Genomic DNA, 115,343 nt, shown 5'->3' with positions numbered 1-115,343 from the left:
TTGAAAAAGCCGTCAGGGTTAACGTTGATTTTCTTGCCCATGGTTGTGCCGTCGTTGAACGCTTCAACTTCCATACCGGGAGGTGCGTAGCCGGAGAACTCCAGTGAGTCGCCGGTGTAGGTATCGTCATCGTTAATCGGGCCATCTTTGCCAGTGACTACCTTGATGATCGGCGTCTCGGTCGCCCATATGAAATCGTACGGGGTCGAGCTATTTTGAGGTGGGTCTATTTCGATGACATCAAGGTTGAAAGGCTTGAATTCCTGGTTGCTAAAGTTGAGTCGTTTAATCCAGATTCCTGGCGGGAGAGTCTCCACCTCACTGATAGGGTTAAAACGATCGCGAATTTTGAGCATCCTGCCTGCGTCAGCCTTACCCTTCAATTCCAGTATTGGGTCATAAGTAACAGTGTTTTTGGGAACGAGATTACCCTTGCTGTCCGTGATTGAATCGAAGGTTACTCTATCTGTTGTTTCATTTTGTTTGTTTGACGTAAGTGCTGAAGTGTTTGGTGCTTTAGCGGTCATGATGATGACTCCGGGCATGAAAGTGAATGTGCCCGGGTGATTTAAACCCTGCTCTGATAGCTTGCCTACTATCATAAATAACAGGGGCGAGGTGGTTTCCGATCAATAGACGAGATGCATTGGCTGCATTGCTTTCGGCGGCTCGATCTGTTGTCTCCCGTCCCGAATACAGACCGGCTCTACCCTGAACATCAATGGCGCGACCGTCACCGGTAACCCGGGGCAGGCGGGGATTAGTGAATGAAAAAACCGCGTTAAGCGGTTTTTTCATTTTGCCGGATTGACGGAATCTTCAACTTCTACCGAAGTAGAAGAATGACAATGTCATCAATTTCGTAGTCATTGCCTCCGTTGCTTCCGCTTCCCCCGCCTCTGTCTTCATGACTGTTTATGTCTATCTGGTAACGATCTCCGGTCGCGGGTACTGAAAACTCTCCCTGCATAGGGTGCCACTCTCCGTCCCGGGGGATACTATATTCAGGCAAAATCGTTGCGCCACCTCTCGAAACCGACAACCTTGGAGGTTTGTTCGTTTCATCGGCACTGAAGTTACGAAGTCGATAACTGAATGAGTAGGTTCTATCTTTTTCGAATCGGAAAAAATTGGAAAACACGACACCTGCGTTTCCGGTCGCGTTTTGCGTTTGGTTGTGAAACACACCGTTGGTTATTTCTCCTCCCAAAGCGGCAGGTCCTCGGCTCCAGCTTCCAGAGCTACCATCATTGAAATCTGTTATCGAGTCGCTCCATTCAGGTCTGATCTGACGCACGATAATGTCATCCAGTTCGTAATCGTTTCCTCCATCCGGCCCAGTGCCGCCACCTCGATCCTCATTGCTTTTGATGTAAAGCGTGTAGTTGTTGGTGCGAGGGACCGAAATTCGCGCCGAGAGCAAATGCCATTGTCCGTCTCTAGGCACATTGAAAACAGGAATCAACTCCTCGGCTCCTATGGTGACGCTGAACTTCGGAGTCAGGTTAGTGGGTTGGCCGCTAATGTTTCGAACGCGGAAGGTGAATGAGTATTGCTCATTGGCATCGAAGACAAATGCTTGTGAAAGTACGGGGCCGGCGTGGCCAGTCGCCCTGGTTGTCACGTTACGGAGGACTCCCTGGGTTACGACACTCTGAGTAAAGGCAATGCCTTTCTGCCACTTGCCGAGCGTATCATCGTTAAAAGTTGTGACAGAGTCTGGCCAATTTATGACGGTAAAACTTTGAGTGTCGGAGTCAGGTACACCGGTACCATAAAGTGGTTTTATTTTGAGGTCGTAGGTTTTTGCAGTCAGCCCGTTCAAGTCCTTGCTAAAAGTATCATCAGGGCCGACCAGGGCTTCGGTCAGCCGGTTAGTACCGTCCCATATCTCGACTTTCTGATCCTTGTGGGCACGTCCTTCGACAGTCACGGCCCTTTCGATGGTAGTGGCGTCTGGGTCAATAGGCCCCAAAGCACCTTTGATAGCGCTAATACTTGGCCTGAGTGCAGCCGCAACAGAAATCGTCCATGGGTTGGACTCGTCATTGTCTCCATAGTCTGCCTCCGCGATGAACTCATACTTGGTTCCGTAGTTCAGATTTTGAACGAGTCTGGCCCATTTGCCCGTATCGTCGGTCGGTTCCGGTTTCGGGTCGGTGACTCCGTTGATCTTTAGCTTGATCGTCGCTAGCGGCGCCGCTACACCCCTGACAATTACATAGTTGTATAGGGTTGTACCGAAGTCCTCGATCAGGCCGTCCAGGTCGAATGCACGGGTGTTGTGCGGCTTGATGATGGATACCACGGTAAAGGTGCGGGGCGGGTGGGTGGTTTCATTGTCGCCATAATTCGCCTGAGCGGTCAGGCTGTGGAAACCGTCTTCCACATTGAGCGGATATTTCCAGATGCCAGATTCGGGATCGGCAGTTGCGATGGCACCTTCTATCGGTTTACCGTGATTGAGTAGCTGAATGCTCTCACCGGGCAGGGCATGTCCAAAGATGAACAACAGCTTCTTGGCGGTGGTCTCACCTTCATCGACAGGGGGGCCGTCTTCGGATTCGAGGACGTCATCCAGGCTCAGCTCGAGGTCCAGCACCACGGTAAAGGTGCGGGGCGGGTGGGTGGTTTCGTTGTCGCCATAGTTCGCCTGAGCGGTCAGGCTGTAGAAACCGGCTTGCACATCGAGCGTATATTTCCAGACGCCAGATTCGGGATCGGCAGTTACGATGGCACCTTCTATCGGGTTACCGTGATTGAATAGCTGAATGCTCTCACCGGGCCGGGCATGTCCCGTGATGAACAACGAAGTCTTGTTGGTGGTATCACCTTCATCGACAGGGGGGCCGCCCTCGAATTGGAGGACGTGATCCAGGCTCAGCGCGACGTCCTCCCTCACGAAAAAGGTGCGGGGCGGGGCGGAAAACTCTTCATCGTCGTAAAGTCCCTGGACGGTAAGTTCGTGTTCTTCGGGCGGGGCCACATCAAGTTCGATTTCCCAGTATCCGGTCACCGCGTCGGAGGTTGTCGCTGGTCCGATGGAATTACCACGAGTGTGCAGCTGCACGCGTTTGCCGGGCCTGACATAGCCGCAGATCTTTACCTTTTTATCGTAGGTGGTGCGGCCCTCAAGGACCTCCCCCTTGGAGTCGAAGACGTGATCCAGGCTCAGCTTGACGTCCTCCGCCGCTTCAAAGAGATAGGGAAATTTGGAAGTTTCACCCTCGCCATAAAGCGCCATGGCGGTAAGGCTGTACGACTTGGGGGGGGACAACTCAAATTCGATTTTCCAGAGTCCGTCAGGCTCCTCGGCGGTCCCTATTGCTCCGTCGACAGGGTCGTCGAAATCGAGCAGTTGCACCTGTTTGCCGATCCAGGCAAAGCCTTGGGCCCTAACCCATTTGCTGTAGGTGGTATCGCGTTCAGTGATAACCTTCCCGCGGGAATCGTAGAGCCTATCAAGGATCAGTTCTATATCCGATGCGACATGGAAGGTGAACACATCGGACTCTTTGTCATTGGCTGCCTTGATCGTGATCTTGTAGGTGCCAGCGGTGAGTCCATCGAGGGTGAGTTTGAACAAACCGTCAGGATTAACCTCGACTTTCTTGTCCATGGTTGTGCCGTCGTTGAACGCTTCAACTTCCATACCGGGAGGTGCGTTGCCGGTGAATTCCAGTGGTGAGGTACCGGTGTAGGTATCGTCATCGTCAATCGGGCCATGCTCGCCAGTGACTACCTTGATGATCGGCTTCTCGGTCGCCCATATGAAAACGTACGAGTTCGAGGTATTTTGAGGTAGGTCTTGTTGGATGACATTAAGGTTGAAACGCTTGAATGCCAGGTTGCTAAAGTCGAGTTGTTTGACCCAGGTTCCTGACGAGAGAGTCTTCACCTCACCGATAGGGGTAAAACGATCGCGAATAGTGAGCATCCTGCCTGCGCCAGTCTTACCCTCCAATTCCAGCATTGAGTCATAAGTAACGCCGTTTTCGGGAACGAGATTACCCTTGCTGTCCTTGATTGAATCGAAGGTTACTGTATCTGCTGTTTCATTCTGTGTGTCTGACGTAAGTGTTGAAGTATTCGGTGGTTTAGCAGTCATGATGATGACTCCGGGCATGAGAAGTGAATACGCCCGAGTGATTTAAACCCTGCCCTGATAGCTTGCCTACTGTCATAAATAACAGGTGCGAGGTGGTTTCCGATCAATGGTCGGAAGTGCTTCGGCTGCCTGGTTCCGGCGGCCCGATCAATCGCCCCATCGCGCCGAATACACCCAGCTCCCGGATGATTTCCAGTTCCCCGGGTGTCTCGACCCTCTCGGCAATCAGCGGCAAATCAATGCTATGGGTCGCGCGAAAGATCGCGTCGATGAACAGCCGTTTGTCAGGCTGCTCGTCGATGTTGCGAATGTAGGCCCCATCGATTTTCAAGTACGCCAAACCCAATTGGGTGAGGTTGCCGATCTGGCTGAAGCGCCCGCCGAAGTGTTGCAGGCCGATGCGATAACCGGTGTTCAGCAGGCTGTGGCTCAAACGCTGCAGTTCTTCGGGGGAGGGCAACTGGCGCTCGTCGATTTCCAGGGTCAGCAGTGGTGCCAGTTCGGGAAGGGAGTCGAGCAGGTCGAGGATTGTTCGCCATTGCACCGGGTCGCGCAGGGTGGTTCCGTACAGGCTCAGTGCCAAGGGCCTGCGGTTGACCACCAGGTCGTCCAGCGTGGCTTCGAGCATGGCCAGGTCGAAGCGTGCCGACCAGCCCAGACGCTCGATCCACGGCAGAAAATGCCCGGCGGCAATCGCTTCGCCCTGTGGGTCGAGCAGGCGTGCCAGCACTTTGTGATGCAGTACCTGGCGGGTGTCGGCGCATTGCACAACGGGCTGGAAGTACAACTGCATCTTGCCTTCGGTCAAGGCGTCGTCGATCCAGGTGCGCCAGTCGTGCTGGGAGTGATTCGGCGCGGTGTCATGGTGGCCCAGATACACCCAGGGGCGCTCGGGACGCTGCCGGGATTCGGTCAATGCCTGATCAAGGCGCAGCAGTACGTTGCCGATCGGCTCTCCGGGGCGATAGGCGACAACGCCCAGGTGGGCGACCGGCATGCAATCACTGGCGCCGGTCAGGCGCAGGTTCTCCAGGCTGATGCTGACATCGGCGGCCAGGCGCGCGGCGCTCTCGGCGTCCAGGCCCGGGGTCAGCAGGCTGAACTCCCCACCGCGATTGCGCGCCGCCAGCCAGGTGCGACGTTCCGGCAATTGAGTCAGGCGCCTGAGCAGTTCGCCGGCGGCGCTGATCAGTGCGTCCGTTCGTTGGCCGCCCAGTCGCTGGTTGAGCCCGTTCAGGTCGTTGATCCGCAACATCAGCAGATGGCCATCGCGGCTCTGTTCGCAGACTCTCAAGTGGTCGGCCAGTTGTTCGTCGAGCAGGCGCCGGTTGGCCAGGCCGGTAAGGCTGTCCAGGTAGGATTCGGCCCGCAGCTTTTCGCTGCGCGCCGCTTCTTCGACGAACAGCGCCTTGAGTTTTTCGACCATCTGGTTCATGGCCAGCACCACCCGTTTCAGCTCCGGTGTACGTGGCAGGTTGGGCAGGCTGAGAAACTCGCGTTTACTGATGGCTTCGGCTTGTCGGACCATGCTGTCGAGTGGGCGGAACTGCCTGCGCAGCATCCATCCTCCAATCACCGCACTGAACAGCCCGCACAACAGCAACCAGATCAGGCTGCCGAGGGTGCTGTCCCAGAGCTTGGCCAGGGCGAATTGCGGATTGCTCAGCACTTCGACCCGTGCCAGCTGTTCCCAGCCGCGCATGACCAAGGCGTCGCCACCTTCCGGGCGCAGGTTGACCAGGTTGACGAACCAGTCAGGCACACCGTCGATTTTTGTCGGAGTGCTGCGCTCCACCAGGGTTTGCTGATCCTTGAGCCTGATCACGCGGATGTTGCTGAAATAGCCGCTGTCGAAAATCGAACTGACCATCAGCTCCATCATTGCCGGGTCATCGACCTGTGCCGTCAGCGACAGCCCCAGCGCGGTGGCCGCGTCCTGGGCGTGGGCACGCAGCTGACTGAGCGTTTGCTCGCGGGAGCTTTCCAGGCTGGCAAAAAAACTGCCGCTGAACGCCACCAGCAGGAACAGGCAGATGGCCAGGAACAACTGTTTACGCAGTGTCATGTCTCGCTCCTTGCCATGGCGGTTAGCCGTCGCCGATGTCGAACCCTTCGCTCTGCATCTTTTTCAACACGTCCTGCCAGCGCGACAGCTTCTTCGAGTCGCTGCTGCGTTGCCCGCCGTTCTTGCCCGGCAGGTACAGGCCTTCGGCGTTGAAGGCGTACACCGGCAGCAAGTCTTTGCGTTGGGAGGCGGGGCGGATATCGCCGATCAGGTTGTCCAGCACCAGTGGATCGGCCGTGGGGGTGCTGTAGAACGTCAGGACCATGTGCGCCTGGTTCTGGCTCAGGGCCTTGACGTAGGTGATGCGCAGTTTTTCGCTGGGGAACCCGAGCCGGCGCAGGCTGAAATACTTCGCCAACGCGTAGTCCTCGCAATCGGCGGCACCCTTGATCAGGGCTTCGACGGGCGTGGCCCAGTAATCGGTCTGTTGCCAGATGCGCGTGTCGTCCTGGAAATTCAACTGCTGATTGAAGAAGCGGTTCACCGCGTTGAGCTGCTCACGTTCGGGCGCACCGCGTGCACTTTGCAGCATCTGACTCCACGCCTCGATCCGGTTGCGTGCCGGTCCCGGCGGACCGTAGCGTTTTTCCACGGTTTGCAGGATCTGCGCAAAATCCCAGTCGGCCCGGACGCCGTTGAAAGCGGTCAGCAGCAAAGCGGCCAGCAGCAACCCGCCGCCGAGCCGAAGTCGGAGCGCTGGCCATCCTGGACTACGCAGACTGCGGGCCATGTCTGGCTGCTCGAGTGTAGGTTCGTGGAGTTTAGGTGGAGATTTTGCAGGGGGAGGGCAGGTCGTCGGGTTGCCTACAGCACCTGTGGCGAGGGAGCTTGCTCCCGCTCGGCTGCGCAGCAGTCGCAGAACAGGTGAGCGCGGTGTACCAGGGGAGCCTGGATCGAATGGTTTGGGGGGGCGCTTCGCAACCCAGCGGGAGCAAGCTCCCTCGCCACAAGACTTCAGTATTTGCGCAGGGTTTTTTGCCTGAGGATGTAGATCGTCACCAGCACCGCACTGGTCAGCATGAACCCCCGTGCCCAAGGCAGCGGCACCAGATAGCAGGAGAACAGGATGCTCGCCCACATCAGGCCGATGGCGTAGACCTTGCCCTTGAGCGGAATGCCGTTGCCGTCGAGGTAATCGCGAATCCACGGACCCAGCCGCGGATGCTCGACCAGCCATTGATAGAAGCGCGGCGAACTGCGGGCAAAGCAGGCGGCCGCCAGCAGCAGGAAGGGGGTGGTGGGCAATACCGGCAGGAAAATTCCGATGACCCCCAACGCTACGCTCAGCCAGCCGATGGCCAGCAGCACGTAGCGCAACATCAGGGGGCGGTTGCCTATGGGATTGTCCATAGGCAGAACCTTAGTGGTGACGGGGTTTGAGAATCGCCGGTTTTTCGTCTGGCGCGTTGCACAGCAGGTACAGCGCAGTCAGGGCTTCCGGGATCTGCACGATCATGTCGTCCATCAGGTTGGCGTCGGCGGCAATGTCGGAGAACTCCGGTTGCTCGTCGAACAGGCCCGAACCGACCATGATCGGCAGCAGCATTTCGCTGACTTCGTCTTCGGCGGTTTCAAACCAGGCTTCTTCGCGCAGGAACACGCCCTCCATGAAACCGATGCACCAGCCGCGCAGCTCGGAATCGTCCGGGTCGTCGCCCAGGTCCAGGTCGCACGGCAACTCGAACTCCTCGTCGGAGGCCAGTTGACGGGCGATGTGGGCCTTGAGGCCGATCAGCGTGGCTTCGATCTCTTCGCGCTGGGCTTCGCCACTGTAATGCGGCTCTTCGGCGAACAGTGCGTCGATCCATTCACGGTCCGGGACCACTTCGGAACAGATCGACAGCGCAGTGAGGTAGCCGTGGGCGGCCACGTAGTCCAGCGCCTCGTCATGCAGTTCATCAGCGTCGAGGAAGACTTGCAGGCGGGTTAGTTGCTCAGCGAAGGACATTAAAGGACTACCTTGGGGAATGTTCGATGCGGGAATTCTAGGCCTTCTTGAGCGCTTGGGCCAGCCGCACGGCATATTTGCCTATGGTCTCTCCCCGTAGGAGCTGCCGAAGGCTGCGATCTTTTGATCTTGTCTTTAAAAAGAAAGATCAAAAGATCGCAGCCTTCGGCAGCTCCTACAAGGATCATGTCCATTCCCTCTTATCAGCGGTGCCCAATGCCTGCCGGGGCTCGGGTATACTCGCGCGTTTTGTGATGCCCTGCTGGCTTCACGGCTGAAATGTGAAGCGTCATGCAATGCGCACTTACGATTTGTCGGTGCAGCGTCGCGGGTTCTGAACCAGCCTTGCAGGGATGTTTCGGTGATTTTTGGAGTTTTTATGCTCGAACAGGCTCAACGCGTCCTCAAGGACATCTTCGGCTACGACAGTTTCCGTGGCCGCCAGGGTGCAATCATTGAGCGCGTGGCCAGCGGCGGCGATGCCCTGGTCCTGATGCCTACCGGTGGCGGCAAGTCATTGTGTTTCCAGGTCCCGGCGCTACTGCGCGAAGGCCTGGCCGTGGTGGTCTCGCCGCTGATCGCCCTGATGGACGATCAGGTCGCCACCCTCGAAGAGCTGGGCGTGGCCGCCGCCGCGTTGAACTCCACCCTCAGCGCCGAGCAGCAGCGTGACCTCGCCGCCCGCATCCGCCGCGGTGAAGTGAAAATGCTCTATCTGGCGCCGGAACGTCTGGTCCAGCCGCGCATGCTGTCATTTCTGCAAGGATTGAACATTTCCCTGTTCGCCATCGACGAAGCCCACTGCGTGTCGCAATGGGGGCATGACTTCCGTCCGGAATACCTGCAACTGGGCCAGTTGGCGGAAATGTTCCCCGACGTGCCGCGCATCGCCCTGACCGCCACGGCCGACAAGCGCACCCGGGAAGAAATCGTCACCCGGCTGCACCTGCAAGACGCCGAGCGCTTCCTGTCGAGCTTCGACCGACCGAACATCTTTTATCGCATCGTGCCCAAGGAGCAGCCGCGCAAGCAGTTGCTGGCGTTCCTCGCCGAACGCCGCAGCGATGCCGGCATCGTGTATTGCCTGTCACGCAAGAAAGTCGAGGAAGTCGCCGCGTTCCTCAGCGAACAGGGCTTCCCGGCGCTGCCGTACCACGCCGGTCTGCCCAACGACTTGCGGGCTTACCATCAGAAGCGCTTCCTCAACGAAGAAGGCCTGATCATGGTTGCCACCGTGGCCTTCGGCATGGGCATCGACAAGCCCAACGTGCGTTTTGTCGCGCATCTCGATTTGCCGAAATCCCTGGAGGCCTACTACCAGGAAACCGGTCGTGGCGGCCGTGACGGCCTGCCGGCAGACGCCTGGATGGCCTACGGCCTGCAAGACGTGGTGATGCTCAAGCAGATGCTGCAGAACTCCGAAGGCGACGAGCGCCACAAACGCCTGGAACAGCACAAGCTCGACGCCATGCTTTCCCTGTGTGAAGAAACCCGCTGCCGTCGGCAAACGCTGCTGGCCTACTTCGACGAGGACATGCCCCAGCCTTGCGGTCATTGCGACAACTGCGTCGACGGCGTGCAGACCTGGGATGCCACCGAGCCCGCACGGCAGGCGCTTTCGGCGATCTACCGCACAGGTCAGCGCTACGGCGTCGGACACCTGGTGGATGTGTTGCTGGGCAAGGACAACGAAAAGGTCCGTAACTTCGGCCATCAGCATCTTTCGGTGTTTGGTGTCGGCAAGGCGATGGCGGAGGGCGAATGGCGCTCGTTGTTCCGCCAACTGGTGGCCCGGGGTCTGGCCGACATCGACCTCGAAGGCTACGGTGGCTTGCGCCTGAGCGACAGTTGCCGGCCGCTGCTCAAAGGCGAGGTGACCCTGGAGCTGCGTCGCGACCTCAAGGCGCAAACCGTGGCGAAAAGCAGCAAGAGCCAGGCGAGCCAACTGGTCCGGGGCGAGGAGCGCGAACAGTGGGAAGCCCTGCGTGCCCTGCGACGCAAGCTCGCCGAAGAACATGGCGTGCCGCCGTATGTCATCTTCCCCGACTCGACCTTGCTCGAAATGCTGCGCAGCCAGCCGACCTCGCTGGCGGAAATGGCCACGGTCAGCGGCGTCGGCGCGCGCAAGCTGGAGCGTTACGGCGAGGCCTTCCTCGAAGTCCTCGGCGGCCAGGTCGAGGCGCCGAAACCGGTGGCCGACGTACGTCACGAACTGATCACGCTGGCGCGGGCCGGTATGACACCGGTGCAGATCGCCGGTCAGTTGCAGTGCTCGGAAAAGAACGTCTACACCATGCTGGCCGAAGCGATCGGCAAGCAGCAGTTGTCGCTGGAGCAGGCGCTGGATCTGCCTGAAGACCTGATGGGCGAAGTCCAGGACGCCTTCCTCGACGGTGAAGGCGAATTGCCGCCGGTTTCCGAGATCGCCGCGCTGTTCGCGGGCCGGGTACCGGAAGGGGTTTTGTACTGTGTTCGCGCTGCCTTGCAGTCGGAATTCGAGATTTGAGACATCCGTCGTGCTGATGTAACGATTCAGTACAGATCAAGTCTTGCCTCGGATCGAGGCTCATGCTTAGCTGACTAATAATTAGTTTTTATTTATTTCAGTCTAATCATGAGTGTTTTATGCCGTTAACCGATCAACACCGCTTTGGCATGCAATTGGCCCAGATGTCCCGTGGCTGGCGTGCCGAACTGGACCGCCGACTGGCGGGCATGGGCTTGTCCCAGGCGCGCTGGCTGGTGCTGCTGCACCTGGCCCGTTTCGAAGAAGCTCCGACCCAGCGGGAGCTGGCACAAAGCGTTGGCGTCGAAGGCCCGACCCTGGCCCGTTTGCTCGACAGTCTGGAAAGCCAGGGGCTGGTGCAACGCCAGGCGGTGCTGGAAGACCGTCGGGCGAAGAAAATCGTGCTCTGCGCCCCGGCGCTTCCCCTGATCGAACAAATTGAAACCATTGCCACGCAACTGCGTCACGAATTGTTTGAAGGCGTCGATGAGGCGGATTTGAAGGTGTGCATGCGGGTTCACGGGCATATCCTGGGCAACCTTGAAAAACCCTGAGGCATAACCGACTGCCAGGCTTTTTGAGAGACCGCATTGCGCAGACTATAAGAACTACTCGGCAATATCGTGTTCGTAACGGATGTACGAACGCGTACGGGTAGTTTTTGTAGATCTGAAGGATGCTCATGCTCAAGTGTTGGCGGTTGGTTTTGCGTGGTTGTTCACAGGGGTTGCTGGCCGGGGCGGCGGTCACTTACTCGGCATGGGCGCCGGCGTTGGGCCTGGGTGAAATCACCCTGCATTCGGCGCTGAATCAACCGTTGCGTGCCGATATCGCCCTGGTGGATGCGGCTGGCCTGGAAGAGGGCGAGCTGTCGGTGAGCCTGGCAACGGCAGACGAGTTCAACCGTGCCGGGGTCGACCGGGTCTTTTTCCTCGACAACCTGAAATTCACCCCGGTCCTGCGCGGCAAGCGCAGCGTGATCCAGGTGACATCCAGCAAACCGGTCAGTGAACCCTTCCTGAATTTCCTCGTGCAGCTCGATCAGCCCAACGCTCGGTTATTGCGCGAGTACACGGTGCTGATCGATCCACCGGGTTCGCCTGGCATTGTTGCCGCCACCGATGAGCCGGTTTCCAGTTCCCCTGCGTCCGAGTTCCCCAGGGTTCAACCGGTCGAAACGCCGCCCCCCGTGGCAAAGATAACGCCAGCGACTGACGCCTCCATGGTCGATCCCGCTGTGGAGCAACTGGCTGCCAGCACCCTGCAAAACCACCAGCTGCAATCCACTGTCGATAAGCTCACTGCGAAGCTGCAAAGCCAGGATGAGCTGATCGACGGCCAGAAACAGCAGTTGGCCGAATTGCAAACCCAGCTGGCTGAACTCAAGAAGGTAAAAGCGCAACCCATGGTTTCTGATGCAGTGGCACCGGCCCCCGCCATTGCTGAAACCTCCGGGGTTGGCTGGTTGCAGATTGCCGGCGTGTCGGCGTTGATGGCGTTGCTGGTGCTGGGCTGGTTTGTACGCCGTCGGCGCCAGCAGCATCAGGCCACGGATTCGGAGGCTCTGCCGCCGCCGCATGAGCCGTCGGCTGAGTTTTTTACCGAGCCAGTGATCTGGCCGCCCGTCACGCAATCGCCCACTGCGCAGCGCGACGGGGTGCCAGCCAATGATGAACTTGAGTGGGTCGACAACCGTCATTCCATCCCGGTCGCTGCTGCCATAGCGGCTCCGGGTTTGCCGATGTCCGGTGAATCCGCCATTGACGATGAGTACCGGCTCAACCTGGAGGAGCTGTCCATGGCGTCGAGTTGGGACGTGATCAGCCCAGGCGAGACCAGGCAGCCGGTGGCTCCGGCCATGATCGAGCCTGCGTTCGGGTTGGAGGCCCAACCTGATCAGCCGACTCGACAGTCACCGGCCGGGCTATCATAGCGGCGTCGTCAAACTCTGGAGTCAAGCCCCATCATGACCGCCCACAAACCGGAAATCGTCATCACCTATTGCACGCAATGCCAGTGGCTGTTGCGTGCGGCCTGGCTGGCCCAGGAACTGCTCAGCACCTTCGGTGACGACCTGGGTAAAGTCTCCCTGGTGCCGGGCACCGGTGGGGTCTTTCATGTGTTCTGTGACGCCGTGCAGATCTGGGAGCGCAAGGCGGACGGTGGCTTCCCTGAAGCCAAAGTGCTCAAGCAGCGGGTCCGCGATCAGATCGACCCGGACCGCGACCTGGGGCACAACGACCGCACTCAGTGAGACGCCGCCTCGGCGGTAACGGCCTTCTTGCTCGAACTGCCTGAGAGCCTGCTGGACACCACTATTGCCACAATGATCAACGCACCTCCCAGCAACATGCGCAGGGTCGGGTTTTCGTTGAACAGCAGCCAGGCGACGGTGATGCCATAGACCGGCTCCAGGGCGAACACCACGGCGGCGGTGCGTGCCTTGATCACCGCCAGGCTGGCGACGAACAGACTGTGGGCGACACCGGTACAGAACACACCGAGCAGGCCGATCCACAGCCAGTCGATGGCACGCACTTCGCTCAATTGCGGCGCCGCCACCGGCAGCAGGCACAGGGCAACCACCACGTTCTGGCACAGTGCTGCCTGCACGGGCGGGACCCGTCCGGAGCTGGCACGGTTGGTCAGTGACAGCAGGGCGAACAACAAGCCGGAACCCACGGCCCACAGCAGGCCGGTGGTGGCGCCGCTGGCCAGATCAAAGTCTGGTGTAACCAGCACCAGGCCGACACTCACCAGCAGCACCAGCACAATCTCGTTGGCGCGAATGCGCTCGCGGAAGATCAACCCTTCGAGGATCACGGTAAAGGCCGGGAAACTGGCGAAGCCGAGCGTTGCAATCGCCACGCCTGCGACTTTCACCGCAATGAAGAAACTCACCCAGTGCCCGGCCAGCAACAAGCCGCTGAGGAGCAGCCGACGCCAGTCCACGGCCTCGAGTTTCTGCCAGCGCGTCTGGCTGGCGAACCGTGCAAAAAACGCTAGCGCGAGCACGGCAAAAGCGGCACGGCCGAACACGATGATCGCCGGTGATGCGGCAGCCAGTTTGCCGAACACGCCGGTCAGGCCGAACATCAATGCGCCGATATGCAAGGCGCCAAGTGCGGTACGGGGAGTCATTGCAATCCTTGATGACAAACGAACAGAGGCCTCATTGAAGCGCGTAATGCCCCGTCAAGTCTGTCGGCAGACTAGCGTTTTTTGTCGCCAGCCTCGCGCCGCAGTTTTCCGGGCGACGCCCCGAACTCGCGCAGCACTGCCGCTGCGAAGGCACTCTGGGAGCTGTAGCCGACGCGGCTGGCAATCTCGCCGATGGGCAGCGCCGAGTTGCGCAGCATGCCCACCGCGATGTGCAGGCGTCGACTGCGGATGTAGTCCATCGGCGTCTGCCCGCATTCAGCCACGAACCGCGCATGCAAACGGGCACTGGAGAGGCCGGCCACCCGGGCCAGGTCGGCCACCTGCAGCGGGTACGCCGCGTACTGATCGATGTGTGCATTCAGCGCGGCATAGGGCAGGCGCCGACCGCCGACGGCGTCGAGCCTGGTGTTGTTCAGGCTGGCCAGCAACAGCACCGCGCCTTGTTGTGCGATCAGCGGATCATCGACCGGACTGTTCGCCAGCCAGCTGACCAATTGGCTTTGCCCGGCGTCCAGGGGCAGGCGGCCGGCATTGTCGAGCAAGCGTCGGCTGGACTCGGCGTGATCGCCCAACGACTGTGAAACCCATTGTTCGCCGGGCACATCCAGCACCAGGCAGCGGCTGCCATTGGCGCTGCCACACGCGTGATGCGCGCCGGAGGGCACCACCACGAAACTCTGCTGGACCACCTGACTACCACGGCCGTCAACCTCGAAATCCAGGGCGCCCGAAAGCCCGAACACCAATTGTGCGTGTTCATGGCTGTGGACGATCAGGTCGTGGCTGTATTGGCGCAGCGTGAGGATCGGTCTCATCGCGGGTCTCCCGGTTCAGGGCGTCAGTCTACACCGAGCCGGCCAACAAGCGTTGTCACCGGACTGACTTGACGCTGTCATGGACCATTAACCGGGCCGCGGCAGACTTGGCAAAACTTGCCAGAGGGTTGCCCATGACCAGCGCCGAGCTCGCCAAACCCACCCGTAAGCAACGCGTACGGACGCTATGGATTTCCGACGTGCATTTGGGCACCCGGGATTGCCAGGCTGAACACCTGTCGCAGTTTCTCAAGGGCTACCACGCAGACAAAATCTACCTGGTCGGCGACATCATCGACGGCTGGAAACTGCGCGGTGGCATGTATTGGCCGCAAGCGCACACCAACGTGATCCGTCGCCTGCTGACCATGAGCAAGCGTGGCACCGATGTGATCTACGTCACCGGCAACCACGACGAGTTCCTGCGCCGCTATTCGAAGCTGATCCTGGGCAATATCCAGTTGGTGGACGAAGCCGTGCACGTCACCGCCGACGGCCGGCATCTGCTGGTGATCCATGGCGACCAGTTCGATGTGATCACCCGTTATCATCGCTGGCTGGCCTTTCTCGGTGACTCGGCCTACGAATTCACCCTGACCCTCAACCGCTGGCTCAATCATTGGCGCGCGCGATATGGTTACGGCTACTGGTCGCTGTCGGCCTACCTCAAGCACAAGGTGAAAACCGCGGTCAGCTTCATCAGCGACTTCGAAGAAGCCATCGCCCATGAATGCGTCAAGCGCGAGCTGCACGGCGTGGTGTGCGGGCACATTCACCATGCCGAGATTCGCAAGGTGGGCGAGGTGGACTACCTCAATTGCGGCGACTGGGTGGAGTCGTGCACGGCGCTGATCGAGCACTGGGATGGTTCGATCGAGCTGTATCGCCTGGCGGATGCCCAGGCGCGGGAGGCGCAGATGAAGGCGGCCAAGGTTGCAGAGTTGGCCTGACAGTCATTCGGTGTTTGTGCTGGCCTCTTCGCGGGCAAGCCCGCTCCCACAGTGGGTGAAGGTGAACACAAAACTTGTGGTCGCCAGATAACCCTGTGGGAGCGGGCTTGCCCGCGAATGGACCGCGCAGCGGTCCTGTCAGGCCGGCGAATGCTCTTCCATCGCCGCCTTGTAGATCGAGTTCCTGGGCCGGGCAAACAACCGCTCCATCATCGGCTCGAAAAAGCTCAATGGCAGCGTGTCGTACGCCGGATCAAACGCCGCCGCATCGTATTTGGCACAGAATTCGATGGTCGCCTGGTATTGCGGATGGTCCTGGAACTGCTCACGCAGATGCCGATCCATGCCCAGGTAATGAAAAAAGTAGTAGCCCTGGAAAATCCCGTGCTTTTCCACCATCCACAGGTTCTCGGTGCTGACGAACGGCTTGAGGATCGCTGCAGCGATGTCCGGGTGGTTGTAGGACCCCAGGGTGTCGCCGATGTCATGGAGCAGGGCGCAGACCACGTATTCTTCGTCGCGACCATCGCGAAAGGCGCGGGTGGCGGTTTGCAGGGAATGGGTCAGGCGATCCACCGGGAACCCGCCAAAATCCCCCTCCAGTAACTTCAGGTGCGCCACGATCCTTGTCGGCAATTGTCGCGCGTAGGCACTGAAGTCCGCGGCGATGATCGCCCAGTCTTCCTGTGTGCCGTCCTTCATGTGGGTGAAGCGGGCATTGGCATTCATAGGCAACTCTCTTGTGACGGATGTTCTCTAGAACGGAACGCGCCCCAGCACCATGTCCCGGTACATGACAAAATCGCCGAGCAGGCTGTAGAAGGGGTGTTGGAACGTTGCCGGGCGGTTCTTCTCGAAGAAGAAATGCCCGGCCCAGGCAAAGCTGTAACCCGCCACCGGCAGGGCCCACAACAGCATCCAGGCTCCGCGACCAACGGTCAGCGCCAGTATCAAGATAACCAGCGTCGTGCCGATAAAATGCAATCGGCGGCAGGTACTGTTGCTGTGCTCGCTGAGGTAGTAAGGGTAAAACTCAGCAAAGCTGTTGAAGCGCTTGATGTTTTCCACGACTGCGATCTCTGTGGTTATTGTTCTGGCTGCAAGTTGTTCTGCGGGTAGCTTATTTGAGTCTAGAGTGATCAATGGCATCAGGCAGTGACAATAGGCGCCACTTTAATATCCTTCGGTCAATAGCCGTCGCATGCGGCTCACCATGTAAGAAAACGCCATGAGCGAACGAACGACTTCTGCAAGCTGGGCGATGGGGATTGTCAAAGCGCTGGAAATGGACGGCCTGGATTGCCGGGTTCTGTTCAAACAGCTGGGGCTCGACTACGCAGCACTGGATGATCCGGATGCGCGCTTTCCGCAAGATTCCATGACACGGCTGTGGCAACGCGCGGTCGAACTGTCCGGCAACCCGGCCATCGGCCTGAACATGGGCAAGGTGGTGCGACCGGCGCAGTTTCATGTGACCGGTTACGCCTTGATGTCCAGCCAGACACTGGCCGAAGGCTTTCAGCGTCTGGTGCGCTATCAGCGGATCATCGCCGAAAGTGCCGACCTGAGTTTCCAACTGCTGGATGAAGGCTATGCGCTGATTCTGACGGTGCATGGTGACCATCTGCCGCCGACCCGGCAGAGCGCCGAAGCTTCACTGGCCTGCGCGCTGGCGCTGTGCAGCTGGTTGACCGGGCGTACGTTGCAACCACGCAAAGTGTTGCTGCAAGGCGCCGAGCCGGTCAATCCTGAACCCTATAGACAAGCCTTCCATGCACCGCTGGAATTCAACGCGCCTTACGATGCGCTGATTTTCGAGCGTGCGGACATGGAAGCGCCCTTGCCGACGGCCAACGAAGCCATGGCGTTGTTGCATGATCGTTTTGCCGGCGAGTACCTGGCGCGCTTTTCCGAAAGCCGCGTGACGCACAAGGCGCGGCAGGTGTTGTGCCGCCTGTTGCCCCAGGGCGAACCCAAGCGCGACACCGTGGCGCAGACGCTGCACCTTTCCCAGCGCACCTTGCAACGGCGCTTGCAGGAAGAAGGCACGAGTTTTCAGGCACTGCTGGACGATACCCGGCGCGAACTGGCCGAGCAGTACCTGGCGCAACCGAACATGACCTTGCTGGAAATCGCCTACTTGCTGGGGTTCGCCGATCCGAGCAACTTCTTCCGCGCTTTCCGCCGCTGGTTCGATGCCACACCCGGCGAGTACCGGATGCGGCTGATGCAGGCACCTGAAGCGGTCAATGACGCCAAAATGCCGGAATACACAGCACAAACACAGTGATGATCTCCAGTCGGCCGAGCAGCATGCCGAACGACAGAATCCACTTGGCGGCATCCGGCAGGGTCGCGAAGTTACCGGCCGGGCCGATGGTCTCACCGAGCCCCGGGCCGACACCGGACACGGTGCTGGCCGCGCCGGTGAGGGCGGTCATCCAGTCCACGCCGAGCAGCGACAGCAGCAGCGCAATCACGCAGATGGTGATCGCAAAGAAGAACGAAAAGGTCAGGATCGAACGCACGATTTCTTCGTCGAGGCGGTGACCGTTGTACTTCTGCTTGATCACCGCGCGCGGGTGAATCAGCTGGTTAAGGTTGGCCTTGAGCAGGATATAGGCCACCTGGAAGCGGAAAATCTTGATACCGCCTGCAGTCGAGCCGGAACAACCGCCGACAAACCCCAGATAGAAAAACAGCATCAGCGAGAAATTGCCCCAGAGGCTGTAGTCCCCCAGTGCAAAACCGGTGGTGGTCACTACCGAGGTCACGTTCAGCGCCACATGCCGCAACGCCTCCAGCCAATGCAGCTGGGTCGTCCACCAGTACCAGGTGCCGAGTACCAGCCAGGTCACCAGCAACATGCCGAGCAGGCCTTGAACCTGTTCATCCTTGATCAGCGCCCGACGGTTACCCCGCAATGTGGCGACATACAGGGTGAACGGCAGGGCCCCGAGAATCATGACGACGATCGCGACCCAATGCACCGCAGGCTCCGGCCACTTGGCCAAAGACTGGTCGGAGGTGGAGAAGCCACCGGTGGAAATCGCCGACATCGCGTGGTTGATCGCATCGAACGGGCTCATCCCGGCCCACCAGAACGCCAGGCTGCCGACAATGGTAATGCCGACGTAGGCCGCCACGATCAGGCGCGCCACCATGTGCGAACGGGGCATGACTTTTTCCGAACGGTCCGACGATTCGGTCTGGAACAGCCGCATGCCGCCGATGCGCAGCAGCGGCAGAATCGCCACCGCCATGCCGATGAAGCCGATGCCGCCGAGCCAGTGCAGCAACGAGCGCCACATCAGGATGCCGGGGGACATGCTGTCCAGGCCGCTGAGTACGGTTGCGCCAGTGGCGGTGATCCCGGACATGCTTTCGAAGAACGAGTCGGTGTAGCTGATGTGTTGGGTCAGCAGGAACGGCAGCGCGGCGAAGATGCACACCACCAGCCAACTGCTGACGGTCAGCAGGTACATGTCCCGGGGGCGCAGGTGCACGTGCTCGGGGCGCCCCGGAATCACCAGCGCCAAACCGGCGACAAAGGTGATCATGCTGGCCCAGAGGAACGACGGCAGATCGCTGGTGCGGTCGAAAATGACCAGCGTGGCCATGGGGATGACCATGGAGATCGCCAGCGTGATCAGGAAGATGCCGATGATGAAACCAATGATCCGTAAGGTCGGCAACGCCATGAGGTCCGCTCGGCTGATAGAGGAAAGGGCGCCATTCTACCTGTGAGGCAGGGCATGTAAACCGGCACTGCTGCGGCAGTTACAGCTAGAATAGCCGCACAAATTTTTCAGGAGGTGGCCGATGCAGGCTCTCGACGCTTTGCTCAACCGTGTTTCCGTTCCGCGACTGATTGACCCTGCACCCACTGCCGAGCAGCGCGAGGTGCTGTTCGGCGCCGCCATGCGCGCCCCGGATCACGGTCACTTGCAGCCTTGGCGCTTCCTGACGGTGGAAGGTGCGGCACGTGAGCAAATGGGCGAGCTGCTGGTCGAAGCGGCGAAATTGCAGGACGGCGAAGTCAGCGAAGCAGCCATCGACAAGGCGCGCAATAATCCGCTGCGGGCGCCGTTGGTGGTGGTGGTGATCGCGCGGTTGCAGGATCACGTCAAGTATCCGAAGTCCGAGCAGTTGCTGGCGGCGGGCTGTGCGGCCCACGGGATCTTGCTGGCGGCCTATGCGCAGGGCATTGGCGCGGTGTGGCGTACCGGTGACCTGGCGTACTCGCCGCATGTGGCCAAGGGTTTGGGCCTGGCGGAGGGGGAAGAGGTGATTGCTTTCCTGTACCTGGGCACACCGCAGAAAGAACCGCGGGTGGCCGAGAAGGTCGACCTGGCCGAATTCGTCAGCGAATGGTCCGGGAAGGTCTGACACCGCAGGCCCTGTGGGAGCGAGCTTGCTCGCGATAGCGGCAGTACATTTAACATTGAAGTGACTGAAAAACCGCCATCGCGAGCAAGCTCGCTCCCACAGTAGATCTGTGTCATTCAGAATTGGGGGGACAGCCTCAGGGCTGTACGACAGCCCCCGGTACCAACGGCAATTCCAGGCTCGCAATGAAACCGCCCTCGGGGTGATTGGCCAGTACCAGGCAGCCGCCATGGCGCTCCGCCGCTCGCCGGGCGATCGCCAGGCCCAGGCCGTGTCCGGCCGCGGTCTGCCCCGGTGCCCGATAGAACGGCTCACCGAGCTGGTTCAAATATTCGGCACTGACCCCCGGTCCATGATCGCGCACGGTCACGACGATCCGCTCACCTTGGCGCAGCGCCTGCATTTCGATCGGCAGGCCACCCACCGGATTGAAACGCTGGGCGTTGCGCAGCAAGTTGTCCACGGCCCGTTCGATCATGGTCGGCCAGCCCTTCAGATTCAGTTGCGACTCGGCTTCGAGGTGTACGAGCTGTTCGGGTGAACCGAGTTGAGCATCCTTCTGCAAGGTATTGAGCAAGGCATTCAGATCCACCTCTTCGGCACTGGCGTTATCGGAGTCGACCCGCGCCAGCACCAGGATTTCACTGATCAGCGCTTCCAGTCGGTCGCATTCCCGGGTCAGGCGCGGCCATAGCTGTTCCCGTTCCTGCGGCCCGGCCCGTTCGGCGAGCGCCAGCGCGATACGCAGACGGGCCAGAGGCGAGCGCAGTTCGTGGGAGACATCGCGCAGCAGTTGCCGCTGGCTGCCAATCAGACTCTGCAGGCGCGCACCCATGCGGTTGAAGTCATTGGCCAGGACGCCAAACTCATCGCGACGGTTGGCCAGCTTGACCAGGCTGTTCTGTTGATACGTGGTTTGTCCCAGGTCATGCACCGCTCCGCGCAGACGGCTGAGCGGGCGAGTGATGGAAAAGGTCACCAGCAGGCTGAACAGGGTCAGCACCACCAAGGCGATTCCCAGGGCACTGAGCGGCCAGAGCAGGCTCTCGCGGTGCCAGGCGTCCAGTTCCGGGTGTGGAATGCGATAGATGAACAGGAAGGTGTCACCGGTTTTTTCGCTGGTGAACTCATCGGTCAGACGCCGCCATGGCAGGCGTCGGTCATCATTGTTCTGGCGCGCCTCAAAGGCCGCCGCACGTCTGGGGAAGGTGCCGCGCACCACTGGGTCGCCGCTTTCGTTAAGCACCTGAACGTCGATGTGATACTGGCGTTTGCGCTGCTGGAGAATGTCCTGGGCGGCGTCTTCGCCCTGACTTTCGTAAGTCTGCGTCCACTGTTCGGGCAGCGTGTTGAGGCCCGGGTGGCGGCTGAGAATCCATGCGTCCTGGTTGAGCATGTGCCCGAGCAGGATGGAAAGCCCTGCAACCAGAGCGATGGCCAGCCAGAAGCTGGCCAGGATACGCCAGAACAATGAACGCACGGAAAATCCTCAAACAAGCACAGAATCCCATGTAGGAGCGAGCCTGCTCGCGAAACACGCATAGACAACACGGGCTGCCTGATGCCGCGCGTTATCGTTGACGTCCATCGCGAGCAGGCTCGCTCCTACAGTAGATCAAAAGCATCAGACCCAACGGTGATGAGCCGTCGGGTCCGGGGTTAACGCATTATTGCGTCTTTTGCGGCTGTTGCGCTTTCCAGGCCTTGAACTCGGCCCACTCGGCGCGACGTTCAGCCTGTTTTTTCTGAATCTCGTCGAATTTCTTCTGTTGATCCGGTTTCAGCACCGCACGCACGTCGGCTTCGGCTTTCTGGCGCTTGGCGGTCATTTCGTCTTTCATGGCTTTCTGGTCGGCTGGCGAGAGTTTCTCCAGGTATTTATCGACCAGTTGCTTACGCTCGTGCATCTGCTCGCCCATGATCTTGCGGATCTGCTCGCGCTGTTCGCGGCTCAGGTCCAGTTCACTGTATGGGCCTTTGCCGTGCATGCCGTGCATCTGACCGCCGTGGCGCGAACCGTCCATCGGCCCACCCATGGGGCCTGCGCCTTCAGGCATGGCCATGGCCACGGTCGGCAGGGCAGCAGCGAACATCAGAGCGATAAGAGTCTTGCGCATGGTGAATCTCCTTGTCTCGTTCCCGGTACGTTCCGGATGAGTGCAGATTACGCAGATCAAGGTCAGCGGCGGTCAGCGAAGGGTAAAGCTTGGGTAAAGACGATTTCCCGCCGACCTGACAAAACGCCCGACCTGTAGGAGCTGCCGCAGGCTGCGATCTTTTGATTTTGCTTTTTAGCGCCTTGAAAAGATCAAGATCAAAAGATCGCAGCCTGCGGCAGCTCCTACATGGGCCGCATGTCGTCAGGGGTCAGAGGCTGTAGTAGTAGCCGCGGCTGCGCAGGGCCACGATGCGCGGACGGCCATCGGGGTGTGGGCCGATCTTCTTGCGCAGGTTGCTGACGTGCATGTCCAGGCTGCGGTCGTACAGGGTCAGCTTGCGGCCGAGGGCAATCTGCGCCAGTTCCTGTTTGTCCAGGGGTTCGCCGGGCTGCTTGAGCAGGGCTTCCAGCAGGCGGCTTTCGGAAACGGTGAGGGTGAATTCCTGCTCGTCGATGCTGACCACGCCGCGCACCGGGCTGAAACACAGGTCGCCCAGTTCCAGCTGGCTGGACACCGCTGCCGGGTGGCTGCGGCGCAGGACGGCGCGCAGGCGGGCAGTCAGTTCCCGTGGATCGCAGGGTTTGGCCAGGTAATCATCGGCGCCCAGTTCCAGGCCAAGGATACGGTCCAGGGGCTCGCCCCGGGCCGAGAGCATCAGCACCGGCAGATCCGGGTGATCGCTGCGCAACTGCTTGAGCAGCTCCAGGCCGCTGCCATCGGGCAACATCACATCCAGTACCACGGCCGCCGGAGCGGTTTCGGCCAGCGCACGGCGAGCGCTCTGGCCGTCGTGACAGGCTCGTACCTGAAACCCTTCCTGGCTCAGCCAACTGCTCAGGAGCTCACACAGCTCCTGGTCATCATCAATCAGTAACAGCTCGCTCATGACTCACTCAATTTAGCCATTGTCGACGTTTTCGACTTGCTCCACTGGCGAAGATACCGCAGAGCAGCGCCAATAGCGCTACCCCGGCGCCAATGACAAACCATTGTTGCTGGTCGGTCAGCAAACGTGGCAGCGGACTGCTGGCCTGGGCTTCCTTGAGTTGCAGCTTCAAGCGCTGGTTCTCCTGGCGCAACCGGGCCAGCAGCGGGCTTTCGCGTTCGCCATCGACAGTTTGCAATTGCTTGTTCAGTTCTTCCCGTTGCCGTTCGCTTTCTTTCAAGCGTTGCTGCAGCTCGGTGATCTGGCTGCCGGCACTCAAGGAAAGCGGCGTCGAGTTTCCACCCTCGGCGTATTCTTCACCGTGGGCGGGCGCCACGATCGACAACGTGACCAACATCAGACACAACGGACCCTTGCGCATCGCGACTCCTGATTCCAATACGAGTATTGGGCAAGTTGTCGGCCGATAAACAGGAATAATGAGCGATTGAGAACGCGATGAACCGACAAGGTTCACCGCGTGGGGGAATTGTTACGGCAGGACTTGCTTGAACGGCTTGACCAGAACGTTGGCGTAGACGCCTGCGGCGATGTACGGATCGGCGTCGGCCCAGGCCTGGGCGGCGCCCAGGGAATCGAACTCGGCGACGATCAGGCTGCCGGTGAAACCCGCCGCGCCCGGATCATTGCTGTCGACGGCCGGGTGCGGGCCGGCCAATACGATGCGACCTTCGCCCTTGAGCGCTTGCAGGCGCTCGAGGTGCGCAGGCCGTGCGGCCAGGCGGGCTTCCAGGGAGTTGGCGACGTCTGTGGCAATGATTGCGTAAAGCATGTCAGTCCTCGGTTTTTGGCGTAGTGGTGTCGGCATCGTGCAGGTGGCGGGACAGGTAAATGCCCTGGCCGACCAGGAACAGCAAAGTCATGCCCAGGCTGCCGAAGACCTTGAAGTCGACCCAGTAGCTCTGGAAGGTGAACGCGACAAACAGGTTGGCGGCACCGCAAAACAGGAAGAAGGCGATCCAGGCGATGTTCAGGCGTGTCCAGACCGGCTCCGGCAAGGTCAGCGCGTGGCCCATGATGCGTTTGATCAGCAGGCTGTCACCGACGAAGTGGCTGCCGATGAACGCCAGGGCGAACAGCCAGTTGACCACCGGGGCTTTCCACTTGAGGAACGTCTCGCTATGGAAGGCCAGGGTCAGGCTGCCGAAGACCAGGCAGGCGATCAGGGTCAGCCACTGGCTCTTCTCCAGCTTGCGCTGTTTGATGAACAGTGTGCCGTAGACCACCAGGGAACTGACGATCAGCATCGCGGTGGCGCTGTAAATACCGCCTACAGTGAGCTCATGGCCGGCGATGTCGACGACCCGTGGATCGATTTTGAAGACGATGAAAAACAGCAGGAGCGGGATGAAATCGATGAATTGTTTCACAGTGGCAGCCAGAAGCAGGATGTGGCGGCATAATAACAAACATATGGGCGCGCGATAGCGCCAGCTGATTTGAGGTTACAAAGCCCTGTGAATGTTGATTTGCACTGCCATAGCACGGCCTCCGATGGCGCCCTGGCGCCTGCGGTTCTGGTGGCGCGGGCGTTCGAGAAAGGCGTGCGAGTCCTGGCCTTGACCGATCACGACACCCTCGAGGGCCTCGACGAGGCCCGGCACGCGGCTACCGCGCTGGGGATGCAACTGGTCAATGGCGTCGAATTGTCCTGCACCTGGGGCGGCGCGACCATTCATGTGCTGGGCTACGGTTTTGACGTGAACGCCGCGCCGTTGGTCGAGGCCATCGCCAGATTGCATGATGGCCGCTGGCTACGCTCCGAGGAAATCAGCCGCAAACTGGCGCTCAAAGGCATGCCGGGGGCGCTGGATGGCGCCCGGGAGATCCAGCAGGCGCTGGGCGACAGCGGTAACGCGCCGGCCCGCCCGCACTTTGCGGACTGGATGGTGCGAGAAGGTTTCGTCAAGGATCGCGCCGAGGCGTTCCGCAAATGGCTGGGGGCCGGCAAGCTGGGCGACGTCAAGCAACACTGGCCGACCCTGGAAGAAACCGTCGAAACCCTGCGCGCGGCCAAGGCCTGGGTCAGCCTGGCACACCCCTGGCACTACGAATTCACTCGAAGCAAGCGACGTCGCCTGATTGCCGACTATATTCAAGCAGGGGGCCACGCCATCGAAGTGGTCAATGGTTACCAGCCTGCCGAACAAGTGGGCAGCCTGGCCATTCTGGCCCGCGAGTTCGGTCTGCTGGTCAGTGCCGGCAGTGATTTTCATGGCCCCGGAGGCTGGTCGGAGATCGGTGAATACCGGCCACTCCCGGAGGATCTGCCACCGCTATGGTGTCGATTCAAACATGACCCAGTTATTGCCGCCGTCTGAACAGGTAGAGAATGTGAGTCAATTTTTCCAGATTCATCCGGAAAACCCGCAAGCGCGCCTGATCAAACAGGCCGTCGAGATCATCCGCAAGGGCGGGGTGGTGATTTATCCCACAGACTCTTCCTACGCCATTGGTTGCCAGATCGGCGACAAGGTGGCTGTGGAGCGCGTGCGACGTTTGCGCGGGCTGGATGAAAAGCACAACTTCGCGCTGATTTGCTGTGATCTGTCGCAACTGGGCCTGTTTGCCAAGATCGACACCGGCACTTTCCGCTTGCTCAAGGCTCACTTGCCAGGGCCGTACACCTTCATTCTCAACGCCACCCGCGAAGTACCGCGACTGTTGCTGCACCCGAAAAAACGCACCATTGGCCTGCGGGTGCCCAGCCATCCGATTGCCCTGGCACTGCTGGAGCAGCTCGGCGAGCCGTTGATGAGCGTGAGTCTGATCATGCCCGGTGAAACCGACCCGATGTATGACCCCCATGAAATGCGCCAGTTGCTCGAGCACCAGGTCGACCTGATCATCGACGGCGGCTTTGGCGGGATCAAGGCGTCCACCGTGATCAACCTCGCCGACGGCGAACCGGAAGTCATCCGCGTCGGTTGCGGCGACCCTGCGCCGTTCATGGTCGAGGCCTAGATGTCCGCAGTAGAACCCGTCGACAGTCAGGCCGGAGCCCAGCAGGAACTGCCCTTCGCCATGGTCTATGGCCAGGCGGTCATGGAAATGCCGCTGGACCTGTACATCCCGCCGGATGCCCTCGAGGTCTTCCTCGAGGCCTTCGAAGGCCCCCTCGACCTGCTGCTGTACCTGATCCGTAAACAGAACATCAACATCCTCGACATCCCGGTGGCGGAGATCACCCGCCAGTACATGGGCTACGTCGAGTTGATGCAGTCGGTGCGCCTGGAACTGGCCGCCGAGTACCTGGTGATGGCCGCGATGCTGGCCGAGATCAAGTCGCGGATGCTGCTGCCGCGGGCCGAAACCGTCGAAGACGAAGAGGACGACCCGCGCGCCGAACTGATCCGCCGCTTGCAGGAGTACGAGCGTTTCAAGGCCGCCGCCGAAGGCATTGATGGCCTGAGCCGCGTCGGTCGCGACGTGGTGGTGCCCAAACTCGACGCCCCGGAGGCCCGGGCTCGCAAGTTGTTGCCGGACGTGCGCCTGTCCGAGTTGCTGTTGTCCATGGCCGAGGTATTGCGCCGTGGCGACATGTTCGAAAGCCATCAGGTCAGCCGCGAGGCGCTGTCTACCCGCGAGCGCATGAGCGATGTGCTGGAGCGGCTCAAGGGCGGCGGTTTCGTGCCGTTTGTCGAGCTGTTCACCGCTGAAGAAGGGCGCCTTGGCGTGGTGGTGACCTTTATGGCGATCCTTGAACTGGTCAAGGAATCCCTGGTCGAGCTGGTGCAGAATGAGCCATTTGCCGCGATCCACGTGCGAGCCCGAGCCGAATAACGAGTCGAAACATGAACCTGACTGAACCCCGTGACCTGGCACCCTTGCTTGAAGCCTTTCTGTTGGCCTCGGGAAAGCCGCAATCCCTGGAAAGCCTGTTCGAGCTCTTCGAGGAGGGTGAGCGTCCGGAGCCACCGGTCTTCAAGAAGGCCCTGACGATTCTCGCCAAGTCTTGCGATGGCCGCGCGTTTGAACTCAAGGAGGTGGCCTCGGGGTATCGCCTGCAAATTCGCGAGAAATTTGCGCCGTGGGTCGGGCGTCTGTGGGAGGAACGCCCGCAGCGTTACTCCCGCGCCATGCTCGAAACCATGGCCCTGATCGCCTACCGCCAGCCGATCACCCGCGGCGAAATCGAAGACGTGCGGGGTGTGGCGGTCAACAGCAACATCGTCAAGACCTTGATGGAGCGTGAGTGGATCCGCATCGTCGGCTACCGCGACGTACCCGGCAAACCGGCGATGTTCGCCACCACCAAGGCGTTCCTCGATCACTTCAACCTGAAAAACCTCGACGACTTGCCACCTCTGGCGGAACTGCGCGAGCTGGAACCGGACCCGGTGCTCGATTTCGACGACGCCCCCGTACCCGCCGGGTTGCAAGAGCTGGCCGATGCCAGCGCCGAGCCGGAAGAGCCGAAGGAAGAAACCAGTTTCCACACGCTGTTGCTGGAGCTGGACAGCATGGAGGAGGGGATCAAGACCGACTTCGATGACCTGTTGCGTGATGGCGCGGTGACTGAGTTTGATTCGGAACAGCCCGACATCGAGCCTGAGCCTGAGCCTGAGCCTGAGCCGGAAATGGAACCGGAGCAGGAAGACGATATCCTCGGCGTGGCCGAGGCCCGGGAAAAACTGCTGGCCGCCGTGGCTGCCCTCGAACAGCCGAAACCCGAGCCGGAACTGTCCGACGAAGAGGCTGAAGCCCTCGCCCTGGCTCAAGCTATCGAAGCTGAACGCCGCCAGTTCGAGGACTGATGCGAGTCTCATGAGCAATGGAGATTCGCTGTGGGAGCGAGCTTGCTCGCGATGGCGGCAGGTCAGTCGCTTCGATGTCGGATGTGCCTCCGTCATCGCGAGCAAGCTCGCTCCCACAGGGGGGATGTGTTCGCAAGCAAGTTGCGTGTCACCGTTCGGCGCAAAAACCAATAACCTTGCCTTGATCAGCTAGTCTGTGATGCGCAATCGTCCGCATGCGCGTATGATTCGCGACCCTTCGGCGATCCCTTCGCCAAAGTACCCAGATTTCAGACCACACCGGGAGGTGCCCAGATGAGTATCAAAGACCAGCAAGACGACCAGCCAATCGGCCCAGCAGGCGAAAAACTGCAGAAAGTCCTCGCCCGTATCGGCGTTGGCTCGCGCCGTGACGTGGAAGCCTGGATCAGCCACGGCCGCATCAAGGTCAACGGCAAAGATGCCACCCTTGGCCAGCGCGTCGACATGCACGACGCCATCACCATCGATGGCAAGGTGATCAAGCGCGAAGAGGCCGCCGAATCGGTGCGCCGCGTGATCATGTACAACAAACCCGACGGCGAAATCTGCACCCGTGTAGATCCGGAAGGCCGTCCGACCGTGTTCGACAAGATGCCGCGTCCGAAAGAAGGTCGCTGGATCAACATCGGTCGCCTGGACATCAACACCACCGGTCTGCTGATGTTCACCACCGACGGTGAGCTGGCCAACCGCCTGATGCACCCTTCCTACGAAATGGACCGTGAATACGCGGTACGTGTGCGTGGCGAAGTCGATGACGAGATGATCGAGCGTCTGAAGGCGGGTGTTGTCCTTGAAGATGGCCCGGCCAAGTTCACCGATATCAAGCAGGCGCCAGGCGGTGAAGGTTTCAACCACTGGTACCACTGCGTGGTGATGGAAGGTCGTAACCGCGAAGTTCGTCGCCTGTGGGAATCCCAGGGCCTGGTGGTCAGCCGTCTGAAGCGCGTGCGTTTCGGTCCGGTGTTCCTCAACTCCGACTTGCCGATGGGCCGCTGGCGCGAAATGAGCCAGTACGAAGTCGACATTCTGAGTGCCGAAGTCGGCCTGACGCCGGTCGCGATGCCGCAGATGAACGCCAAGAGCAAAGACAAGCTTGATCGTATGCAGCGCAAGTCGTCGCGTCCGATGGCCAAGACCGAGCGTGTGCGTACCCTGCGTCCAGCCGCTGGGGGGGCTGCTGCTCCTGTTGCTCCACGTGCCAGCCGCGAGCCGCAGATCGAAGGCGAGCGTCCAGGGCGCAAGCCTGCTGCGCGCCAGGACGGCGAACGCGGTCCACGCACGCCACGTCCGGCCAATGGCCGTACCGAGCGTGGCGAAGGCCGTGGTACGCCGGTAGCCGATCGCCCGGCCGACACCAAGCGCCCGGCCAAGCCGGCGCCGAAGCGTCCGGGGATCAAGCTGGTCGACGGTGACACGCCATCGGGCAAGCGCCGTGGCGCACCGGCCGGTTCCGGCCAGCGTCCGGGCTTTGGTCGTCGCAAGCCGGAGTGAGGCAGCGGTAAGCTTCAAGCTGCAAGCGACAAGTTAAAAACGCCAACCTTCGGGTTGGCGTTTTTTTTCGTCTGGATTCATGTCCGTATCGTTTTTGAGGACGCCATCGCGAGCAAGCTCGCTCCCACATTTTGATCGCGATTCTCCGAGCAAACTCATTTCCCTGTGGGAGCGAGCTTGCTCGCGATGGCGTCAGTCGCCGCACTGAGCACTCCAATATGGAAACCCGGGTTTACGCGCTGTAAAGAAATGCTGACGAAATACACGGATTAACCCCGTGAAATCGCCATTTCTCGAATGTCGTAAGAAAATACTTACGCGCCATTGCCTTGTGTCCTTCTCCCCGCGCTCTAGCCTGCTTGTTTCACCGCTCCATGCAGGGTGTTATGCGCGCCATGCCTGTCGTGCAGGTGCATAACAAAAAGGAGGCGCAATGAACGCCGTATTCCATCTCCATCTCTCTGCGAGAGGCGGTTTTCCTGCCTTTCCCGTCGATGATCCGCAAGGATCTGACCCATTTTTTGCAGCCGCCCGGGCCTCCCGGGGCGGACACAGGCAATCCCGGCCATAGACACGCTTGTCCAGCGGGTCTGGCAGCAGGGGGTTACAGGTGTACAATGCGCCGCGTTTTACCTGTGACCTCCTGCGCATCTGCGCAACCCTCAAGGCTATCCGCCTTGTTCACTCCGCCGCGTCACGAGCGTGTCGGGTTCGATTTCGTCACAGATAAAAACAAACAGGTGACGCATGACCGTTGTAAATACGCTGAACTCCTGGTGCCTGCGCTGGGGTTTGATCGGTGCCGCTTAACGCCTTTCTTGAGCAGCAACGTCTACTGAACATCATCAAACCTTGCGTGAGACCCTTTTCATGAGTGGACAAAACCCGCAATCAGGCGAGCTGAAACGCGGCCTGAAAAATCGCCACATTCAATTGATTGCCTTAGGTGGCGCGATCGGTACCGGTCTGTTCCTCGGCTCTGCCGGGGTACTCAAGTCCGCCGGCCCGTCGATGATCCTCGGCTACGCCATCTGCGGCTTCATTGCTTTCATGATCATGCGCCAACTGGGCGAAATGATCGTCGAAGATCCGGTAGCCGGCTCCTTCAGCCACTTCGCCCACAAGTACTGGGGCGGCTTTGCCGGTTTCCTGTCGGGCTGGAACTGCTGGATTCTGTACATCCTGGTGGGCATGTCGGAGCTGACCGCGGTCGGCAAGTACATCCACTACTGGGCGCCGGACATCCCGACCTGGGTCTCCGCAGCGGGCTTCTTCGTGCTGATCAACCTCATCAACCTGGCCAACGTCAAAGTGTTTGGCGAGGCCGAGTTCTGGTTCGCGATCATCAAGGTCGTGGCGATCGTCGGCATGATTGCCTTGGGCAGCTACCTGCTGGTCAGCGGCAATGGCGGCCCGCAAGCGGCGGTGAGCAACCTGTGGTCCCACGGTGGCTTCTTCCCGAACGGTGTCAGCGGTCTGGTGATGGCCATGGCGTTCATCATGTTTTCCTTCGGTGGTCTGGAAATGCTGGGCTTCACCGCTGCCGAAGCCGACAAGCCGAAAACCGTGATCCCGAAAGCGATCAACCAGGTGATCTACCGGATCCTGATTTTCTACATCGGTGCCCTGGTGATCCTGCTGTCGTTGACCCCGTGGGACAGCTTGCTGGCCACCCTGAACGCCTCCGGTGATTCCTACAGCGGCAGCCCGTTCGTGCAAGTGTTCTCGATGCTGGGCAGCAACACCGCGGCGCACATCCTCAATTTCGTGGTCCTGACTGCGGCGTTGTCGGTGTACAACAGCGGCACCTACTGCAACAGCCGCATGTTGCTGGGCATGGCCGAGCAGGGCGATGCGCCGAAAGGCCTGGCGAAGATCGACAAGCGCGGCGTGCCGGTGCGTTCGATCCTGGCCTCGGCCGCCGTGACCCTGATCGCGGTGCTGCTGAACTACCTGATCCCGCACAGCGCGCTGGAACTGCTGATGTCGCTGGTTGTTGCCACCCTGGTAATCAACTGGGCGATGATCAGTTACTCGCACTTCAAGTTCCGCCAGCACATGAACAAAACCAAGCAGACGCCGCTGTTCAAGGCCCTGTGGTACCCATACGGCAACTACATCTGCCTGGCGTTCGTGTTGTTCATTCTCGGTGTGATGCTGTTGATCCCGGGGATCCAGACATCGGTGTACGCGATTCCGGTATGGCTCGTGTTCATGTGGGTCTGCTACGGCATCAAGAACAAGCGCAGTGCACAACATGCGTTGCAGGCGGCAGTGAAGTAACTCCGCGCAGAAACAACAAACCCGGCCATGCGCCGGGTTTTTTGTGGATATCGAATTCATGGCAGGACATTAAACCCTGTGGGAGCGAGCTTGCTCGCGATGAGGCCGTGTCAGTCGACATCATCGTTGCCTGACACACTGCTATCGCGAGCAAGCTCGCTCCCACAGGGATCGCGTTTGTCCGACCCTTTCGCGGTATCCTGCACGCTCTGAATACGGACGCTTTTCCATGCTGGTGATTTCCAACAATGTGCATCTGCCGGATGCCGAGATCGAGTTGACGGCCATTCGCGCCCAGGGCGCGGGCGGGCAGAACGTCAACAAGGTGTCGAGCGCGGTGCACCTGCGCTTCGACATTCCGGCGTCGTCCTTGCCCGAGTTCTACAAGGAGCGGCTGCTGGCGCTGCGTGACAGCCGCATCACCAGCGACGGTGTGTTGATCATCAAGGCCCAGCAATATCGGACGCAGGAAGCCAACCGTGCCGACGCGCTGGAGCGACTGACCGAGCTGATCCTCAGCGCCACCAAAGTCGAAAAGAAGCGCCGCCCGACCAAGCCGACCCTCGGTTCAAAGAAGCGCCGCCTCGAATCCAAGACCAAGCGCGGCAACATCAAGGCCGGGCGCGGCAAGGTGGATTTTTAAGATCTGGAGTCTTGGAATTTATTCCATTTCATCAGGAATGAGTATTTTCATCTCCCCCCCCCCAAAAAAAACCGTACTTAAATGAATAACCCGGATTTCGAAATACATGTGTAGGTGAAAAACTGCAGAAATAAAATTTTGATTTTTTATAGCTCATCGGTCTAGCTCGCTGTCATATTTGACAGGTGTTCTGGATTGCGATGAAGGTTTTACTGAGCTCTGTTTTTTAATCGAGCAAAAATAGATGAAAAACTCAATTAAGCCCAGTAAAAAAAAGACCGTGCGTGGCACTCCCGATAATTCTTTTGGTGTTCGCAGTAAGGCCTATCTATATGGAGCAGAAAATCAGCGTCTTCAAACGCGGGTCGTAACTCTTCTCACTGATCCGCACAGGATTCTTTGCGGTGCAACATCTGAAAAGCTGCAAAAAACTTACTTGTGTATGCTAGATGAGCGAGGCGGTGTTGATAAAAGCTTCGGTGTTGAAGGTTCTGCTGTTTTCAAACTGTCAGAGTTTTTCCCAGACTGGGGTTTGGCGCAGCCCTACAGCGTAAAATTTGATTCCGAACATCGTAAGTATGTAGTGGGGTTCTTTGCTCGCAAAGAAGGCTTGAATCGTGCTAGCGGATTGGCTCGATTTAACTTGAATGGGAAGCTTGATGAGGGTTTTGGCAACAAAGGCGTTATGCTGTGGAGTCCAGACGTGAACGATGTTGCTCATACCAATTCAGAGACTGAGAAGGCGGAGCAAGTTCTGACTGACAAAGGCCGCGACTACCACGGGGCTATGGAGTTATTGGACAATGGCGGCGTATTGCTTCTGACTACGCTTGAAGAGAATAGCAGTTGGGATAATGCGTTTTTGGTCAAAGTCAAAAGTAACGGTATGCTGGACGAGAGGTTTGGTAATGGCGGGTGGCGAGAATTTTCTCGAGGTCTGAGTGTTTTAGTCACAGGAGAGGATTTGGTTCGGCAAGGCGATAGTTATCTCGTCGCGGCTTCAGAGGGTTATCTTGATAAAACTTGGTTTGTCGGTAGGTATGATGCTGATGGTAATGTTGATTCTGATTTTGGAGTCGATGGTTATTATGATGGAGTGCCTTCGGTAAAAAACGTAATTCTAAAGCGAGACGATCGTTCTCAGTTTTATATGGTCGGCACTTCGAATAATGGGGTTCCGCAGTATCTATATATCCAGCTTCAACGTCGCGGGCGGAATGGTGAGGAGGACCCTCATTTTGGGCGGCAAGGTTGGGGGGGTATATTGATGAAAAATTCAATGATATTTATGTGTTGAAAGCAGTCCTTTATAATTTGGCGTCAACCGTTGTGGTAGCGGGTTATGCTTATTTTCGTTGGGAAGAAGGAAGCCAAGCATTCATTGCCAGTATTGAACAGGATATGGGGTGGGATAGGGCGTTCGGTGATCAAGGGAAGGTGCTATTGCCGGAAGATGAAGTTATTCATGATCTTGTGGTTCAGGAGGATCGAAAGATTATCTTTATTTCCAGTCGAAATAGGGAGCCCGATAGCTTTGCCATCGTCCGTTTACATGGTTAAAGCCTACGAACTTAAGTTGTATATTGGCCGTTCAGCATCGGCTGAATGGCCAATAGTGCGCGATTACTGAAAGTGGTGTTTAGGCGCAATTCGGTACAAATACAAACTCAGGATCAAACCACTCAGCGAGGCAATGGCAGCAAACAGGAAAATCGAAGCGAAACCGAAGCCGGCCGCAATGGCCCCGGCCAGTGGGCCGGTGATCCCCAGCGACAAATCGATGAACAGCGAATAGGCGCCGACGGCTGCGCCACGACTTGAGGCGGGCACCAGGTTGACCGCCTCCACGCCGAGCGCCGGAAACACCAGCGAAAAGCCGAAGCCGCTCAGTGCCGCACCGGCCAATGCCCAATGCGCATCAGGTGCCAGCCACAGCAACAGCAAGCCCAGGGTTTCCACCGACAGGCAGGCAATGGCGACGCGAAAGCCGCCGAGACGGTTGATCAGGTTGCCGAACAGCAGGCGCGCGCCGATGAAGCTGGCGCCGAACAGGCTCAGGCACAGCACTGCGTTGTCCCAGTGTTGCGTGGCGTAATACAGGGTGATGAAGGTGGCGATGGTGCCAAAGCCGATGGAGCCCAGGGCCAGGCCACAGCCGTGGGGGAAGACACGCCCGAGCACATGCATGAACGGCAGGCGCTCACCGGCAACGATCGGCGCGGCGGTTTTCGGCCAGGCCAGCAGCAGGCCGAGCACGGCCAGCAGCACAATGCTCACGCCCATGCTCCACAAACCCAGTTGATGGACGATCAACACACCCAGGGGCGCGCCGACGGCCAGTGCGCCGTAGCTGGCGATACCGTTCCAGGAGATGACCTTGGCCGTGTTCGCCGCGCCGACCCGGCCGATACCCCAGCCAATCGAACCCGAGCCCACCAGGCTTTCCGCGCTGCCGAGAACCAGACGGCCGATCAACAGGCTGATCAGGCTCAAGGTCGGCAGGCTCTGGGTCCAGGCCGAGATCAACATGAACACGCCGCTCAGGCCGCAACCGGCCAGGCCATACATCACTGCCAGTTTGCTGCCCTTGTTGTCGATGATCTTCCCGGCATAGGGGCGGCTGAGCAGGGTGGCCAGGTATTGCACGCTGATCACCAGGCCCGCGATCACCGCGCCGAAGCCCAGGTCGCTGTGGACGTAACCGGGCAATACGGCCAGGGGAATGCCGATGTTCAGGTAGCCGATGAAGGTGAAAAGGACGATGGAAACGACTTGCAGCGTGACCGCCAGGGGGCGCTGGTTTTCAGGCATGGGTAAAGGTCCACGGTAAAGCAGGATAGATAGGCTGCTTATGATAGCGGTGTGGACGGTCGTTGGTTGTGAAAAAGTAAAACTATTTGCCGGGCGGCGTCATTCAGCTTTGACGGGAGCAACCAGTTGCGTAGTGACCAGGGCGGCCAGCGCATTTTCCTGGGTGCCGAAACGGGCGAGCAAGGCGGCTTGTTTTTCGGGGGAGAGGCGATTCCAGATCTCGATCATTTTTTCGGCGGTGCCAATCAGGACGCTGGCCTGCTTTTCATCAAAGGTTTCGCTGAGTTCATCGGTCATGGTGCGGGCTCGCGTTTCAGGCAGTGTGGAAAGCGCATGTTAGCGCTTTCCACACGGTCTGTACGGCGGGTGTTTCAGTCTTCGCTGTCAGCCTGGCGGCGGTCAGTGGCTTCTTTCGGCTCGGGCTGTTGGGCGCCGGCTTGTTGCGTGGTCGTCTGCTCAGGTACGTGCAGGCTTGGGAAGGGGAGATTAGGAATCTCGTGCATGGTTGCGCTCCTCGCTAAGTCTGTTGATAGATCTGGTAGATCCGCGCTTTGAAAAAGCCTGGGCAGGATACAGCACTGAAAATGACAAACGGACTTTTATATCCATTTGTTTCGACGGATGGGATTGTCTAGACATGACTGGAAGAGCGACACAAAACAAATGTGGGAGCGAGCTTGCTCGCGATAGCGGCCTGACAGTCAACAGAGATGTTGAATGTTATGGCCTCATCGCGAGCAAGCTCGCTCCCACAGGGTTTGGTGGTGTTATTTGCAGACTGCGGCAATCGCCTCGGCCAGCAGATCCAGGCGCGTGGCATCGATGCCTGCGACGTTGGCGCGGCCCGAGCTGACCATGTACACGCTGTGATGATCCCGCAGGTTCTTCACTTGCTCAGGTGAAAGGCCGGTGTAGGAAAACATCCCGCGTTGCACGCCAATGTGCGCAAAGTGCTCGCGCAAACCGTGAGGCTCCAGTGCTTCCACCAGACCGCTGCGCAGTTGAGCGATACGCAGGCGCATCCCTTCCACCTCATCAGCCCAGAGGTTTTTCAACTCCGGGTCGCCGAGGATGGTCGCGACCACAGCCGCACCGTGATCTGGCGGCGTCGACCACAGGTTGCGGGCGATGTTGGCCAGCTGGCTGCGGATATCGGTGAGCTTGTCGGCGCTTTTCGCGCAGACAATCAGCGCTCCGGTGCGGTCGCGGTAGAGGCCGAAATTCTTCGAGCAAGAGCTGGTGATCAGCAGTTCCGGCAACTCGGCGGCGAACAGCCGGGTCGACCAGGCATCCTGCTCCAGGCCATCGCCGAATCCTTGATACGCAAAGTCGATCAGTGGCAGCAATTCGCGCTTGCGTACTACCTCCAGCACCCTCTGCCAGTCGTCGTGGGACAGATCGAAACCGGTCGGGTTGTGGCAGCAGGCGTGCAGCAACACCACGTCACCCTTGGGCGCTTCGTTGAGCACTGCCAGCATGCCGTCGACGTCCAGACGGTTGTCGCTGCCGACGTAGGGGTAATGGCTGACCTTGACCTTGGCGGCCGCGAAAATGCTTTCGTGGATCGGCCAGGTCGGGTTGCTCAACCAGACGCCGCGCCCCGGCAGGCACTGGGCGATGAAGTCCGCACTCAGGCGCAAGGCCCCGGTGCCGCCCGGAGTCTGGGTGGCGCCGGCGCGTTGTGCGCTGATCAGCTTCGAGTCGGCGCCTAGCACCAGCTCATTGATCGCCTTGCCGAACGCCGGTTCGCCGTGACCACCGATGTAGGTCTTGGTGGACTGGCCGTCCACCAGGCGCTGCTCGGCAAGTTTCACCGACTCGAGAATCGGCGTCAGGCCCTGGGCGTCCTTGTAGACACCCACGCCCAGATCGAACTTGCGCGGGTTCGGGTCCTGCGCGTAGGCCTCCATCAAGCCCAGAATCGGGTCGCCGGGCACTCGGCCGATGGCGTCGAAGTGCATTACTTGCGCCCCTCAGCATCCTTGGCTACTTCGTCAGTGCGCGCGGCCATGATGAAGTCGTTGCGGTGCAGGCCCTTGATCGAGTGGCTCCACCAGGTCACGGTCACTTTGCCCCACTCGGTCAGCAGGCCTGGGTGATGGCCTTCAGCCTCGGAGATCTCGCCGACGGCGTTGGTGAACGCCAGGGCGTGCTTGAAGTTCTTGAACAGGAAGACCTTTTCCAGCTGCATGATGCTGTCGCGTACTTCGATGTTCCAGTCCGGGATCTGCTTGATCAGGATCGGCAGTTCTTCGTCGCTGACTTGTGGGGCGTCGGCGCGGCAGGCTTCGCAATGGGCTTGGTTCAAAGTGGACATGGTGTGTTTCCTGTAATCGAGTGTTTTTATATCGGTCGACAGTGCCGTCACGCTAAACCAAAGCGACGGTGACTGACAGACTCACTTGTCAGCAAAAGTCGCGGTTCACGCGGCCTTTGGGGGAAATTTCGGCGTGTGCAGACCCATCTGCATCGCTTGCTTGACCATGCCCATGATGTCTTCGTGGGCCAGGTCGAACAGGCGCTTGAGGTTCGGCAGAACGAAATACAGGGGTTGCAGGATGTCGATGCGGTACGGCGTGCGCATGCATTCCAGCGGGTCGAAGGCTTGGTGTTCAGGCTCGTTCGACAGGCAGTAGACGGTCTCTTTCGGTGAGGACAGGATGCCGCCGCCGTAGATGCGCTGGCCTTGCGGGGTATCGACCAGGCCGAATTCGATGGTCATCCAGTACAGGCGCGCCAGGTATACGCGTTCTTCCTTGGACGCCTTGAGGCCGAGCTTGCCGTAGGTGTGGGTGAATTCAGCGAACCAGGGGTTGGTCAGCAGCGGGCAGTGACCGAAGATCTCGTGGAAAATGTCCGGCTCTTGCAGGTAGTCCAGTTCTTCACGGGTACGAATAAAAGTCGCCACCGGAAACTGTTTGCTGGCCAGCAATTCAAAAAAGGTCTGGAAGGGAATCAGTGCGGGAACCCGGGCAACCTGCCAGCCGGTGGTTTCACCGAGGACCTTGTTGATTTCGCCGAGTTGAGGAATGCGGTCGTGGGGCAGACCGAGTTTTTCGATACCGTCCAGGTACTCCTGGCACGCACGCCCTTCGATCACTTTCAGTTGGCGAGTGATCAGCGTGTTCCACACCGCGTGTTCTTCGGCGGGGTAGTCGATAAAACCTTGCGCATCGGGCTCGCGAGCCACGTATTGCGTCTGCTTCATACTGCTCTCCTGCTAGGGGATTTCGTTCTTGTTATGTACTGCTATGGACCTAGAAATACCCCAAGGATTGCACTGTTGCAGCAGGTGATCGGCGTCAAGCGTAGGAAAATCCCCCGATATTCGTAAAGTTTTCGTTACGAATGGTGCGTGGTCGCGCAGCTATTGAGATTTACCGGTTTGAAAAACCCTTTGCCTGTCACATAATCTTGACGACTATCTGAGCGCCTCGAAAGAAAAATGCGATCGAGCGCGCACCGCAATACCCCCTGTGGGAGCGGGCTTGCTCGCGAAAGCGGTTTGTCTGATACATCAAAGTTGGCTGTGCGAATGCCTTCGCGAGCAAGCCCGCTCCCACAGGTTGCGCGCCAGGCGTCACAATCTCAATCATCGCTTTTTCAGGCCTTTTTCATGCGTATCAAAGTCCACTGCCAGAACCGCATCGGCATCCTGCGCGACATTCTCAACCTGCTGGTGGAGTACGGGATCAACGTGGCCCGCGGCGAGGTGGGGGGTGAGCATGGCAACGCCATCTACCTGCATTGCCCGAACCTGATCAACATTCAGTTCCAGGCCTTGCGTCCGAAATTCGAAGCGATTGCCGGGGTCTTCGGCGTCAAGCGTGTAGGGCTGATGCCCAGCGAGCGTCGGCACATGGAACTCAATGCCCTGCTCGGTGCGCTGGAGTTTCCGGTGCTGTCGATCGACATGGGCGGTTCCATCGTCGCGGCCAACCGGGCAGCGGCGCAGTTGCTGGGTGTGCGGGTCGACGAGGTGCCGGGTATTCCCCTGTCGCGCTACGCCGAGGATTTCGATTTGCCGGAACTGGTGCGCGCCAACAAGTCGCGAATCAACGGGCTGCGGGTCAAGGTCAAGGGTGACGTGTTCCTGGCCGACATCGCGCCCTTGCAGTCGGAGCATGACGACAGCGAGGCCATGGCCGGTGCTGTGCTGACGCTGCACCGCGCCGACCGGGTGGGTGAGCGCATCTACAACGTGCGCAAGCAGGAATTGCGTGGTTTCGACAGCATCTTCCAGAGCTCGAAAGTGATGGCCGCGGTGGTGCGCGAAGCGCGGCGCATGGCGCCGCTGGATGCGCCGCTATTGATAGAAGGCGAAACCGGCACCGGCAAAGAGTTGCTGGCGCGGGCCTGCCACCTGGCCAGTCCGCGTGGGCAGTCGCCGTTGATGGCGCTCAATTGCGCGGGGCTGCCGGAGTCCATGGCCGAGACGGAATTGTTCGGTTATGGCCCCGGTGCCTTTGAAGGGGCACGGGCCGAAGGCAAGCTCGGGCTGCTGGAGCTGACGGCGGGCGGTACGCTGTTTCTCGATGGCGTCGGGGAAATGAGCCCGCGCTTGCAGGTGAAATTGCTGCGCTTTTTGCAGGACGGCTGCTTCCGTCGTGTCGGCAGCGACGAGGAGGTCTACCTCGACGTGCGAGTGATCTGCGCGACCCAGGTCGACCTGTCCGAATTGTGCGCGCGCGGCGAGTTCCGCCAGGACCTCTATCACCGCTTGAATGTGTTGTCCCTGCACATCCCGCCGCTGCGCGAATGCCTCGACGGTTTGACGCCGCTGGTGGAGCACTTCCTTGATCAGGCCAGTCGGCAGATCGGATGCCCGTTGCCGAAACTCGCCCCGGCGGCCATGGAGCGGCTCAGCCACTACCACTGGCCGGGCAACGTCCGGCAACTGGAGAACGTGCTGTTCCAGGCGGTTTCCCTGTGCGATGGCGGCACGGTCAAGGCCGAGCATATTCGCCTGCCGGATTATGGCGTGCGTCAGCCCCTTGGCGATTTTTCGCTGGAGGGTGGGCTCGACGAGATTGTCGGGCGTTTCGAAAAAGCTGTGCTGGAGCGGCTGTATTCCGAGCATCCGAGCAGTCGGCAACTGGGCAAGCGGTTGGGGGTTTCGCATACCACTATTGCCAACAAGCTGCGCGATTATGAGGTGGGCAAGGACAGCAGCACTTGAGATCAAAAGATCGCAGCCTGCGGCAGCTCCTACATCGATCTCTGTAGGAGCTGCCGCAGGCTGCGATCTTTTGATCCATTGCCGCGAAGCGGCATGACACCGCCGGTTTTTCGTCTCTGGTACAAATCCCCCATCCCCTCTTAATTCCTCAAAGTCCCCTGTTTGCCGGGCCTCGCGCCGCCAAAAACAAGTTGGTCTGCAAATTGCTTATGGCTCAGCAACACAGCAGTGGGCGGCAAACGTCCGGCAGGCAGAGGAAAGAGTGTGGACAAGTACCTTTATGTGGCAATGACCGGCGCCAGCCAGAATGCACTGGCGCAAAAGGCGCATGCCAACAACCTCGCGAACATCTCCACCAACGGCTTCCAGAAAGACCTGGAGCAGGCCCGTTCGATGCCGGTGTTCGGTGACAGCTTTCCGGCGCGTGCGTTTGCCATGTCCGAACGCCCGGCCACGGATTTCTCCCCGGGCTCACTGGTGGAAACCGGCCGCGACCTCGACGTTGCCGTGCAAGGCGGCGGCTGGATTGCCGTGCAGAATCCCGATGGCGGTGAAAGCTACGTGCGCACCGGCAGCCTGAACGTTGACGCCCTGGGCGTGCTGCGTGCCGGCAACGGCATGCCGGTCATGGGCAATGGCGGGCCGATTGCCGTGCCGCCGGAGCAGCAGATCGAAGTCGGCGAGGACGGCACCATCAGCATCCGCGCGATGGGCGAAGGTCCGCGGGTGATGGCTGAAGTGGACCGCATCAAGCTGGTCAACCCGGACCTGAAGAACATGACCAAGGGCCTGGATGGTTCGATCCACACCAAGGATGGCAAACCGGCGCAGGCCGATGCCGACGTCAAGCTGGTGTCCGGGTTCCTCGAGTCGAGCAACGTCAATGCCGTGGAAGAGATGACCTCGGTACTGGCCCTGTCCAAGCAGTTCGAGCTGCACATCAAGATGATGAACACCGCCAAAGACGATGACCAGGCCATGGCTCGGGTCTTGCAGATCAGCTAATCACCAGAACGTCGCGCCGTAAAACAGGCGCACGAGGAGAATCGAATGCTTCCGGCTCTATGGGTTGCCAAAACAGGTCTGTCCGCCCAGGACACCAACCTGACCACCATTTCCAACAACCTGGCGAACGTGTCGACCACGGGTTTCAAACGTGACCGCGCCGAGTTCCAGGACCTGCTCTACCAGATCAAGCGTCAGCCAGGTGCCCAGTCGACCCAGGACAGCGAACTGCCGTCGGGTCTGCAACTGGGTACCGGTGTGCGCATCGTCGGCACCCAGAAGAACTTCACCGCCGGCAGCCTGCAAACCACCGAGCAGCCACTGGACATGGCCATCGACGGTCGCGGTTTCTTCCAGATCCTGCAACCGGACGGCACCACGTCCTACACCCGTGACGGTACCTTCCACCTGGACTCCAACGGCCAGATCGTCAATGCCAGCGGCTTTGCCCTGGAGCCGGCGATTGTCATTCCGAACGACGCGCAGACCTTCACCGTCGGCCGCGACGGCACCGTGTCCATCACCGTTGCCGGCAACCCGGCTGCCCAGGTGATCGGCAACCTGCAGACCGCCGACTTCATCAACCCGGCCGGCCTGCAGGCAGTGGGCAACAACCTGTTCCTGGAAACCGCCGCCAGTGGCGCGCCGCAAGTTGGCACACCGGGCCTGAACGGTTTCGGCACCACGCTGCAGAACACCCTGGAAACGTCCAACGTCAGCACCGTTGAGGAGATGGTCAACATGATCACCACCCAGCGCGCCTACGAGATGAACTCCAAGGTGATCTCCACCGCCGACCAGATGCTCTCGTTCGTAACGCAGAATCTGTAATCAAGTCTATGGGGCGGCCATGAGGCTGCCTGCAACACCGTGAGGTAGGGTCATGAATCGCTATGTATCTGTTCTGGCACTGAGTGGGATCGCCGCGCTCGCAGGTTGCGTGCCTTCGACGCCCAAGCCCAATGACCCTTACTACGCTCCGGTGTTGCCGCGTACGCCGTTGCCGGCGGCCGCGAACAATGGCTCGATCTATCAGGCCGGTTTCGAACAGAACCTCTACAGCGACCGCAAGGCGTTCCGGGTCGGTGACATCATCACCATCACCCTGAACGAAAGGACCCAGGCCAGCAAAAACGCCAACTCGCAAATCGGCAAGAACAGCAAGGCCAACATCGGCCTGAGTTCGCTGTTCGGCAGCAGCGCCACCACCAACAACCCGTTCGGCGATGGCGACCTGAGCCTGAGTGCCAGCTACGAAGGTGACCGCGCGACCAAGGGTGACAGCAAGGCGGCGCAGGGCAACACCCTGACCGGTTCGATCACCGTGACCGTTGCCGATGTGTTGCCCAACGGCATCATCGCGGTGCGCGGCGAGAAGTGGATGACCCTCAACACCGGCGATGAGCTGGTGCGGATCGCCGGCCTGGTTCGCGCCGATGACATCTCGACCGACAACACCGTGTCGTCGACCCGTGTCGCCGATGCACGCATCACCTACTCGGGCACCGGTTCGTTTGCCGATGCGAGTCAGCCAGGCTGGTTCGACCGTTTCTTCCTCAGCCCGCTGTTCCCTTTCTAGGTGGCTTTCCAGTTGAGCATGTTGAATTTCAGAAGTCTCATGATGGCTGCGTTCCTGATGTCCGCAGCGTTCAACGTTCAAGCCGAGCGCCTGAAGGACATCGCCAGTATTTCCGGCGTGCGTTCCAACCAGTTGATCGGCTACGGCCTGGTGGTCGGGCTTAACGGCACCGGCGACCAGACGACGCAGACCCCGTTCACCCTGCAGACCTTCAACAACATGCTCTCGCAGTTCGGCATCAAGGTGCCGCCGGGTTCGGGCAACGTGCAGTTGAAGAACGTGGCGGCCGTGTCGATCAGCGCCGATCTGCCGGCGTTTGCCAAGCCGGGGCAGCAGGTCGACATCACTGTTTCCTCCATCGGCAACTCCAAGAGCTTGCGCGGCGGCACCTTGCTGCTGACGCCGCTCAAGGGGATCGACGGCAACGTCTATGCGGTGGCCCAGGGCAACCTGGTGGTCGGCGGTTTCGATGCGGAAGGGCGCGACGGCTCGAAGATCACCGTCAACGTTCCGTCGGCCGGGCGCATCCCCGGTGGTGCATCGGTGGAGCGCGCGGTGCCGAGCGGTTTCAACCAGGGCAACAGCCTGACGCTGAACCTCAACCGTTCCGACTTCACCACGGCCAAGCGCATCGTCGACAAGATCAACAACATGCTCGGCCCTGGCGTGGCCCAGGCCATCGACGGCGGTTCGATTCGCGTCACCGCGCCGCTCGATCCAAGCCAGCGGGTCGACTACCTGTCGATCCTGGAAAACCTCGAGATCGATCCGGGCCAGGCGGTGGCGAAAGTCATCATCAACTCCCGTACCGGCACCATCGTGATCGGCCAGAACGTCAAGGTTTCCCCGGCCGCCGTGACCCATGGCAGCCTGACCGTGACCATCACCGAAGACCCGATCGTCAGCCAGCCCGGCCCTCTGTCCAATGGCACGACGGCGGTGGTGCCGCGTTCGCAGGTCAATGCCCAGCAGGAAGCCAAGCCGATGTTCAAGTTCGGCCCTGGCACCACCCTCGACGAGATCGTGCGGGCGGTGAATCAGGTCGGCGCGGCACCGGGTGACCTGATGGCCATCCTCGAAGCGCTGAAGCAGGCCGGCGCCCTGCAAGCCGACCTGATCGTAATCTGAGGACGGCCATCGTGGATATGCGCAAGAGCGGTCTGGTCAGCAGCAGCGATTCGGGTTCCTACTCGGACCTCAATCGTCTGAATCAGCTCAAGGTCGGCGACAAGAACAGCGACGGCAACCTGCGCAAGGTGGCGCAGGAGTTCGAGTCGCTGTTCATCGGGGAAATGCTCAAGTCCATGCGTTCGGCCACTGACGCGCTGGGCCAGGACAATCCGATGAACACCCCGGCGGCCAAGCAATATCAGGAAATGTACGACCAGCAACTGGCCGTTTCCATGTCCCGCGAGGGCGGTGGTATCGGCCTGGCTGACGTGTTGATGCGCCAGATGTCGAAGAACAAACCGCTGGCGCCGGGTGAAGCCGCCGCAGCGTCTCTGGCCAAGCAAGAGGCCGCGAAAGCCGCCGTGCAAACGCCGGTGGCGGCCGGTACGGTGGCAATCAATGGGCCGCTGTCGCGGGTCAATGGCCAGCGTCCGTTGTGGGCTTCGCGCTCGGTCCATGCGCCGCAGGAGGCGGGTGAGGGTGGTCATCGCAATGACATGGCGCTGATCAATCAGCGACGCCTGGCATTGCCGCCGAAACTGGCTGATCGTCTGTTGGCCGGGCTGGTGCCTTCGGCGACGACCGCTGCAACGACGATCAACCGCACGCAGCTGCCGGAGCGCGCCACGAGCACCGGTTCGGGGCCGCTGTACAACGGCGACTGGCTGGCGAACGCACAGCAGGCCTCCACTGGCGGCATGCAGATCTACGGTCGCGCCATGGCGCAGATTCCGCTGGCGCCCCCGAAGAAAGCCTTCAGTTCCGCCGACCAGTTCGTCAACACCATGTTGCCGATGGCCAAGGAGGCGGCGGCGCGGATTGGCGTCGATCCGCGTTACCTGGTGGCCCAGGCGGCCCTGGAAACCGGCTGGGGCAAGTCGGTCATGCGTGCTCAGGACGGCAGCAGCAGCCACAACCTGTTCGGCATCAAGGCCGGCAGCAGTTGGCAGGGCGGGTCGGCGCGGGCGATCACTAGCGAATTCAGAGACGGGCAGATGGTCAAGGAGACGGCCGAGTTCCGTTCCTACGACTCCTACAAGGACAGTTTCCATGACCTTGTGACTTTGCTGCAGACCAATAATCGCTATCAAGATGTCGTGAAGTCGGCCGATAACCCAGAACAGTTTGTACGCGAGTTGCAGAAGGCCGGTTACGCAACCGACCCGGACTACGCGAGCAAGATTTCGCAGATAGCCAAGCAGATGACGAGTTACCAGAACTACGCTGCGGCGGGCGTTTCCACCACGCCTTTATAGGCACAAGGTATAAGGTCTGAAACATGAGTTTGCTCAATATCGGGATGTCGGGGCTCAGTGCTGGCCATAACTCGTTGGTGACGACCGGCAACAACATTGCCAACGTCGACACCGCCGGGTACTCGCGCCAGCAAACTGTGCAGGGCACCAAAGGCTCGATTCAGTACGGCAACGTGTTCATCGGCACCGGCACGACGCTGGCCGATGTGCGCCGCGTGTACAACTCCTATCTCGATTCGCAGCTGCGTACCGCCACCTCGCTCGACAGTGAGGCGGCGTCGTACAACGCCCAGGCCACTCCGCTGGACGCCACGCTTTCCGATAGCAACACCGGGCTGACCGGCGTACTGCAAAAGTTCTTCACCTCGATGCAGGGCGTTTCGACCTCGGCCACCGACGACACCTCGCGCCAGTCGGTGCTGACCGGTGCGCAGGCCTTGTCCGCGCGCTTCAATTCGATTGCCAAGCAGTTGAACGATCAGAACACCAACCTGAACGGCAGCCTCGGTGACATGGCGGATCAGGTGAACAAGCTGTCCACCACGATCGCCACGCTCAACCAGAAAATTTCCGAGCTCTCCACCGGCAGCAGCCAGCCGAACGACCTGCTGGACGCGCGCACCGAAGCCGTGCGCCAACTGTCCGCACTGGTCGGCACCCAGGTGGTCGAGCGCGGCAACAGCTACGACGTCTACATCGGCAGCGGTCAGCCATTGGTGGTCGGCAACACCACCAACACCCTGCAAACCGTGCCGGGCAAGGAAGATCCATCGCGCATGGCGCTGCAGCTCAACCGTGGCTCCAGCACCATCGACGTGACCTCGGTGGTCAGCGGCGGTGAAATCGGTGGCCTGCTGACCTACCGCAAGGAAGTGCTCGACCCGTCGCTCAATGAGCTGGGGCGCGTGGCACTGGTGGTGGCGGACCAGATCAATCGCCAGCAGGCGCAGGGCATCGACAAGAACGGTGATTTCGGCGCGGCGATCTTCAGCAACATCAACAGTGCCGCGCTGATCAGTCAGCGCAGCATTGCGGCGGCGGGCAACAGTGCCGGCTCCGGCAACCTGGATGTCACCATCAAGGACACCGGCAAGCTGACCACCAGCGACTATCAGGTGACGTTCACCAGCGCGACCAACTACACCGTCAAGCGCTCGGACGGCACCGACATGGGGGCGTTCAGCACCACCACGACCCCGGCTCCGGTGATCGACGGCTTCAGCCTGAACCTGAACGGCGGTGCGCTGAGCGCCGGCGATTCGTTCAAAGTGACACCGACCCGCGGCGCGGCGGCCGGTATCCAGACCGTGCTCACCGACCCGAAAAAAATCGCGGCCGCAGCCCCCCTGACCGGCGTGACCAGTGCCAACAACACCGGCACCTACACCCAGCCGACGCTGACCAGCACCCTCGACATCTACAACCCGGCGGCCCAGGCGGAAATGCAGACCGCGCTCAAGTACTCGACGCCGGTCAAACTGGTTTTCGGCGGCGCCAGTGGCGGTAGCCAGAGCTACAACATGGTCGATGCCAAGGGTAACTCGATCGGCACCGGCACCATCGTTCCCGGCCAGAGCAACACCTTGAACCTGAAAGTGGGCATGGTCGATGCCAGTGGTGCGCCGGTCATGGACACCAGTGTCACGCCGGCCGTGCAGAAGACCTTCACCGTGCAGACCACGGTCGGCGCCACGCCGGCCAGCGGCGAAAGCTTCACCATCAACCTGACCGGCGCGGCGTCTTCGGACAACCGCAACGCCCAAGCGCTGGTCGGATTGCAAACCAAACAGACCGTAGACACCGGCACGGCGAGCAAGGGCATCAGCCTGACCGACGCCTACAACAAGCTGGTGACCAACGTCGGCGCCAAGGCAGCCCAGGGCAAGTCCGACAGCGAAGCCACCACGGCGATCCTGGCCAATGCCAAAGGGGCACGGGATTCGAATTCCGGGGTAGACCTGGACGAAGAAACCGGCAACCTGGTCAAGTACCAGCAGTACTACACCGCGTCTTCGCAGATCATCAAGGCTGCGCAGGAAATTTTCACCACGCTGATCAACAGCCTTTAAGGAGTCGTAATTCATGCGCATTTCCACCGCCCAGTATTACGAAATCACCGCTGCCAATTACCAGCGCAACTTCAACAAGGCCATCGCAACCAGCAATGAAGCCAGCAGCCTGACCCGCATCAATACTGCCGCCGATGATCCGATCGGCGCCGGTCGTTTGCTGCAACTGGGCCAGCAGAGCGCGATGCTTGATCAGTACGGCACCAATATCAGCAGCACCAAGAATGCGTTGAGCCTGCAGGAAACGACGCTCAACGCCATCGGTACGGCCTTGCAGCGCGCCAAGGAATTGGCCCTCGCCGCCAGCAACGGCATTGCCACCGACGCGGACCGCAAGGCTTATGCGTCGGAGCTGGGGCAGATCCAGCAACAAGTGCTGGGCCTGATGAACGCCAAGGACGCGAACGGCAACTACCTGTTCTCCGGTTCGAAAACCGACACCGCGCCTTACTCGCAGAACTCGGACGGTACCTACAGCTACAACGGCGACCAGACCACCGTCGACCTCGGCATTGGCGATGGCATGACGGTCGGGACCAACACCACTGGCTGGGATGCTTTCCAGCAGACCATCAATACCAATCGCACCCAGACCACCCTGACCGCTCCGGCGGTGGATGACGGGCGCGTGGTGCTGTCCAACGGCACGGTCGGCACCAGCTCCACCTACAACGCGAAATTCACCGGCGGCCAGCCCTACACCGTCAGCTTCCTCAGCAGCACCCAGCTGAAGATCACCGACTCGCTGGGTAACGACGTGACCGCCGAAGCCAGCCAGAACGGTGTCATCAGCAACGCCAACGGGGCCAACCAGACGGTGAGTTTCCGTGGCATTGACCTGAAGCTGAACATCAACCTCAAGTCCGGTGATACCAACCCGGATGCGGTGATCGCCGGTCACAGTTTCAACCTGTCCTCCACGTCGGACACCTTCAACACGTCGCGCAGCGCCGGGAACGCGTCGACCGCGGTCATCACCGGTTCCAGCGTGACGGACCCGACGGCGTACACCAACGCCTTCCCGTCGGGCGGGGCGATCCTCAAGTTCACCAGTGCCACCGCTTTCGACCTGTATGCGGCGCCGATCACCGCCGACAGCAAGCCTGTGTCGTCGGGCACCGTATCCGGCGGCAATGCGACCGCCGCGGGCGTGACCTTTGCCCTGGGCGGTGGCGCTCCGACGTCCGGCGACCAGTTCGTGATTCAGTCCAACAACCATCAGACCCAGAACGTGCTCGACACCCTCGGCCAGATGATGACTGCGCTGAACACGCCAATCGACGGCGACGCGGTGGCCAAGCAGAAGTTTCTCGGCGCGATGGAATCGGGAATGGGCAACATCGACAGTGCGGCCAACCAGATCGGCTCGGCCATCACCACCATCGGTGCGCGCGGTCAGGCGCTGGATAACCAGACCGCGACCAACGAAAGCCTGACCCTGGCGAACGCCGCGAGCCAGTCGTCGATTCGCGATTCGGACCCGGCTGAAGTCATGACCCGCCTGACCTTGCAGCAGACCATGTTGCAGGCTGCACAGCTGGCGTTCAGCAAGATCTCCCAGCTGGGCCTGTTCAACAAGATCTGACGGTGCTCGGGCGCGCAGGCGCCCGCTTGCCTTGCCCCTTGAGTATTTATCGTCTTTTTTGCGGTAACAAAGGGCTCGCTTTTCAGGGCGGGCTCGCACCGCCTGTGAGCCCGCCGTGAATTCACTTCCGCTTGTCAGCCTGGTCATTCCCGCCTTCAATCCACGCTTTTTCGGTCGTGCGTTGCACACGGCTGCGAGCCAGAGCTACGGCAATCTGGAGATCATCGTTTGCGATGACAGTCGCGGTCATGAGATCGAAGAGATCGTAGCTTCGACGGTTGAGCAGGGCGCGGCCGTACGCTACGTGCGAAATCCGCGAACCCTGGGCCTGGTGGGCAACCTTCAGGCGTGCCTGGAGCAGGCGCAAGGCGAGTACATCAAGTTTCTTTGTGATGATGACCAGTTGTTCTCGGCCTGCATCGAAGTTCAGGCCCAGGCGCTCATCGACAGCGCTGACGTCAATCTGGTGGTGGCCCAGCGGCTGCTCTGGGATGCCGACGACATGCCGCTGCCTTCGCGCCTGGAAAACACTCCGCTTTCCCCGGTGGGCGGGGTGTTCAAGGGCGAGGACTTGCTGGCGATCTTCGAAAACTTCCCGGTCAACATCCTCGGTGGTTTCAGCAACGCGATGTTCCGTCGGGCTGACGTGCTCGAACTGTTCCCGGCGCTGACTCAGCCCGGCAATTGCTTCGTCGCGACCCTCGATTTCGCCTTGTACGTCTGCCTGATGCGGCGCGGCAATCTGGCGGTGTCCAATCACGTGCTCGGCGTCGAACGCTTGTACCCGGAGCGTTTGAGCGGCCAGCAATCGATGAAGGACGCGGCCGAAACCGAGCGGCAATGGTTGTCGCAAATGCTCAAGGCCCGTGGTGGCGAATCCGCACCGGCTCAGGGGTGGGTGCGCTATGTACCGCTGACCCAGGTGAACGAGGTGCCGCGGGTTTGGGAAGAGTTGCCGCTGAGCCGGACGCTGGGTACAAAGCAGACCACCCAGGATTGGCACGTCGGCATCGCCAGTGTCAGTTTCGCCCAGTTGTATGCCCAGTGGCTGGCGTGTCGCACGCTCACTGACGGTCAGCGCGAACTGCTGCCGGACACGCTGGAAGCCTGGCCAACCCGACCCAAAATCGTGCCGATCATCATCGATGAGCAAGGCAGTCGTTCGGCGCTGGAGCTCACCCTGCAGTCACTGGCGGACCAGGATTACGCCCCTGAACTGACGCTGGTGCTGTCGGCATCCTGTACTGACGCCCGGCTGGACGAGCGTGTGTTCCGCTTGCCGTTGCAGGACGACTGGCAGCAACAGGTCAACGAACTGTTGCCACAACTGGAAGGCGCTGACTGGTTCTATCTGCTGCGTGCCGGTGATCGTCTGGTGGCGCCGGCCTTGCTGGTCATGGCTGAACGAATTGCGCTGTCGCCCGGGTTGACCTGCCTGTACAGCGACGAAGGCGGGCTGCATCAGGGCGAGTCGGCCGAGCCTGCATTCAAACCGGACTTCAACCTCGATCTGATGCGCAGCTACCCCTACGTGGGGCGAGCGCTGGCGTTCGAGCGCGCGCAGTTCCTGGCGCTCGGTGGTTTCGATTCGACCTACGGCGAACTGGCACCTCACGATGTCTTGTGGCGAATGGTTGAAAGTGCCGGCACCCAGGTGATCGGGCACGTTTGCGAGGTGCTGCTGGAGTCGGCATTCGATTTGGCCAAATGGCTGTCGCTGCCGGACGTGGTGGACACCAATGCGCGCCTGCTGGAGGCGCACTTGCATCGCCTGGGTGTCGCCCACGACATTCGCCAGGGCAGTTCGCCGCTGCTCAACCGGGTCGATTACCTGCATGCCGATCGGCCGCTGGTGTCGATCGTGATCGTCAGCAAGGACCAGACCCTGGCGCTGCAACGCTGTGCCGAGAGCCTGCTGGAGAAGACCGCCTACGGCGAGTACGAGTTGCTGTTGGTCGACAATGGCAGCCAGGGCGCAGAGGCGCTTGAGTGGTTCGCCGGCATGGCGCAATTGGGCAGCCCCCGGATACGGGTGCTGCGCTGTGAGTTGCAAGGCAATGCGGCAGCGGTGCGCAATTTCGCCGTGCAGCAGGCGGCTGGCGAATACATCCTGATGCTCAATCCCTACACGGTGATCACCCAGGCGCAATGGCTGGGCGAGTTGCTCAATCATGCGCAGCGTCCGGAAGTCGGCGTGGTCGGGGCCAAGCTGTTCAACCCCGATGGCCGCGTGCTGCATGCCGGTCTGATCCTCGGGTTGCAAGGGCCGGCCGGCGTGCCCTTCCATGGCGAGACGCTGCATGCGGCGGGCTACATGTACCGCTTGCAGGTCGCTCACAATTACAGTGCCGTCGGCGGCGATTGCCTGATGGTGCGCAAGGCGGTTTTTGATGCGGTCGGTGGCCTGGATGAGCAGGGCCTGGCGCAGTCCCTCAACGAAGTGGACCTGTGTCTGCGCGTCGGCCAGGAAGGTTATCTGGTGGTCTGGACGCCTCACGCTCAAGTGGCATTGGGCGCGCAACCGGCTGCGGTTGCGCAGGAAGGTGATCAGGCCCGGGCCGAACAGGAGCAGGAAGTTTTCTATAAGCGCTGGCTGCCGATCGTGGCCCGTGATCCGGCCTACAACACCAACCTGGCGTTGCAAGGGTTGGGCGGGGCGAGCTTCAGTCTCGAGCCCGGCCTGCGATCCGGCTGGAGCCCGTTTTCCAAGGCGCACTTGCCGAAGATTCTCGCGTTGCCGGTCAACGCATCCGCCATCGGCCATTACCGGGTCACGCAACCGCTGATCGAGCTCGAGGCGGCCGGCCGGGCGCACGGGCGCATCCATTACAACCTGCCGACCATCATCGAAGTCGAACGCCATTCGCCTGACGTGATCATCCTGCAGGGGCGCTATTCCGAAGGTCCGATCAACGAAATCCCGAGTCTGCAAAAGTATTCCAGCGCACGGCGCATCTATGAGCTGGATGACTTCGTGATCAACGTCCCGCACCGCAATGCGCATATCCGCAACATGCCGGGCAAGGACGAAATGGAGAAGCTGGTCCGGCGCGCCATCGGCATGTGCGATCGCGTGGTGGTCTCCACCGAGTCGCTGGGCAACGCGCTGTCGGACATGCATCACGACATTCGCGTGGTACCCAACATGTTGGCGTCGCACTTGTGGACCGACCTGCGCAGTCAGCGCCGCACTTCGAAAAAACCTCGGGTCGGCTGGGGCGGCGGCACCAGCCACCACGGTGACCTGGCGGTGATCGCCGATGTGGTCCGCGAACTGGCCAATGAAGTCGACTGGGTGTTCTTCGGCATGTGCCCGGACGATCTGCGCCCGTACATGCATGAGTTCCATGGCGTGATCGGGCTGGACGTGTACCCGGCCAAGCTGGCCAGCCTGAACCTGGATCTGGCGTTGGCGCCGCTGGAATTCCACATCTTCAACGACTGCAAGAGCAACCTGCGCTTGCTGGAGTACGGCGCTTGCGGCTACCCGGTGATCTGCACCGACACCGAGGCCTATCGCGGCTACCTGCCGTGCACCCGGATCAAGACCAATTCCACGGATGAGTGGCTGCAGGCGATCCGCATGCACCTGGCCGATCCGGATGCCAGCTATCGCATGGGCGACGAGTTGCGCGAGATCGTGCTGCGCGACTACGTGCTGCGCGGCGACAATTTGCGCTACTGGGAAAATGGCTGGCTGGCGGACTGACCGTTCGCGCATCGCTCCAGACCAGGCAGGCGACGTCGAGTCGCCTGCCTTTTTTTTGCCGCTTTCACAGGTTTGCAGATCACATCATTTTCGCCTCGGACGCGCTCCCCTGTAGGAGCTGGCCTGCCAGCGATGGCCGTCAACGATAACGCGGGTGAACGGGATGAACGCGGCGCACGTGAGTCCATCGCCAGCAAGGCTGGCTCCTACAGTTTCGGTGTGGGCACGGTCCTTTGTGGGAGCTGGCTTGCCAGCGATGGTCGTCAACGATAACGCGGGTGAACAGGATGAACGCGGCACAGTGGAGTCCATCGCCAGCAAGCCCGGTAGCGGATTGAAGGAGCTGGCGCGTTTCCTGCAAGTCCCCCTCATATCGCCATAAAACGAGCACTTCCGGTGAGTCCGGATGTGCGCTGAACGGCGGCAGGTTTAACCCAGATGGCCCGCAAAAGCTTGATACAGCTTGGCTGAGCCCTGTGACGAACAAGAGGGAAAGGGGATGAAGGCAGTTATTTTGGCGGGTGGCCTGGGTACGCGCATCAGCGAGGAGTCACACCTCAAGCCCAAGCCGATGATCGAGGTCGGCGGCAAGCCAATTCTCTGGCACATCATGAAACAGTACTCCGCTCACGGAATCCACGATTTTGTGATCTGCCTTGGCTACAAGGGCTATGCGATCAAGGACTTTTTCGCCAACTATTTTCTGCACACCTCCGACGTCACGTTCGACATGCGCAACAACCGCATGGATGTTCACCAGAACTACAGCGAGCCATGGCGCGTCACGCTGATCGACACTGGCGAAGAAACCATGACCGGCGGCCGTTTGCGCCGTGCCCGCCGCTACCTCGAAGACGAACAGGCCTTTTGCTTTACCTACGGCGACGGCGTGTCGGACCTTAACATCGGTGCCCTGGTGGATTTCCATCTCAAGCACGGAAAACTGGCGACCGTCACCGCGGTACAGCCACCTGGTCGCTATGGCGCACTCAATCGCGATGGCGACAAGGTCCTGGGATTCACCGAAAAACCTCGCGGCGACGGTGGCTGGATCAACGGCGGGTTCTTTGTCCTGTCGCCCAAGGTGCTGCCGTTGATCGACGGCGACGACACCTCGTGGGAATCCGGCCCGCTGGATGGCCTGGCTGCGCGCGGCGAGCTCATGGCGTTTCAGCACGACGGTTTCTGGCAACCGATGGACACCCTGCGCGACAAGAACCACCTCGAGGCCTTGTGGCAGAGCGGGGAGGCCCCATGGAAACAATGGGACTGAGCCCGCAATTCTGGCGCGGCAAGCGGGTGCTGGTCACCGGCCACACCGGGTTCAAGGGCAGTTGGCTGACGTTGTGGCTGCAAAGCCTGGGTGCCGAGGTCAGCGGGTTTTCCCTCGACCCGTCCACCGAGCCGAGCCTGTTCGAACTGGCTCGCGTTCACGAAGGCATCAATGATCAGCGCGGTGACTTGCGTGACCTGGGCGCGTTGCTGGAACTGATCGCCGAGACCCAGCCGGAAATCGTCCTGCACCTGGCAGCACAACCGCTGGTGCGCGAAGGTTACCGCGACCCGTTGGGCACGTACTCCAGCAACGTCATGGGCACCCTCAACCTGCTCGAAGCGATCCGTCAGGTCGGCGGCGTGCGCGCCTGCGTGCTGGTGACCACCGACAAGGTCTACGCCAATCAGGAGTGGCTGTGGCCGTACCGCGAAAACGAAGCGTTGGGCGGGCACGATCCCTACAGCAGCAGCAAGGCGTGTTGCGAATTGCTGGCGCAGTCCTACGCCGCCTCGTTCTTTGCCCCTGAAAAGCATGCCGAACATGGCCTGGCGTTGGCCACGGCCCGTGCCGGCAACGTGCTCGGTGGCGGCGATTTCGCCCCGGAGCGGTTGATTCCAGATGTGCTGCGGGCGTGGTCGGCGGACGAGCCCGTGACCTTGCGTTATCCGCAGGCGGTGCGCCCGTGGCAACACGCGCTGGAACCCCTGGCCGGCTATCTGCAATTGGCTGCCGGCCTGTATGAGCAAGGCCCGAAATTCGCCGGTGCCTGGAATTTCGGGCCCGGTGAAGCGGACATGTGCAGCGTCGGTGAAGTGGTCGAACTGCTCGCCAGCCGTTGGCCGCAAGCACGCGGGCTACGCATCGAACCGAGCGATATGCACGAGGCCGGCCTGTTGCGCCTGGACAGCAGCCGCGCCCGTCAATTGCTCGGCTGGCAACCGCGCTGGTCGTTGCAGCAGTGCCTGACCCAGACCCTGGACTGGCATCTGGCGTGGCAGAACGGCGATGACATGCGCGCCATCAGCCTGGCGCAATTGAACCTGTACCGAGGCGCGCTGTGAGCGAATTTTTGCTGAAGGCGTTGCCACTGAGCGGTTTGTTCAGCGTGCAGCACAAACGCTTCGAGGACGGGCGCGGGCACTTTTCCCGGTTGTTTTGCGAGGGCAGCCTGAGTGCGTTTGGCCAGGCGTTTCATATCCGCCAGATCAATCATTCCTGCACCCGCGAACGCGGCAGTGTGCGTGGCCTGCATTACCAGAATGAGCGCGCGCCGGAAGCCAAGCTGATCACCTGCCTGCGCGGTGAGGTCTGGGATGTCGCGGTGGATTTGCGTCCCGACTCCGAAACCTTCCTGCACTGGCACGCTGAACACCTGCGTGCCGGCGATGGCCGCAGCCTGTTGATTCCGGCCGGGTTCGCCCACGGCTTCCAGACCCTGAGCGCCGACGCCGAGCTGCTTTACCTGCACAGCAACGACTACACGCCGGAACATGAAGGCGGGTTGTCGGTGCTCGATCCACGGCTGGCGATTGCCTGGCCGTTGCCTGTCAATAATCTGTCGGTGCGCGATGCCAGTCATCCGCTGCTCGATGAACACTTTGCCGGAGTGCGTCTATGAACTGCCGTGGTTGCGCGACTGCGCTGACCCTGCCGCTGATCGACCTGGGCACCTCGCCGCCGTCCAATGCCTACGTGCGTGCCGACCAGCTGGAGCAGGCCGAGCAATGGGTGCCGTTGAAGGTTGCCGTGTGCCAGCAGTGCTGGCTGGTGCAAACCGAGGACTACACCAGCGCCGACAGCCTGTTCGACGCCGAGTACGCCTACTTCAGTTCGTTCTCCAGCACCTGGCTGGCCCATGCCGAACGCTATGTGGCCGAGATGGTCGAGCGCTTCGGCCTGACCGCCGACAGTCGCGTGGTGGAAGTCGCGGCCAATGACGGTTACCTGTTGCAGTACGTGGCCCGGCGCGGCATCCCTTGCCTGGGCGTCGAGCCGACCCGCAGCACCGCGCAAGCGGCGCGGGAAAAAGGCCTGGAGATCCGCGAACTGTTTTTCGGTCGCGACAGCGCCGTGCAGTTGAAAAACGAAGGCTGGGGCGCCGACCTGATGGCCGCCAACAACGTGTTGGCCCACGTCCCGGACATCAACGATTTTCTGTGCGGATTCGCAACCCTGCTCAAACCGACGGGCGTGGCGACCTTCGAATTCCCGCAGTTGCTGACGCTGATGGCCGGTCAGCAGTTCGACACGCTGTACCACGAACACTATTCCTACCTGTCGCTGACCGCTGTGCAGACCTTGTGCGAGCGCAATGGCCTGCAAGTGTTCGACGTCAGCCAGCTCTCGACCCATGGCGGTTCGCTGCGGGTGTTCGTGCAGCGGCTGGACGGCGAGCGTCGCGAAGTGCAACCGGCGGTCCGGCAACAACTGCAGGCCGAACTCGCCGCGGGTGTGCAAACCCCGGACTACTACACGACCCTGGCCCCCGCCGCCGAGCGCATCAAGCACGGCCTGCTGCGCTTTTTGTTGCAGGCCAAGGCCGATGGCAAGCGCGTGGTCGGCTACGGCGCCGCCGCCAAGGGCAACACCCTGCTCAACTACGCCGGGGTCAAGCCGGACCTGTTGGCCTGGGTTGCCGATGCCAACCCACACAAGCAAGGCAAGTACCTGCCCGGCAGCCGCATTCCGATCGTGTCGCCGGCACAGATCGACATCGAGAAACCGGACTACGTGCTGGTGCTGCCGTGGAACCTGCTGGATGAGATCACCCAGGCCTTTGCCGGCATTCGCGCATGGGACGGTCGTTTTGTCATTGCCATTCCCGAGTTGATCATTCGATGAGCCGAATTCATTACACCAAACCCAGTGTCGGTGAGCTGGAAGCGCAGTACGTCCTCGATGCCGTGCAGAACGGTTGGGGAGAGCGTTGCTACGAATACATCACGCGTTTTGAACAGGCTTTCGCGCAGCACATGGGCGTGCCCTATGCGATCGCCACCTCCAGCTGCACCGGTGCCCTGCACATGGGCATGGCGGCGTTGGGCATCGGTGTGGGTGACGAAGTGATCCTGGCCAATACCAACTGGATCGCGTCGGCGGCACCGATCACTTACCTGGGCGCGACTCCGGTGTTCGTCGATGTGTTGCCTGACAGCTGGTGCCTGGACCCGCAGCAGGTGCGTCGCGCGATCACCCCGCGGACCAAGGCCATTCTCGCGGTGCACATCTACGGCAACCTGTGTGACATGGACGCGCTGCTGGAGATCGGTCGGGAATTCAACCTGCCGGTGATCGAAGACGCCGCCGAAGCCATCGGCTCGCAATGGCGTGGCCGACCTGCCGGTTCGCTGGGGGCCTTTGGCGCCTTTTCGTTTCACGGCACCAAGACCATGACCACCGGCGAGGGCGGGATTTTCGTCTGCTCGGACAAGGCGTTGTATGAGCGCGTGCTGACCCTGTCCAATCACGGCCGTGTCGCCGGCAGCACACGTCAGTTCTGGCCGGATTTCATCGGCTACAAGTACAAGATGAGCAACCTTCAGGCGGCCGTCGGATGCGCCCAGATCGAACGGGTAGACCAGTTGATCGAGCGCAAGCGCGCGATCTTCGACCACTACGCCCAAGCGCTCGCGCACTTGCCGGGCGTGTCGATGAATCCGCAGCCCGGGCATTCACAAAACGGCTACTGGATGCCCACGGTGGTATTCGATGAAGCCACCGGGATCACTCGCGAAGAGCTGATCGCGGCCTTCCAGGCGGCCAATATCGATGCCCGGGTGTTTTTCTGGCCGCTGTCGTCGTTGCCGATGTTCCAGGACGTATCTGTCAACACGCCGGTGGCCTTTGCGTTGCCGGGACGAGCAATCAACCTGCCGAGCTATCACGACATGACGGATGCCGACCAGCATCGGGTCATCGAAGTGGTGCGCGATGTTCTCAAGCACAAGGGGCAACTGTGAAAGTCTATCTACTGGGCGCGGCCAATCCTGAAACGATCCGCATGATCCAAGCGGTACAACGATCCGTGCCAAACCAGGAATTTGCCTTCCTGGACAACGATCCGGCCAAGCAGGGCACCTTGTTTTACGGTATTCCCGTGGTGGGCGGGCTCGATCGCGTCGCAGAGCTCAAGGGCGATGACGTTCGGTTCGTCAACCTGATCACCGGCAGCACGACCACCCGCTATCAAACGACCTGCCAGATCGTCGAGGCGGGTGGCCAGTTGGGTAATTTCCTGCACCCCGCGATCGACCTGACCATGACCCGCATGGGTGTTGGCAACTACCTGCAAGAAGGCGTGATTCTGCAGGCGGAGGTATCGATCGGCGATAACAGCAGCATTCACATGGGCGCATTGATTGCCCATGAAAGCCACGTCGGCAACTCGGTGTTCATTGCGCATGGGGTGAGCGTTTCCGGTTGCTGCGAGATCGGCGACGGCACGTTCATCGGCACCAACGCCAGCATCCTGCCGCGCACGCGTATCGGGCGCTGGGCGACGATCGGCGCAGGCGCGGTCGTCACCAAGGATGTTCCGGATTATGCGGTGGTTGTGGGCAACCCCGGCAAAGTCATCAAGACCAACCCTGATTCCTTTCAAGACGGTCGGGTTTTCAAGTAACCCCCGCCACTATTTTCCGGAGAGTCTGTAATGAACCCCCATGAGCAGTTTTGTGAAGAAGTAAAAGACAACATCAAAGGCCTGCAAAAGGACACCGCGCTGCAAGCGGCATCGCAGGACTGGATCAATACCACCGCCAAGCACAAGTACACCTACAACTTCAGCTGGATGGGCCGCCCGATCATCCAGTTTCCCCAGGACATGCTCGCCATGCAGGAGATCATCTGGTCGCTGCGTCCGGACATCATCGTCGAGACCGGTATCGCCCACGGTGGCTCGCTGGTGTTTTATGCCTCGATGCTGGAGCTGATCGGCCATGGCGAAGTGCTGGGCATCGACATCGATATCCGCCAGCACAACCGTGAGGCGATCGAAGCGCACCCGATGAGCAAGCGGATCCAGATGATCCAGGGTTCAAGTATCGATCCGGCGATCGTCGATCAGGTCCGCCAGCGTGTCGAAGGCAAGAAAGTGCTGGTGGTCCTGGACTCCAATCACACCCACGAGCACGTCCTTGAAGAGCTGCGGGCCTACGCGCCGATGACCTCGGTGGGCAGCTACTGCGTGGTGATGGATACCGTGGTGGAAGACATGCCGGAAGACGCCTTCCCGAACCGTCCGTGGGGCAAGGGCGACAACCCTAAAACCGCGGTATGGGCCTACCTGGAAGAAAACCGCGATTTTGAAATCGACCAGGCCATTCACAGCAAGCTGCTGATCACCGTCGCACCGGATGGCTATCTGCGTCGCGTGCGGTAATCGACAAGACATCGTTGGGTTTTTACGGCGACTCGCCGGTTGTGGGGAAATATATGCAAGGCAAGAACAGCTCTGAACACGGTGCGGCACTTCACGAACAGTTGACCGTGGTACTGATGTCTCACGAACGACCGGCCTTTTTGCGCAGGGCGGTACGTTTCTACAGCGGCTTGCCTTGCAGGATCCTGGTGCTGGACTCTTCGACCGACGCTCAGCCAGGCATGGCCGGGCAGTACGTGAATGTGGATTACCGGCATGTACCTCAGTACGGGTACTGGGGGGTGCGCGCCAAACTGGCCTTCGGCGTGGAGCAAGTGACCACGCCGTTCATGGTGTTCGCCGCCGACGATGACTTCCATGTGCATGACGCCCTGCGCGAGGCGGTTGCCTTCATGGCGGCCAATCCCGACTACGCCCTGTGCCACGGCTACAGCATGATGTACCTGGCGCTGGCCAACAGCGTCAGCTACTACCGCCGTGACAAGAAGGTCTGCGAGGACTATTGCGCCGAGCACACCCAGGACCGCGTACTGGAATACATGCACCAGTACCTGCCACCTTTCTATGCCGTACAGCGCACATCCCTGGTGCGTGACTGGTACCAGGTCCTGCCGCACGAAACGTCTTTCCAGTGGCAGGAAGTCGGTCACACCTATTACATGCTGGCGCGGGGCAAGGCGCGGATTCTGCCGATCCCGTATATCGTGCGTGAGATGAACTACGGGTACTCCGACCACAACACCGAGATCTACCACTCGCTGGCGCATACCGACACCAAAACGGTTGCCGAGCGTGAGGCGTTTGCCGTTTTTCTCGCTGGGCTGCCGACGCAGATTCAGGAGCGGGATGCCGAGCAGAGCAAGCAGTTTGCGCTGCAAAGCTTTGAAGCCCTGGCCGACGGCCTGCGCACAGGCCGGGCGCTGACCACCGAGCTGATTATCGACTCCGTCTGGACGAACGTAGAGAAAGGCCCTGAGCGCCGTTTCGGGCCCAAGCAATATGTCGAAATGCCGTTCTACAACCAGGCGTTTTTCGATCAGTTGACCCAGTTCGAGTTCCTGTTGCACGCCATGCCGGCTGGCCGCGTCCAGCTCAAAGGCCTGGAGGGCGTCTGGACGCGGCAACAGAGCCTGATGCTGGCGCGTAACAACGACACGCCGGAAAGTGTGGTCGACCGTTTGTGGCAAGCCCACGACAGCAACGTGTTCAACCGTACGGTGGTCAAGCGCCTGGCGGCACAGCTCGAACTGCTGGGCGAAGACGAAGAAGCACAGGCCATGACTGACTGGGTCGCGCGTCTTGAGGCGGTGTCGGTCGAAGGCAACCGTGGGACATTCGACAGGATGCTCTCCGGTCGCCTGCTCAAATGGCTCGCGCCCCGCCAGCCTGATGCTGACGAAACGGAGTCGATCGCCCAATACCTGGCGGCCAACGACGGTGGTCCACAGTTCGGGATCTTCCTGCTGGACCTGGATAACGATATCGACAAGCTGCAAGTTTCTCTCGACAGCCTGCTTGAAGGTCACGGCAAGGCATTCAGGATTGTGATCTTCACCACCGGTGAAGCACCGGCGGCGACCACGGCGCAGAACACCTTGCACTTTGTCCGTGTCACGCAAAGCAACTATGTCGACAAACTGAACCAGAGTGCTCATCAGTCGCCTTGCGACTGGTTGATGCTGGCTGAAGCCGGCGACGAGTTCACCGCCGGCGGCCTGTTGCGCGCCAGCCTGGAACTGCTGTCTGACACGCAATGTCGCGCCGTCGCCACCGACGAAATCCAGCGCACCGCCGAAGGCGCACTGGTGGATGTATTCCGTCCGGGTTTCAACCTGGATTTGCTGCAAAGCCTGCCGGCCCTGATGGCGCGTCACTGGCTGATCCGCCGGGAAGTGTTCATCGAAGTCGGCGGCTACCAGCCTGACTTCAGCAAGGCGCTGGAGTTCGACTTGCTGCTGCGCATCATCGAGCAGGGCGGCCTCAACGGGCTGGCCCACCTGGATGAACCGCTGGTGATTGCCCGGGCTCCGGTACTGGAAGAAAACGCCGATGAACGCCTGGCGTTGTTGCGCCACCTGGGCAATCGTGGCTACAAGGCCAAGGTCACCTCGACGGTGCCGGGCACCTGGCAGATCGACTACCGCCACAGCGAACGCCCGCTGGTGTCGATCATCCTGCCGGCCGGGGATGACCTGGCGGCGTTGCAACAGTGCCTGCAAGCCGTGTTGCTGCGCACCCGCTACATCCAGTACGAAGTGCTGATCGCGCTCAACCCGAATCAGTCGGCCGAGGTCAACGATTGGCTGGGTACCTACCAGCATCCGAAAGTCAGCGTACTGCGTGCCGACCGGACCCTGAGCGATGTGGCGTTGTACAACGCTGCCAGCCAGCAGGCGCGGGGCGAGTACCTGGTGCTGTTGGCCGCCGACAGTGAAGTGGTCAACCCGAACTGGCTGGAGTCGCTGCTCAATCACGCCCAGCGTCCGGAGGTCGGCGTGGTGGGGCCGAAGTTGATCGACCGCGACGGCAAGGTCACCCAGGCCGGCCTGATCCTTGGCATGAACGGTGGTGTGGGCTCAGCCTTTGTCGGAGAAAAACACGACGCCGAAGGTTACCTGCACCGGTTGGCGCTGGAGCAGAACTACTCGGCGGTGTCGAAGGTGTGCCTGATGGTGCGTAAAGCGTTGTTCGACGAGCTGGACGGTCTGGACGGCGTGACGTTCGCCGACGGCTTGAGCGACGTCGATCTGTGCCTCAGGGCCGGCCAGGCCGGTTACCTCACCGTGTGGACGCCGCTGGTACAGGTCATTCATTCGGGTGAAGTGCCACAGCTGCCGCAGGCCCTCGATGCATTGCGTGACAAGTGGGCGGCAGCCTTTGCCCAGGACCAGGCCTATAACGCCAATCTGGCCTTGAGCGGCAAAGGCTTTGCCCTGGGCGAAGCTGCCCCGGTGAACTGGGCTCAGTTGCTCGGCTAGGCCCGGCGAACAGTTATAAGGATTCAAGGCATGTCCAACGGAACATCGATTTTCATCTCAGGCGGCACCGGTTCGTTCGGGCCTCATTTCGTCCGTACTTTGCCGGACAAGCTCGTCCATGCCTGGTTGCCAGCATGATTCCTTACGCTCGGCAAAGCCTCGATCAGGCGGACATCGACGCCGTGGTCAGCGTCCTGCAGTCTGACTGGCTGACCCAGGGGCCGACCATCGAGCGCTTCGAGCGGGCGATGGCCGAGCGCTGCGAAGCTGATTTTGCCGTGGCAGTGTGCAATGCCACGGCGGCCCTGCACATCGCTTGCCTGGCGGCCGGACTCGGCCCGGGCGACTGGCTGTGGACGACACCGAACACCTTTCTCGCCTCGGCAAACTGTGGTCGCTACTGCGGTGCCGAGGTGGATTTTGTCGATATCGACCCGCTGACCTGGAACCTCGATGCCGGTGCGCTGGCTGTCAAGCTGGAGCGGGCCGAGCGTGAAGGCAGGCTGCCGAAAGTGCTCGTGGCCGTGGCGTTCTCGGGGCAGAGTTGCGACATGCGCAGGATTGCCGCACTGGCCAAGCGCTATGGATTTACGGTGATCGAAGACGCGGCCCATGCCGCCGGTGCCTCCTACGCCGGGCGCCCGGTGGGGTGCGGCGAGTTTGCCGCGATGACCGTGTTCAGCTTTCACCCGGTGAAGATCATCACCAGTGCCGAGGGCGGCATGGTCATGACCAATTGCCCGGAACTTGCCGAGCGTTTGCAACGCCTGCGTAGCCACGGCATGACCCGGGATCCGCAGCAAATGACCGGGCCCAGCCACGGTCCCTGGTATTACGAGCAGGTGGAACTGGGGTTCAATTACCGCATTACCGACCTGCAAGCGGCCCTTGGCTTGTCGCAGTTGAACAAACTGGATGAGTTTATCGAGCGTCGGCGTGAACTGGCGGCGCGATATGACCGCATGCTGGCGTATCTGCCGTTGACACTACCCGGTGCACAACCTGAGGCCGAGTCGTCCTGGCACCTGTATGTGGTGCGGCTGCAACTCGATCAGATCACGCTCACCCATCGTGAGGTGTTCGAGGGATTGCGGGCCGCCGGGATTGGGGTGAACCTGCACTATATTCCCGTGCATTTGCAGCCTTACTACCGTGACCTGGGGTTCGCCGAAGGTGATTTCCCGCAGGCTGAGCGTTATTACGCCGAAGCCATCAGCTTGCCGTTGTATCCGTTGCTCAGCCATGAGCAGCAGGACTATGTGGTCGAGCAGATGCAGCAACTGATTGAAATCATCCAGCCATTGCGACGTGTGGGAAATGTGTGATGCGTGAACTGACTGAGCAGGAGGCTTTCTGGCAGGGTGAATTCGGCAACCAGTACGTTGACCGCAATCTCGGACAGCCGCTGGTGGCGGCAAACCTGGCGCTGTTCGCCAAGGCACTGACACGGGTCGGGCGCCTCGACAGCCTGTTGGAACTGGGCACCAATGCCGGTAACAACCTGCAGGCTCTGCATCAGCTGTTGCCGCGCTGCGAGTTGTTCGGCGTGGAGATCAATGCCAATGCGTGCGCCGCTGCCAAGGCGTTGGGTATTGCCCACCTCTGGCACGGCTCGCTGTTCGATTTCCCGCGCGAGCGCACCTTCGACCTGACCCTGAGCAAAGGCGTACTGATTCACCTGGCGCCGGAGTTGCTGCCGGCTGCGTACGCGCAACTGTATGAGCTGAGCCAGCGCTACATATTGATCGCCGAGTACTACAACCCGGCGCCGGTCGAGGTTCCGTATCGCGGCAACAGCGGCAAGTTGTTCAAGCGCGATTTTGCCGGTGAAATGCTCGATCGCTATGACGACCTGCGACTGCTCGATTACGGTTTTGGCTACCACCGCGATCCACAATTCCCGGTGGATGACATTACCTGGTTTGTCCTGGAAAAACGCCGTTGAACAACGTCGCCATCATCCCGGCCCGCGGTGGCAGCAAACGCATACCGCGCAAGAACCTCAAGCCGTTCGCCGGTGTGCCGATGATTGCCCGCTCGATTCGGGTGGCCCTGGAGTCCGGGCTGTTTGCCCGGGTGGTGGTCAGTACCGATGACGAGGAAATCGCCGGGCTGGCGCGGGACTGTGGCGCTCAGGTGCCCTTCATGCGCCCGGCAGAACTGGCCGACGACTTCACGGGTACCGCCGCGGTGATCGCCCATGCCCTGCAAGCATTGCGCGAACAGGGGGATGATTTTGATCGCGCCTGTTGCATCTACGCGACCGCACCGTTGTTGCAATCGCGATTTCTTGTCCAGGGGCTGAGCCTGCTGGAACAGCATCCCGACAAGTCTTTTGCATTCTCGGTGTGCGACTTCGGTTTTCCGGTTCAGCGGGCCCTGACCCTTGATGAGCAGGGTGCCCTGACGGCGCTGTACCCGCAGTATCGTGATACCCGCTCCCAGGATCTGCCGAGCGCTTATCAGGACGCCGGGCAGTTCTACTGGGGGCGCAGCGATGCCTGGCTGCGTGGCGAGGTGCTGTATTCACCGTACAGCCTGCCGGTCATTCTGCCGCGGCATCTGGTGCAGGACATCGACACACCACAGGACTGGACGCGCGCGGAGTACCTGTATGCCGCGCTGAAGGCCGGAGGTGAGCTGCAATGAGGGTGCTGATTCGTTCTGACGCCTCGCCGACCATCGGCAGTGGCCATATCGCGCGCTGCCTGTGCCTGGCCCGCGTGTTGCGCCGGCAAGGCAGTCATGTGGCTTTCGCCTGTCGCTTGCTGCCGGGGCATCGGCTGGAGGCACTGCGGGCCGAAGGTTTCGAAACCTTCGAACTGCCCGAGCGCTACAGCGACGAAGACCCCGAGCAAGCCATCGAATCCATGTTGCCCTGGCAGGCGGACATCGCCGCACTCGCGCCGTTGCTGGAACACCAGCCGGCGTTCGACTGGATCATTGTCGACCACTACGGCCTCGATCATCACTGGCAGACCGCCGCCCGGCGCTTTGCGCCACGGATCGCCGTGGTCGACGACCTTGCCACGCGGACCTACAGCGCCGACCTGTTGCTGAACCAGAATCTTTCGGGTACGCCAGAGGCTTATACCTCGCTGCTGGCGCCCGGCTGCCGGACTTTGTTCGGTCCGCGGTTCGCCATGTTGCGCGACGAGTTCTGCTGCCCGGCCATCGAGATCAAGCCCCGGGCTCGACGTGTACTGGTGAATTTTGGCGGGTTCGACGCGGCCATGCAGACTCATCATGCAATGCTGGCGCTGGCGGACTTTCCCGAGCTGGAAGTCGATTTTGTCGCCGGTGCGGGTAATCCGGCCTGGGCGCAGATGCAGGCATTGGCGGCCAATCGACCGCATTGGCGCCTGCACAGTTTTGTCAGCGACTTTTATCGATTGATGACCGAAGCCGACCTGTTTGTCGGGGCGGGAGGCGGCACCAGTTGGGAGCGGGCGGCCATGGGGTTGCCGACGATTTGCATTGCCGTATCGAACAACCAGCAGGCCAACGGCGAGGTCATGGCGGCCGCGGGCGCTCATGTGTTCATGGGGGCGCGCGAACACGTCAGTGTCGAGCAACTGCGCCTGGCCATCGGCTTTGTCGCGGGTAACCAGGGTTTGCGCCAGAGCCTGGCGCAGCAATCGCGACAACTGGTCGATGGCCGGGGTGCGCAGCGGGTGGCGGCTGCACTGGCGGGAGCGGTGCTGAGGATGCGACCGGCGACCCAGGGGGATGCGCAACTCTTGTTCGACGGGCGCAATGCCGAGGCTGTGCGCCGCTGGTCGCTGGAGACCGGTGTGATCGAATGGTCGGCGCATCAAAACTGGCTGACGGCGAGCCTGAGCAATGCCCGGCGGCTGTTGCTGATTGCCGAGGCTGATGACGGCCCGGTCGGTGTGCTGCGCTATGACCTGCGTGGCTTTACCGCCGAAGTGTCGATTTATCTGTTCGAAGGCCGGTTCGGCCTGGGCTGGGGCAGGGCGCTGCTGGCCCGTGGAGAATCTGTTGTGAAGGCCCACTGGCCGGAACTGGAGTCGCTCAGCGCCCAGGTCATGCCCGCTAACCAGCCGTCGCTGAAGGTCTTTCGCGAAGCCGGTTTTACCCAGAGTGACTGCGCGTTCACGCGCGTATTGAAGGATCACGCAGATGACTAGCTTCAAGATTGGCGAGCGCCTGATCGGTGTCGATGCACCGCCCTTCATCATTGCCGAGATGAGCGGCAACCATAACCAGTCCCTGGACATGGCGCTGCAAATTGTCGAGGCCGCGGCCAAGGCCGGTGCCCATGCGTTGAAGCTGCAGACCTACACGGCCGACACCATGACCCTGGACCTGGCCGAGGGCGAGTTTTTCATCAAGGATCCGAATAGCCTGTGGGCCGGTACTTCGCTGTACGCGCTGTACGAAAAGGCCCACACACCCTGGGAATGGCATGCGCCGATCTTCGCGCGGGCCAAAGAGCTGGGCCTGCTGGCGTTCTCCACGCCATTCGATGAGAGCGCCGTGGACTTTCTCGAAAGCCTCGACGTGCCGGCCTACAAGATCGCCAGTTTCGAAAACACCGACCTGCCGCTGATCCGCCGGGTCGCCGCGACGGGCAAGCCGTTGATCATTTCCACCGGCATGGCCAGCATCGCCGAGCTCGATGAAACCGTGCGCGCCGCCCGCGAGGCCGGGTGCAAGGACCTGGTGCTGCTCAAATGCACCAGCACCTATCCGGCATCACCGGCGAATAGCAACGTGCGCACGATTCCTCATCTGCGCGAGTTGTTCGATTGCCAGGTGGGGCTGTCCGATCACTCCATGGGCGTCGGTGTGTCCGTGGCGGCGGTGGCGCTGGGCGCAACGGTGGTGGAAAAGCATTTCACCCTCGAGCGTGCGGCCGGTGGCGTCGATGCCGCTTTCTCGCTGGAACCCACCGAACTGGCCAGCCTGGTGATTGAAACCGAACGCGCCTGGCAAGCCATGGGGCACGTGCATTACGGCGTCAGCGAGGCTGAGCGGCCATCCCTGGTGTACCGTCGATCGCTGTATGTCACCCGGGACATGGAGGCCGGCGAGCCCTTCAATGCGACCAACCTGAGAGCCATCCGTCCGGGGCTCGGGCTGGCCCCCAAGCATGCCCCAAGCCTGCTGGAACGCCGTGCCCGTCAGGCCATCAAGCGTGGAACCGCGCTGGATTGGTCGTTGGTCGAATAACCCATAAGCGGGGTGAATCGGCAAAATAGAGTGACCTGCGAGTCATAACGCGCATCTTCACTGTATTGTATTGACCGGGAAGATGGCGCCTGACCCCTTTATCGGGTTCAGTGATAGCCCTTTGCGCTTCCCGGCCGTCGCCCCAGGGTGACGGAAATCCAGGTTTGTCGGCGCCCCTCGATTCCTGCGAGTGGTGGTATTGGGCTGTTTATTATTGGGAAGCCGTAATGATTGGCATAAAAAGCATTGCGAGCTACGTTCCTGTAGCCGGCGTGGACAATTACGCACAAGGTGCAAAATTCGAGAAGGATGAAGAATTCATCCTGGGCAAGATCGGTTCGGCTTTCCTGCCGCGCAAGGGCGTTGATCAGGAAACTTCCGATCTGTGCGTTGAAGCGGCCAATGCGCTGTTTGCCAGCAACCCTGATCTGAAACGTGAATCCATCGATGCGTTGATCGTCGTCACCCAGAACGGTGACGAAGAAGGTCTGCCGCACACCGCGGCCATCGTCCAGGACAAGCTCGGCCTTCCGACCAACGTCGCCGCGTTCGATATTTCCCTGGGCTGTTCCGGTTACGTCTACGGCATCTATGCGATCAAGGGCTTCATGGAGGCCGCCGGCCTGAAGAACGGCCTGCTGATCACTGCCGACCCGTATTCGAAGATCGTCGACCCGGAAGACCGCAACACCACCATGTTGTTCGGCGATGCCGCCACCGCCACCTGGATGGGTGAAGACCCTACCTGGGCACTGGGCAAGGCCAAGTTCGGCACCGACGGTTCCGGCGCTCCGCACTTGAAAGTCACCGACGGCGTGTTCTTCATGAACGGCCGCCAGGTATTCAACTTCGCACTGCTCAAGGTGCCGGCGCATTTGCATGAGTTGCTCGGCGAATCGCAACTGAGCGCAGACGACATCGATGCGTTCTGCATTCACCAGGGCAGCGCGGCGATTGTCGATGCGGTCGCACGGCGCTTCGAGGAATGCCCGCAGAAGTTCATCAAGGACATGGTCGAGACCGGTAACACGGTGTCGTCGAGCATTCCATTGCTGCTGGAAAAGCATATTCTCGATTCCGAATGGAAGCGCGTTGCGCTCAGCGGTTTCGGAGTGGGGCTGTCGTGGGGCTCGGCGATCATCTATCGCCCTTGAGTGAAAGTCTTTTAGTAAAAAAGGCCGGTACAAAAAAGCGCCCAAGGGTTAACCTTGAGCGCTTTTTTGCTTGTAAGGAATGCGAGGTAGCATGAGCGAATTTTTTGCAGACAATGCTCAGGTTATCCAGCGGCGCTGGCCGTCGTTGTATGCACGATTGAAAACGGAAGATCGCCTGGCCGTCGAGGTCAATCTGATCGAGGGACGTGACTCGACATTGTGCGTGGGCGGCATCCAGCTCACCAGCCGTCATGATCGTCGGCACGAAGCGCGCCTGCAGGCCGCCAGCCTCCCGCTCGACAAGCCACAGCTGCACGTTTACGGCACCGGTTTTGGCGATTTGCCTTGCGTTCTGCTCGAGCGCGCCGGGCTTGAAAAGCTCTACGTCCATATTCTCAACGGCGCACTGTTCGCGCTGGTGTTGCAACTGATCGACCAGCGCCAATGGCTGGGCGATCCGCGCGTGCAACTGTTGTATGCCGGCGATATGTCGGACATCTGCACGCCGTTTTTTGCGTTGCCGGCCGAAATGCTGCTGGCCGATGACTTCAGTGCGAAGATTCGTGATCGCCTGGTCAGCGAAGTGCACCTGAGTTTCAACAATCGTGATTTCGACCCGCAGTCGCCGGTCATTGTGCAGCGCTTGCACGATACCCTCGACGTGCTGCTGGCCGATGATGATGTGGCGCAGCTGTTTGGCACCTGTCCCGAGCGTGAAATCTATGTGATCGGCACAGGGCCAAGCCTTGAAGGGAATTTCGAGCGCCTGGCCGCCGTGCGCAATCAAGCATCGCGCCCGCTGTTCATCAGTGTCGATACCGCCTACAGACCCCTTCGCGAGCACGGGATAAAACCTGACCTGGTCGTGAGCATTGACCAGCGCATCACTGCGCTGCACTTGCCGGGCGAGGGCTCCGACGGCATTCCGCTGGTGTACTTGCCGTTGAGCGATCCAGCCATGCTCAAGGCCTGGCAAGGCAAGCGTTATGGCGGTTACTCGGCCAGCCCGGTCTACGCCGCGTTGCGTGAGCAACACCCGCGCGGGCAGCTCTACGTCAGCGGCAGCGTGATCCATCCTGCGGTCGATCTGGCCGTGAAGATGGGTGCGCAACGCATCACGCTGTTCGGTGCCGATTTCTCCTTCCCCATGAACAGGACCCATACCGGCTGGAGCGATGGTGACCTGGGGCCGCCAGTGAACCAGGCCAGGCACTGGGTGCACGATGGTCATGGACAGAAGGTCAAGACGCAGCTCAATTTCCGCAGCTACCTGTGCGAGCTCGAGCGTTACATCGCCAGGCATCCCGAGGTGCTTTTTTTCAATAGCAGTCGGGCTGGGGCAATGATTGCCGGTACGCAGTTCAATCAGGATTTCGTGCAATGAAGTCGCTAGTGAAAGGCATCGACGGCAGCCGGCAGTGCGCGGGATTGTTTCGCCTGGGGCGTGATGTCGAAGCGGCCTTGATCATGGTTGATCTGTTCGATGAGACGCAGCGCCTGTTTGCGCGGGCGCCCCAGGATGTTCAGAAGGCCTGGGCCTTGATGCTCAGGCAAATGCTCGACTGCCAGGAGCGCCAGGATTGGTTGGGGCTCGCTGACTTCATGGAATATGAGTTGGTCGATTTGCTGGAAAGCCTGCCGGCCTGAATGGGCGGCGACGGCTTTGGCACGGGCCTTTGTGGGCCGGACAGTTTTATGGCGTCATTTTTTTACGGTTGAGGGGGCGCTAAGCCCTTGTTTTCTCGGGAGTGGCAGGGTGATGGCAATTTTTTTTAAAAAAGCCCTCAAGCAACCTGCCAACCCGACGATAACTATTACGAAGGTTCTCTAGGCCATACCCGGCGGTTGCCAGGGCCGGAAGCCGCAGTACCCAACCAACGAGGAATTCGTCATGGCTTTAACCGTAAACACTAACACCACGTCGCTGGGCGTTCAGAAAAACCTGAACCGTGCTACCGATGCACTTTCGACCTCGATGCAGCGTCTGTCTTCCGGCCTGAAAATCAACAGCGCCAAGGACGACGCCGCCGGCCTGCAGATCGCAACCCGCATGGCTGCACAGATCCGTGGTGGTACCCAGGCAATCCAGAACGCCAACGACGGTATCTCCGTTGCCCAGACCGCTGAAGGCGCTCTGCAGGCTTCGACCGACATTCTGCAGCGTATGCGTGAACTGGCTGTTAAAGCACGTAACGGTACCAACAGCACTGCTGACCAGACCGCTACCAACTCCGAATTCGCTCAGATGTCTGACGAGATCACTCGTATCTCTGCTTCGACCAACCTGAACGGCAAAAACCTGCTGGACGGTTCCGCTGGCACCATGCAGTTGCAAGTTGGCGCCAACACTGGTTCGGCCAACCGCATCGACCTGGTACTGAGCTCCAAGTTCGACGCCGTTTCCCTGTCCGTAGGCAGCGGTACTGTTGTTCTGACCGGTGCAACTTCCGCCACCCTGTCGGCCAACATCGACAACGCGATCACCGCTATCGACGCTGCTCTGGCATCGATCAACGCCACCCGCGCAAACCTGGGTGCTTCGCAAAACCGTCTGACCAGCACCATCTCCAACCTGCAGAACATCGTGGAAAACACCACGGCTGCACAAGGCCGTGTTCAAGACACCGACTTCGCCGCAGAAACCGCGAACCTGACCAAGCAGCAAACCCTGCAACAGGCTTCTACCTCGGTTCTGGCTCAAGCCAACCAACTGCCTTCCGCTGTACTGAAGCTGCTTCAGTAATTTCGGAATGAGTTTGAGCGGGGGAGTGTGCTTGCGCGCTCTCTCGCTTTTTTACGTTAAGAGGTGATGGGCATGGAGATGAGCGTAAAGCTTGGCGTGTCTTATCCGGCTCCCCAGCCAGCGAGCACCGTCACGGACAAGGCGCCGGAAAAGCCCAAGGCCGTCAGCGTGGCTGCGGAGGCGGACAAGAAGCCGGACAAGGATGACACCCATCTGAAGCAGGCGGTGCAGCAGATCGAAAAGTTTGTACAGTCGATCAAGCGCAACCTGGAATTCTCGATCGACGAGCAATCCGGAAAGGTCGTCGTCAAAGTGATTGCAAGCGAAACGGGCGAAGTCGTACGACAGATTCCCTCCGCAGAGGCCCTCAAGCTGGCAGAGAGCCTGAGCAATGCGAGCCACGTATTGTTCGACGCCAAAGTCTGATAGCTGGCATGAATAGTGTTTGTACGTTCTTTGGACGCAGGTAAAGGTCAAAAGAGTGGCAGCAACCTGAAGGGAGACTAAAAATGGCAAGTCCAATTTTGCCGGGTACGGGCCTTGGCTCTGGCCTGGATATCGGTGCGATCGTTACTGCGCTGGTCAACGCCGACAAATCGGCGAAACAGACGCAGATCGATACTCAGACCAAAACCAACACGCTGAGGATTTCCGGTGTCGGTTCCCTGAAAAGCGCACTGACGGCCTTTCAGACGGCGCTGACCAATCTCGGTAGCAAGACCAATCCTGCGTTTGCGGGTTTTAGCGCAACTTCGGGTACCCCGTCGATCCTGGGGGTGACTTCCGACAACACCGCCGTTGCCGGCAGCTACAGCATTGTTGTGAATAACCTGGCCACCAGCTCGAAAGTAGCCAGTGCTTCTTTTGCCGGCGGTGCCGCCAGTGCCATTCCGAGTGGTACTCTGAAAATCAGTCAGAATGGCACTGATTACGATGTCACGATTCCGGCCAATGCGACCTTGCAGAGCACCCGCGATGCCATCAACTCTGCGCAGGCGAGCAATGGTATTTCCGCCAACATCGTGACCGACAGCACGGGTGCGTCGCGACTGGTGATCAGCTCCAGCAAGACCGGCGCGGGTTCCGACCTGGTGGTCAGCGGTATCGCCGGCCTTGAAATCGATGGTACCCAGCCGATGGGCAGCAACCCTTCGGCTTCCAGCTCCGGGGCCGTCAACGGGATTGCGGTGGACGCATCGTTGACCATCGACGGCCTGGCGGTGACCAGCAAGAGCAATACGGTGACCGGTGCAGTCAGTGGCCTGACCTTGAACCTGGCGTCCGCCAGCACCGGTACGCCGCCGGCTGCCGCGACCGTCACTGTCGCGACCAACACCACCGGTTTACAGACATCGATCCAGTCGTTCGTTGATTCCTACAACACCCTGATGAACACCATCAATTCCCTGTCCAAGGCGACGGCGGATGCCGATGGCAAGCTGACGGTCCAGGCGGCGTTTACCGGTGACTCGATGCCTCGCGCACTGATTTCCGATATTCGCGGCGTACTGACGGCTCCGGGGGCGGGCGGTCCATTGGCCGTGCTGTCGCAGCTCGGCGTGATGACGGACGAAAAAACCGGCAACCTGGCGTTCAACTCGACGACGTTCAACAAGGCGATGACCACTGGCGGCATGAGTGGCCAGGTGCAGCAGCTGTTCAACGGTACCAATGATACCAACGGCCTTCTGGCGCGCATGGGCGCTGCCATCAAGCCTTACGTATCGACGGGCGGGTTGCTGGATCAGCGCAATACCAACCTGCAGAGCCTCTCCAAGAACCTTACGAACCAGCAGTTGGCGCTGGACTTGCGTGTCGCCAACATGACCAAGACGTTGACCGCCAAATACAACGCAATGGACCTGCTGGTCGGGCAAATGAAAGCGACGGCGACGAGCATCACCTCGTTCTTCACGACCTTGAACGCCCAGAAGTCCAACAGCTAGTCATGAGCTGACGACAAAAACCCGGCTACGCCTTTTCGCGTGTGCCGGGTTTTTGTCTTTTGATCTAAAGTTTTCCGGTGCGCAGACGATACACTGGTCATACGAGTCATTGTGGTAATGAGGTAGAACATGAATCCAATGTTAGCCCTTCGGCAGTATCAGAAAGTGGGTGCGCACGCCCAGACGTCCGAAGCGAGTCCGCATCGTTTGGTGCAAATGCTCATGGAAGGTGGCCTGGACCGCATTGCGCAGGCCAAAGGCGCCCTGGAGCGCAAGGATGTTCCCGGCAAGTGTGTATCGATCAGCAAGGCGATCGGCATCATCGGTGGCTTGCGTGAAGGCCTGGATCTTGAAAATTGCGCCGATACCGTGGGCGAACTCAACAGTCTCTACATTTACATGATGAAGCGCCTGGCCGAGGCAAACATCAGCAGTGATCCGAAGATTCTCGATGAGGTCGCGGGCCTGCTGCGCACGGTGAAAGAAGGCTGGGATGGCATTGCTGAGCCAGGGCCGCAGTTCTAAGGAGATCGCCATGAGTCTTGTATTGCAGCGAATAGAACACACTCGTGAAGCGCTGGTCGGTGCCCTGGCCGAGCGCGACTGGGAGGCTATCGGTCAATTGGACCTGGATTGCCGTTCCTGCATGGAAGATGTCTTGAGCGAGGCTTCGCTGGACGAGGAGGTTCTGCGCAGCAATCTTGAGGAGCTGCTGTATGTCTACAAGCAGCTGCTTGAGGTGGCGATGGGGGAGAGGCAGGCGATAGTCGACGAAATGTCTCAGATCCAGCAAGCGCGGAACGCGGCAAAGGTTTACCATCTGTTTGGTTAATTAACCCCAAGTTAATCCAGACATGTGCGCCATAAATTTGACTGTGCACGGTTTTTTGACTTAACTAGTGGCTGGTTCCAGAATTCAGTCGTCTTCAGGCATATCAGGCCTGCAAGCGTTTAGCTTGCCCCAGCATTTTGGGCATTGAGTTGACTAGGGAAGTTGCTATTGCATGTGGCGTGAAACCAAAATTCTGCTGATTGATGACGATAGCGTCCGCCGCCGCGACCTGGCGGTGATTTTAAATTTTCTCGGCGAAGAAAATTTACCCTGCGGTAGCCATGACTGGCAGCAGGCTGTCGGCTCTTTGTCGTCAAGTCGTGAAGTAATCTGTGTCCTGATCGGGACGGTCAATGCTCCTGGTGCACTACTGGGCTTGCTAAAGACACTCTCGACCTGGGATGAGTTCCTTCCGGTTTTGTTAATGGGCGATAATTCTTCCATTGACCTGCCGGAGGACCAGCGTCGCCGGGTGCTTTCGACCCTCGAAATGCCGCCCAGCTACAGCAAGTTGCTCGATTCGCTGCACCGTGCCCAGGTCTATCGCGAGATGTATGACCAGGCCCGCGAGCGCGGTCGTCATCGCGAACCCAATCTTTTCCGCAGTCTTGTCGGCACCAGCCGGGCGATCCAGCACGTCCGCCAGATGATGCAGCAAGTCGCCGATACCGATGCCAGCGTGCTGATCCTCGGTGAGTCCGGCACCGGCAAGGAAGTGGTTGCGCGTAACCTGCATTACCATTCCAAGCGCCGCGAAGCGCCGTTCGTGCCGGTCAACTGCGGGGCGATCCCGGCCGAGTTGCTGGAAAGCGAATTGTTCGGGCATGAGAAGGGCGCCTTCACCGGCGCAATCACCAGCCGTGCCGGTCGATTCGAGCTGGCCAATGGCGGCACCCTGTTCCTCGATGAAATCGGCGACATGCCGCTGCCGATGCAGGTCAAGCTGCTGCGCGTATTGCAGGAGCGCACCTTCGAGCGCGTGGGCAGCAACAAGACCCAGAGCGTCGACGTGCGCATCATTGCCGCGACCCACAAGAATCTCGAAAGCATGATCGAGATCGGCACCTTCCGCGAAGACCTGTACTACCGCCTGAATGTGTTCCCGATCGAGATGGCGCCACTGCGCGAGCGCGTCGAGGACATTCCGCTGCTGATGAACGAGCTGATCTCGCGCATGGAGCACGAGAAGCGCGGTTCGATCCGTTTCAACTCGGCGGCGATCATGTCGCTGTGCCGGCATGGCTGGCCGGGCAACGTCCGTGAACTGGCCAACCTGGTGGAGCGCATGGCGATCATGCATCCATACGGCGTGATCGGTGTGGTCGAACTGCCGAAGAAATTCCGCTACGTCGACGATGAAGACGAGCAAATGGTCGACAGCCTGCGCACCGATCTGGAAGAGCGCGTGGCCATCAACGGCCATACCCAGGACTTCACCGCCAACGCCATGTTGCCGCCGGAGGGTCTGGACCTGAAGGACTACCTCGGTGGCCTGGAGCAAGGGTTGATTCAGCAGGCGCTGGATGATGCCAACGGCATCGTGGCGCGCGCGGCTGAGCGCCTGCGTATTCGTCGTACCACGCTGGTGGAAAAGATGCGCAAGTACGGCATGAGCCGTCGTGATGGAGACGAACAGGCGGATGATTGACGCCTGTTTTTCAACCCATTCATTTATAGGAAGTTTTTTTTAGGCATGGGTATTGCTTTGTCCCTCGCAACGTTCCGTTTCACTGACGGTCAGCCAAGCGAGAGAGCACAATGCCCCCATCCGCCCAGATATCTCCTGCCTCAGATGCTTTTGGGGATGCTTCGCGGCAACCGTCGTCCGTAGAGCACGCGAGCCGTCTGGGCCTTGAGCAGGCATTCGCGCTGTTCAATCAGATGTCCAGTCAGTTGACCGATTCCTACAGCATGCTTGAAGCCCGGGTCACCGAGCTCAAGGGTGAACTGGCGGTGGTCAGCGCCCAGCGCATGCAGGAGCTGGCGGAAAAAGAACGCCTGGCCAACCGCCTGCAAAATCTCCTTGATCTGTTACCCGGCGGTGTCATCGTCATCGACGCCCAGGGCATCGTGCGCGAAGCCAATCCGGCGGCGTGCGAGTTGCTGGGCCTGCCGCTGGAAGGTGAATTATGGCGCCACGTCATTGCCCGCTGTTTTGCGCCGCGCGAAGACGATGGCCATGAGGTCTCCCTCAAGGATGGCCGGCGTCTGTCGATCGCCACGCGCTCGCTGGACGCCGAGCCTGGCCAGTTGGTGTTGCTCAATGACCTGACCGAAACCCGGCATCTGCAGGATCAATTGGCTCGTCATGAGCGTCTGTCGTCGTTGGGGCGCATGGTCGCGTCCCTGGCTCATCAGATACGCACGCCGTTGTCCGCCGCGTTGCTGTACGCCAGTCATTTGACTGAACAAGAGCTGCCGGTCGCTACCCAGCAGCGCTTTGCCGGACGTCTCAAAGAACGCCTGCACGAGCTCGAGCACCAGGTGCGTGACATGCTGGTGTTTGCTCGTGGCGAGTTGCCGCTGACCGACCGCGTAACCCCTGGCCAACTAATGCAATCGCTGCAGGCGGCCGCACTGACCCACGTGCAGGATCTGCCGATCCGCTGGCAGTGCGACAGTCATTCGGGGGAGTTGCTGTGCAATCGCGACACCCTGGTCGGCGCGATCCTCAACCTGATCGAGAACGCCATTCAGGCCGGTGCCGGTCAATTGCGCCTGAAGATTCACCTCTACACCCGCGGCAACACCCTGCGCCTGTGTGTCAGTGACAGTGGCTCGGGTATCGATGCCGCGGTTCTGGCGCGATTGGGCGAACCCTTTTTTACCACCAAGACCACCGGTACAGGTCTTGGTCTGACCGTGGTCAAGGCGGTGGCGCGTGCGCATCAGGGAGAATTGCAGCTGCGTTCGCGGCTCGGTCGCGGCACTTGCGCGCAGGTGATCCTGCCGCTCTTCAGCAACGCTCAGGGAGCGGAGTGACATAGATGGGCATCAAGGTTCTGTTGGTCGAGGACGACCGCGCGTTGCGCGAGGCACTGGCGGATACGCTGTTGCTCGCGGGGCACGATTACAAGGCGGTGGGTTCGGCGCAAGAGGCGCTGGTAGCTGTCGGCGGCGAGGCTTTCAGCCTGGTGATCAGCGACGTCAACATGCCAGGCATGGACGGCCACCAGTTGCTGGGCCTGCTGCGAGCGCGGCAGCCGCAGTTGCCGGTGTTGCTGATGACGGCTCACGGTGCGGTCGAGCGTGCGGTCGATGCGATGCGCCAAGGGGCGGCGGACTATCTGGTCAAGCCATTCGAGCCCAAGGCGTTGCTTGATCTGGTGGCGCGCCATGCACTGGGCAGTCTTGGCCTGGCCGAAGGTGAGGGGCCGGTAGCGTTCGAGCCCGCGAGCGCGCAGTTGCTCGAGCTGGCGGCACGGGTTGCGCGCAGTGATTCCACGGTGTTGATCTCGGGTGAATCGGGCACGGGCAAGGAGGTGCTGGCGCGTTACATCCATCAGCATTCTCATCGCGCCAGTCAGCCGTTCATTGCGATCAACTGCGCAGCGATCCCGGACAACATGCTCGAAGCGACGTTGTTCGGTCACGAGAAGGGTTCCTTTACCGGCGCCATTGCCGCGCAAGCCGGCAAGTTCGAGCAGGCCGACGGCGGCACCCTGCTGCTCGACGAAATTTCCGAGATGCCCCTGGGACTCCAGGCCAAATTGCTGCGCGTGCTGCAGGAGCGCGAGGTCGAGAGGGTTGGTGCGCGCAAACCGATCGCGCTGGATATTCGCGTGGTCGCAACCACCAATCGCGACCTGGCGGGTGAAGTGGCGGCAGGGCGCTTTCGCGAAGACCTCTATTATCGCCTGTCGGTGTTTCCGCTGGCCTGGCGTCCGCTGCGCGAGCGTACCGCTGACATTCTGCCGTTAGCCGAGCGCCTGTTGGCCAAGCACGTCAATAAGATGAAGCATTCGGCTGCCAGGCTGTCGCCCGAGGCTCAGGCGTGCCTGATCGGTTATCCGTGGCCAGGCAATGTGCGTGAACTGGATAACGCGATTCAGCGCGCGCTGATTTTGCAACAGGGCGGTCTGATCCAGCCGCAGGACTTCTGCCTGGACGGGCCGGTGGCCTGCGCTCCGTTGTCTGTGTCGGTTCCGGTGCGGCCTGTGGAGGTCGAGTCCGAGTCGGCCGGTGCGTTGGGTGATGACCTGCGTCGCCGGGAGTTCCAGATGATCATCGATACCCTGCGCGCCGAGCGCGGTCGGCGCAAAGAGGCGGCCGAGCGCCTGGGGATCAGCCCGCGAACCCTGCGCTACAAGCTGGCGCAGATGCGCGATGCCGGCATGGATGTGGAAGCGTATTTATTCGCCACCTGACCGCTAGCCCGCGCCTGGGCCCTGTAGGAGCGAGCCTGCTCGCGATGGTCGTTAACGATGACGCGGGGTTTCAGGATAAACACGTTGTTCTCGGGTCCATCGCGAGCGAGCTCGCTCCTACAGAAGATCGCGAGCTGATGAAGGCGTTTTGTTCCGCGTGGCCACGGAGCTGGCACCCTTGTTGCTAACACCTCATAACCCGCCGAGTGAGTGTCAAAAAATTGCGGGTCGTCAAAGAGAGAGACCATGAGCCAAGGTATTGAATTCAATCGGTTGATGCTGGATATGCGCGCCATGCAAATGGATGCCATGTCTGCGCCGAAATCGACTGCCGTCCCTGAAGTGGCGGGCAGCAGCTTTTCCGACATGCTCGGTCAGGCCGTCAATAAAGTGAACGACACCCAACAGGCTTCCACTCAGTTGGCCAGCGCCTTCGAAATCGGTAAAAGCGGCGTCGACCTGACAGACGTGATGATTTCCTCGCAGAAGGCCAGTGTGTCATTCCAGGCGTTGACCCAGGTGCGCAACAAGCTGGTACAGGCCTACCAAGACATCATGCAGATGCCGGTTTAAAGGACGAGATTGAGTCATGGCAGAAGCAGTCGCCGATAATGTTCCGGCCAAGGCCACTCCAATAGACGGCAAACCGCCGCTGTTCGGGTTGTCCTTCCTGGAAAACCTCTCCGAGATGACCATGTTGCGTCAGGTGGGCCTGTTGGTCGGTCTGGCGGCGAGCGTGGCGATTGGTTTTGCCGTGGTGTTGTGGTCTCAACAGCCGGACTACCGGCCTCTGTACGGCAGCCTTGCCGGTATGGACGCCAAGCAGGTCATGGATACCCTGGCCTCCGCCGATATTCCGTATACCGTCGAACCCAATTCCGGTGCCTTGCTGGTCAAGGCCGATGACCTGTCCCGTGCGCGGCTCAAGCTCGCGGGCGCTGGTGTCACTCCCAGCGACGGCAACATCGGTTTTGAAATCCTCGACAAGGAACAGGGGCTGGGCACCAGCCAGTTCATGGAAGCGACCCGCTATCGTCGTGGCCTCGAAGGCGAACTGGCCCGCACCATTTCCAGCCTGAACAACGTCAAGGGTGCCCGCGTGCACCTGGCGATCCCGAAGAGTTCGGTGTTCGTGCGCGACGAGCGCAAGCCGAGCGCTTCGGTGTTGGTTGAACTCTATTCCGGTCGCTCCCTCGAGCCAGGCCAGGTCGTGGCGATCATCAACCTGGTGGCGACCAGTGTTCCCGAACTCAGCAAGTCGCAGATCACCGTCGTCGACCAGAAGGGCAACCTGCTCTCGGATCAGGCGGAGAACTCCGAGCTGACCATGGCCGGCAAGCAGTTCGACTACAGCCGCCGCATGGAAAGCATGCTCACCCAGCGCGTGCACAACATCCTGCAGCCGGTGCTGGGTAACGATCGCTACAAAGCCGAAGTGTCCGCCGACGTGGACTTCAGTGCGGTCGAGTCGACTTCCGAGCAGTTCAATCCGGATCAACCGGCATTGCGCAGCGAGCAGTCGGTGAACGAACAACGTACCGCCAGCAACGGTCCGCAAGGCGTGCCGGGTGCCTTGAGCAACCAGCCGCCATCGCCGGCCTCCGCGCCGCAAACCACGGGCGGCACGCCGGGTGCAGCTGGCATGGTGCAGCCAGGCCAGCCACTGGTTGATGCCAATGGCCAGCAAATCATGGACCCGGCCACCGGCCAGCCGATGCTCGCCCCGTACCCGGCGGACAAGCGTCAGCAATCGACCAGGAACTTCGAACTCGACCGTTCCATCAGCCATACCAAACAACAGCAGGGCCGGTTGAATCGCCTGTCGGTGTCGGTGGTGGTCGATGATCAGGTCAAGATCAACCCGGCCAACGGCGAAACCACCCGTGCGCCGTGGACCGCCGATGAATTGGCGCGCTTCACCCGCCTGGTGCAGGACGCGGTCGGCTTCGATGCCAGCCGGGGTGACAGTGTCAGCGTGATCAACATGCCGTTCTCCTCCGAGCGCGGTGAGGTGATTGCCGATATTCCGTTCTACTCCCAGCCGTGGTTCTGGGACATCGTCAAGCAAGTGCTGGGTGTTCTGTTCATTCTGGTGCTGGTGTTCGGTGTGCTGCGTCCGGTGCTCAACAACATCACCGGTGGTGGCAAAGGCAAGCAACTGGTCGGTATCGGCAGCGACGTCGAATTGGGCGGCATGGGTGGTCTGGATGGCGAACTGGCCAACGACCGTGTCAGCCTCGGTGGCCCGACCAGCATTCTGCTGCCGAGCCCGAGCGAGGGTTATGACGCTCAGTTGAACGCAATCAAGAGTCTGGTGGCCGAAGATCCGGGTCGTGTGGCCCAGGTCGTGAAAGAGTGGATTAACGCAGATGAGTGATAACCGAGCCGTTGCCGCCAAACTGTCCAAGGTCGACAAAGCCGCAATCCTGTTGCTGTCCCTGGGCTCCACCGACGCGGCCCAGGTGCTGCGTCACATGGGCCCCAAAGAGGTTCAGCGCGTGGGCGTGGCCATGGCCCAGATGGGTAATGTGCACCGCGAGCAGGTCGAGCAGGTGATGAGCGAGTTCGTCGATATCGTCGGCGACCAGACCAGCCTGGGCGTCGGCTCCGACGACTATGTGCGCAAAATGCTCACCCAGGCCCTGGGCGAAGACAAGGCCAACGGCCTGATCGACCGCATCCTGCTCGGTGGCAACACCAGCGGCCTCGACAGCCTGAAGTGGATGGAGCCGCGCGCCGTCGCCGACGTGATCCGTTATGAGCACCCGCAGATCCAGGCAATCGTGGTGGCCTATCTCGATCCGGACCAGGCCGGTGAAGTGCTCGGCAACTTCGACCACAAGGTGCGACTGGACATCATCCTGCGCGTGTCCTCGCTGAACACCGTGCAACCGGCGGCCCTGAAAGAACTCAACCAGATTCTCGAGAAGCAGTTCTCCGGCAACTCGAATGCCTCGCGCACCACCCTGGGTGGCATCAAGCGGGCGGCGGACATCATGAACTTCCTCGACAGCTCGATCGAAGGCCAGCTCATGGATTCGATCCGCGAAGTCGACGAAGACCTGTCCGGTCAGATCGAAGACCTCATGTTCGTGTTCAACAACCTGGCCGATGTCGACGACCGCGGCATCCAGGCGCTGCTGCGCGAGGTGTCCTCCGATGTACTGGTGCTGGCCCTCAAGGGTTCGGACGAAGGCGTCAAGGAGAAGATCTTCAAGAACATGTCCAAGCGTGCCGCCGAACTGTTGCGCGACGACCTGGAAGCCAAGGGCCCGGTACGCGTCAGCGACGTGGAAACGGCGCAGAAGGAAATCCTCACCATCGCCCGCCGTATGGCCGAAGCCGGAGAAATCGTTCTCGGCGGCAAGGGCGGCGAGGAAATGATCTAACACCATGGTCAAGAATGATGATGCACCCACTGACCTGATCCGGGCCAGGGATGTCAGTGGCTTCGATACCTGGGCGCTGCCCAGTTTCGACCCGCCGGAACCCGAGCCGGAACCTGAGCCTGAACCCGAGCCGCCGGAAATGGAGGAAGTGCCGCTGGAGGAAGTCCAGCCACTGACCCTCGAAGAACTCGAAAGCATTCGCCAGGAAGCCTACAACGAAGGTTTCGCGGTGGGTGAGAAGGAAGGTTTCCACAGCACCACGCTCAAGGTCCGCCAGGAAGCCGAAGTGGCCCTGACCGCCAAGATCGCGGCGCTGGAGCAATTGATGACGCACCTGTTCGAGCCCATCGCCGAACAGGACACCCAGATCGAAAAGTCCCTGGTCGACCTCGTGCAGCACATCACCAGACAGGTGATCCAGCGCGAACTGGCCATCGACTCGACGCAGATCGAACACGTCATGCGCGATGCGCTGAAGCTCCTGCCGTTGGGCGTGGGCAACGTGCGGCTGTACATCAATCCGCAGGATTTCGAACAGGTCAAAGCCTTGCGCGAACGCCATGAAGAAACCTGGCGCATCGTCGAAGACGAGTCGTTGTTGCCTGGCGGTTGCCGGGTCGAGACAGAACACAGCCGTATCGACGCCACGGTGGAAACCCGCATCGCGCGGGTGATGGACAAGCTGTTCGACCAGTTGCACGAGCAGGCCCTGCACCCGGCCGCGCCTGACCTGAGCCTGGAACTGCCGGTCGACAGCAAGCCTGCTGCCGCGCCAGAGCCGGATGCACCTGATGCGCCTTGAACGCACCAGCTTCGCCAAACGCCTGGGCAGCTACGCCGAGGCCACGGGACTGGAGGGCGCACAGATCCTCGAAGGCCGCCTGCTGCGCATGGTCGGCCTGACCCTCGAAGCCGAAGGACTGCGCGCCGCCATGGGCAGCCGCTGCATGGTCATCAATGACGACAGCTATCACCCGGTGCAAGTGGAAGCCGAGGTCATGGGCTTCTCTGGCAGCAAAGTCTTTCTGATGCCGGTCGGCAGTGTCGCCGGCATCGCACCCGGCGCCCGAGTGGTGCCATTGGCGGATACCGGTCGCCTGCCCATGGGCATGAGCATGCTCGGAAGAGTGCTCGACGGTGCCGGTCGCGCACTGGACGGCAAGGGCGGGATGAAGGCCGAAGACTGGGTGCCGATGGACGGCCCGACCATCAACCCGCTCAAGCGCGAACCCATCAGTGAACCGCTGGACGTGGGCATCCGTTGCATCAACGGCATGTTGACGGTCGGCCGCGGCCAGCGGCTCGGCCTGTTTGCCGGTACCGGTGTCGGTAAATCGGTGTTGCTGGGGATGATGACGCGCTTTACCGAGGCTGACATTATCGTCGTCGGTCTGATCGGTGAGCGGGGGCGTGAGGTCAAGGAGTTCATCGAGCACATCCTCGGAGAAGAAGGACTCAAGCGTTCAGTGGTGGTGGCGTCCCCGGCGGACGATGCGCCGCTGATGCGACTGCGCGCCGCCATGTACTGCACGCGCATCGCCGAATATTTCCGCGACAAGGGCAAGAATGTCCTGTTGCTCATGGATTCCCTGACCCGTTTCGCCCAGGCCCAGCGGGAAATCGCCCTGGCCATCGGCGAGCCACCGGCGACCAAGGGCTATCCGCCATCGGTGTTCGCCAAACTGCCGAAACTGGTGGAGCGGGCCGGCAACGCGGAGAAGGGCGGCGGTTCGATCACTGCGTTCTACACCGTGCTGTCCGAAGGCGACGACCAGCAGGACCCGATTGCCGACTCGGCACGGGGTGTACTCGACGGGCACATCGTGCTCTCCCGGCGCCTGGCCGAGGAAGGGCATTACCCGGCCATCGATATCGAAGCGTCCATCAGCCGGGTCATGCCGGCGGTGGTGTCGCCGGAGCACATGGCTCGTGCGCAATATTTCAAGCAGCTGTGGTCGCGTTATCAACAGAGTCGCGACCTGATCAGCGTCGGCGCCTATGTCGCCGGCGGCGATCGCGAGACCGACCTGGCGATTTCCCTGCAACCGCAACTGGTCAAATACCTGCGCCAGGGCCTCAACGACAGCATCAGCCTGGGTGAAAGCGAAGCGTATCTCGCCTCGATCTTCGCGCCCGCGGCGGGCGGGTAAGCGGTCATGGCCCAGAGTCGGGCAGGCAGGTTGGCGCCGGTGGTGGAAATGGCCGAAAAGGCCGAGAAAACCGCGGTCCAGCGCCTGGGGCACTTTCAAGGGCAGGTTCGCCTGGCGGAAAGCAAGCTCGCGGACCTCGAAGCCTTCCGCCTCGACTATCAGGAGCAATGGATCGTACGCGGCAGCGGCGGTGTCTCGGGTCAATGGCTGCTGGGTTATCAGGGCTTTCTCGCGCAGCTGGGCACGGCCATCGACCAGCAGCGCCAAAGCCTGGCCTGGCATCAAAATAACCTGAACAAGGCCCGGGAAACCTGGCAGCAGGCATTTGCCCGGGTCGAAGGCCTGCGCAAGCTGGTTCAGCGCTATGCCGATGAGGCGCGGGCGCTCGAAGACCGGCGCGAGCAAAAGTTGTTGGACGAATTATCCCAGCGCTTGCCGCGGCAGGATCAGTATTGAATCGGGTGGGCCGCGTTATCGTTCATCGCGGGCAAGCCACGCTCCCACAGGATTTGCGCCGTTTCCAGCCTTGCCCCAACCTCTACCAACTGCTAAACCTTGTACAAGCAGGTTTACAAATGACAAGGAAGCCATGACATGCCAGTTGTTACAGAAGTCTCACCCGATGGGCAAAAGCTGACGATCTCGGTCAAGGGGCGTTTCGATTTCGCCAAACATCAGGAATTTCGTCAGTCCTACGAAGATAAACAGCTATCGGCGGTTGTGGTCGACCTGAAAGACGCCACTTACCTCGACAGCTCGGCCCTGGGCATGCTGCTTTTGCTGCGCGATCACGCCGGTGGCGATGACTCCGACATCCGCGTGGTCAACAGCAGTACCGACGTGCGCAAAATCCTCGCCATCTCCAACTTCGACAAACTGTTCGACATCAGTTGATTGCCATGCAGCCACTGGAGCCGCTGACGATCCTGATTGCCGAGGACAGCGCCGCCGATCGCCTGCTGTTGGCGAGCATCCTGCGCCGCCAGGGGCACGAAGTGCTGACGGCGGCCAACGGCGCCGAAGCGGTCGACGCGTTTCGCCAGCAACAACCGCACCTGGTGTTGATGGATGCGATGATGCCGGTCATGGACGGCTTCGAGGCGGCCCGGCAGATCAAGGCCCTGGCCGGGGAAACCCTGGTGCCGATCATCTTCCTCACGTCCTTGTCCGAAAGCGAGGCGCTGGCCCGTTGCCTGGAGGTCGGCGGTGACGACTTTCTGGCGAAGCCCTATAACCAGGTGATTCTCGCGGCCAAGATCAAGGCGATGGATCGCTTGCGGCGCTTGCAGGACACCGTTCTGCAGCAGCGTGACCAGATCGCCCGGCACCACGACTACCTGCTCAACGAGCAGCGCGTGGCCAAGGCTGTTTTCGACAAGGTGGCGCACGCCGGCTGCCTGAACGCCGCGCCGAATATCCGTTATCTGCAATCACCCTATGCGCTGTTCAACGGCGACCTGTTGCTGGCCGCGTTCACCCCGGCCGGAGACATGCACATATTGCTGGGCGACTTCACCGGCCACGGTCTGCCGGCGGCCGTGGGCGCCATGCCCCTGGCCGAAGTCTTCTACGGGATGACCGCCAAGGGCTATGGCCTGGCGCAAATCCTGCGTGAAATGAATGCCAAGCTCAAGCGCATCCTGCCGGTGGACATGTTCTGCTGCGCCACGATGCTGTGCCTGAGTTTTCAGCGTCGTGCGGTGGAGGTCTGGAACGGTGGAATGCCCGACGGTTACCTGCATCGCATTGCCAGTGGCGAGCGCACCCCTCTGCCGGCGCGGCACCTGCCTTTGGGGGTGCTGAGCCCGGAATCCTTCGATGAGCGCACCGAAGTGTTTCCCATGGCGCTCGGGGACCGGGTGTTCCTCCTGTCCGATGGGGTGATCGACACCTGCGGCGCCAATGAACAGTTGTTTGGCGTGCAACGATTGCAGCAGGTGTTCGCCGCCAATCGTCAGCCGGATGCGCTGTTCGAAGAGATCGAGCAGGCGCTGCGCGATTTCGGTGGTGAAGCGCGCGACGATGTCAGCATGGTCGAAATCAGCCTGCTGGAGCCGGAGCAGGTCACGCCACCGGCATTGGTCTACTCCGACAGCGGCCAGTCGTGTCCGCTGGACTGGTCGGTGAGCTTCGAGTTCCGCGCCGCTACGCTCAAGCGATTCAACCCCTTGCCCTATCTGTTGCAGTTGCTGCTTGAGGTGCATGGCCTTCGGGCTCAGAGCGGTGCGCTCTACAGTGTGTTGGCGGAGCTTTATTCCAATGCGCTGGAGCATGGCGTGCTGGGGCTGGATTCGAGCCTCAAGCGCAATGCCTCGGGTTTTGCGCGATATTATCAAGAGCGCAATGCCCGGCTCGGCGAGCTGCAGGAAGGCTATGTGCGGGTCCATTTGCAGGTGGCGCCGACAGACGACGGCGGTTGCCTGACGATTCAGGTCGAAGACAGCGGCGAAGGGTTCGATGTCGAGCGGGTGATGGAAAGGCCTTTGGACGCCATCCGCCTGTCGGGACGCGGGATCAGTCTGATCCGCCAGTTGGGGCGTAATGCCTGCTGGACCGACAATGGTCGAAGTGCACGCGTGGAGTTTATCTGGGAGGCTCTGGCATAATCCGCGCATTCTTGATCAAGGAGTGAGCAAGTGGACGACGACACACATGTGGATCGCAACGTGCTGAGTGCGTTGCGGGAAGTGATGGAAGAGGGGTATCCGGATCTGCTGGATATCTTTCTTGCGGACTCCGAAGAGCGCCTGAAAGTCTTGAAAGCGGCTGACAGTGCCGCACTGCTCGTTGAAACCGCCCATAGCTTCAAGGGCAGCAGCAGTAATATGGGGGCCCTGCGGCTGACCGAACTCTGCCACCAGCTTGAGCAGCAGGCCGCCAGTTTGCCAAGCGCGGCCGTTCTGGAACTGGTCGGCAAAATCGACCGCGAGTTCGCCGGTATCCGCCCTCTGTACGAAGCTGAGCGACAGCGTTGCCCGGCGAAAATCTGAGCAAACGCTGCTTTTGGTCTCTATCGAGTGAAACTGGCTCGACCTTTGCAGTTATCTAACCCAACTGTACTTACGAGCCCTGTGCAGCGGAGACCGTTTCATGTCCGTAACCCCCAATATTCTGCTTCAGGCCTCCAGGCAGGCCAAGACTCAGGCGACCTCCGCCAATCCTCCGGCAGTGGCCGCAGAGCCCGGGGACAAGGCCGCAAGCTTTGCCCATGTCTACGCCAATCAAGCGCAAAGCAAGCCCACTGCGTCGGCAGATGCTCCGATCAAACCTGATCGTGAGAAAACCTCCGGTGTCGGCGCAAAGAAAGACGCTGGCGACGACAAGTCTGCCGCCGGGGAACCGGTGGTTGCCGATGGCGGCAAATCCTTGCCTGCCGACCCATCGGTGCAGGCTGACGACAAGACCGCCGGCGATGATGCGGCAAAGGCCGACCCGGCTCTGGTCGTCGATGCCGCGCCGGTCGATCCGGCGCTTGATCCTGCACTGCAGCAAGCCATACAGCCCGTGGTGTCAGCACCAGCAACGCCAGCAGCGCCTGCCGTAGCCGATGCGGTGCCGCCAACGGTTGAAGCGCCGGTTGCTGCGGCGATTGCGGCTACAAGCGTTCTGGCGTCGACCAGCGCTGACGGCGACTTCGATCCCGAGGCCGATCCACTCGACGCCCTGCCGGCGTTACGCCTGGCGATGGAGCAGAGCGGTCACGTGTCGGCTTCCAGTCAGGCGCAGCCAAAGGCCGCACCGACACAGGCGCAAGCCCAGGCTGACGGTGAGCTGACGTCGGCGCAGAACTTTGCCGCCGGCGTGGCGACCATGCTGGACGTTCAGGCCGACAAGGACAGTACCGGCAACGGTGACGACAAGGCTTTCAGCGGCTTGATCGATGACGGTCTGAAGGATCTCGAGTCTGCCGGCAGCGACACCCGTGTCGATGATTTCGCCAACCGTCTGGCCGCGCTGACCCAGGCGGCCACACCGAAGACAGCCAATGCCTTGCCGGTGAACCAGCCGATCGCCATGCACCAGAGCGGCTGGACTGAAGAGGTGGTGAACCGGGTCATGTACCTGTCCAGCGCCAACCTCAAGGCTGCGGACATCCAGTTGCAACCCGCTGAACTGGGGCGTCTGGACATTCGGGTGAATATGGTTCCCGATCAGCAGACCCAGGTCACGTTCATGAGTGCGCATCCGGGCGTCCGTGAGGCGCTGGACAGCCAGGTCCATCGCTTGCGCGACATGTTTGCGCAGCAGGGCATGGGGCAGGTCGATGTCAACGTTTCGGACCAGTCCCGTGGTTCGCAACAAGGGCAGGAACAAGCCCGGCAAAGCCAGGCCGGAGGGACCCGCGCCAGTGGCGGCCGTATCGATTCCATGGATGATGACCTGACCGCGGGCGTCGCTGAAGTGGCTGCCAGCGTGACCAGCGTTATTGGTTCAAGCGCTGTCGATTATTACGCCTGATCATTCGCGGCGTCCTTTAAAAGATCGCAGCCTTCGGCAGCTCCTACAGGATGCACACATTCCAATGTAGGAGCTGCTGAAGGCTGCGATCTTTTGATTTCCGGCTTCAACCAGCCGCAGCCCATTTCCCCTCCAACCGTTCTGGCATAACACTTGCTCTTGCCTTGCCGTGCAACTGTGAAACCCCGAATAGTGACGGATTATTGGCATGGCGAAGAGCGACGCAGCAGTAAAAGACCCCGCATCCAAAGGCAAACTCAAGCTGATCATCCTGATCGTGGTGGCCCTGCTGCTGGCGATCGGTGTGTCCGTGGGCGCGACCTGGTACTTCATGCACAGCACTCAGAGCAAGCCTGCCGCCGACGTAGCGCAAACCGCTCCCGTCGGCAAACAGCCAGCGATTTTCGAGCCGATGGCGCCAGCTTTCGTGGCCAACTTCAACCAGAACGGCCGCCAGCGCTACATGCAGGTGAGCATCACCATGCTCGCGCGCAACCAGGCGGATCTGGAAGCGCTCAAGGTCCACATGCCGGTGATCCGCAACAACCTGGTCATGCTGTTCTCCGGGCAGGACTTTGCGACCCTCGCGTCGCCGGTCGGCCAGGAAATGCTGCGGCAGAAGGCTACCGCCAGCGTCCAGGAAGTGGCGCAGAAAGAGCTCGGCAAAGTGGTGATCGAACAGTTGCTTTTCACTAATTTCGTACTGCAGTAGGAACACGACATGGCCGTGCAGGACCTGCTGTCCCAGGATGAGATCGACGCGCTGTTGCATGGCGTCGACGATGGTCTGGTACAGACCGAAAACGCTGCCGAACCCGGCAGCGTCAAAAGCTACGACCTGACCAGCCAGGATCGCATCGTCCGTGGACGCATGCCGACCCTGGAAATGATCAACGAGCGTTTCGCCCGTTATACCCGCATCAGCATGTTCAACATGCTGCGTCGTTCGGCAGACGTAGCGGTGGGCGGCGTGCAGGTGATGAAGTTCGGCGAATACGTGCACTCGCTGTACGTGCCGACCAGTCTCAACCTGGTCAAGATCAAACCCCTGCGCGGCACCGCGCTGTTCATCCTCGACGCCAAGCTGGTGTTCAAGCTGGTGGACAACTTCTTCGGTGGCGACGGCCGGCACGCCAAGATCGAAGGGCGTGAATTCACCCCGACCGAACTGCGTGTGGTGCGCATGGTGCTGGAGCAGGCGTTCGTCGACCTGAAGGAAGCCTGGCAGGCGATCATGGAAGTCAACTTCGAGTACATCAACTCCGAAGTGAACCCGGCCATGGCCAACATCGTCGGCCCGAGCGAAGCCATTGTGGTGTCGACCTTCCACATCGAACTCGATGGCGGTGGCGGCGACCTGCACGTGACCATGCCGTACTCGATGATCGAGCCGGTGCGCGAGATGCTCGACGCCGGCTTCCAGTCGGACCTCGACGATCAGGACGAGCGCTGGGTCAACGCCCTACGCCAGGACGTGCTGGACGTCGACGTGCCGATCGGCGCGACGGTGGCCCGTCGTCAGTTGCGCCTGCGCGACATCCTGCACATGCAGCCGGGGGATGTGATCCCGGTCGACATGCCGGAAGAAATGATCATGCGCGCCAACGGCGTGCCGGCCTTCAAGGTCAAGATGGGCTCGCACAAGGGCAACCTGGCGTTGCAAGTGATCGAGCCGATCGAGCGCCGTTGACCGGCGCTCCTACCCATTCGCGATTAACCGAATTCTGAACTTTTGCTCGCCGAGGACACTGACATTATGAACACGCAAGACGACCAGGCCCTGGCCGATGAGTGGGCCGCGGCCCTGGAAGAAACCGGTGATGCCGGGCAGGCCGACATCGACGCATTGCTTGCCGCCGATTCCGGCAACTCCGCGTCCAACCGCCTGCCAATGGAAGAGTTCGGCAGCGTGCCGAAAAACAACGATCCGGTGAGCCTCGAAGGCCCGAACCTGGACGTTATCCTCGATATCCCGGTGTCGATTTCCATGGAAGTGGGCAGCACCGACATCAACATCCGCAACCTGCTGCAACTGAACCAGGGTTCGGTGATCGAGCTGGATCGCCTGGCCGGCGAGCCGCTGGACGTGCTGGTCAACGGCACGCTCATCGCCCACGGCGAAGTGGTGGTGGTCAACGAGAAGTTCGGCATCCGCCTGACGGACGTGATCAGCCCAAGCGAACGCATCAAGAAGCTGCGCTGAGTGAAAAAGCTTCTCTGGTTTGTATTGGCCATGCCGTTTGACGTGCTGGCGGCCGAGCCGGTCGCTACGGCGACCACGGCTGCTGCGCCAGCGGTGAGCAGTGGTGTGGCTGGGCAACTGACGCAACTGGTGTTCGGCCTGCTGCTGGTGCTCGGGCTGATCTTTTTCCTCGCCTGGTTGTTGCGTCGGGTCCAGCAGGCCGGTCCGGCCGGCAAGGGGCAGGTGATCGAGATTGTCGGCTCCCGCGCGCTGGGGCCGCGCGACCGTCTGATGCTGGTACAGGTCGGCAGCGAGCAGATTCTGCTCGGCCTGAGCCCTGGCAGCATCACTGCGCTGCACGTCCTCAAGGAGCCGGTGCAGGTGCCGAGCACCGAGAAGCCGACGCCGGAGTTTGCGCAGCGCCTGCTGGAGATGCTGGGTAAAGATCAGAAGGATAAGAAGTAATGGGTGCGCTACGCATCGTCTTGACGCTGGCCCTGATGCTGGCCGCGCCATTGGCATTCGCCGCCGATCCGCTGTCGATCCCGGCCATCACCCTGGGCACCAATGCGCAGGGTGCGCAGGAATACTCGGTCAGCCTGCAAATCCTGCTGATCATGACTGCGCTGAGTTTTATCCCGGCGTTTGTCATGCTGATGACCAGCTTCACCCGGATCATCATTGTCTTCTCGATCCTGCGCCAGGCCCTGGGCCTGCAGCAGACGCCGTCGAACCAGATCCTCACCGGCATGGCGCTGTTCCTGACCTTGTTCATCATGGCGCCGGTGTTCGACCGGGTGAACCAGGACGCCTTGCAACCCTATCTGGCAGAAAAACTGACAGCCCAGGATGCGGTCGCCAAGGCGCAGGTGCCGATCAAGAGTTTCATGCTCGCCCAGACCCGCACCAGCGACCTGGAGCTGTTCATGCGCCTGTCCAAGCGCACTGACATCGCGACACCGGATCAGGCACCGTTGACCATCCTGGTACCGGCCTTCGTGACCTCCGAGCTGAAAACGGCGTTCCAGATCGGCTTCATGATCTTCATTCCGTTCCTGATCATCGACCTGGTCGTGGCCAGTGTGCTGATGGCCATGGGTATGATGATGCTCTCGCCGCTGATCATTTCCCTGCCGTTCAAGATCATGTTGTTCGTGCTGGTGGATGGCTGGGCGCTGATCATCGGCACCCTGGCCAGCAGCTTTGGTGGTGTATCGCCATGACCCCTGAAGTCGCCGTAGACATTTTCCGCGAAGCCCTGTGGTTGACCACCATGATGGTTGCCGTGCTGGTGATTCCGAGCCTGCTGGTGGGGCTGCTGGTAGCGATGTTCCAGGCCGCCACCCAGATCAACGAACAGACCCTGAGCTTTTTGCCGCGCCTGTTGGTGATGCTGGTGACGCTGATCGTCGGCGGGCCGTGGCTGGTGCAGACCTTCATGGAGTACATCCTGCAGCTGTACGGCAGTATTCCTCAGGTCATCGGCTAAACCATGTCGCTGCTTGCGCTGACCGATACGCAGATCAGCACCTGGGTGGCGACCTTCATGTTGCCGCTGTTTCGCGTCGGCTCCCTGTTGATGGTCATGCCGGTATTTGGCACGACCCTGCTGCCTCGGCGCATCCGCCTGTATTTCGCGCTGGCCATTACCGTGGTCATCGCGCCGGGGCTGCCACCGATGCCGCCGGTCAATCCCCTGGACCTGAGCGGGCTGTTGCTGATCGCCGAGCAAATCCTCATCGGCGCGGTGATGGGGTTTTCCCTGCAGCTGTTCTTCCAGGCCTTCGTGGTGGCCGGACAGATTGTCGCCATCCAGATGGGCATGGGTTTCGCTTCGATGATCGACCCGGCCAACGGTGTCTCGACGGCGGTGATCGGGCAGTTCTTCACCATGCTGGTGACGCTGCTGTTCCTGTCCATGAACGGTCATCTGGTGGTGTTCGAGGTCCTCACTGAAAGCTTCACTACGTTGCCGGTGGGTGGTGGCCTGATGGTCAACCATTACTGGGAGCTGGCCGGCAAGCTCGGCTGGGTGCTCGGTTCGGCGTTGTTGCTGGTGTTGCCGGCGGTCACCGCGCTGCTGGTGGTTAACATCGCGTTTGGCGTCATGACCCGGGCGGCGCCGCAACTCAATATTTTCTCGGTCGGCTTCCCGCTGATCCTGGTCCTGGGGCTGTTTATCGTCTGGGTCGGGCTGGCGGACATTCTCAATCAATATCAACCGCTGGCCAACGAGGCCTTGCAGTTGTTGCGCGATATGGCAAGGGCGAGCTGAGTCATGGCTGAGAGCGAAAGCGGTCAGGACAAAACAGAAGACCCCACGGAGAAGCGCAAGCAAGACTCCCGTGAAAAGGGTGAGATAGCGCGGTCCAAAGAGCTCAACACCCTGGCGATCATGCTGGTCGGTGCCTCGGCGCTGCTGATTTTTGGCGGCGCCATGGCGCAGGACATGATGGAGCTGATGCGCATCAACTTCTCGCTGCCGCGGGAAGTGATTCTGGATCAGCGCTCAATGGCCAACTACCTGATGCGCTCGGGACAAATTGCCCTGTGGTCGATCCAGCCGGTGATGATCACCTTGGTGCTGGCCGCCATCATCGGTCCGATTTCCCTGGGGGGCTGGCTGTTCGCGGCTAGCTCAATGGCGCCCAAGTTCAGCCGCTTGAACCCCGGTCCCGGCCTCAAGCGCATGTTCTCGACCAAGTCGCTGGTCGAACTGCTCAAGGCCCTGGCCAAGTTCATCATCATTCTGTTCGTGGCGCTGGCGGTGTTGTCGTCGGACATCGACGACCTGCTGCGTATCGCCCATGAACCCCTGGACATGGCAATCATCCACAGCCTGCAAGTGGTGGGCTGGAGCACCTTGTGGATGGCGTGCGGGCTGATCCTCATCGCAGCGGTGGATGTGCCGGTGCAGCTCTGGGAAAGCCACAAGAAACTGCTGATGACCAAGCAGGAAGTGCGCGACGAGCACAAGGACCAGGAGGGACGGCCGGAGGTCAAGCAGCGGATTCGACAGCTGCAGCGTGAGATGTCCCAGCGGCGGATGATGGCCGCCATTCCCGAAGCCGACGTGGTCATCACCAACCCGACGCACTACGCCGTGGCACTCAAGTACGACCCGGAGAAGGGCAGTGCGCCGGTATTGCTGGCCAAGGGCTCCGACTTCCTGGCCCTGAAGATCCGCGAGATCGCCGCGGCCAACGAGATCCTGTTGCTGGAGTCACCGGCGCTGGCGCGCTCGATTTACTACTCCACCGAGCTGGAGCAGGAAATCCCCGGCGGGCTCTATCTGGCGGTCGCGCAGGTACTGGCCTACGTCTATCAGATTCGACAGTACCGGGCGGGCAAGGGCAAGCGGCCTGATCCGCTCAAGGATGACCTGCCGATTCCGCCGGATTTGCGCCGCGATTCCTGATCTGAAAATCAAAAGATCGCAGCCTTCGGCAGCTCCTACATGAGATCGGCGTGAACCTGTAGGAGCTGCCGAAGGCTGCGATCTTTTTTGCCAGCGAAAACCTCTATTCCAAGCCTTTGCAAAAGTTGGAAAGCTTCTTGCAGTAGCCGCCCTGCGCCTGCTTCAGGCGTCAAAAGTTTGCTTTAAAGGAACGGGGAAAACCGGTGGATCGCTCTCAGTTAATCAACAGTGCCCGCAGCAACATTGCCGACCTCAGTCGAGGCAATCTGGGCGTGCCGCTGTTGTTGCTGGTCATGCTGGCGATGATGATGTTGCCGGTGCCGCCGTTCCTGCTGGACGTGTTCTTCACCTTTAACATTGCCCTGTCCATCGTCGTGCTGCTGGTGTGCGTCTACGCCTTGCGCCCGCTGGATTTCGCGGTGTTCCCGACCATCCTGCTGGTGGCGACGCTGTTGCGCCTGGCATTGAACGTGGCCTCCACGCGGGTGGTGATGCTCCACGGCCAGGACGGTCACGCAGCCGCCGGCAAGGTGATCCAGGCGTTCGGCGAGGTGGTGATCGGCGGTAACTACGTGGTCGGTATCGTGGTCTTCGCGATCCTGATGATCATCAACTTCGTCGTGGTAACCAAGGGTGCGGGGCGGATTTCCGAGGTGAGCGCGCGTTTCACCCTCGATGCGATGCCGGGCAAGCAAATGGCGATCGACGCCGACCTCAACGCCGGCCTGATCGATCAGGCCCAGGCCAAGGCCCGCCGCTCGGAAGTCGCCCAGGAAGCCGAGTTCTACGGATCCATGGACGGTGCCAGCAAATTCGTCCGGGGTGACGCGATTGCCGGCCTGTTGATCCTGTTCATCAACCTGATCGGCGGCATGGCGGTCGGTATCTTCCAGCACGGCATGACCTTCGGTGATGCCGGCAAGGTGTATGCGCTGTTGACCATCGGTGACGGTTTGGTGGCGCAATTGCCATCACTGTTGTTATCGACAGCAGCGGCGATCATGGTGACCCGTGCGTCCGGTTCGGAAGACATGGGCAAACAGATCAATCGCCAGATGTTCGCCTCGCCCAAGGCGCTGGCGGTGGCGGCAGGCTTGATGGCGGTCATGGGCCTGGTGCCCGGCATGCCGCACTTCTCGTTCCTGACCATGGCGGCGCTGGCGGCCGGTGGCGCCTACCTGTTCTGGAAAAAGCAGAACGTCGCCAAGGTTCAGGCCCTGCAAGAGGTCAAGCGCCAGCAGGAGTTGCTGCCGTCGCCGGCCCGCGCCCAGGAAACCAAGGAGCTTGGCTGGGATGACGTGACGCCCATCGACATGATCGGCCTGGAAGTGGGCTATCGCCTGATTCCGCTGGTGGATCGCAACCAGGGCGGCCAGTTGCTGGCGCGGATCAAGGGTGTGCGCAAGAAGCTGTCCCAGGATCTGGGCTTCCTGATGCCGACCGTGCACATCCGCGACAACCTCGACCTGGCGCCGAGTGCCTATCGCCTGACCCTGATGGGGGTGATCCTGGCGGAGGCGGAGATTTACCCGGATCGCGAGCTGGCGATCAACCCGGGGCAGGTCTACGGTACGCTCAACGGCATTACCGCCAAAGATCCGGCTTTCGGCCTGGAGGCGGTCTGGATCGAAATCAGCCAGCGTGCCCAGGCGCAGTCCCTTGGTTACACGGTGGTCGATGCCAGTACAGTGGTGGCCACCCACTTGAACCAGATACTCTACAAGCATTCCAGTGAACTGATCGGTCACGAAGAAGTGCAGCAACTCATGCAATTGCTGGCCAAAAGCTCGCCGAAGCTGGCTGAGGAGCTGGTGCCGGGCGTGGTTTCACTGTCGCAGCTGCTCAAGGTGCTGCAAGCGCTGTTGGCCGAGCAAGTGCCGGTTCGCGATATCCGCAGCATTGCCGAGGCCATCGCCAACAATGCCGCCAAGAGTCAAGATACCGCCGCGCTGGTGGCTGCCGTGCGGGTTGGCGTCTCCCGTGCAATCGTCCAAAGCATTGTAGGTACTGAGTCGGAGCTGCCAGTTATCACGCTGGAGCCAAGGTTGGAACAGATATTGCTCAATAGTCTGCAAAAGGCAGGACAAGGCTCGGAAGAGGGTGTTCTGCTGGAGCCAAGCATGGCTGAGAAGCTGCAACGTTCGTTGATCGACGCGGCGCAGCGCCAGGAGATGCAAGGTCAGCCGGTGATTCTGCTGGTGGCCGGTCCGGTTCGCGCGATGCTCTCGCGATTCGGCCGGCTCGCAGTCCCGGGTTTGCACGTGTTGGCTTACCAGGAAATCCCTGACAACAAGCAAGTGACCATCGTTGCGACAGTAGGGCCCAACGGCTGAGGTAGTGGTTTATGCAAGTTAAGCGTTTTTTCGCCGCCGATATGCGTCAGGCCATGAAGCTGGTTCGCGATGAGCTGGGCGCTGATGCAGCCATTATCGGCAACCGCCGGATTGCCGGGGGCGTCGAGCTGACGGCTGCACTGGATTACAAGTTGTCGGCGCTGGCGCCGCGTGTCCCGAACATGGAGCTCGAGGACGAGCTGCGCAAGACTCAGTCGCGGATCGTCACCGCCCAGGCCGAATTGAGCCTGCGCAGCGATGGCGAGAGCGACAATGCAACCAACCGCCAGCTGTTCGCCGGCTTGCCGTTGACCGCCGCCGAGCCGCTGATCGAACCGACCTACGCCGAACCCCGTCGCCCCGCACCAGCTGCTGTACCAGCGTCCGGTGGCGTGGACCCGCGCGCGTTCGACTCGATGCGCTTCGAGCTCAACAGTCTGCGCGAACTCATGGAAGTACAACTCGGGTCCCTGGCCTGGAACCAGCTGCAAGGCAGCCGTCCGGACCAGGCCAACCTCTGGCGTCGCCTGCAACGCATTGGCCTGTCTGGCCCGCTGTCGCGCGACCTGCTGGCACTGATCAGCGAAATCCAGGAGCCTCGTCAGGCCTGGCGCATGTTGCTGGCGCACCTGGCGCGCATGATCGTTACCCCGGACGTCGAGCCGCTGGAAGAGGGTGGAGTCATCGCCATGGTCGGCCCTGCCGGCATGGGCAAGACCACCACCCTGGCCAAGCTGGCTGCCCGTTACGTGCTCAAGTACGGCGCGCAGAACATTGCGCTGGTGAGCATGGACAGCTTCCGCATCGGTGCCCAGGAACAACTCAAGACCCTGGGGCGCATTCTCAATGTGCCGGTGACCCACGTCGATCCGGGCCAGTCCCTGGTGCAGGCGCTGGATCCATTGCTGCGCAAGCGCGTGGTGCTGATCGATACCGCCGGCCTGCAGGCCAGCGACCCGGCCCTGCGCATGCAGCTCGAAAGCCTGGCCGGTCGTGGCATCCGCTCAAAAAATTATCTGGTCCTGGCAACCACCAGCCAGAAACAGGTTCTAACCGCCGCTTATCACAGTTACAAGCGTTGCGGGCTTGCTGGCTGCATCCTGACTAAACTGGATGAAACGGCAAGCCTGGGCGAGGTGTTGAGCCTGGCCATCAGTCATGAGCTGCCAGTGGCGTACCTGACCGATGGCCCGCGGATTCCGGATGATCTCCATCTGCCGCGCCGTCATCAGTTGGTCAGTCGCGCCGTCAGCGTGCAAATGCAGGAAGAACCCAGCGAAGAAGCCATGGCTGACATGTTCGCTGACATCTACCACAGCCCGACCAAGCAGGTTGGCTGAGGTAATAATGAATCGTTTTTGTACCTACATCGATGGTCTGCCATGCATTGTTCCGTTTGTGAACGCGCAGCCAGTAATGTGGCCTCCGTCTATGCAAGACAAGGTAAAGAAATAACATGGGCAGCATGCATCCCGTACAGGTGATCGCGGTGACCGGCGGCAAAGGTGGCGTCGGGAAAACTAACGTGTCAGTGAACTTGTCCCTGGCTTTGGCTGAGCTTGGCCGGCGCGTCATGCTGCTGGACGCCGACCTGGGACTGGCGAACGTTGACGTTCGGCTGGGCCTGACACCCAAACGTACCCTGGCCGACGTGATCGAAGGCCGCTGCGAACTGCGCGATGTATTGCTGCAGGGGCCAGGCGGCATCCGTATCGTTCCGGCCGCATCCGGCACACAGAGCATGGTGCATCTGAGCCCTGCGCAACACGCAGGCCTGATCCAGGCCTTCAGTGATATCGGCGACAACCTCGACGTATTGGTGATCGACACCGCTGCGGGCATTGGTGAGTCGGTCGTCAGCTTCGTTCGCGCAGCCCAGGAAGTACTGCTGGTGGTGTGCGACGAGCCGACCTCGATTACCGATGCCTACGCCTTGATCAAGTTGCTCAATCGCGACTACGGCATGAACCGCTTCCGCGTCCTGGCCAACATGGCCCAGAGCCCGCAGGAAGGGCGCAACCTGTTCGCCAAGTTGACCAAGGTCACGGATCGCTTTCTCGACGTCGCCCTACAATACGTCGGCGCGGTGCCCTACGACGAAAGCGTGCGCAAGGCTGTGCAGAAGCAGCGCGCCGTCTACGAGGCCTTCCCGCGTTCCAAGTGCTCGCTGGCGTTCAAGGCCATCGCGCAGAAGGTCGATACCTGGCCGCTGCCTGCCAACCCGCGCGGGCACCTGGAGTTTTTCGTCGAGCGTCTCGTGCAGCAAACAGCAGGACCTGTTCTATGACAGCCAGCGGTTACAACCTCTACAAAAAATCGGCTCGTGATGCGCAGTACGAGCTGATCGAGCGTTACGCGCCGCTGGTTAAACGCATTGCTTACCACTTGCTGGCGCGTTTGCCGGCCAGTGTCCAGGTCGAAGACCTGATCCAGGCCGGGATGATCGGCCTGCTTGAGGTGTCGACCAAATATGACGCCAGCAAAGGCGCCAGTTTCGAGACGTACGCGGGCATTCGAATCCGCGGCGCCATGCTCGATGAAGTGCGCAAGGGGGACTGGGCGCCACGTTCGGTTCACCGCAATACGCGCATGGTCAGCGACGCCATTCGCTCGATTGAAGCGAAAACCGGCCGTGACGCTAAAGATCACGAAGTTGCGGCCGAACTCCAATTGAGTCTCGACGATTACTACGGAATTTTGAACGACACCCTGGGCAGCCGGTTATTCAGTTTCGACGATCTGTTGCAGGACGGCGAGCACGAAGGGCTGCACGAGGATGGCGCGAGTGCTCATCTCGAGCCGTCACGCGATCTGGAAGATGAACGCTTCCAGGCTGCGCTGGCGGATGCGATTGCCAATTTGCCGGAGCGTGAGCGACTGGTGTTGGCGCTGTACTACGACGAAGAGTTGAACCTCAAGGAAATCGGTGAGGTCCTGGGGGTCAGCGAATCTCGGGTCAGCCAGTTACACAGCCAGTGCGCGGCCCGCTTGCGGGGGCGTTTGGGGGAGTGGCGAGCGCGCTGAAGGCAGTGTGGGGACACTGCGAAAGAGACTGGTGTGGTGTTGAACTGCGCCGGTCCCGATCTGTTGTGCTCCAGACAGTCATTGAGTGCTTTGCCGGATTGATTGAAATGGCGCGTCCAGGTGCTGGGCGCGTTTAAGACTGCTTGGAGGTCGAATTGGACAAGAACATGAAAATCCTCATCGTTGATGACTTCTCAACGATGCGGCGGATCATCAAGAACCTGCTGCGTGACCTTGGGTTCACCAACACCGTCGAGGCCGACGATGGCACTACCGCCATTCCGGTGCTCAACAGCGGAAGCATCGACTTTCTGGTAACGGACTGGAACATGCCGGGCATGACCGGCATCGATCTGCTGCGTCACGTGCGTGCCGATGAAAAGCTCAAGCACCTGCCGGTGCTGATGGTGACCGCTGAAGCCAAGCGTGAGCAGATCATCGAAGCGGCCCAGGCCGGCGTTAACGGCTATGTGGTCAAGCCCTTCACGGCCCAGGCGTTGAAAGAAAAAATCGAGAAGATTTTCGAACGCATCGGTTGATGAGTGCGCCACGGGGGAGCTATGGGCAATAACGAAACTTCATTGGGCGATTTTGAGTCGACCCTGAAAAAACACGCCGTCGAATTGGTCGAGAGCCTTGAAAAAGGCAAGTTCGGCGACGCGGTGCAATTGATCCATGAGCTCAACCAGACCCGTGACCGCGGCCTGTATCAGGAAGTGGGCAAGCTCACTCGCGAACTGCATAGCGCGATCGTCAATTTCCAGATTGACCCGCACATGCCGCAAGCCGAAGAAGTGTCGCAGATCACCGACGCCACCGAGCGCCTGGGTTATGTGGTCAAGCTGACCGAGGCCGCGGCCAACCGCACCATGGATCTGGTGGAAAATGCCACGCCGCTGGTCAACAGCCTGGCGGAGGAAGCCCAGGCCTTGAGCACGGACTGGGGGCGCTTCATGCGTCGTGAAGTCGGTGCCGAAGAGTTTCGTGAACTGGCCCGGCGGGTCGACGGCTTCCTGGTGCGCAGCGGCACGGACAATCGCGCGGTGTCGGGCAACCTGAACGACATCCTGCTCGCCCAGGATTACCAGGACCTCACGGGGCAAGTGATCAAGCGTGTGACCCAACTGGTCACCGAAGTTGAAAGCAACCTGCTCAAGCTCGTGCTGATGGCCAGTCAGGTGGACCGCTTTGCGGGCATCGAACATGACCGTGAAGCGATGCTTGCTGAAAAAGATCCACAAAAACATCTCTCTCAGGGTGAAGGTCCGCAGATTCATGCCGATAAAAGAGAAGACGTTGTGTCCGGTCAGGACGATGTGGACGATTTGCTATCCAGCCTGGGATTTTAGAGTTTCAGGTTTTTTGGGTTTTTAGACCTTTAGGAGCACCCCCCTGATGAGCTTCGGCGCCGATGAAGAGATCCTTCAGGATTTCCTGGTTGAGGCCGGCGAGATTCTAGAGCAACTGTCCGAGCAACTGGTCGAGCTGGAAAGCCGTCCGGATGATGCGGATTTGCTCAATGCAATTTTTCGCGGTTTTCACACTGTAAAAGGGGGCGCCGGCTTCCTCCAGCTCAACGAGCTGGTGGAGTGCTGCCACATCGCCGAGAACGTGTTCGACATCCTGCGCAAGGGTGAGCGTCGCGTCGACTCGGAATTGATGGACGTGGTTCTCGAAGCGCTGGACGCGGTGAACAGCATGTTCAGCGAAGTCCGCGAGCGCAGCCCGATCACGGCGGCGACACCTGAACTGCTGGCGGCGCTGGCCCGTCTGGCCGAGCCGCAATCGGCTGACGAAGAGGTTGCTGCACCTGTTGCCGCCGTGGTTGAAGCGCCGGTGGCTGAAGCCGACTCAGGCGATATTACCGATAACGAATTCGAGCAATTGCTGGACTCGCTCAATGCCGTCAAGGCACAGGCCGAGGCGCCGGCAGTTGCCCACGCACCTGCAAGCGAGGCACCCGCAAGCGATGCGGCTGCCAGCGACGAAATCACCGATGCCGAGTTCGAGTCGTTGCTCGATCAGTTGCACGGTAAAGGCCAGTTTGCCGTCGATGCGATTGCGCAGGCTCCGGCTGCGCCAGAAGCACCGAAAGCGCCGGGCGACAGTTCCGATATTACTGACGACGAATTTGAAGCACTGCTCGACCAGTTGCATGGCAAGGGCAACTTTGCTGTCGAGGCGCTGGAGTCGGCCATTGCTTCGGTGCCTGCACCTGTTGTCCCAAGCGCGGCGGCGGCTGGCAGCGATCTGATTTCCGATCACGAGTTCGAAGCGCTGCTCGACGAATTGCACGGCAAGGGCAAGTTCAGCGAAGTCGGCACCGCGACGGCGGCCAACGGTTCGAACGCGGCTGTTGCGGCACCGGCACCGGCAGCCAAGGCGGCGCCGAAACCTGTGGCCAAGGCCCCCGAGCCAAAAGCCGAAGCGCCGGCAGCCGAAGCGCGGGCAGCCGCCGCACCGGTTGCTGCCCGCGCCCCGGCCGCGCCACCGGCAGAAAAACCGGCGAGCGAAGCCGAGACCACCGTACGCGTCGATACCGCGCGTCTGGACGAGATCATGAACATGGTCGGCGAGCTGGTGCTGGTGCGTAACCGCCTGGTCCGCCTGGGTCTCAACAGCGGCGACGAAGCCATGTCCAAGGCCGTGTCGAACCTCGACGTGGTCACCGCCGACCTGCAAACCGCGGTCATGAAGACCCGGATGCAACCGATCAAGAAAGTCTTCGGGCGCTTCCCGCGCCTGGTTCGCGACCTGGCTCGCCAGCTCAAGAAAGAGATCAACCTGGAACTGGTCGGCGAAGAAACCGACCTCGACAAGAACCTCGTCGAGGCCCTGGCCGATCCGCTGGTCCACTTGGTGCGCAACGCCGTCGACCACGGCATCGAATCACCGGAAGAACGCGAAGCCTCGGGCAAGGCCCGTGGCGGCAAGGTGATCCTGGCGGCCGAGCAGGAAGGCGATCACATCCTGCTGTCGATCTCCGATGACGGTAAAGGCATGGACCCGAATGTCCTGCGTTCCATCGCGGTGAAACGCGGCGTGATGGACAAGGACGCGGCCGATCGACTGAGCGACACCGAGTGCTACAACCTGATCTTCGCCCCGGGTTTCTCGACCAAGACCGAGATCTCCGACGTGTCGGGTCGCGGCGTGGGCATGGACGTGGTGAAAACCAAGATTTCCCAGCTCAACGGTTCGATCAACATCTACTCGGCCAAGGGCCAGGGTTCGAAGATCGTCATCAAGGTGCCGCTGACCCTGGCGATCATGCCGACGCTGATGGTCATGCTCGGCAACCAGGCGTTTGCGTTCCCCCTGGTGAACGTCAACGAAATCTTCCACCTCGACCTGTCGACCACCAACGTCGTGGACGGCCAGGAAGTGGTGATCGTGCGGGACAAGGCGTTGCCATTGTTCTACCTCAAACGCTGGCTGGTCAGCTCCGCCGCTCACGAAGAGCAGCGCGAGGGCCATGTGGTGATCCTTTCGGTGGGCACGCAGCGGATCGGCTTTGTCGTCGATCAACTGGTGGGCCAGGAAGAAGTGGTCATCAAGCCGTTGGGCAAAATGCTCCAGGGAACTCCGGGCATGTCCGGCGCCACCATCACCGGTGACGGCCGCATCGCGCTGATTCTCGATGTTCCGAGCATGCTCAAGCGTTACGCCACACGGTGTATTTGATTCTGGTGGAGCGGGGCGCCTGGCCTCGCTCCATCTAATGGAGTGTTTATGGCAGTCAAAGTCCTGGTGGTGGACGATTCGGGGTTTTTCCGCCGCCGCGTCTCGGAAATTCTTTCAGCGGATTCGAATATCCAGGTCGTCGGCACGGCGACCAACGGCAAAGAGGCGATCGATCAGGCGCTGGCCCTCAAGCCCGACGTGATCACCATGGACTACGAGATGCCGATGATGGACGGCATCACGGCCGTGCGGCACATCATGCAACGCTGCCCGACCCCGGTCCTGATGTTCTCCTCGCTGACCCATGAAGGCGCCCGGGTCACCCTCGATGCGCTGGATGCCGGTGCGGTGGACTTCCTGCCGAAGAATTTCGAAGACATCTCGCGCAACCCCGAGAAGGTCAAGCAACTGCTGTGCGAGAAGATTCTCAGCATCTCGCGCAGTAATCGTCGTGTCAGTCACTACAGCGCTCCGGCGCCCGTCGCTGCGCCAGCGCCGACGCCTGCGCCTTCCAGCGTGGGCAGTTTTACCAGCAGCGCGCCCGCGCGTCCGGCACCGGCACCGATCCCGGTGCGTACGCATGCACCCGCTACGTCGTCGCCCGCGCCAAAACGCAAAAACTACAAACTGGTGGCCATCGGTACGTCCACCGGTGGCCCGGTGGCCCTGCAACGGGTGTTGACCCAATTGCCGGCCAACTTCCCGGCCCCGATCGTGCTGGTTCAACACATGCCGGCCGCCTTCACCAAGGCCTTCGCCGAGCGCCTGGACAAGCTCTGCCGCATCAGCGTCAAGGAAGCCGAGGATGGTGACATCCTGCGTCCGGGCCTGGCGCTGCTGGCGCCGGGTGGCAAGCAGATGATGATCGATGGTCGCGGCGCGGTGAAAATCCTCCCGGGTGACGAGCGCCTCAACTACAAGCCGTGCGTGGACATCACCTTCGGTTCGGCAGCCAAGTCCTACGGTGACAAAGTTCTGGCGGTCGTCCTGACCGGCATGGGCGCCGATGGCCGTGAAGGCGCGCGCCTGCTCAAGCAGGGCGGCAGTTCGATCTGGGCGCAGGACGAAGCCAGTTGCGTGATCTACGGCATGCCGATGGCCATCGTCAAAGCTGAACTCGCCGACGCGGTGTACAGCCTCGACGACATCGGCAAGCACCTGGTCGAGGCGTGCATCTGATGGATGTTCTAAGCCTGATCGGCATCATCATGGCCTTTGTCGCCATCATCGGCGGCAATTACCTTGAAGGCGGTCATCTGGGCGCCCTGGCCAACGGCCCGGCCGCGCTGATCGTGCTCGGCGGCACCATCGGCGCGGCGCTGCTGCAATCACCGATGAGCGCCTTCAAGCGCGCCATGCAGATCCTCGCCTGGATCCTGTTCCCGCCTCGCGTCGACCTGGCCGGTGGCATCGATCGCGTGGTGAACTGGAGCCTGACCGCCCGCAAGGAAGGCCTGCTGGGTCTTGAGGGCATCGCCGACGCCGAGCCTGACAATTACGCTCGCAAAGGCCTGCAACTGCTGGTCGACGGCGCCGAGCCGGAAGCGATCCGCAGCATTCTGGAAGTGGATTTCTACACCCAGGAAAGCCGCGATATCGAAGCGGCCAAGGTCTTCGAAAGCATGGGCGGTTATGCGCCGACCATCGGCATCATCGGTGCGGTGATGGGCCTGATTCACGTCATGGGCAACCTGGGTGATCCGTCGCAACTGGGTAACGGCATCGCCGTGGCCTTCGTCGCCACCATCTACGGCGTGGCCAGTGCCAACCTGGTGCTGCTGCCGATTGCCGCCAAACTCAAAGCCATCGCACTGCGCCAGTCGCGTTATCGCGAAATGTTGCTGGAAGGACTGCTGTCGATCGCCGAAGGTGAAAACCCTCGCTCCATCGAGTTGAAGCTTCAGGGCTTCATGGATTAAGGGAATAAGCTCATGGCTCGCCGTCGCCAGCATGAAGAACACGTCAACCACGAACGCTGGCTGGTGTCCTACGCGGACTTCATCACTTTGCTGTTCGCCTTTTTCGTGGTGATGTACTCCATCTCTTCGATCAACGAAGGCAAGTACAAGGTCATTTCCGAAGCCCTGATCGGGGTCTTCACCGATTCCGATCGCGCGCTCAAGCCGATCCCCATCGGTGACGAGCGACCGAAGACCGTGACCCCGGCCAAGCCGCTGGTCAAGGACAGTGACCAGGTCGATGCCGGTGTCTCCGGCGCCAGCGATCCGCTCAAGAGCATCGCCGACGACATCAGCGCGGCGTTCGGTGACTTGATCAGCTCCAACCAGATGACCGTGCGCGGCAATGAGTTGTGGGTCGAGATCGAGCTCAATTCCAGCCTGTTGTTCGGCAGCGGCGATGCCATGCCCAGCGACATCGCGTTCAGCATCATCGACAAGGTCGCGGCGATCCTGAAGCCGTTCGACAACCCGATCCATGTCGAAGGTTTCACCGACGATCAACCGATCCGCACTGCGCAGTACCCGACCAACTGGGAGCTGTCCTCGGCGCGCTCGGCCAGCATCGTGCGCATGCTGGCAATGCAAGGGGTGAATCCCGGTCGCCTGGCGTCGGTGGGCTACGGCGAGTTTCAGCCGGTGGCCAACAACGCCACCGCCGAAGGCCGCGCCCGCAACCGTCGCGTGGTGCTGGTGGTGTCGCGCAACCTCGATGTTCGTCGCAGCCTGACCGGTACCGGAACCGCCCATGCGCAACCGGATGCCGCGTTGAAGCGTGCTGGCACACAAACTGCACCGACCCCGGTCAAGTCGCCGGTACGAGAGAACGCCGTCAATTCTCCGTCGCCCGCATTAACACGTTGAGCTATTTCTCGGCCGATCCGTTCGGTCGGGAGGAACAATCCGAATGAGAGTCTGGGCAGTCGCCAATCAAAAGGGTGGTGTCGGTAAAACCACTTCCTCCATCGCTTTAGCCGGGTTGCTGGCCGAGGCGGGCAAGCGCGTGGTCGTGGTCGATCTCGACCCCCACGGCTCCATGACCAGCTACTTCGGCTACGATCCCGACAGCCTGGAACACAGCAACTACGATCTGTTCCTGCACAAGGGCAACGTGCCCCAAGGCCTGCCGGGCCAACTGTTGCTGTCGACCAGCGACGAACGCATTTCCCTGTTGCCGTCCAGCACCGCGCTGGCCACCCTCGAGCGCCAGTCGCCGGGGCAGAGCGGTCTGGGCCTGGTGATTGCCAAGAGCCTGGCGCAACTGTGGCAGGACTTCGATTACGCCGTGATCGATAGCCCGCCCTTGCTCGGCGTGCTGATGGTCAATGCCTTGGCGGCGAGCCAGCAACTGGTGATCCCGGTGCAGACCGAACACCTGGCGGTCAAGGGCCTCGAGCGCATGGTCAACACCCTGGCGATGATCAACCGCTCGCGCAAACAGGCATTGCCATTCACCATCGTGCCGACCCTGTTTGACCGCCGCACCCAGGCGTCCCTCGGAACCTTGCGCGTGCTGCGCGACAAGTTCCCCGATGAAATCTGGCAAGGCTATATCCCGGTGGACACGCGCCTGCGCGATGCCAGCCGTGCCGGGCTGACGCCTTCGCAGTTCGACGGCAAGAGCCGTGGCGTTCTCGCTTACCGTGCGTTGCTCAAGCATCTGCTGGCGGCGCAACTTGTTGCGCAGGTGGCGTGACATGACCTCGATCCCTGTAGGAGCGAGCCTGCTCGCGATGGTCGTCAACGATGACGCGGGAAACCTGGCACCCCGTGGCGCTCTCAGGTTCATCGCGAGCAAGCTCGCTCCTACAGGTGAGCGCTCATGAATCGTCTGGTAAAGACAACATCGCGCCCGCAACTGGCGTTGCAGTCGTATCTGGATAACTTGCTGCAAGACGCAACCGAGGAGATGGCCGAGGTTGTCGAAGCGCTGAGCGTCGTCGAAGAGCAAGGCGTGCTGGACGAGTTCCAGGCTGCCGTGCTGGAAGAACAGGCCCGGGATGCGCAGCAAATCGCGGTGGCAGCCACTGCGGTGACTGCGCCTTTGGCCAGGACTTCCGTCGTCGTGATCGATGCTCCGGAACCCGTTCTGGCACCGGTATCGACCATTGCGCCGTTATTGCAAACCCTGGTGGCGCCGATTAAAGAGGCCGAAGTGCTGGAGACTCCTGTTATCGAGGAGCCTCAGGTACTGGTACCGCCCGTCGTCGAAGTGCATCTGCCACCGAGCAATACGCCGCCACCGGTGGATACCGAGGGTCGTCCGTCCTGGGCCGCCGAGCCTTTCGAATGCCTGCTGTTCGATGTCGCCGGCTTGACCCTGGCGGTACCGCTGGTATGCCTGGGATCGATCTATTCCCTGGCCGGTCACGAGCTGACGCCGTTGTTCGGCCAGCCGGAATGGTTCCTGGGCATCCTGCCGAGCCAGGCCGGCAACCTCAAGGTGCTCGATACCGCGCGTTGGGTCATGCCCGACCGTTACCGCGACGATTTCAAGCAGGGCCTGCAATACGTGATTTCGGTCCAGGGCTACGAATGGGGCCTGGCGGTGCATCAGGTCAGCCGCTCATTGCGACTGGACCCGAATGAAATCAAATGGAGAAGTCACCGGGGTCAGCGGCCATGGCTCGCCGGCACGGTGATTGAACACATGTGCGCCTTGCTCGACGTCGCCTCCCTGGCGGAGTTGATCGCCAGTGGCGGGGCAAAGCACATGTCCGGCAGCAAGCCGAACCACAAACCGACAAACATCAAATAAACAACAGGCGACGTCACTCGATGGCGTTGCACGGAACACACACCGCCAGGGCGGTTTCTTGAGGGGTCAGGGTATGAATGACAAGGCAACGGCGGCAAAAGGTTCCGAAGATCCGATCCTGCAATGGGTCACCTTCAAGCTGGACAACGAGACCTACGGCATCAACGTGATGCGCGTCCAGGAAGTCCTGCGCTACACCGAAATCGCCCCGGTCCCGGGTGCCCCGAGCTACGTGCTGGGCATCATCAACCTGCGCGGCAACGTCGTCACCGTGATCGACACCCGTCAGCGCTTCGGCCTGATGAATGCCGAGATCAGCGACAACACCCGTATCGTCATCATCGAAGCCGACAAGCAGGTTGTCGGGATCATGGTCGACAGCGTGGCCGAAGTGGTTTACCTGCGTCAGTCGGAAATCGAAACCGCGCCGAACGTGGGTAACGAAGAGTCCGCCAAGTTCATTCAAGGCGTGTGCAACAAGAACAACGAATTGCTCATCCTGGTCGAGCTGGACAAGATGATGAGCGAAGAAGAATGGTCGGAACTGGAGAGTATCTGATTGATTCTCGAGGTTGCGGTCATTGTCCTGTTCCTGTTCTGGGCAGGCACGCTGGCAATGTTCCTGGCGTACATTCGCGCCCAGAAGCTGATCGCCGCGCAACAGGCCCAGGGCGATGCGCAGCGCGACCAGCGCATCAAGGACCTGGGCAAACGCGTTGACAACTACCAGAACGGCAACGTGCGCATGGGCGAAGACCTGCATGAACTGCGGGCGATCGTTGCGCCGTTGCCGGACAAACTCGCTCAGCTGGAACAGCGCGACCCGACCAGCCTGTCGTTTGCCCAGGCAGCACGATTGGTCGGGATGGGCGCCAGCGTCAACGAACTGACCCAGTCCTGTGGCTTGACCCAGGCTGAGGCGGAGTTGATGAGCAAGCTTCACAAGAACTGAGTTTTGCTATCACGTTGAAATCGCTTTCGCGAGCAAGCCCGCTCCCACACTGGATCAATGTCGTACACAAAATTTGTGTTCACAGAAGACCGAATGTGGGAGCGGGCTTGCTCGCGAAGGCGGCCTCAAAAGCTCAGTAGTCATCCCCGCGTTCGGCGATGTCCTTCTCCACCATCGGGCATCCGGGTCCTGTCCCGCCGGAAACTTCCCCTTCAGATTTCACGCAAACGCAATGTCCCGGCAAATCGTTGGATAACGCTCCTGCGAAACATTGCCCCCCCAGCGCCATCCCCGCCCGCAATCTCAACACATCCGTTTTCACGTTCAGGCGCTTCGTGATGTCGCGCAGGATCGCACCTGGGACGCGTCCTACGTGGTCGTGGGACTCGGACTACTTGGTTTGAGGAAAGCGCTGACTTGTGGCAGTCGACCTCCGTCAGTACCGTGCGGCTCTTGTATTTGCCCTCGGTTTCAGACTGCGAGCCGAGTCTTCCCTCTTCAATCACGGACGTCACTTTGCGCCCCATCATCGTAATCGACGACCCGACCTCTGATGGAGGGCGTGTTTGTCAGGGATCGCCCTGGATGGATATCAACGGTTTCGCGGTGGCGAGAATCGGAGATCGAGTCTTGTGCCCTCATGGGGAATGCATGATCGAAAGTGGTGATGAAACACTACTGGTCGATGACAGGGCGGTTGCTCGTGACGGTGACCTGACTGCCTGCGGTGCAAGGTTGATAGCTACGCAAGAGGACACAGGCCTTCTCTAAGGAACAGAGATGGAATATCGAAGAAGTATCTACGACCGTATCTCCGAACGGCGGTTGGCGGTGCAGGAGGCTCAACGTCTGGCGGACGCGATATTTCCCTCGGGGGATTTCGCCTCCAGCTGCGTCAGCATTGCGCGGGCCTGGGTCTGGCTACCTTGCGGCGCTTATGACGCACCGTTGCCGGTGAGCGAACTGGCAGGGATGCGTACCGACTTCTCTCACGACCCACGCCTGCTTGATGCGCGCGGACTGCGACGGCCCATTCGCCGTCTTGCCACTCCCGCCGCAGCGCGTCCGGCAGTCGAGGCGCTGGGGCGTTCCAGTGAAATCCTGCAGGGCGCCCTGAAAAAATGGGCGTCGACAATGCGCGATTCAATCGACTGGTCGAACACCCAGGTTGTGTTGTTCGCCCCAGACGCTGTGGGAGCGATGGACTGGATTGATCGAGCCGTGAGCCTGTGGCCTCGGGAGCTGATGCCACTGCGTGGTTTTGACCTGCAGACCCAAGCCCCTGCGCAGTGGTTGCCCGAGGTCCTAGGTCACAGTGCCGGGCCGCAGGATCTGTTGTGCCTGAGTCTGGACACGTGGGGCTGCAAGGAGCAGGCGCCGTATTGCATACCTGATGAGATAGCCGGCGAAGCAGTCAGCGCGGTGTTACTGCGTCGCCGGCCGAAGTTTGCGGACCCGCAGACCGACAGTGCTTTGAAACTTTTTGCGCCAATCCAGCTGGATCATCCGGCACGCACTGCACAGGCGCGTACCGACACGCAAACCCTCGAACTCTTGATGGCAAAGCTGTGCGAGCGCACGGCCATCGATCCGGCGCGAGTCAGCGTGCTGATCGGGGAGGGCGCACTCGGTGACAACCGCCTCACTCAGCTCAACGAATACGCCCGGCGTTTCTTGCCAGGCCTGGACCTCGAGCACCAGGTTCGCCTCAACACAATTGGCGCCCGGTTCGGACCTTCGACCGGGCAATGGGTGCAAATCGCCCTCGCCTGGCTGACCGCAAGCGCTGAACCTGGCTGCGCCGTGTGGATACTGGATCGCACGTTATCCGACCAGACTCGGGGCTGGCTGATCGGCTGAAGCCTCATGGACTTGAAATACAGGGAGTTTGAACGGTGAATTCAATCACAGACGCCGCATTGGCCACGTTTGTCCAGCCGTTGAGCCAGGCTGGACGCCTGTTGCAACTGACGACACCCCTAGGGCAGGAGCTGTTCGCGTTGCGCGCCCATGCCCGGGAGCAACTGGGCCGGGTGCCTCGCTACACGGTTGACGTGATCAACCAGGCCACGGTGTTCGACCCGGAACAGCTCATTGGTCAGGCGGTGCAACTGAGCATCAAGCTGGACGACGGTAACTTGAGCCCCAGGCATGGCTGGGTGGAAAGCGTGCGCTACCTGGGAAGTGACGGCGGTCTGGACGACTGGCAACTGGTCTTCGCTCCCTGGTTCAGCCTGCTGGAGTACCGTGTGGATTGCCGGATCTGGCAGGAGGTGAGCCTTCCCGACATCCTCGCCCAGGTATTCCAGCACTATAGCCAGGCGCGTGGCGCGTACCGTTTCGAACTGTCACGGGAATATCCGCTGCTGTCCTACGTCACCCAGTTCAACGAGACCGATGCCCATTTCGTGCAGCGCTGGTGCGAACAGGAAGGTTTGTTCTGGTACGTGGAGCATGCGCACGATAGCCACTGCATCGTGTTCACTGACAGCGCCATGCTTTTACCGACCTTGAACCCATCGGCCTTGCGTTTTCATACGCAACAGGCCGCTGACCGGCAAGACAGCATTACTCAATGGAGCCCGGGTGCCCGATTACTCAATGGCGTGGTGCAATCGAGCAGCAGCGACTACCTCTGTCATGCCCGATCACAAATCACGCGAACTCCGGCGCTGCCTGCATCCTCGGCGCCGCCCGATCTCGAACGTTATCAATACCGTGGGCAATATGCCTGGCAAAACCCGGACCGTGGCGACTGGCTGAGCCGTGTGCAGATCGAGCAGGACGAGTCGGCTGCCAGACGCATCCATGGACAAGGTGGCGTGCGACAGATGCAACCCGGTCATGGTTTCGAGCTGACCCAACATCCATTGTATGAATTCAAGACACCCAAGGAACGCCAGTTCCTGATCATTGCGGTCGAGTTCTTTGCCCAGAGCAACCTGCCGGTCGGCACGCAGCGAGTCAGCCCGCCCGGCAGCCTGAAAGCGCTTTTCGAGTCCGAACAGCGTCAGTCGATGCTCGAGGTGGCTAACGAAGGCTTTTACCAGAATCGCTTTGAAACCCAGCGGTTGGACATTGCTTATCGCAGCCCTTTCACCCATGCCAAACCGGCCAACCCTGGCCCGCAAACCGCCGTCGTTGTGGCCCCGAGCGGTCGTGAGGTCTTTACCGACAATCTCAACCGTATCTGCGTACGCTTTCATTGGGACCGACTGCTCAAGGATGGCGAACTGGGCTCATGCTGGCTGCGCATGATGCAGGCCAGCAGTGGCGAGGGCTGGGGCAGCGTGAACGTGCCACGTTCGGGGGAAGAGGTCGTGGTGACGTTCCTCGACAACGACATCGACCGCCCATTGGTGATGGGGCAGGTCTATGGCGGACACAAGCCCGCCTGGCACTCGAGCGGGTTGATGAGTGGTTACAAGAGCCAGGAGATCAGGGGGCTCGGCTACAACCAATGGGTGATGGACGACTCCACCGGCCAGGTACGGACCCAGATCCATAGCAGCCATGGCCACAGCCAGTTGAACCTCGGTTATCTGATCGACCAGCAGGGCAATCAGCGTGGCGCCCTGCGGGGCACGGGCTTTGAGTTGCGCACCGATGCCTACGGTGCCCTGCGCGCGCAGCAGGGTTTGTATCTCAGCACCTGGCCACGCACCAAGGCGCAAGGTGGCCAGGTCGATGTCCAGGAAGCCCGGACGCAACTGACGAACGCACAAGCGCGGGTCAAGGCATTGTCCGAGGCCGCTCACCAGCACAACGCCCTGCCGATGCAGGGCAGTGTCGACAGCCTCGATCAGCTTGATATCGACACTCGGCTGGACTATGGCAGCGAGGGCAAACCTCTCACCAGTACTCAACGACAACCACGCAATGGCGGCGATACCGATGCGGCGATCAGTACGGGTGGCCGTGGCCGTACGGCCGGCTTTCACAAGCCGTTGTTGATCGCGTCAGCGCCCGCCGACATCGTCACCGCGACGCCGCAAAATACCCACGTCCATAGCGGCAAGCAGTTGACCTTGTCGAGCGGAGAGGACATCAACCTTGCCGGCGGCTCGTCATTGCTGGCCAGTGTTGCTCAAGGCATCAGCCTGTTCGCCAAGGCCGCGGGCGCCAGGCTGTTTGCGGCCAAAGGCAAGATAGAAATACAGGCACAGAGCGATGCCATCGAGCTCACAGCCCGGGACAGCGTGCGTATCACTTCGACCGCGCGCTCCGTCGAGATTGCCGCTCAGGATGAAATCCTGCTGACCAGCGGTGGCGCCTACATCCGCATCAAGGACGGCAACATCGACATCCATGCGCCCGGCACCGTTGATGTAAGGGGCTTGAAAAGGTCCTTCAGGGGCCCGGCACAACTTAACCGCGATAACCCGGCCTGGCCGGCAGGCTCGGCCAGGCAGTCACTGATGTTGGCGGTCGGGCAAAGCAGTGCAGCAGGTTTTCAGTCGTGGGCGGGCATGCCCTACACACTCTTTGCCAATGGGGTTCAGGCCGCAAGCGGTGTCATGGACGCCAGTGGCCGGATCGCTGTCGACCATCACGTCACCACCACCCGTTATCACATCGAACTGGCCAACGGCGTCAGCTACGAGGTGCCGGTGGGCGGCGACTACCTGGGAGAGCCGGGCAATGCCGAACGGGCCAACCAGGGTTTCCATCGCCATGAGCACCGGCCTCAACCTGAGGATACACCGCGGGATAGCCGTAGCCGGTTCCGCATGGCCTACACCCAACTGAATACTCCAGAAGCGGAGGCTTGAAGATGACCCTGCCCACGATCACAGTCCCGATCGCCACGAGCAAGACCACCTCCTGCCAGCTCAACCTGCCATGGTTCGTGCAGTGCACCGAATACGACCCGGTGCCCGCCACCTTCGAGCCGTTGGTGAACGGCGAGCGCGCCTTTGGCGCGGTTTATGACGCCATCATGACCGCCAAAAACAGCGTGGAAATCATTTGTTGGGGTTTTCAGCCGTCGATGTACTTCAAGCGGGGCGATACCCGTTCGCTGTGCATTGGCGATCTGCTGATCAAGAAAGCCCATGAAGGGGTTCAGGTCCGAATCCTGTGCTGGTACGACACGCTGCGTGTCGCCCAGACTTCGGAGAACCCGACACCCGGCGACAACGTCTCCAATTGGTCTGGCAGATTCAAGCAGAACCGCAACGGTGCACAAATCGAATATGACAAGTTGTGGTATCGCCAGGTCCGGCTGGCCTACACGGGCGCCGAAACCGGCCCCATCGAGCTGGGCCAGCGTTTCTTTCGCCTGATGCGATGGGGTAACGATCCCTCTCTGGGCATCAAGAACATCGAATTCGTCACGCGCGACTTCGGCTTGCTGGATCGCGCAGAAATTGCCTGGCGGCTGAACTGGAAGGCACTCGACAAGGATCGTGACACGATCAACAAAATCATGAGTTCGGTGGCGATGGTTGCCGAGCCGAGCCACCACCAGAAAATGGTGCTGGTGGACTACGAGCAACCAGAGGTCGCCGTCGGGTTCGTGATGGGGCACAACACGCTGGATGCCTATTGGGACGATGATCATCACGGACATGCTCGACTCCAGGCGCAGTTCGGGCGCAACGGCGAAACACCCCGGCAGGACATTTCCAGCCGAGTGACCGGGCCGGTGCTTGAGTTTTTGAACGACAACTTCTGCACCGCCTGGAAAAAAGAAACCCGCATCGACCTGCTGGGCCCTCGCCAGCACATCGCCGGACAACTGCGCGTGCGCCCAGGCTTTGGCCCTCCCGTCATGGCGCAGATACTCAGGACCCAAAGCCAGGAAGACATCCGCGACATCGAAAAGGTCTACCTGAAGGCCGTCAACAACACGACCCGATTCATCTACATCGAGAACCAGTACTTTCGCTGGCCACCGCTGGCGGACAAGATCAAGAGCGTCGTGCAAAACCTGCTCAATGGGGGCCGCGATCTTGAAAAAGACGGGCCGGTGTATCTGTTCGTCGTGACCAACTCCTCCAGCGAGGCCATGGGCGATGGCTCCGTCAATACGTTCCGCATGTTGAAGCAGTTGGGCCGTCCGGAGCTGATGCCGGGTGTCGCCAAGGACGAGCGGCGTGACGGTTTACTGGCCGAACTTGCGCAAGCCAGGCTGGCCGAGCGCCTGGCATCCATCAACGCACGCATCTTCAAGGATCAACGCGATACCGATCATGACCCGGCGGCGGCCCGGTACTACGAAACCTTGAAAGAAAAGCTGGAGCGCGCACGCGCCAGAGTGGCGCAGCTTGAAAATGAATTTCCCCAGAAGAACCAGTCCGTCATTTCACCCACGGAAATCCCCGGCCTGAAAGTGCACATTTGTACCCTGGTGGCACCTGATTCCCCGCCAGAAAACTGGATGGATGTGTATGTGCACAGCAAGTTGATGATTGTCGATGACGTGTTCACCACGTTGGGATCCGCGAACATCAATACGCGCAGCATGCAGGTGGACAGTGAGTTGAATATTTGTATTGAGGATCCGGCGGTGACTAGGCCGTTGAGGGAGCATTTGTTTGGGGTGCATACGGGG

Annotated in this window: 108 protein-coding genes (1 of these 108 running past the window's edge); 85 read left to right on the top strand and 23 right to left on the bottom strand. The window is 60.6% G+C overall.

Annotated elements, in window-relative coordinates; translation table 11 throughout:
* The 6 genes from AC07YV_RS02040 to AC07YV_RS02015 all read right to left on the bottom strand — a co-directional run.
* Positions 1-527: the beginning of a carboxypeptidase regulatory-like domain-containing protein gene (locus tag AC07YV_RS02040; RefSeq protein ID WP_146025349.1), read on the bottom strand. The gene continues 694 nt to the left of window position 1, outside the view; only the first 527 of its 1,221 coding nucleotides appear in the window; it begins with the start codon at positions 525-527; the stop codon falls past the left edge of the window.
* Between the two features lie 299 nt (positions 528-826).
* Entirely contained in the window at positions 827-4,108 is a 3,282-nt protein-coding gene (locus tag AC07YV_RS02035; protein ID WP_102699492.1) for a carboxypeptidase-like regulatory domain-containing protein, read from the bottom strand.
* 103 nt (positions 4,109-4,211) lie between these two features.
* Positions 4,212-6,173: a cyclic di-GMP receptor LapD gene (gene lapD / locus AC07YV_RS02030; protein ID WP_102699491.1), complete on the bottom strand. Its 1,962-nt coding sequence runs from the start codon at positions 6,171-6,173 to the stop codon at positions 4,212-4,214.
* 22 nt (positions 6,174-6,195) lie between these two features.
* Entirely contained in the window at positions 6,196-6,903 is a 708-nt protein-coding gene (gene lapG / locus AC07YV_RS02025) for a cysteine protease LapG (protein ID WP_102699490.1), read from the bottom strand.
* A gap of 224 nt (positions 6,904-7,127) precedes the next feature.
* Positions 7,128-7,523: a YbaN family protein gene (locus tag AC07YV_RS02020; RefSeq protein WP_102699488.1), complete on the bottom strand. Its 396-nt coding sequence runs from the start codon at positions 7,521-7,523 to the stop codon at positions 7,128-7,130.
* Positions 7,524-7,533: 10 nt separating this feature from the next.
* On the bottom strand, positions 7,534-8,121 hold the full coding sequence (locus AC07YV_RS02015; protein WP_007975277.1) for a UPF0149 family protein: 588 nt from the start codon (positions 8,119-8,121) through the stop codon (positions 7,534-7,536).
* A gap of 379 nt (positions 8,122-8,500) precedes the next feature.
* On the opposite strand from AC07YV_RS02015, the gene recQ reads away from it, so the two are divergent.
* The 4 genes from recQ (at position 8,501) to AC07YV_RS01995 (ending at position 12,881) form a co-directional block, all read left to right on the top strand.
* Positions 8,501-10,627 carry a DNA helicase RecQ gene (gene recQ, locus AC07YV_RS02010; RefSeq protein WP_102699487.1) on the top strand — a complete coding sequence of 709 codons (2,127 nt, stop codon included), beginning with the start codon at positions 8,501-8,503 and terminating at the stop codon, positions 10,625-10,627.
* 119 nt (positions 10,628-10,746) lie between these two features.
* The gene (locus AC07YV_RS02005; protein ID WP_102699486.1) at positions 10,747-11,181 is read left to right on the top strand and encodes a MarR family transcriptional regulator; all 435 of its coding nucleotides are present in this window, start codon (positions 10,747-10,749) and stop codon (positions 11,179-11,181) included.
* A 128-nt stretch (positions 11,182-11,309) separates the two neighbouring features.
* Positions 11,310-12,560, top strand: a complete 1,251-nt coding sequence (locus tag AC07YV_RS02000; RefSeq protein ID WP_102699485.1) for a type IV pilus assembly protein FimV — start codon at positions 11,310-11,312, stop codon at positions 12,558-12,560.
* 33 nt (positions 12,561-12,593) lie between these two features.
* Positions 12,594-12,881, top strand: coding sequence for an Rdx family protein (locus AC07YV_RS01995; protein WP_095963812.1), 288 nt, complete (start codon positions 12,594-12,596; stop codon positions 12,879-12,881).
* Here the strand turns inward: AC07YV_RS01995 and AC07YV_RS01990 are convergent.
* Positions 12,875-13,768, bottom strand: coding sequence for a DMT family transporter (locus tag AC07YV_RS01990; protein WP_102699484.1), 894 nt, complete (start codon positions 13,766-13,768; stop codon positions 12,875-12,877). The two genes, AC07YV_RS01995 and AC07YV_RS01990, sit on opposite strands and share 7 nt — an antisense overlap.
* A gap of 71 nt (positions 13,769-13,839) precedes the next feature.
* The gene (locus tag AC07YV_RS01985; RefSeq protein ID WP_102699483.1) at positions 13,840-14,604 is read right to left on the bottom strand and encodes a helix-turn-helix transcriptional regulator; all 765 of its coding nucleotides are present in this window, start codon (positions 14,602-14,604) and stop codon (positions 13,840-13,842) included.
* A gap of 134 nt (positions 14,605-14,738) precedes the next feature.
* Between AC07YV_RS01985 and AC07YV_RS01980 the strand changes: the two genes are divergently transcribed.
* The gene (locus AC07YV_RS01980) at positions 14,739-15,554 is read left to right on the top strand and encodes a UDP-2,3-diacylglucosamine diphosphatase (RefSeq protein ID WP_102699482.1); all 816 of its coding nucleotides are present in this window, start codon (positions 14,739-14,741) and stop codon (positions 15,552-15,554) included.
* Between the two features lie 138 nt (positions 15,555-15,692).
* On the opposite strand, the gene AC07YV_RS01975 is transcribed toward AC07YV_RS01980, so the two are convergent.
* Both AC07YV_RS01975 and AC07YV_RS01970 read right to left on the bottom strand, forming a co-directional pair.
* Complete coding sequence (locus tag AC07YV_RS01975) at positions 15,693-16,283, bottom strand: HD domain-containing protein (protein ID WP_102699481.1); 591 nt, start codon at positions 16,281-16,283, stop codon at positions 15,693-15,695.
* 27 nt (positions 16,284-16,310) lie between these two features.
* A complete protein-coding gene (locus tag AC07YV_RS01970) occupies positions 16,311-16,622 on the bottom strand; it encodes an Mpo1-like protein (RefSeq protein WP_102699480.1) in 312 nt (103 codons plus the stop codon).
* Between the two features lie 160 nt (positions 16,623-16,782).
* Here AC07YV_RS01970 and AC07YV_RS01965 point away from each other — a divergent pair, with 160 nt between their 5' ends.
* Complete coding sequence (locus AC07YV_RS01965) at positions 16,783-17,844, top strand: AraC family transcriptional regulator (protein WP_102699479.1); 1,062 nt, start codon at positions 16,783-16,785, stop codon at positions 17,842-17,844.
* On the opposite strand, the gene AC07YV_RS01960 is transcribed toward AC07YV_RS01965, so the two are convergent.
* Positions 17,801-19,255 (bottom strand): TrkH family potassium uptake protein, encoded by a 1,455-nt coding sequence (locus AC07YV_RS01960; protein ID WP_102699478.1) that lies wholly within the window; start codon positions 19,253-19,255, stop codon positions 17,801-17,803. The genes AC07YV_RS01965 and AC07YV_RS01960 overlap by 44 nt on opposite strands.
* A 121-nt stretch (positions 19,256-19,376) precedes the next feature.
* Between AC07YV_RS01960 and AC07YV_RS01955 the strand changes: the two genes are divergently transcribed.
* Positions 19,377-19,943 (top strand): NAD(P)H nitroreductase, encoded by a 567-nt coding sequence (locus tag AC07YV_RS01955; RefSeq protein ID WP_102699477.1) that lies wholly within the window; start codon positions 19,377-19,379, stop codon positions 19,941-19,943.
* Positions 19,944-20,079: 136 nt separating this feature from the next.
* Here AC07YV_RS01955 and AC07YV_RS01950 read toward each other — a convergent pair whose 3' ends face one another.
* The 6 genes from AC07YV_RS01950 to AC07YV_RS01925 all read right to left on the bottom strand — a co-directional run bounded on the left by AC07YV_RS01950 (position 20,080) and on the right by AC07YV_RS01925 (position 24,418).
* Entirely contained in the window at positions 20,080-21,423 is a 1,344-nt protein-coding gene (locus tag AC07YV_RS01950) for a sensor histidine kinase (RefSeq protein ID WP_102699476.1), read from the bottom strand.
* Between the two features lie 187 nt (positions 21,424-21,610).
* On the bottom strand, positions 21,611-22,060 hold the full coding sequence (locus AC07YV_RS01945; RefSeq protein ID WP_102699475.1) for a Spy/CpxP family protein refolding chaperone: 450 nt from the start codon (positions 22,058-22,060) through the stop codon (positions 21,611-21,613).
* A gap of 250 nt (positions 22,061-22,310) precedes the next feature.
* Positions 22,311-22,988 carry a response regulator transcription factor gene (locus AC07YV_RS01940; protein WP_007975295.1) on the bottom strand — a complete coding sequence of 226 codons (678 nt, stop codon included), beginning with the start codon at positions 22,986-22,988 and terminating at the stop codon, positions 22,311-22,313.
* Positions 22,989-22,995: 7 nt separating this feature from the next.
* The gene (locus tag AC07YV_RS01935; protein ID WP_102699474.1) at positions 22,996-23,409 is read right to left on the bottom strand and encodes an SH3 domain-containing protein; all 414 of its coding nucleotides are present in this window, start codon (positions 23,407-23,409) and stop codon (positions 22,996-22,998) included.
* Between the two features lie 111 nt (positions 23,410-23,520).
* Positions 23,521-23,820 (bottom strand): YciI family protein, encoded by a 300-nt coding sequence (locus AC07YV_RS01930; RefSeq protein WP_102699473.1) that lies wholly within the window; start codon positions 23,818-23,820, stop codon positions 23,521-23,523.
* Position 23,821: 1 nt separating this feature from the next.
* Positions 23,822-24,418 carry a septation protein A gene (locus AC07YV_RS01925; protein ID WP_102699472.1) on the bottom strand — a complete coding sequence of 199 codons (597 nt, stop codon included), beginning with the start codon at positions 24,416-24,418 and terminating at the stop codon, positions 23,822-23,824.
* Positions 24,419-24,505: 87 nt separating this feature from the next.
* Between AC07YV_RS01925 and AC07YV_RS01920 the strand changes: the two genes are divergently transcribed.
* From AC07YV_RS01920 to AC07YV_RS01880, 9 genes are all read left to right on the top strand, one after another.
* Entirely contained in the window at positions 24,506-25,369 is an 864-nt protein-coding gene (locus AC07YV_RS01920; RefSeq protein WP_102699471.1) for a PHP domain-containing protein, read from the top strand.
* Positions 25,370-25,382: 13 nt separating this feature from the next.
* Entirely contained in the window at positions 25,383-26,012 is a 630-nt protein-coding gene (locus AC07YV_RS01915; protein WP_033047950.1) for an L-threonylcarbamoyladenylate synthase, read from the top strand.
* Positions 26,013-26,831 carry a segregation and condensation protein A gene (locus AC07YV_RS01910; RefSeq protein ID WP_056721489.1) on the top strand — a complete coding sequence of 273 codons (819 nt, stop codon included), beginning with the start codon at positions 26,013-26,015 and terminating at the stop codon, positions 26,829-26,831. It begins immediately after the preceding gene.
* Between the two features lie 11 nt (positions 26,832-26,842).
* Positions 26,843-27,805, top strand: coding sequence for an SMC-Scp complex subunit ScpB (gene scpB / locus AC07YV_RS01905; RefSeq protein WP_102699470.1), 963 nt, complete (start codon positions 26,843-26,845; stop codon positions 27,803-27,805).
* 294 nt (positions 27,806-28,099) lie between these two features.
* Positions 28,100-29,320, top strand: a complete 1,221-nt coding sequence (gene rluB, locus AC07YV_RS01900; protein WP_015096290.1) for a 23S rRNA pseudouridine(2605) synthase RluB — start codon at positions 28,100-28,102, stop codon at positions 29,318-29,320.
* An 870-nt stretch (positions 29,321-30,190) separates the two neighbouring features.
* Positions 30,191-31,603, top strand: a complete 1,413-nt coding sequence (locus AC07YV_RS01895; RefSeq protein ID WP_102699469.1) for an amino acid permease — start codon at positions 30,191-30,193, stop codon at positions 31,601-31,603.
* Positions 31,604-31,832: 229 nt separating this feature from the next.
* Positions 31,833-32,246 (top strand): alternative ribosome rescue aminoacyl-tRNA hydrolase ArfB, encoded by a 414-nt coding sequence (gene arfB, locus AC07YV_RS01890; RefSeq protein ID WP_102699467.1) that lies wholly within the window; start codon positions 31,833-31,835, stop codon positions 32,244-32,246.
* 244 nt (positions 32,247-32,490) lie between these two features.
* Positions 32,491-33,543 carry a hypothetical protein gene (locus tag AC07YV_RS01885; RefSeq protein ID WP_102699466.1) on the top strand — a complete coding sequence of 351 codons (1,053 nt, stop codon included), beginning with the start codon at positions 32,491-32,493 and terminating at the stop codon, positions 33,541-33,543.
* The gene (locus tag AC07YV_RS01880) at positions 33,537-33,806 is read left to right on the top strand and encodes a hypothetical protein (protein WP_102699465.1); all 270 of its coding nucleotides are present in this window, start codon (positions 33,537-33,539) and stop codon (positions 33,804-33,806) included. Before AC07YV_RS01885 ends, AC07YV_RS01880 begins: the two co-directional genes overlap by 7 nt.
* 63 nt (positions 33,807-33,869) lie before the next feature.
* Here the strand turns inward: AC07YV_RS01880 and AC07YV_RS01875 are convergent, their stop codons facing one another.
* The 6 genes from AC07YV_RS01875 to phhA all read right to left on the bottom strand — a co-directional run bounded on the left by AC07YV_RS01875 (position 33,870) and on the right by phhA (position 38,265).
* On the bottom strand, positions 33,870-35,057 hold the full coding sequence (locus AC07YV_RS01875) for an MFS transporter (protein WP_102699464.1): 1,188 nt from the start codon (positions 35,055-35,057) through the stop codon (positions 33,870-33,872).
* 99 nt (positions 35,058-35,156) lie between these two features.
* The gene (locus AC07YV_RS01870) at positions 35,157-35,354 is read right to left on the bottom strand and encodes a hypothetical protein (protein ID WP_102699463.1); all 198 of its coding nucleotides are present in this window, start codon (positions 35,352-35,354) and stop codon (positions 35,157-35,159) included.
* A 74-nt stretch (positions 35,355-35,428) separates the two neighbouring features.
* Positions 35,429-35,560 (bottom strand): hypothetical protein, encoded by a 132-nt coding sequence (locus tag AC07YV_RS01865; protein WP_015096286.1) that lies wholly within the window; start codon positions 35,558-35,560, stop codon positions 35,429-35,431.
* Between the two features lie 264 nt (positions 35,561-35,824).
* Positions 35,825-37,018: an amino acid aminotransferase gene (locus AC07YV_RS01860; RefSeq protein ID WP_102699462.1), complete on the bottom strand. Its 1,194-nt coding sequence runs from the start codon at positions 37,016-37,018 to the stop codon at positions 35,825-35,827.
* Positions 37,018-37,374 carry a 4a-hydroxytetrahydrobiopterin dehydratase gene (locus AC07YV_RS01855; protein ID WP_007975310.1) on the bottom strand — a complete coding sequence of 119 codons (357 nt, stop codon included), beginning with the start codon at positions 37,372-37,374 and terminating at the stop codon, positions 37,018-37,020. Before AC07YV_RS01855 ends, AC07YV_RS01860 begins: the two co-directional genes overlap by 1 nt.
* 105 nt (positions 37,375-37,479) lie before the next feature.
* Entirely contained in the window at positions 37,480-38,265 is a 786-nt protein-coding gene (phhA, locus tag AC07YV_RS01850) for a phenylalanine 4-monooxygenase (protein ID WP_008001807.1), read from the bottom strand.
* A 408-nt stretch (positions 38,266-38,673) separates the two neighbouring features.
* Here phhA and AC07YV_RS01845 point away from each other — a divergent pair, with 408 nt between their 5' ends.
* The 69 genes from AC07YV_RS01845 to AC07YV_RS01505 form a co-directional block, all read left to right on the top strand.
* The gene (locus AC07YV_RS01845; RefSeq protein ID WP_007975313.1) at positions 38,674-40,236 is read left to right on the top strand and encodes a sigma-54-dependent phenylalanine hydroxylase transcriptional regulator PhhR; all 1,563 of its coding nucleotides are present in this window, start codon (positions 38,674-38,676) and stop codon (positions 40,234-40,236) included.
* Between the two features lie 264 nt (positions 40,237-40,500).
* Positions 40,501-41,241: a flagellar basal body rod protein FlgF gene (locus tag AC07YV_RS01840; RefSeq protein ID WP_015096283.1), complete on the top strand. Its 741-nt coding sequence runs from the start codon at positions 40,501-40,503 to the stop codon at positions 41,239-41,241.
* Positions 41,242-41,286: 45 nt separating this feature from the next.
* Positions 41,287-42,072, top strand: a complete 786-nt coding sequence (flgG, locus tag AC07YV_RS01835; protein WP_007975316.1) for a flagellar basal-body rod protein FlgG — start codon at positions 41,287-41,289, stop codon at positions 42,070-42,072.
* A 52-nt stretch (positions 42,073-42,124) separates the two neighbouring features.
* Positions 42,125-42,820, top strand: coding sequence for a flagellar basal body L-ring protein FlgH (gene flgH, locus AC07YV_RS01830; protein WP_102699460.1), 696 nt, complete (start codon positions 42,125-42,127; stop codon positions 42,818-42,820).
* 18 nt (positions 42,821-42,838) lie between these two features.
* Positions 42,839-43,948, top strand: coding sequence for a flagellar basal body P-ring protein FlgI (locus tag AC07YV_RS01825; protein WP_102699459.1), 1,110 nt, complete (start codon positions 42,839-42,841; stop codon positions 43,946-43,948).
* A gap of 11 nt (positions 43,949-43,959) precedes the next feature.
* On the top strand, positions 43,960-45,246 hold the full coding sequence (gene flgJ, locus AC07YV_RS01820; RefSeq protein ID WP_102699458.1) for a flagellar assembly peptidoglycan hydrolase FlgJ: 1,287 nt from the start codon (positions 43,960-43,962) through the stop codon (positions 45,244-45,246).
* 23 nt (positions 45,247-45,269) lie between these two features.
* Positions 45,270-47,315, top strand: a complete 2,046-nt coding sequence (flgK, locus tag AC07YV_RS01815; RefSeq protein ID WP_102699457.1) for a flagellar hook-associated protein FlgK — start codon at positions 45,270-45,272, stop codon at positions 47,313-47,315.
* A 13-nt stretch (positions 47,316-47,328) separates the two neighbouring features.
* A complete protein-coding gene (locus tag AC07YV_RS01810; protein ID WP_102699456.1) occupies positions 47,329-48,900 on the top strand; it encodes a flagellar hook-associated protein 3 in 1,572 nt (523 codons plus the stop codon).
* 115 nt (positions 48,901-49,015) lie between these two features.
* Positions 49,016-52,609 (top strand): glycosyltransferase, encoded by a 3,594-nt coding sequence (locus AC07YV_RS01805; RefSeq protein ID WP_102699455.1) that lies wholly within the window; start codon positions 49,016-49,018, stop codon positions 52,607-52,609.
* Between the two features lie 499 nt (positions 52,610-53,108).
* Positions 53,109-53,882, top strand: coding sequence for a glucose-1-phosphate cytidylyltransferase (gene rfbF, locus AC07YV_RS01800; protein WP_015096275.1), 774 nt, complete (start codon positions 53,109-53,111; stop codon positions 53,880-53,882).
* On the top strand, positions 53,864-54,946 hold the full coding sequence (gene rfbG / locus AC07YV_RS01795; protein ID WP_102699454.1) for a CDP-glucose 4,6-dehydratase: 1,083 nt from the start codon (positions 53,864-53,866) through the stop codon (positions 54,944-54,946). Before rfbF ends, rfbG begins: the two co-directional genes overlap by 19 nt.
* Positions 54,943-55,503 (top strand): dTDP-4-dehydrorhamnose 3,5-epimerase family protein, encoded by a 561-nt coding sequence (locus AC07YV_RS01790; protein ID WP_102699453.1) that lies wholly within the window; start codon positions 54,943-54,945, stop codon positions 55,501-55,503. The genes rfbG and AC07YV_RS01790 overlap by 4 nt, the downstream gene beginning before the upstream one ends.
* On the top strand, positions 55,500-56,726 hold the full coding sequence (locus AC07YV_RS01785; protein WP_102699452.1) for a class I SAM-dependent methyltransferase: 1,227 nt from the start codon (positions 55,500-55,502) through the stop codon (positions 56,724-56,726). Before AC07YV_RS01790 ends, AC07YV_RS01785 begins: the two co-directional genes overlap by 4 nt.
* Entirely contained in the window at positions 56,723-57,844 is a 1,122-nt protein-coding gene (locus AC07YV_RS01780; protein WP_102699451.1) for a DegT/DnrJ/EryC1/StrS family aminotransferase, read from the top strand. Before AC07YV_RS01785 ends, AC07YV_RS01780 begins: the two co-directional genes overlap by 4 nt.
* Positions 57,841-58,506: a NeuD/PglB/VioB family sugar acetyltransferase gene (locus tag AC07YV_RS01775; RefSeq protein ID WP_102699450.1), complete on the top strand. Its 666-nt coding sequence runs from the start codon at positions 57,841-57,843 to the stop codon at positions 58,504-58,506. The genes AC07YV_RS01780 and AC07YV_RS01775 overlap by 4 nt, the downstream gene beginning before the upstream one ends.
* 30 nt (positions 58,507-58,536) lie before the next feature.
* Entirely contained in the window at positions 58,537-59,265 is a 729-nt protein-coding gene (locus AC07YV_RS01770) for a cephalosporin hydroxylase family protein (RefSeq protein WP_102699449.1), read from the top strand.
* Between the two features lie 53 nt (positions 59,266-59,318).
* On the top strand, positions 59,319-62,243 hold the full coding sequence (locus tag AC07YV_RS01765) for a TIGR00180 family glycosyltransferase (protein ID WP_102699448.1): 2,925 nt from the start codon (positions 59,319-59,321) through the stop codon (positions 62,241-62,243).
* Between the two features lie 134 nt (positions 62,244-62,377).
* The gene (gene pseC / locus AC07YV_RS01760; protein ID WP_102699447.1) at positions 62,378-63,568 is read left to right on the top strand and encodes a UDP-4-amino-4,6-dideoxy-N-acetyl-beta-L-altrosamine transaminase; all 1,191 of its coding nucleotides are present in this window, start codon (positions 62,378-62,380) and stop codon (positions 63,566-63,568) included.
* The gene (locus tag AC07YV_RS01755; RefSeq protein ID WP_102699446.1) at positions 63,568-64,188 is read left to right on the top strand and encodes a pseudaminic acid biosynthesis-associated methylase; all 621 of its coding nucleotides are present in this window, start codon (positions 63,568-63,570) and stop codon (positions 64,186-64,188) included. Before pseC ends, AC07YV_RS01755 begins: the two co-directional genes overlap by 1 nt.
* Positions 64,185-64,892, top strand: a complete 708-nt coding sequence (gene pseF, locus AC07YV_RS01750; RefSeq protein ID WP_102699445.1) for a pseudaminic acid cytidylyltransferase — start codon at positions 64,185-64,187, stop codon at positions 64,890-64,892. The genes AC07YV_RS01755 and pseF overlap by 4 nt, the downstream gene beginning before the upstream one ends.
* Positions 64,889-66,394 (top strand): UDP-2,4-diacetamido-2,4,6-trideoxy-beta-L-altropyranose hydrolase, encoded by a 1,506-nt coding sequence (gene pseG, locus AC07YV_RS01745; RefSeq protein WP_102699444.1) that lies wholly within the window; start codon positions 64,889-64,891, stop codon positions 66,392-66,394. The genes pseF and pseG overlap by 4 nt, the downstream gene beginning before the upstream one ends.
* Positions 66,387-67,439, top strand: coding sequence for a pseudaminic acid synthase (pseI, locus tag AC07YV_RS01740; RefSeq protein ID WP_102699443.1), 1,053 nt, complete (start codon positions 66,387-66,389; stop codon positions 67,437-67,439). The genes pseG and pseI overlap by 8 nt, the downstream gene beginning before the upstream one ends.
* A gap of 227 nt (positions 67,440-67,666) precedes the next feature.
* Complete coding sequence (locus AC07YV_RS01735; RefSeq protein ID WP_015096262.1) at positions 67,667-68,593, top strand: ketoacyl-ACP synthase III; 927 nt, start codon at positions 67,667-67,669, stop codon at positions 68,591-68,593.
* Between the two features lie 91 nt (positions 68,594-68,684).
* Positions 68,685-69,977 (top strand): motility associated factor glycosyltransferase family protein, encoded by a 1,293-nt coding sequence (locus tag AC07YV_RS01730; RefSeq protein ID WP_102699442.1) that lies wholly within the window; start codon positions 68,685-68,687, stop codon positions 69,975-69,977.
* Positions 69,974-70,240, top strand: coding sequence for a hypothetical protein (locus tag AC07YV_RS01725; RefSeq protein ID WP_102699441.1), 267 nt, complete (start codon positions 69,974-69,976; stop codon positions 70,238-70,240). Before AC07YV_RS01730 ends, AC07YV_RS01725 begins: the two co-directional genes overlap by 4 nt.
* Before the next feature lie 244 nt (positions 70,241-70,484).
* A complete protein-coding gene (locus tag AC07YV_RS01720) occupies positions 70,485-71,336 on the top strand; it encodes a flagellin domain-containing protein (RefSeq protein WP_102699440.1) in 852 nt (283 codons plus the stop codon).
* A gap of 72 nt (positions 71,337-71,408) precedes the next feature.
* Positions 71,409-71,762 carry a flagellar protein FlaG gene (locus AC07YV_RS01715; protein WP_102699439.1) on the top strand — a complete coding sequence of 118 codons (354 nt, stop codon included), beginning with the start codon at positions 71,409-71,411 and terminating at the stop codon, positions 71,760-71,762.
* Positions 71,763-71,845: 83 nt separating this feature from the next.
* A complete protein-coding gene (gene fliD / locus AC07YV_RS01710; RefSeq protein WP_102699438.1) occupies positions 71,846-73,282 on the top strand; it encodes a flagellar filament capping protein FliD in 1,437 nt (478 codons plus the stop codon).
* 129 nt (positions 73,283-73,411) lie between these two features.
* Entirely contained in the window at positions 73,412-73,807 is a 396-nt protein-coding gene (gene fliS / locus AC07YV_RS01705) for a flagellar export chaperone FliS (RefSeq protein WP_102699437.1), read from the top strand.
* Positions 73,808-73,817: 10 nt separating this feature from the next.
* Complete coding sequence (gene fliT, locus AC07YV_RS01700) at positions 73,818-74,114, top strand: flagellar protein FliT (protein ID WP_102699436.1); 297 nt, start codon at positions 73,818-73,820, stop codon at positions 74,112-74,114.
* Between the two features lie 172 nt (positions 74,115-74,286).
* Positions 74,287-75,762 (top strand): sigma-54 dependent transcriptional regulator, encoded by a 1,476-nt coding sequence (locus AC07YV_RS01695; RefSeq protein ID WP_102699435.1) that lies wholly within the window; start codon positions 74,287-74,289, stop codon positions 75,760-75,762.
* A gap of 128 nt (positions 75,763-75,890) precedes the next feature.
* A complete protein-coding gene (locus tag AC07YV_RS01690) occupies positions 75,891-77,096 on the top strand; it encodes an ATP-binding protein (protein ID WP_173900800.1) in 1,206 nt (401 codons plus the stop codon).
* 5 nt (positions 77,097-77,101) lie between these two features.
* The gene (gene fleR / locus AC07YV_RS01685) at positions 77,102-78,481 is read left to right on the top strand and encodes a sigma-54-dependent response regulator transcription factor FleR (protein WP_102699433.1); all 1,380 of its coding nucleotides are present in this window, start codon (positions 77,102-77,104) and stop codon (positions 78,479-78,481) included.
* A gap of 246 nt (positions 78,482-78,727) precedes the next feature.
* Positions 78,728-79,054, top strand: a complete 327-nt coding sequence (gene fliE, locus AC07YV_RS01680; protein WP_008021337.1) for a flagellar hook-basal body complex protein FliE — start codon at positions 78,728-78,730, stop codon at positions 79,052-79,054.
* A 16-nt stretch (positions 79,055-79,070) separates the two neighbouring features.
* The gene (gene fliF, locus AC07YV_RS01675) at positions 79,071-80,858 is read left to right on the top strand and encodes a flagellar basal-body MS-ring/collar protein FliF (protein ID WP_102699432.1); all 1,788 of its coding nucleotides are present in this window, start codon (positions 79,071-79,073) and stop codon (positions 80,856-80,858) included.
* Positions 80,851-81,870: a flagellar motor switch protein FliG gene (gene fliG / locus AC07YV_RS01670; RefSeq protein WP_007983391.1), complete on the top strand. Its 1,020-nt coding sequence runs from the start codon at positions 80,851-80,853 to the stop codon at positions 81,868-81,870. The genes fliF and fliG overlap by 8 nt, the downstream gene beginning before the upstream one ends.
* 4 nt (positions 81,871-81,874) lie before the next feature.
* Positions 81,875-82,672 (top strand): flagellar assembly protein FliH, encoded by a 798-nt coding sequence (gene fliH / locus AC07YV_RS01665; RefSeq protein ID WP_102699431.1) that lies wholly within the window; start codon positions 81,875-81,877, stop codon positions 82,670-82,672.
* Positions 82,662-84,020 carry a flagellar protein export ATPase FliI gene (fliI, locus tag AC07YV_RS01660; protein ID WP_102699430.1) on the top strand — a complete coding sequence of 453 codons (1,359 nt, stop codon included), beginning with the start codon at positions 82,662-82,664 and terminating at the stop codon, positions 84,018-84,020. Before fliH ends, fliI begins: the two co-directional genes overlap by 11 nt.
* 6 nt (positions 84,021-84,026) lie before the next feature.
* A complete protein-coding gene (fliJ, locus tag AC07YV_RS01655) occupies positions 84,027-84,476 on the top strand; it encodes a flagellar export protein FliJ (protein ID WP_102699429.1) in 450 nt (149 codons plus the stop codon).
* Between the two features lie 138 nt (positions 84,477-84,614).
* A complete protein-coding gene (locus AC07YV_RS01650; RefSeq protein WP_007975342.1) occupies positions 84,615-84,914 on the top strand; it encodes an STAS domain-containing protein in 300 nt (99 codons plus the stop codon).
* 5 nt (positions 84,915-84,919) lie between these two features.
* Positions 84,920-86,626 carry an ATP-binding SpoIIE family protein phosphatase gene (locus AC07YV_RS01645; RefSeq protein ID WP_102699428.1) on the top strand — a complete coding sequence of 569 codons (1,707 nt, stop codon included), beginning with the start codon at positions 84,920-84,922 and terminating at the stop codon, positions 86,624-86,626.
* Positions 86,627-86,710: 84 nt separating this feature from the next.
* Entirely contained in the window at positions 86,711-87,010 is a 300-nt protein-coding gene (locus AC07YV_RS01640; protein WP_102699498.1) for an Hpt domain-containing protein, read from the top strand.
* Positions 87,011-87,110: 100 nt separating this feature from the next.
* A complete protein-coding gene (locus AC07YV_RS01635; RefSeq protein WP_102699427.1) occupies positions 87,111-88,478 on the top strand; it encodes a flagellar hook-length control protein FliK in 1,368 nt (455 codons plus the stop codon).
* Positions 88,479-88,686: 208 nt separating this feature from the next.
* Positions 88,687-89,190: a flagellar basal body-associated protein FliL gene (fliL, locus tag AC07YV_RS01630; RefSeq protein WP_102699426.1), complete on the top strand. Its 504-nt coding sequence runs from the start codon at positions 88,687-88,689 to the stop codon at positions 89,188-89,190.
* A 9-nt stretch (positions 89,191-89,199) separates the two neighbouring features.
* Positions 89,200-90,168 (top strand): flagellar motor switch protein FliM, encoded by a 969-nt coding sequence (gene fliM, locus AC07YV_RS01625; protein WP_015096242.1) that lies wholly within the window; start codon positions 89,200-89,202, stop codon positions 90,166-90,168.
* A gap of 66 nt (positions 90,169-90,234) precedes the next feature.
* Entirely contained in the window at positions 90,235-90,681 is a 447-nt protein-coding gene (gene fliN / locus AC07YV_RS01620; protein WP_015096241.1) for a flagellar motor switch protein FliN, read from the top strand.
* Between the two features lie 30 nt (positions 90,682-90,711).
* Positions 90,712-91,125, top strand: a complete 414-nt coding sequence (fliO, locus tag AC07YV_RS01615) for a flagellar biosynthetic protein FliO (protein WP_102699497.1) — start codon at positions 90,712-90,714, stop codon at positions 91,123-91,125.
* A complete protein-coding gene (gene fliP, locus AC07YV_RS01610; RefSeq protein WP_102699425.1) occupies positions 91,125-91,883 on the top strand; it encodes a flagellar type III secretion system pore protein FliP in 759 nt (252 codons plus the stop codon). Before fliO ends, fliP begins: the two co-directional genes overlap by 1 nt.
* A complete protein-coding gene (gene fliQ / locus AC07YV_RS01605; protein WP_015096238.1) occupies positions 91,880-92,149 on the top strand; it encodes a flagellar biosynthesis protein FliQ in 270 nt (89 codons plus the stop codon). The genes fliP and fliQ overlap by 4 nt, the downstream gene beginning before the upstream one ends.
* A 3-nt stretch (positions 92,150-92,152) precedes the next feature.
* Entirely contained in the window at positions 92,153-92,935 is a 783-nt protein-coding gene (gene fliR / locus AC07YV_RS01600; RefSeq protein WP_102699424.1) for a flagellar biosynthetic protein FliR, read from the top strand.
* A gap of 3 nt (positions 92,936-92,938) precedes the next feature.
* Positions 92,939-94,078: a flagellar biosynthesis protein FlhB gene (flhB, locus tag AC07YV_RS01595; RefSeq protein WP_102699423.1), complete on the top strand. Its 1,140-nt coding sequence runs from the start codon at positions 92,939-92,941 to the stop codon at positions 94,076-94,078.
* Positions 94,079-94,281: 203 nt separating this feature from the next.
* Complete coding sequence (flhA, locus tag AC07YV_RS01590) at positions 94,282-96,411, top strand: flagellar biosynthesis protein FlhA (RefSeq protein ID WP_102699422.1); 2,130 nt, start codon at positions 94,282-94,284, stop codon at positions 96,409-96,411.
* 11 nt (positions 96,412-96,422) lie between these two features.
* A complete protein-coding gene (flhF, locus tag AC07YV_RS01585; RefSeq protein WP_102699421.1) occupies positions 96,423-97,751 on the top strand; it encodes a flagellar biosynthesis GTPase FlhF in 1,329 nt (442 codons plus the stop codon).
* Positions 97,752-97,867: 116 nt separating this feature from the next.
* Positions 97,868-98,698, top strand: coding sequence for a flagellar synthesis regulator FleN (gene fleN, locus AC07YV_RS01580; protein WP_102699420.1), 831 nt, complete (start codon positions 97,868-97,870; stop codon positions 98,696-98,698).
* Positions 98,695-99,435 (top strand): RNA polymerase sigma factor FliA, encoded by a 741-nt coding sequence (gene fliA / locus AC07YV_RS01575; protein ID WP_007894214.1) that lies wholly within the window; start codon positions 98,695-98,697, stop codon positions 99,433-99,435. The genes fleN and fliA overlap by 4 nt, the downstream gene beginning before the upstream one ends.
* Before the next feature lie 167 nt (positions 99,436-99,602).
* Positions 99,603-99,974, top strand: a complete 372-nt coding sequence (locus AC07YV_RS01570; protein ID WP_003183998.1) for a chemotaxis response regulator CheY — start codon at positions 99,603-99,605, stop codon at positions 99,972-99,974.
* 21 nt (positions 99,975-99,995) lie between these two features.
* The gene (locus tag AC07YV_RS01565) at positions 99,996-100,784 is read left to right on the top strand and encodes a protein phosphatase CheZ (RefSeq protein WP_102699419.1); all 789 of its coding nucleotides are present in this window, start codon (positions 99,996-99,998) and stop codon (positions 100,782-100,784) included.
* Positions 100,785-100,830: 46 nt separating this feature from the next.
* The gene (locus AC07YV_RS01560; RefSeq protein ID WP_102699418.1) at positions 100,831-103,119 is read left to right on the top strand and encodes a chemotaxis protein CheA; all 2,289 of its coding nucleotides are present in this window, start codon (positions 100,831-100,833) and stop codon (positions 103,117-103,119) included.
* Positions 103,120-103,167: 48 nt separating this feature from the next.
* Complete coding sequence (locus tag AC07YV_RS01555; RefSeq protein WP_102699417.1) at positions 103,168-104,298, top strand: protein-glutamate methylesterase/protein-glutamine glutaminase; 1,131 nt, start codon at positions 103,168-103,170, stop codon at positions 104,296-104,298.
* On the top strand, positions 104,298-105,038 hold the full coding sequence (locus AC07YV_RS01550) for a flagellar motor protein (RefSeq protein ID WP_007980738.1): 741 nt from the start codon (positions 104,298-104,300) through the stop codon (positions 105,036-105,038). The genes AC07YV_RS01555 and AC07YV_RS01550 overlap by 1 nt, the downstream gene beginning before the upstream one ends.
* Positions 105,039-105,050: 12 nt before the next feature.
* On the top strand, positions 105,051-105,941 hold the full coding sequence (gene motD / locus AC07YV_RS01545; protein WP_008052273.1) for a flagellar motor protein MotD: 891 nt from the start codon (positions 105,051-105,053) through the stop codon (positions 105,939-105,941).
* Between the two features lie 43 nt (positions 105,942-105,984).
* Positions 105,985-106,773, top strand: coding sequence for a ParA family protein (locus AC07YV_RS01540; RefSeq protein ID WP_007980740.1), 789 nt, complete (start codon positions 105,985-105,987; stop codon positions 106,771-106,773).
* 126 nt (positions 106,774-106,899) lie between these two features.
* Positions 106,900-107,835 carry a CheW domain-containing protein gene (locus AC07YV_RS01535; RefSeq protein ID WP_102699416.1) on the top strand — a complete coding sequence of 312 codons (936 nt, stop codon included), beginning with the start codon at positions 106,900-106,902 and terminating at the stop codon, positions 107,833-107,835.
* A 73-nt stretch (positions 107,836-107,908) separates the two neighbouring features.
* Positions 107,909-108,394: a chemotaxis protein CheW gene (locus tag AC07YV_RS01530; protein WP_007980742.1), complete on the top strand. Its 486-nt coding sequence runs from the start codon at positions 107,909-107,911 to the stop codon at positions 108,392-108,394.
* Positions 108,395-108,787, top strand: a complete 393-nt coding sequence (locus AC07YV_RS01525) for a DUF2802 domain-containing protein (RefSeq protein ID WP_102699415.1) — start codon at positions 108,395-108,397, stop codon at positions 108,785-108,787.
* Positions 108,788-109,231: 444 nt separating this feature from the next.
* On the top strand, positions 109,232-109,558 hold the full coding sequence (locus tag AC07YV_RS01520) for a PAAR domain-containing protein (RefSeq protein ID WP_494990263.1): 327 nt from the start codon (positions 109,232-109,234) through the stop codon (positions 109,556-109,558).
* A gap of 9 nt (positions 109,559-109,567) precedes the next feature.
* Positions 109,568-110,647 carry a hypothetical protein gene (locus AC07YV_RS01515; RefSeq protein ID WP_102699414.1) on the top strand — a complete coding sequence of 360 codons (1,080 nt, stop codon included), beginning with the start codon at positions 109,568-109,570 and terminating at the stop codon, positions 110,645-110,647.
* A 35-nt stretch (positions 110,648-110,682) separates the two neighbouring features.
* Positions 110,683-113,559, top strand: a complete 2,877-nt coding sequence (locus tag AC07YV_RS01510; RefSeq protein ID WP_102699413.1) for a type VI secretion system Vgr family protein — start codon at positions 110,683-110,685, stop codon at positions 113,557-113,559.
* A 2-nt stretch (positions 113,560-113,561) separates the two neighbouring features.
* Positions 113,562-115,343 (top strand): phospholipase D-like domain-containing protein (locus AC07YV_RS01505; RefSeq protein WP_102699412.1); only part of this gene is annotated, 1,782 nt, incomplete at its 3' end.

The sequence above is a fragment of the Pseudomonas sp. GW456-E7 genome (genome assembly GCF_059424105.1).
This window is presented reverse-complemented; position numbering and strand designations above follow the sequence as displayed.

What these genes read in the sequence shown, in the direction of transcription:
- AC07YV_RS01780 (WP_102699451.1), top strand. Translation starts at nt 56,723, where the DNA reads ATGAGCCGAATTCATTACACCAAACCCAGTGTCGGTGAGCTGGAAGCG.
- AC07YV_RS01870 (WP_102699463.1), bottom strand. Translation starts at nt 35,354, where the DNA reads ATGACCGATGAACTCAGCGAAACCTTTGATGAAAAGCAGGCCAGCGTC.
- AC07YV_RS01730 (WP_102699442.1), top strand. Translation starts at nt 68,685, where the DNA reads ATGAGCGAATTTTTTGCAGACAATGCTCAGGTTATCCAGCGGCGCTGG.
- AC07YV_RS01735 (WP_015096262.1), top strand. Translation starts at nt 67,667, where the DNA reads ATGATTGGCATAAAAAGCATTGCGAGCTACGTTCCTGTAGCCGGCGTG.
- AC07YV_RS01985 (WP_102699483.1), bottom strand. Translation starts at nt 14,604, where the DNA reads ATGAGACCGATCCTCACGCTGCGCCAATACAGCCACGACCTGATCGTC.
- AC07YV_RS01720 (WP_102699440.1), top strand. Translation starts at nt 70,485, where the DNA reads ATGGCTTTAACCGTAAACACTAACACCACGTCGCTGGGCGTTCAGAAA.
- pseC (WP_102699447.1), top strand. Translation starts at nt 62,378, where the DNA reads ATGATTCCTTACGCTCGGCAAAGCCTCGATCAGGCGGACATCGACGCC.
- fliJ (WP_102699429.1), top strand. Translation starts at nt 84,027, where the DNA reads ATGGCCCAGAGTCGGGCAGGCAGGTTGGCGCCGGTGGTGGAAATGGCC.
- AC07YV_RS01515 (WP_102699414.1), top strand. Translation starts at nt 109,568, where the DNA reads ATGGAATATCGAAGAAGTATCTACGACCGTATCTCCGAACGGCGGTTG.
- fliE (WP_008021337.1), top strand. Translation starts at nt 78,728, where the DNA reads ATGAGCCAAGGTATTGAATTCAATCGGTTGATGCTGGATATGCGCGCC.
- lapD (WP_102699491.1), bottom strand. Translation starts at nt 6,173, where the DNA reads ATGACACTGCGTAAACAGTTGTTCCTGGCCATCTGCCTGTTCCTGCTG.
- AC07YV_RS02020 (WP_102699488.1), bottom strand. Translation starts at nt 7,523, where the DNA reads ATGGACAATCCCATAGGCAACCGCCCCCTGATGTTGCGCTACGTGCTG.
- AC07YV_RS01755 (WP_102699446.1), top strand. Translation starts at nt 63,568, where the DNA reads ATGCGTGAACTGACTGAGCAGGAGGCTTTCTGGCAGGGTGAATTCGGC.
- AC07YV_RS02005 (WP_102699486.1), top strand. Translation starts at nt 10,747, where the DNA reads ATGCCGTTAACCGATCAACACCGCTTTGGCATGCAATTGGCCCAGATG.
- fliM (WP_015096242.1), top strand. Translation starts at nt 89,200, where the DNA reads ATGGCCGTGCAGGACCTGCTGTCCCAGGATGAGATCGACGCGCTGTTG.
- AC07YV_RS01540 (WP_007980740.1), top strand. Translation starts at nt 105,985, where the DNA reads ATGAGAGTCTGGGCAGTCGCCAATCAAAAGGGTGGTGTCGGTAAAACC.
- motD (WP_008052273.1), top strand. Translation starts at nt 105,051, where the DNA reads ATGGCTCGCCGTCGCCAGCATGAAGAACACGTCAACCACGAACGCTGG.
- AC07YV_RS01895 (WP_102699469.1), top strand. Translation starts at nt 30,191, where the DNA reads ATGAGTGGACAAAACCCGCAATCAGGCGAGCTGAAACGCGGCCTGAAA.
- AC07YV_RS01725 (WP_102699441.1), top strand. Translation starts at nt 69,974, where the DNA reads ATGAAGTCGCTAGTGAAAGGCATCGACGGCAGCCGGCAGTGCGCGGGA.
- fliR (WP_102699424.1), top strand. Translation starts at nt 92,153, where the DNA reads ATGTCGCTGCTTGCGCTGACCGATACGCAGATCAGCACCTGGGTGGCG.
- AC07YV_RS01825 (WP_102699459.1), top strand. Translation starts at nt 42,839, where the DNA reads ATGTTGAATTTCAGAAGTCTCATGATGGCTGCGTTCCTGATGTCCGCA.
- fliO (WP_102699497.1), top strand. Translation starts at nt 90,712, where the DNA reads ATGCCGTTTGACGTGCTGGCGGCCGAGCCGGTCGCTACGGCGACCACG.
- fliL (WP_102699426.1), top strand. Translation starts at nt 88,687, where the DNA reads ATGGCGAAGAGCGACGCAGCAGTAAAAGACCCCGCATCCAAAGGCAAA.
- flhF (WP_102699421.1), top strand. Translation starts at nt 96,423, where the DNA reads ATGCAAGTTAAGCGTTTTTTCGCCGCCGATATGCGTCAGGCCATGAAG.
- AC07YV_RS01765 (WP_102699448.1), top strand. Translation starts at nt 59,319, where the DNA reads ATGCAAGGCAAGAACAGCTCTGAACACGGTGCGGCACTTCACGAACAG.
- flgG (WP_007975316.1), top strand. Translation starts at nt 41,287, where the DNA reads ATGCTTCCGGCTCTATGGGTTGCCAAAACAGGTCTGTCCGCCCAGGAC.
- pseG (WP_102699444.1), top strand. Translation starts at nt 64,889, where the DNA reads ATGAGGGTGCTGATTCGTTCTGACGCCTCGCCGACCATCGGCAGTGGC.
- AC07YV_RS01635 (WP_102699427.1), top strand. Translation starts at nt 87,111, where the DNA reads ATGTCCGTAACCCCCAATATTCTGCTTCAGGCCTCCAGGCAGGCCAAG.
- AC07YV_RS01550 (WP_007980738.1), top strand. Translation starts at nt 104,298, where the DNA reads ATGGATGTTCTAAGCCTGATCGGCATCATCATGGCCTTTGTCGCCATC.
- AC07YV_RS01560 (WP_102699418.1), top strand. Translation starts at nt 100,831, where the DNA reads ATGAGCTTCGGCGCCGATGAAGAGATCCTTCAGGATTTCCTGGTTGAG.
- pseI (WP_102699443.1), top strand. Translation starts at nt 66,387, where the DNA reads ATGACTAGCTTCAAGATTGGCGAGCGCCTGATCGGTGTCGATGCACCG.
- AC07YV_RS02000 (WP_102699485.1), top strand. Translation starts at nt 11,310, where the DNA reads ATGCTCAAGTGTTGGCGGTTGGTTTTGCGTGGTTGTTCACAGGGGTTG.
- fliS (WP_102699437.1), top strand. Translation starts at nt 73,412, where the DNA reads ATGAATCCAATGTTAGCCCTTCGGCAGTATCAGAAAGTGGGTGCGCAC.
- AC07YV_RS01565 (WP_102699419.1), top strand. Translation starts at nt 99,996, where the DNA reads ATGGGCAATAACGAAACTTCATTGGGCGATTTTGAGTCGACCCTGAAA.
- AC07YV_RS01975 (WP_102699481.1), bottom strand. Translation starts at nt 16,283, where the DNA reads ATGAATGCCAATGCCCGCTTCACCCACATGAAGGACGGCACACAGGAA.
- AC07YV_RS01865 (WP_015096286.1), bottom strand. Translation starts at nt 35,560, where the DNA reads ATGCACGAGATTCCTAATCTCCCCTTCCCAAGCCTGCACGTACCTGAG.
- AC07YV_RS01785 (WP_102699452.1), top strand. Translation starts at nt 55,500, where the DNA reads ATGAACTGCCGTGGTTGCGCGACTGCGCTGACCCTGCCGCTGATCGAC.
- AC07YV_RS01995 (WP_095963812.1), top strand. Translation starts at nt 12,594, where the DNA reads ATGACCGCCCACAAACCGGAAATCGTCATCACCTATTGCACGCAATGC.
- AC07YV_RS01650 (WP_007975342.1), top strand. Translation starts at nt 84,615, where the DNA reads ATGCCAGTTGTTACAGAAGTCTCACCCGATGGGCAAAAGCTGACGATC.
- recQ (WP_102699487.1), top strand. Translation starts at nt 8,501, where the DNA reads ATGCTCGAACAGGCTCAACGCGTCCTCAAGGACATCTTCGGCTACGAC.
- fliD (WP_102699438.1), top strand. Translation starts at nt 71,846, where the DNA reads ATGGCAAGTCCAATTTTGCCGGGTACGGGCCTTGGCTCTGGCCTGGAT.
- AC07YV_RS01570 (WP_003183998.1), top strand. Translation starts at nt 99,603, where the DNA reads ATGAAAATCCTCATCGTTGATGACTTCTCAACGATGCGGCGGATCATC.
- phhA (WP_008001807.1), bottom strand. Translation starts at nt 38,265, where the DNA reads ATGAAGCAGACGCAATACGTGGCTCGCGAGCCCGATGCGCAAGGTTTT.
- flgK (WP_102699457.1), top strand. Translation starts at nt 45,270, where the DNA reads ATGAGTTTGCTCAATATCGGGATGTCGGGGCTCAGTGCTGGCCATAAC.
- fliH (WP_102699431.1), top strand. Translation starts at nt 81,875, where the DNA reads ATGGTCAAGAATGATGATGCACCCACTGACCTGATCCGGGCCAGGGAT.
- AC07YV_RS01810 (WP_102699456.1), top strand. Translation starts at nt 47,329, where the DNA reads ATGCGCATTTCCACCGCCCAGTATTACGAAATCACCGCTGCCAATTAC.
- fliP (WP_102699425.1), top strand. Translation starts at nt 91,125, where the DNA reads ATGGGTGCGCTACGCATCGTCTTGACGCTGGCCCTGATGCTGGCCGCG.
- flgH (WP_102699460.1), top strand. Translation starts at nt 42,125, where the DNA reads ATGAATCGCTATGTATCTGTTCTGGCACTGAGTGGGATCGCCGCGCTC.
- AC07YV_RS01530 (WP_007980742.1), top strand. Translation starts at nt 107,909, where the DNA reads ATGAATGACAAGGCAACGGCGGCAAAAGGTTCCGAAGATCCGATCCTG.
- AC07YV_RS02035 (WP_102699492.1), bottom strand. Translation starts at nt 4,108, where the DNA reads ATGACTGCTAAACCACCGAATACTTCAACACTTACGTCAGACACACAG.
- fleR (WP_102699433.1), top strand. Translation starts at nt 77,102, where the DNA reads ATGGGCATCAAGGTTCTGTTGGTCGAGGACGACCGCGCGTTGCGCGAG.
- rfbG (WP_102699454.1), top strand. Translation starts at nt 53,864, where the DNA reads ATGGAAACAATGGGACTGAGCCCGCAATTCTGGCGCGGCAAGCGGGTG.
- AC07YV_RS01935 (WP_102699474.1), bottom strand. Translation starts at nt 23,409, where the DNA reads ATGCGCAAGGGTCCGTTGTGTCTGATGTTGGTCACGTTGTCGATCGTG.
- AC07YV_RS01910 (WP_056721489.1), top strand. Translation starts at nt 26,013, where the DNA reads ATGTCCGCAGTAGAACCCGTCGACAGTCAGGCCGGAGCCCAGCAGGAA.
- AC07YV_RS01940 (WP_007975295.1), bottom strand. Translation starts at nt 22,988, where the DNA reads ATGAGCGAGCTGTTACTGATTGATGATGACCAGGAGCTGTGTGAGCTC.
- AC07YV_RS01845 (WP_007975313.1), top strand. Translation starts at nt 38,674, where the DNA reads ATGCGTATCAAAGTCCACTGCCAGAACCGCATCGGCATCCTGCGCGAC.
- rfbF (WP_015096275.1), top strand. Translation starts at nt 53,109, where the DNA reads ATGAAGGCAGTTATTTTGGCGGGTGGCCTGGGTACGCGCATCAGCGAG.
- rluB (WP_015096290.1), top strand. Translation starts at nt 28,100, where the DNA reads ATGAGTATCAAAGACCAGCAAGACGACCAGCCAATCGGCCCAGCAGGC.
- AC07YV_RS01555 (WP_102699417.1), top strand. Translation starts at nt 103,168, where the DNA reads ATGGCAGTCAAAGTCCTGGTGGTGGACGATTCGGGGTTTTTCCGCCGC.
- AC07YV_RS01980 (WP_102699482.1), top strand. Translation starts at nt 14,739, where the DNA reads ATGACCAGCGCCGAGCTCGCCAAACCCACCCGTAAGCAACGCGTACGG.
- AC07YV_RS01955 (WP_102699477.1), top strand. Translation starts at nt 19,377, where the DNA reads ATGCAGGCTCTCGACGCTTTGCTCAACCGTGTTTCCGTTCCGCGACTG.
- AC07YV_RS01875 (WP_102699464.1), bottom strand. Translation starts at nt 35,057, where the DNA reads ATGCCTGAAAACCAGCGCCCCCTGGCGGTCACGCTGCAAGTCGTTTCC.
- AC07YV_RS01535 (WP_102699416.1), top strand. Translation starts at nt 106,900, where the DNA reads ATGAATCGTCTGGTAAAGACAACATCGCGCCCGCAACTGGCGTTGCAG.
- fliN (WP_015096241.1), top strand. Translation starts at nt 90,235, where the DNA reads ATGAACACGCAAGACGACCAGGCCCTGGCCGATGAGTGGGCCGCGGCC.
- arfB (WP_102699467.1), top strand. Translation starts at nt 31,833, where the DNA reads ATGCTGGTGATTTCCAACAATGTGCATCTGCCGGATGCCGAGATCGAG.
- fliF (WP_102699432.1), top strand. Translation starts at nt 79,071, where the DNA reads ATGGCAGAAGCAGTCGCCGATAATGTTCCGGCCAAGGCCACTCCAATA.
- AC07YV_RS01855 (WP_007975310.1), bottom strand. Translation starts at nt 37,374, where the DNA reads ATGTCCACTTTGAACCAAGCCCATTGCGAAGCCTGCCGCGCCGACGCC.
- AC07YV_RS01990 (WP_102699484.1), bottom strand. Translation starts at nt 13,768, where the DNA reads ATGACTCCCCGTACCGCACTTGGCGCCTTGCATATCGGCGCATTGATG.
- flhB (WP_102699423.1), top strand. Translation starts at nt 92,939, where the DNA reads ATGGCTGAGAGCGAAAGCGGTCAGGACAAAACAGAAGACCCCACGGAG.
- AC07YV_RS02015 (WP_007975277.1), bottom strand. Translation starts at nt 8,121, where the DNA reads ATGTCCTTCGCTGAGCAACTAACCCGCCTGCAAGTCTTCCTCGACGCT.
- AC07YV_RS01930 (WP_102699473.1), bottom strand. Translation starts at nt 23,820, where the DNA reads ATGCTTTACGCAATCATTGCCACAGACGTCGCCAACTCCCTGGAAGCC.
- AC07YV_RS01965 (WP_102699479.1), top strand. Translation starts at nt 16,783, where the DNA reads ATGAGCGAACGAACGACTTCTGCAAGCTGGGCGATGGGGATTGTCAAA.
- fliI (WP_102699430.1), top strand. Translation starts at nt 82,662, where the DNA reads ATGCGCCTTGAACGCACCAGCTTCGCCAAACGCCTGGGCAGCTACGCC.
- AC07YV_RS01885 (WP_102699466.1), top strand. Translation starts at nt 32,491, where the DNA reads ATGAAAAACTCAATTAAGCCCAGTAAAAAAAAGACCGTGCGTGGCACT.
- AC07YV_RS01645 (WP_102699428.1), top strand. Translation starts at nt 84,920, where the DNA reads ATGCAGCCACTGGAGCCGCTGACGATCCTGATTGCCGAGGACAGCGCC.
- fliT (WP_102699436.1), top strand. Translation starts at nt 73,818, where the DNA reads ATGAGTCTTGTATTGCAGCGAATAGAACACACTCGTGAAGCGCTGGTC.
- fliQ (WP_015096238.1), top strand. Translation starts at nt 91,880, where the DNA reads ATGACCCCTGAAGTCGCCGTAGACATTTTCCGCGAAGCCCTGTGGTTG.
- fliA (WP_007894214.1), top strand. Translation starts at nt 98,695, where the DNA reads ATGACAGCCAGCGGTTACAACCTCTACAAAAAATCGGCTCGTGATGCG.
- AC07YV_RS01770 (WP_102699449.1), top strand. Translation starts at nt 58,537, where the DNA reads ATGAACCCCCATGAGCAGTTTTGTGAAGAAGTAAAAGACAACATCAAA.
- scpB (WP_102699470.1), top strand. Translation starts at nt 26,843, where the DNA reads ATGAACCTGACTGAACCCCGTGACCTGGCACCCTTGCTTGAAGCCTTT.
- fleN (WP_102699420.1), top strand. Translation starts at nt 97,868, where the DNA reads ATGGGCAGCATGCATCCCGTACAGGTGATCGCGGTGACCGGCGGCAAA.
- AC07YV_RS01860 (WP_102699462.1), bottom strand. Translation starts at nt 37,018, where the DNA reads ATGCACTTCGACGCCATCGGCCGAGTGCCCGGCGACCCGATTCTGGGC.
- AC07YV_RS01960 (WP_102699478.1), bottom strand. Translation starts at nt 19,255, where the DNA reads ATGGCGTTGCCGACCTTACGGATCATTGGTTTCATCATCGGCATCTTC.
- AC07YV_RS01695 (WP_102699435.1), top strand. Translation starts at nt 74,287, where the DNA reads ATGTGGCGTGAAACCAAAATTCTGCTGATTGATGACGATAGCGTCCGC.
- AC07YV_RS01640 (WP_102699498.1), top strand. Translation starts at nt 86,711, where the DNA reads ATGGAAGAGGGGTATCCGGATCTGCTGGATATCTTTCTTGCGGACTCC.
- fliG (WP_007983391.1), top strand. Translation starts at nt 80,851, where the DNA reads ATGAGTGATAACCGAGCCGTTGCCGCCAAACTGTCCAAGGTCGACAAA.
- lapG (WP_102699490.1), bottom strand. Translation starts at nt 6,903, where the DNA reads ATGGCCCGCAGTCTGCGTAGTCCAGGATGGCCAGCGCTCCGACTTCGG.
- AC07YV_RS01715 (WP_102699439.1), top strand. Translation starts at nt 71,409, where the DNA reads ATGGAGATGAGCGTAAAGCTTGGCGTGTCTTATCCGGCTCCCCAGCCA.
- AC07YV_RS01945 (WP_102699475.1), bottom strand. Translation starts at nt 22,060, where the DNA reads ATGCGCAAGACTCTTATCGCTCTGATGTTCGCTGCTGCCCTGCCGACC.